This is a genomic window from Peptoniphilus sp. BV3C26, from assembly GCF_000478985.1.
Classification (GTDB): Bacteria; Bacillota; Clostridia; order Tissierellales; family Peptoniphilaceae; genus Peptoniphilus_B; species Peptoniphilus_B koenoeneniae.
Genome location: NZ_AWXB01000039.1, coordinates 1 through 115,343 on the forward strand (window position 1 = coordinate 1; position 115,343 = coordinate 115,343).

116 protein-coding genes, 2 tRNA genes, 1 other RNA gene, 2 pseudogenes, 2 riboswitches and 1 other annotated feature (1 of these 124 running past the window's edge) are annotated in these 115,343 nt (G+C 31.4%); of the genes and pseudogenes, 37 read left to right on the plus strand and 84 right to left on the minus strand.

Features of this window, described 5'->3' with window-relative positions; genetic code table 11:
* Positions 1-69: 69 nt before the first annotated feature.
* The 7 genes from rpsI to HMPREF1253_RS03190 all read right to left on the minus strand — a co-directional run bounded on the left by rpsI (position 70) and on the right by HMPREF1253_RS03190 (position 3,607).
* The gene (gene rpsI / locus HMPREF1253_RS03165; RefSeq protein ID WP_023055337.1) at positions 70-462 is read right to left on the minus strand and encodes a 30S ribosomal protein S9; all 393 of its coding nucleotides are present in this window, start codon (positions 460-462) and stop codon (positions 70-72) included.
* 12 nt (positions 463-474) lie between these two features.
* Positions 475-909: a 50S ribosomal protein L13 gene (gene rplM, locus HMPREF1253_RS03170; protein ID WP_023055397.1), complete on the minus strand. Its 435-nt coding sequence runs from the start codon at positions 907-909 to the stop codon at positions 475-477.
* Between the two features lie 90 nt (positions 910-999).
* Entirely contained in the window at positions 1,000-1,497 is a 498-nt protein-coding gene (locus HMPREF1253_RS03175) for a phosphatidylglycerophosphatase A (RefSeq protein WP_023055322.1), read from the minus strand.
* Complete coding sequence (locus HMPREF1253_RS10715) at positions 1,497-1,685, minus strand: thermonuclease family protein (RefSeq protein WP_081696578.1); 189 nt, start codon at positions 1,683-1,685, stop codon at positions 1,497-1,499. Before HMPREF1253_RS10715 ends, HMPREF1253_RS03175 begins: the two co-directional genes overlap by 1 nt.
* Positions 1,678-2,016, minus strand: coding sequence for a thermonuclease family protein (locus HMPREF1253_RS03180; RefSeq protein ID WP_023055382.1), 339 nt, complete (start codon positions 2,014-2,016; stop codon positions 1,678-1,680). The genes HMPREF1253_RS10715 and HMPREF1253_RS03180 overlap by 8 nt, the downstream gene beginning before the upstream one ends.
* A complete protein-coding gene (locus HMPREF1253_RS03185; RefSeq protein ID WP_023055331.1) occupies positions 2,013-2,513 on the minus strand; it encodes a hypothetical protein in 501 nt (166 codons plus the stop codon). The genes HMPREF1253_RS03180 and HMPREF1253_RS03185 overlap by 4 nt, the downstream gene beginning before the upstream one ends.
* Positions 2,510-3,607: an FAD:protein FMN transferase gene (locus HMPREF1253_RS03190; RefSeq protein ID WP_023055395.1), complete on the minus strand. Its 1,098-nt coding sequence runs from the start codon at positions 3,605-3,607 to the stop codon at positions 2,510-2,512. The genes HMPREF1253_RS03185 and HMPREF1253_RS03190 overlap by 4 nt, the downstream gene beginning before the upstream one ends.
* An 86-nt stretch (positions 3,608-3,693) precedes the next feature.
* Between HMPREF1253_RS03190 and HMPREF1253_RS03195 the strand changes: the two genes are divergently transcribed.
* The 4 genes from HMPREF1253_RS03195 (at position 3,694) to HMPREF1253_RS03210 (ending at position 7,016) form a co-directional block, all read left to right on the plus strand.
* The gene (locus HMPREF1253_RS03195) at positions 3,694-4,551 is read left to right on the plus strand and encodes a DegV family protein (protein WP_023055339.1); all 858 of its coding nucleotides are present in this window, start codon (positions 3,694-3,696) and stop codon (positions 4,549-4,551) included.
* 51 nt (positions 4,552-4,602) lie between these two features.
* A complete protein-coding gene (mnmA, locus tag HMPREF1253_RS03200; RefSeq protein WP_023055392.1) occupies positions 4,603-5,664 on the plus strand; it encodes a tRNA 2-thiouridine(34) synthase MnmA in 1,062 nt (353 codons plus the stop codon).
* A 9-nt stretch (positions 5,665-5,673) separates the two neighbouring features.
* Entirely contained in the window at positions 5,674-6,306 is a 633-nt protein-coding gene (locus tag HMPREF1253_RS03205; RefSeq protein ID WP_023055440.1) for a 50S ribosomal protein L25, read from the plus strand.
* A gap of 119 nt (positions 6,307-6,425) precedes the next feature.
* The gene (locus HMPREF1253_RS03210) at positions 6,426-7,016 is read left to right on the plus strand and encodes an MjaI family restriction endonuclease (protein WP_023055375.1); all 591 of its coding nucleotides are present in this window, start codon (positions 6,426-6,428) and stop codon (positions 7,014-7,016) included.
* Between the two features lie 165 nt (positions 7,017-7,181).
* On the opposite strand, the gene HMPREF1253_RS03215 is transcribed toward HMPREF1253_RS03210, so the two are convergent.
* The 32 genes from HMPREF1253_RS03215 to hrcA all read right to left on the minus strand — a co-directional run bounded on the left by HMPREF1253_RS03215 (position 7,182) and on the right by hrcA (position 38,903).
* Positions 7,182-8,222 (minus strand): site-specific DNA-methyltransferase, encoded by a 1,041-nt coding sequence (locus HMPREF1253_RS03215; RefSeq protein WP_023055425.1) that lies wholly within the window; start codon positions 8,220-8,222, stop codon positions 7,182-7,184.
* Positions 8,223-8,403: 181 nt separating this feature from the next.
* Complete coding sequence (locus HMPREF1253_RS10435; RefSeq protein ID WP_023055342.1) at positions 8,404-12,135, minus strand: S-layer homology domain-containing protein; 3,732 nt, start codon at positions 12,133-12,135, stop codon at positions 8,404-8,406.
* A 166-nt stretch (positions 12,136-12,301) separates the two neighbouring features.
* Positions 12,302-12,907 carry an ECF transporter S component gene (locus tag HMPREF1253_RS03225; protein ID WP_023055385.1) on the minus strand — a complete coding sequence of 202 codons (606 nt, stop codon included), beginning with the start codon at positions 12,905-12,907 and terminating at the stop codon, positions 12,302-12,304.
* 56 nt (positions 12,908-12,963) lie between these two features.
* A riboswitch (FMN riboswitch) is annotated at positions 12,964-13,076 on the minus strand.
* 84 nt (positions 13,077-13,160) lie between these two features.
* Positions 13,161-14,381: a dicarboxylate/amino acid:cation symporter gene (locus HMPREF1253_RS03230; protein ID WP_023055332.1), complete on the minus strand. Its 1,221-nt coding sequence runs from the start codon at positions 14,379-14,381 to the stop codon at positions 13,161-13,163.
* Between the two features lie 116 nt (positions 14,382-14,497).
* Positions 14,498-14,782 carry a helix-turn-helix transcriptional regulator gene (locus HMPREF1253_RS03235; protein WP_023055414.1) on the minus strand — a complete coding sequence of 95 codons (285 nt, stop codon included), beginning with the start codon at positions 14,780-14,782 and terminating at the stop codon, positions 14,498-14,500.
* Positions 14,783-14,792: 10 nt separating this feature from the next.
* The gene (locus HMPREF1253_RS03240; protein WP_023055354.1) at positions 14,793-15,488 is read right to left on the minus strand and encodes a Crp/Fnr family transcriptional regulator; all 696 of its coding nucleotides are present in this window, start codon (positions 15,486-15,488) and stop codon (positions 14,793-14,795) included.
* Between the two features lie 192 nt (positions 15,489-15,680).
* Complete coding sequence (locus HMPREF1253_RS03245) at positions 15,681-16,322, minus strand: thiamine diphosphokinase (RefSeq protein WP_023055356.1); 642 nt, start codon at positions 16,320-16,322, stop codon at positions 15,681-15,683.
* Positions 16,319-16,960 (minus strand): ribulose-phosphate 3-epimerase, encoded by a 642-nt coding sequence (rpe, locus tag HMPREF1253_RS03250; RefSeq protein WP_023055429.1) that lies wholly within the window; start codon positions 16,958-16,960, stop codon positions 16,319-16,321. The genes HMPREF1253_RS03245 and rpe overlap by 4 nt, the downstream gene beginning before the upstream one ends.
* Positions 16,957-17,817, minus strand: coding sequence for a ribosome small subunit-dependent GTPase A (gene rsgA / locus HMPREF1253_RS03255; RefSeq protein ID WP_023055359.1), 861 nt, complete (start codon positions 17,815-17,817; stop codon positions 16,957-16,959). Before rsgA ends, rpe begins: the two co-directional genes overlap by 4 nt.
* A complete protein-coding gene (gene pknB, locus HMPREF1253_RS03260; RefSeq protein WP_023055418.1) occupies positions 17,814-19,766 on the minus strand; it encodes a Stk1 family PASTA domain-containing Ser/Thr kinase in 1,953 nt (650 codons plus the stop codon). Before pknB ends, rsgA begins: the two co-directional genes overlap by 4 nt.
* A complete protein-coding gene (locus HMPREF1253_RS03265; RefSeq protein WP_023055346.1) occupies positions 19,763-20,488 on the minus strand; it encodes a Stp1/IreP family PP2C-type Ser/Thr phosphatase in 726 nt (241 codons plus the stop codon). Before HMPREF1253_RS03265 ends, pknB begins: the two co-directional genes overlap by 4 nt.
* Entirely contained in the window at positions 20,485-21,336 is an 852-nt protein-coding gene (gene rlmN / locus HMPREF1253_RS03270) for a 23S rRNA (adenine(2503)-C(2))-methyltransferase RlmN (protein ID WP_369758369.1), read from the minus strand. Before rlmN ends, HMPREF1253_RS03265 begins: the two co-directional genes overlap by 4 nt.
* A gap of 37 nt (positions 21,337-21,373) precedes the next feature.
* Positions 21,374-21,502 carry a hypothetical protein gene (locus tag HMPREF1253_RS10720; protein ID WP_369758370.1) on the minus strand — a complete coding sequence of 43 codons (129 nt, stop codon included), beginning with the start codon at positions 21,500-21,502 and terminating at the stop codon, positions 21,374-21,376.
* On the minus strand, positions 21,499-22,764 hold the full coding sequence (gene rsmB, locus HMPREF1253_RS03275; RefSeq protein ID WP_023055391.1) for a 16S rRNA (cytosine(967)-C(5))-methyltransferase RsmB: 1,266 nt from the start codon (positions 22,762-22,764) through the stop codon (positions 21,499-21,501). Before rsmB ends, HMPREF1253_RS10720 begins: the two co-directional genes overlap by 4 nt.
* A gap of 1 nt (position 22,765) precedes the next feature.
* Entirely contained in the window at positions 22,766-23,449 is a 684-nt protein-coding gene (locus HMPREF1253_RS03280) for a zinc metallopeptidase (RefSeq protein ID WP_023055319.1), read from the minus strand.
* A gap of 1 nt (position 23,450) precedes the next feature.
* Positions 23,451-24,371: a methionyl-tRNA formyltransferase gene (gene fmt / locus HMPREF1253_RS03285; protein ID WP_023055368.1), complete on the minus strand. Its 921-nt coding sequence runs from the start codon at positions 24,369-24,371 to the stop codon at positions 23,451-23,453.
* Position 24,372: 1 nt separating this feature from the next.
* Complete coding sequence (gene def / locus HMPREF1253_RS03290; RefSeq protein ID WP_023055344.1) at positions 24,373-24,858, minus strand: peptide deformylase; 486 nt, start codon at positions 24,856-24,858, stop codon at positions 24,373-24,375.
* A 2-nt stretch (positions 24,859-24,860) separates the two neighbouring features.
* Positions 24,861-27,173 (minus strand): primosomal protein N', encoded by a 2,313-nt coding sequence (priA, locus tag HMPREF1253_RS03295; RefSeq protein WP_023055420.1) that lies wholly within the window; start codon positions 27,171-27,173, stop codon positions 24,861-24,863.
* Between the two features lie 35 nt (positions 27,174-27,208).
* Positions 27,209-28,408 carry a bifunctional phosphopantothenoylcysteine decarboxylase/phosphopantothenate--cysteine ligase CoaBC gene (gene coaBC / locus HMPREF1253_RS03300; protein WP_023055367.1) on the minus strand — a complete coding sequence of 400 codons (1,200 nt, stop codon included), beginning with the start codon at positions 28,406-28,408 and terminating at the stop codon, positions 27,209-27,211.
* Positions 28,392-28,700 (minus strand): DNA-directed RNA polymerase subunit omega, encoded by a 309-nt coding sequence (gene rpoZ / locus HMPREF1253_RS03305; protein ID WP_023055402.1) that lies wholly within the window; start codon positions 28,698-28,700, stop codon positions 28,392-28,394. Before rpoZ ends, coaBC begins: the two co-directional genes overlap by 17 nt.
* On the minus strand, positions 28,681-29,316 hold the full coding sequence (gene gmk, locus HMPREF1253_RS03310; protein WP_023055409.1) for a guanylate kinase: 636 nt from the start codon (positions 29,314-29,316) through the stop codon (positions 28,681-28,683). Before gmk ends, rpoZ begins: the two co-directional genes overlap by 20 nt.
* Positions 29,317-29,327: 11 nt before the next feature.
* Positions 29,328-30,203 carry a YicC/YloC family endoribonuclease gene (locus HMPREF1253_RS03315; protein ID WP_023055369.1) on the minus strand — a complete coding sequence of 292 codons (876 nt, stop codon included), beginning with the start codon at positions 30,201-30,203 and terminating at the stop codon, positions 29,328-29,330.
* A 10-nt stretch (positions 30,204-30,213) separates the two neighbouring features.
* Positions 30,214-30,717, minus strand: coding sequence for a molybdenum cofactor biosynthesis protein B (locus HMPREF1253_RS03320; protein ID WP_023055383.1), 504 nt, complete (start codon positions 30,715-30,717; stop codon positions 30,214-30,216).
* 162 nt (positions 30,718-30,879) lie between these two features.
* Positions 30,880-31,218 (minus strand): histidine triad nucleotide-binding protein, encoded by a 339-nt coding sequence (locus HMPREF1253_RS03325; RefSeq protein ID WP_023055366.1) that lies wholly within the window; start codon positions 31,216-31,218, stop codon positions 30,880-30,882.
* A complete protein-coding gene (mtaB, locus tag HMPREF1253_RS03330) occupies positions 31,218-32,516 on the minus strand; it encodes a tRNA (N(6)-L-threonylcarbamoyladenosine(37)-C(2))-methylthiotransferase MtaB (RefSeq protein ID WP_023055329.1) in 1,299 nt (432 codons plus the stop codon). Before mtaB ends, HMPREF1253_RS03325 begins: the two co-directional genes overlap by 1 nt.
* Positions 32,513-33,181 (minus strand): 16S rRNA (uracil(1498)-N(3))-methyltransferase, encoded by a 669-nt coding sequence (locus HMPREF1253_RS03335; protein ID WP_023055396.1) that lies wholly within the window; start codon positions 33,179-33,181, stop codon positions 32,513-32,515. The genes mtaB and HMPREF1253_RS03335 overlap by 4 nt, the downstream gene beginning before the upstream one ends.
* On the minus strand, positions 33,174-34,076 hold the full coding sequence (prmA, locus tag HMPREF1253_RS03340) for a 50S ribosomal protein L11 methyltransferase (RefSeq protein ID WP_023055333.1): 903 nt from the start codon (positions 34,074-34,076) through the stop codon (positions 33,174-33,176). The genes HMPREF1253_RS03335 and prmA overlap by 8 nt, the downstream gene beginning before the upstream one ends.
* Positions 34,077-34,187: 111 nt before the next feature.
* Positions 34,188-34,625, minus strand: a complete 438-nt coding sequence (locus tag HMPREF1253_RS10725; protein WP_023055320.1) for a DnaJ C-terminal domain-containing protein — start codon at positions 34,623-34,625, stop codon at positions 34,188-34,190.
* Positions 34,610-35,314, minus strand: coding sequence for a DnaJ domain-containing protein (locus HMPREF1253_RS10730; protein ID WP_023055384.1), 705 nt, complete (start codon positions 35,312-35,314; stop codon positions 34,610-34,612). Before HMPREF1253_RS10730 ends, HMPREF1253_RS10725 begins: the two co-directional genes overlap by 16 nt.
* Positions 35,315-35,412: 98 nt before the next feature.
* Entirely contained in the window at positions 35,413-37,254 is a 1,842-nt protein-coding gene (gene dnaK / locus HMPREF1253_RS03350) for a molecular chaperone DnaK (protein WP_023055393.1), read from the minus strand.
* Positions 37,255-37,267: 13 nt separating this feature from the next.
* Positions 37,268-37,873 (minus strand): nucleotide exchange factor GrpE, encoded by a 606-nt coding sequence (gene grpE, locus HMPREF1253_RS03355; protein ID WP_023055404.1) that lies wholly within the window; start codon positions 37,871-37,873, stop codon positions 37,268-37,270.
* Between the two features lie 13 nt (positions 37,874-37,886).
* Positions 37,887-38,903 (minus strand): heat-inducible transcriptional repressor HrcA, encoded by a 1,017-nt coding sequence (gene hrcA / locus HMPREF1253_RS03360; RefSeq protein WP_023055334.1) that lies wholly within the window; start codon positions 38,901-38,903, stop codon positions 37,887-37,889.
* 177 nt (positions 38,904-39,080) lie between these two features.
* On the opposite strand from hrcA, the gene lepB reads away from it, so the two are divergent.
* The 4 genes from lepB to rpsT all read left to right on the plus strand — a co-directional run bounded on the left by lepB (position 39,081) and on the right by rpsT (position 42,898).
* The gene (gene lepB, locus HMPREF1253_RS03365; protein WP_023055377.1) at positions 39,081-39,647 is read left to right on the plus strand and encodes a signal peptidase I; all 567 of its coding nucleotides are present in this window, start codon (positions 39,081-39,083) and stop codon (positions 39,645-39,647) included.
* Positions 39,648-41,456 (plus strand): translation elongation factor 4, encoded by a 1,809-nt coding sequence (gene lepA, locus HMPREF1253_RS03370; RefSeq protein WP_023055400.1) that lies wholly within the window; start codon positions 39,648-39,650, stop codon positions 41,454-41,456. It abuts the gene before it with no gap.
* Positions 41,453-42,562, plus strand: a complete 1,110-nt coding sequence (hemW, locus tag HMPREF1253_RS03375) for a radical SAM family heme chaperone HemW (RefSeq protein WP_023055325.1) — start codon at positions 41,453-41,455, stop codon at positions 42,560-42,562. Before lepA ends, hemW begins: the two co-directional genes overlap by 4 nt.
* Before the next feature lie 69 nt (positions 42,563-42,631).
* The gene (rpsT, locus tag HMPREF1253_RS03380) at positions 42,632-42,898 is read left to right on the plus strand and encodes a 30S ribosomal protein S20 (RefSeq protein WP_023055348.1); all 267 of its coding nucleotides are present in this window, start codon (positions 42,632-42,634) and stop codon (positions 42,896-42,898) included.
* Between the two features lie 55 nt (positions 42,899-42,953).
* On the opposite strand, the gene HMPREF1253_RS03385 is transcribed toward rpsT, so the two are convergent.
* On the minus strand, positions 42,954-43,595 hold the full coding sequence (locus tag HMPREF1253_RS03385; protein WP_023055343.1) for a hypothetical protein: 642 nt from the start codon (positions 43,593-43,595) through the stop codon (positions 42,954-42,956).
* Between the two features lie 103 nt (positions 43,596-43,698).
* Between HMPREF1253_RS03385 and HMPREF1253_RS03390 the strand changes: the two genes are divergently transcribed.
* The 9 genes from HMPREF1253_RS03390 (at position 43,699) to ssrA (ending at position 48,010) form a co-directional block, all read left to right on the plus strand.
* Entirely contained in the window at positions 43,699-44,073 is a 375-nt protein-coding gene (locus tag HMPREF1253_RS03390; RefSeq protein ID WP_023055365.1) for a GntR family transcriptional regulator, read from the plus strand.
* Between the two features lies 1 nt (position 44,074).
* Complete coding sequence (locus tag HMPREF1253_RS03395) at positions 44,075-44,914, plus strand: ABC transporter ATP-binding protein (RefSeq protein WP_023055424.1); 840 nt, start codon at positions 44,075-44,077, stop codon at positions 44,912-44,914.
* A 1-nt stretch (position 44,915) separates the two neighbouring features.
* Positions 44,916-45,512, plus strand: a complete 597-nt coding sequence (locus tag HMPREF1253_RS03400; protein WP_023055371.1) for an ABC-2 transporter permease — start codon at positions 44,916-44,918, stop codon at positions 45,510-45,512.
* Positions 45,509-46,162: an ABC-2 transporter permease gene (locus tag HMPREF1253_RS03405; RefSeq protein WP_023055442.1), complete on the plus strand. Its 654-nt coding sequence runs from the start codon at positions 45,509-45,511 to the stop codon at positions 46,160-46,162. The genes HMPREF1253_RS03400 and HMPREF1253_RS03405 overlap by 4 nt, the downstream gene beginning before the upstream one ends.
* 54 nt (positions 46,163-46,216) lie before the next feature.
* Positions 46,217-46,293 (plus strand) — tRNA-Pro (locus tag HMPREF1253_RS03410).
* A gap of 18 nt (positions 46,294-46,311) precedes the next feature.
* Positions 46,312-46,388: transfer RNA gene (locus HMPREF1253_RS03415), tRNA-Pro, on the plus strand.
* A gap of 59 nt (positions 46,389-46,447) precedes the next feature.
* Entirely contained in the window at positions 46,448-47,071 is a 624-nt protein-coding gene (locus HMPREF1253_RS03420; RefSeq protein WP_255349230.1) for an HAD family phosphatase, read from the plus strand.
* Positions 47,068-47,667, plus strand: coding sequence for a VanZ family protein (locus HMPREF1253_RS03425; RefSeq protein WP_036739341.1), 600 nt, complete (start codon positions 47,068-47,070; stop codon positions 47,665-47,667). Before HMPREF1253_RS03420 ends, HMPREF1253_RS03425 begins: the two co-directional genes overlap by 4 nt.
* Positions 47,667-48,010: a transfer-messenger RNA gene (gene ssrA, locus HMPREF1253_RS09885) on the plus strand. The genes HMPREF1253_RS03425 and ssrA overlap by 1 nt, the downstream gene beginning before the upstream one ends.
* A gap of 89 nt (positions 48,011-48,099) precedes the next feature.
* Here the strand turns inward: ssrA and HMPREF1253_RS03430 are convergent.
* Complete coding sequence (locus HMPREF1253_RS03430; protein ID WP_023055338.1) at positions 48,100-49,524, minus strand: aspartate ammonia-lyase; 1,425 nt, start codon at positions 49,522-49,524, stop codon at positions 48,100-48,102.
* A 145-nt stretch (positions 49,525-49,669) separates the two neighbouring features.
* Here HMPREF1253_RS03430 and HMPREF1253_RS10600 point away from each other — a divergent pair, with 145 nt between their 5' ends.
* From HMPREF1253_RS10600 to HMPREF1253_RS03485, 13 genes are all read left to right on the plus strand, one after another.
* Entirely contained in the window at positions 49,670-50,029 is a 360-nt protein-coding gene (locus HMPREF1253_RS10600; protein WP_023055372.1) for a glycosyltransferase, read from the plus strand.
* A complete protein-coding gene (locus tag HMPREF1253_RS10605; protein WP_023055430.1) occupies positions 50,022-50,258 on the plus strand; it encodes a glycosyltransferase in 237 nt (78 codons plus the stop codon). Before HMPREF1253_RS10600 ends, HMPREF1253_RS10605 begins: the two co-directional genes overlap by 8 nt.
* Before the next feature lie 7 nt (positions 50,259-50,265).
* On the plus strand, positions 50,266-50,940 hold the full coding sequence (locus tag HMPREF1253_RS09635) for a glycosyltransferase (protein WP_023055328.1): 675 nt from the start codon (positions 50,266-50,268) through the stop codon (positions 50,938-50,940).
* 206 nt (positions 50,941-51,146) lie between these two features.
* Complete coding sequence (tyrS, locus tag HMPREF1253_RS03440) at positions 51,147-52,373, plus strand: tyrosine--tRNA ligase (RefSeq protein WP_023055398.1); 1,227 nt, start codon at positions 51,147-51,149, stop codon at positions 52,371-52,373.
* A gap of 9 nt (positions 52,374-52,382) precedes the next feature.
* Positions 52,383-53,642, plus strand: coding sequence for a dihydroorotase (locus HMPREF1253_RS03445; protein ID WP_023055345.1), 1,260 nt, complete (start codon positions 52,383-52,385; stop codon positions 53,640-53,642).
* Positions 53,623-54,294 (plus strand): response regulator transcription factor, encoded by a 672-nt coding sequence (locus HMPREF1253_RS03450; protein WP_023055317.1) that lies wholly within the window; start codon positions 53,623-53,625, stop codon positions 54,292-54,294. Before HMPREF1253_RS03445 ends, HMPREF1253_RS03450 begins: the two co-directional genes overlap by 20 nt.
* A complete protein-coding gene (locus tag HMPREF1253_RS09640; protein ID WP_023055408.1) occupies positions 54,291-55,235 on the plus strand; it encodes a HAMP domain-containing sensor histidine kinase in 945 nt (314 codons plus the stop codon). The genes HMPREF1253_RS03450 and HMPREF1253_RS09640 overlap by 4 nt, the downstream gene beginning before the upstream one ends.
* Positions 55,236-55,291: 56 nt before the next feature.
* Positions 55,292-56,053 (plus strand): ABC transporter ATP-binding protein, encoded by a 762-nt coding sequence (locus tag HMPREF1253_RS03460; protein WP_202899124.1) that lies wholly within the window; start codon positions 55,292-55,294, stop codon positions 56,051-56,053.
* Complete coding sequence (locus HMPREF1253_RS03465; protein WP_023055351.1) at positions 56,043-57,707, plus strand: FtsX-like permease family protein; 1,665 nt, start codon at positions 56,043-56,045, stop codon at positions 57,705-57,707. The genes HMPREF1253_RS03460 and HMPREF1253_RS03465 overlap by 11 nt, the downstream gene beginning before the upstream one ends.
* Positions 57,708-57,930: 223 nt before the next feature.
* Positions 57,931-58,872 (plus strand): phosphate ABC transporter substrate-binding protein, encoded by a 942-nt coding sequence (locus HMPREF1253_RS03470; RefSeq protein ID WP_023055406.1) that lies wholly within the window; start codon positions 57,931-57,933, stop codon positions 58,870-58,872.
* 54 nt (positions 58,873-58,926) lie between these two features.
* A complete protein-coding gene (pstC, locus tag HMPREF1253_RS03475) occupies positions 58,927-59,910 on the plus strand; it encodes a phosphate ABC transporter permease subunit PstC (protein ID WP_023055357.1) in 984 nt (327 codons plus the stop codon).
* A complete protein-coding gene (gene pstA, locus HMPREF1253_RS03480; RefSeq protein WP_023055421.1) occupies positions 59,903-60,784 on the plus strand; it encodes a phosphate ABC transporter permease PstA in 882 nt (293 codons plus the stop codon). The genes pstC and pstA overlap by 8 nt, the downstream gene beginning before the upstream one ends.
* A 70-nt stretch (positions 60,785-60,854) precedes the next feature.
* Positions 60,855-61,400 carry a GNAT family N-acetyltransferase gene (locus tag HMPREF1253_RS03485; RefSeq protein WP_023055419.1) on the plus strand — a complete coding sequence of 182 codons (546 nt, stop codon included), beginning with the start codon at positions 60,855-60,857 and terminating at the stop codon, positions 61,398-61,400.
* Between the two features lie 8 nt (positions 61,401-61,408).
* On the opposite strand, the gene HMPREF1253_RS03490 is transcribed toward HMPREF1253_RS03485, so the two are convergent.
* The 5 genes from HMPREF1253_RS03490 to HMPREF1253_RS03510 all read right to left on the minus strand — a co-directional run bounded on the left by HMPREF1253_RS03490 (position 61,409) and on the right by HMPREF1253_RS03510 (position 66,107).
* A complete protein-coding gene (locus HMPREF1253_RS03490; protein ID WP_023055355.1) occupies positions 61,409-62,266 on the minus strand; it encodes a MerR family transcriptional regulator in 858 nt (285 codons plus the stop codon).
* Between the two features lie 108 nt (positions 62,267-62,374).
* Positions 62,375-62,575 carry a hypothetical protein gene (locus HMPREF1253_RS03495; protein WP_023055361.1) on the minus strand — a complete coding sequence of 67 codons (201 nt, stop codon included), beginning with the start codon at positions 62,573-62,575 and terminating at the stop codon, positions 62,375-62,377.
* A 22-nt stretch (positions 62,576-62,597) separates the two neighbouring features.
* The gene (locus HMPREF1253_RS03500; RefSeq protein ID WP_023055427.1) at positions 62,598-63,431 is read right to left on the minus strand and encodes a DegV family protein; all 834 of its coding nucleotides are present in this window, start codon (positions 63,429-63,431) and stop codon (positions 62,598-62,600) included.
* Between the two features lie 16 nt (positions 63,432-63,447).
* A complete protein-coding gene (gene glmM, locus HMPREF1253_RS03505) occupies positions 63,448-64,791 on the minus strand; it encodes a phosphoglucosamine mutase (RefSeq protein ID WP_023055323.1) in 1,344 nt (447 codons plus the stop codon).
* Positions 64,761-66,107, minus strand: a complete 1,347-nt coding sequence (locus HMPREF1253_RS03510; RefSeq protein ID WP_023055394.1) for a CCA tRNA nucleotidyltransferase — start codon at positions 66,105-66,107, stop codon at positions 64,761-64,763. Before HMPREF1253_RS03510 ends, glmM begins: the two co-directional genes overlap by 31 nt.
* 84 nt (positions 66,108-66,191) lie before the next feature.
* Here HMPREF1253_RS03510 and HMPREF1253_RS03515 point away from each other — a divergent pair, with 84 nt between their 5' ends.
* Entirely contained in the window at positions 66,192-66,791 is a 600-nt protein-coding gene (locus tag HMPREF1253_RS03515) for a hypothetical protein (protein ID WP_023055380.1), read from the plus strand.
* A 1-nt stretch (position 66,792) separates the two neighbouring features.
* The gene (locus HMPREF1253_RS03520) at positions 66,793-67,731 is read left to right on the plus strand and encodes a copper amine oxidase N-terminal domain-containing protein (RefSeq protein ID WP_023055324.1); all 939 of its coding nucleotides are present in this window, start codon (positions 66,793-66,795) and stop codon (positions 67,729-67,731) included.
* A 70-nt stretch (positions 67,732-67,801) separates the two neighbouring features.
* Here HMPREF1253_RS03520 and radA read toward each other — a convergent pair whose 3' ends face one another.
* The 26 genes and pseudogenes from radA to argF all read right to left on the minus strand — a co-directional run bounded on the left by radA (position 67,802) and on the right by argF (position 96,522).
* Positions 67,802-69,151, minus strand: a complete 1,350-nt coding sequence (gene radA, locus HMPREF1253_RS03525) for a DNA repair protein RadA (protein WP_023055327.1) — start codon at positions 69,149-69,151, stop codon at positions 67,802-67,804.
* Positions 69,138-71,588 carry an ATP-dependent Clp protease ATP-binding subunit gene (locus HMPREF1253_RS03530; RefSeq protein WP_023055435.1) on the minus strand — a complete coding sequence of 817 codons (2,451 nt, stop codon included), beginning with the start codon at positions 71,586-71,588 and terminating at the stop codon, positions 69,138-69,140. The genes radA and HMPREF1253_RS03530 overlap by 14 nt, the downstream gene beginning before the upstream one ends.
* Positions 71,588-72,556 (minus strand): ATP--guanido phosphotransferase, encoded by a 969-nt coding sequence (locus HMPREF1253_RS03535; protein ID WP_023055439.1) that lies wholly within the window; start codon positions 72,554-72,556, stop codon positions 71,588-71,590. Before HMPREF1253_RS03535 ends, HMPREF1253_RS03530 begins: the two co-directional genes overlap by 1 nt.
* Positions 72,553-73,056 (minus strand): UvrB/UvrC motif-containing protein, encoded by a 504-nt coding sequence (locus HMPREF1253_RS03540; protein ID WP_023055363.1) that lies wholly within the window; start codon positions 73,054-73,056, stop codon positions 72,553-72,555. The genes HMPREF1253_RS03535 and HMPREF1253_RS03540 overlap by 4 nt, the downstream gene beginning before the upstream one ends.
* A complete protein-coding gene (locus HMPREF1253_RS03545; RefSeq protein WP_023055314.1) occupies positions 73,053-73,517 on the minus strand; it encodes a CtsR family transcriptional regulator in 465 nt (154 codons plus the stop codon). Before HMPREF1253_RS03545 ends, HMPREF1253_RS03540 begins: the two co-directional genes overlap by 4 nt.
* Positions 73,518-73,727: 210 nt before the next feature.
* Positions 73,728-73,928 (minus strand): annotated as a pseudogene (locus tag HMPREF1253_RS03550) (hypothetical protein); the annotation flags it as partial.
* Between the two features lie 53 nt (positions 73,929-73,981).
* A complete protein-coding gene (locus HMPREF1253_RS03555) occupies positions 73,982-74,272 on the minus strand; it encodes a DUF3847 domain-containing protein (protein WP_023055416.1) in 291 nt (96 codons plus the stop codon).
* A gap of 374 nt (positions 74,273-74,646) precedes the next feature.
* A complete protein-coding gene (locus tag HMPREF1253_RS10265; RefSeq protein WP_023055431.1) occupies positions 74,647-75,216 on the minus strand; it encodes a carboxylesterase family protein in 570 nt (189 codons plus the stop codon).
* 26 nt (positions 75,217-75,242) lie between these two features.
* Entirely contained in the window at positions 75,243-76,121 is an 879-nt protein-coding gene (locus tag HMPREF1253_RS10270; RefSeq protein WP_023055374.1) for a carboxylesterase family protein, read from the minus strand.
* Between the two features lie 185 nt (positions 76,122-76,306).
* The gene (locus tag HMPREF1253_RS03565) at positions 76,307-76,801 is read right to left on the minus strand and encodes a hypothetical protein (RefSeq protein WP_036739347.1); all 495 of its coding nucleotides are present in this window, start codon (positions 76,799-76,801) and stop codon (positions 76,307-76,309) included.
* A 44-nt stretch (positions 76,802-76,845) separates the two neighbouring features.
* Positions 76,846-77,766: a toll/interleukin-1 receptor domain-containing protein gene (locus tag HMPREF1253_RS03570; protein WP_023055316.1), complete on the minus strand. Its 921-nt coding sequence runs from the start codon at positions 77,764-77,766 to the stop codon at positions 76,846-76,848.
* Positions 77,767-77,777: 11 nt separating this feature from the next.
* Positions 77,778-79,982 (minus strand): DEAD/DEAH box helicase, encoded by a 2,205-nt coding sequence (locus HMPREF1253_RS03575; RefSeq protein WP_081696577.1) that lies wholly within the window; start codon positions 79,980-79,982, stop codon positions 77,778-77,780.
* Positions 79,979-81,688, minus strand: a complete 1,710-nt coding sequence (locus HMPREF1253_RS03580; protein ID WP_023055364.1) for a site-specific DNA-methyltransferase — start codon at positions 81,686-81,688, stop codon at positions 79,979-79,981. The genes HMPREF1253_RS03575 and HMPREF1253_RS03580 overlap by 4 nt, the downstream gene beginning before the upstream one ends.
* Before the next feature lie 2 nt (positions 81,689-81,690).
* Positions 81,691-81,903: a helix-turn-helix transcriptional regulator gene (locus HMPREF1253_RS03585; RefSeq protein WP_008902116.1), complete on the minus strand. Its 213-nt coding sequence runs from the start codon at positions 81,901-81,903 to the stop codon at positions 81,691-81,693.
* 581 nt (positions 81,904-82,484) lie between these two features.
* A complete protein-coding gene (locus HMPREF1253_RS03590) occupies positions 82,485-83,342 on the minus strand; it encodes an amidohydrolase family protein (RefSeq protein ID WP_023055401.1) in 858 nt (285 codons plus the stop codon).
* Positions 83,332-84,729: an MFS transporter gene (locus tag HMPREF1253_RS03595; RefSeq protein WP_023055335.1), complete on the minus strand. Its 1,398-nt coding sequence runs from the start codon at positions 84,727-84,729 to the stop codon at positions 83,332-83,334. The genes HMPREF1253_RS03590 and HMPREF1253_RS03595 overlap by 11 nt, the downstream gene beginning before the upstream one ends.
* A gap of 11 nt (positions 84,730-84,740) precedes the next feature.
* The gene (locus tag HMPREF1253_RS03600; protein ID WP_023055407.1) at positions 84,741-85,079 is read right to left on the minus strand and encodes an alpha/beta hydrolase domain-containing protein; all 339 of its coding nucleotides are present in this window, start codon (positions 85,077-85,079) and stop codon (positions 84,741-84,743) included.
* Complete coding sequence (locus HMPREF1253_RS03605) at positions 85,054-86,133, minus strand: alpha/beta hydrolase domain-containing protein (protein WP_023055376.1); 1,080 nt, start codon at positions 86,131-86,133, stop codon at positions 85,054-85,056. The genes HMPREF1253_RS03600 and HMPREF1253_RS03605 overlap by 26 nt, the downstream gene beginning before the upstream one ends.
* 103 nt (positions 86,134-86,236) lie before the next feature.
* A complete protein-coding gene (locus HMPREF1253_RS03610; RefSeq protein ID WP_023055412.1) occupies positions 86,237-86,941 on the minus strand; it encodes an AraC family transcriptional regulator in 705 nt (234 codons plus the stop codon).
* 4 nt (positions 86,942-86,945) lie between these two features.
* Positions 86,946-88,448: a 4Fe-4S dicluster domain-containing protein gene (locus tag HMPREF1253_RS03615; RefSeq protein WP_023055403.1), complete on the minus strand. Its 1,503-nt coding sequence runs from the start codon at positions 88,446-88,448 to the stop codon at positions 86,946-86,948.
* Positions 88,448-88,723, minus strand: coding sequence for a (2Fe-2S) ferredoxin domain-containing protein (locus HMPREF1253_RS03620; RefSeq protein WP_023055390.1), 276 nt, complete (start codon positions 88,721-88,723; stop codon positions 88,448-88,450). The genes HMPREF1253_RS03615 and HMPREF1253_RS03620 overlap by 1 nt, the downstream gene beginning before the upstream one ends.
* Before the next feature lie 133 nt (positions 88,724-88,856).
* On the minus strand, positions 88,857-90,251 hold the full coding sequence (gene uxaC / locus HMPREF1253_RS03625) for a glucuronate isomerase (RefSeq protein ID WP_023055433.1): 1,395 nt from the start codon (positions 90,249-90,251) through the stop codon (positions 88,857-88,859).
* Between the two features lie 54 nt (positions 90,252-90,305).
* Positions 90,306-92,780 carry an ATP-dependent Clp protease ATP-binding subunit gene (locus tag HMPREF1253_RS03630; protein WP_023055387.1) on the minus strand — a complete coding sequence of 825 codons (2,475 nt, stop codon included), beginning with the start codon at positions 92,778-92,780 and terminating at the stop codon, positions 90,306-90,308.
* Between the two features lie 60 nt (positions 92,781-92,840).
* A complete protein-coding gene (locus tag HMPREF1253_RS03635; protein ID WP_023055436.1) occupies positions 92,841-93,998 on the minus strand; it encodes a hypothetical protein in 1,158 nt (385 codons plus the stop codon).
* 101 nt (positions 93,999-94,099) lie between these two features.
* On the minus strand, positions 94,100-95,467 hold the full coding sequence (locus HMPREF1253_RS03640) for a sodium:alanine symporter family protein (protein ID WP_023055352.1): 1,368 nt from the start codon (positions 95,465-95,467) through the stop codon (positions 94,100-94,102).
* 62 nt (positions 95,468-95,529) lie between these two features.
* Positions 95,530-96,522 (minus strand): ornithine carbamoyltransferase, encoded by a 993-nt coding sequence (gene argF, locus HMPREF1253_RS03645; RefSeq protein WP_023055426.1) that lies wholly within the window; start codon positions 96,520-96,522, stop codon positions 95,530-95,532.
* Positions 96,523-96,780: 258 nt separating this feature from the next.
* Here argF and HMPREF1253_RS03650 point away from each other — a divergent pair, with 258 nt between their 5' ends.
* From HMPREF1253_RS03650 to HMPREF1253_RS03670, 5 genes are all read left to right on the plus strand, one after another.
* Positions 96,781-98,037 carry an AraC family transcriptional regulator gene (locus HMPREF1253_RS03650; RefSeq protein WP_023055360.1) on the plus strand — a complete coding sequence of 419 codons (1,257 nt, stop codon included), beginning with the start codon at positions 96,781-96,783 and terminating at the stop codon, positions 98,035-98,037.
* A gap of 152 nt (positions 98,038-98,189) precedes the next feature.
* Positions 98,190-99,365: a hypothetical protein gene (locus HMPREF1253_RS03655; protein ID WP_023055410.1), complete on the plus strand. Its 1,176-nt coding sequence runs from the start codon at positions 98,190-98,192 to the stop codon at positions 99,363-99,365.
* Complete coding sequence (locus tag HMPREF1253_RS03660; RefSeq protein ID WP_023055441.1) at positions 99,355-100,449, plus strand: hypothetical protein; 1,095 nt, start codon at positions 99,355-99,357, stop codon at positions 100,447-100,449. Before HMPREF1253_RS03655 ends, HMPREF1253_RS03660 begins: the two co-directional genes overlap by 11 nt.
* 109 nt (positions 100,450-100,558) lie before the next feature.
* On the plus strand, positions 100,559-101,008 hold the full coding sequence (locus HMPREF1253_RS03665; protein ID WP_023055370.1) for a pyridoxamine 5'-phosphate oxidase family protein: 450 nt from the start codon (positions 100,559-100,561) through the stop codon (positions 101,006-101,008).
* Positions 101,009-101,056: 48 nt separating this feature from the next.
* Positions 101,057-101,524, plus strand: a complete 468-nt coding sequence (locus tag HMPREF1253_RS03670) for a methylated-DNA--[protein]-cysteine S-methyltransferase (protein WP_023055389.1) — start codon at positions 101,057-101,059, stop codon at positions 101,522-101,524.
* Positions 101,525-101,553: 29 nt separating this feature from the next.
* Here HMPREF1253_RS03670 and HMPREF1253_RS03675 read toward each other — a convergent pair whose 3' ends face one another.
* From HMPREF1253_RS03675 to HMPREF1253_RS03730, 12 genes and pseudogenes are all read right to left on the minus strand, one after another.
* Positions 101,554-102,318 carry a hypothetical protein gene (locus HMPREF1253_RS03675; RefSeq protein ID WP_023055386.1) on the minus strand — a complete coding sequence of 255 codons (765 nt, stop codon included), beginning with the start codon at positions 102,316-102,318 and terminating at the stop codon, positions 101,554-101,556.
* 148 nt (positions 102,319-102,466) lie between these two features.
* Positions 102,467-105,184 carry a calcium-translocating P-type ATPase, PMCA-type gene (locus HMPREF1253_RS03680; protein ID WP_023055415.1) on the minus strand — a complete coding sequence of 906 codons (2,718 nt, stop codon included), beginning with the start codon at positions 105,182-105,184 and terminating at the stop codon, positions 102,467-102,469.
* A 164-nt stretch (positions 105,185-105,348) separates the two neighbouring features.
* Positions 105,349-106,641 carry a serine--tRNA ligase gene (gene serS, locus HMPREF1253_RS03685; protein WP_023055347.1) on the minus strand — a complete coding sequence of 431 codons (1,293 nt, stop codon included), beginning with the start codon at positions 106,639-106,641 and terminating at the stop codon, positions 105,349-105,351.
* 51 nt (positions 106,642-106,692) lie between these two features.
* Positions 106,693-106,853: a binding site (T-box leader), on the minus strand.
* 57 nt (positions 106,854-106,910) lie between these two features.
* A complete protein-coding gene (locus tag HMPREF1253_RS03690; protein WP_023055428.1) occupies positions 106,911-107,645 on the minus strand; it encodes a hypothetical protein in 735 nt (244 codons plus the stop codon).
* A 9-nt stretch (positions 107,646-107,654) separates the two neighbouring features.
* Positions 107,655-108,374, minus strand: a complete 720-nt coding sequence (locus HMPREF1253_RS03695) for a DUF5058 family protein (RefSeq protein WP_023055321.1) — start codon at positions 108,372-108,374, stop codon at positions 107,655-107,657.
* 18 nt (positions 108,375-108,392) lie between these two features.
* The gene (locus HMPREF1253_RS03700) at positions 108,393-109,832 is read right to left on the minus strand and encodes an amidohydrolase (RefSeq protein WP_023055405.1); all 1,440 of its coding nucleotides are present in this window, start codon (positions 109,830-109,832) and stop codon (positions 108,393-108,395) included.
* A 154-nt stretch (positions 109,833-109,986) separates the two neighbouring features.
* On the minus strand, positions 109,987-110,850 hold the full coding sequence (locus tag HMPREF1253_RS03705) for a polyphosphate kinase 2 family protein (RefSeq protein ID WP_023055353.1): 864 nt from the start codon (positions 110,848-110,850) through the stop codon (positions 109,987-109,989).
* 36 nt (positions 110,851-110,886) lie between these two features.
* A complete protein-coding gene (gene ribE, locus HMPREF1253_RS03710) occupies positions 110,887-111,351 on the minus strand; it encodes a 6,7-dimethyl-8-ribityllumazine synthase (protein ID WP_023055341.1) in 465 nt (154 codons plus the stop codon).
* Positions 111,348-112,559: a bifunctional 3,4-dihydroxy-2-butanone-4-phosphate synthase/GTP cyclohydrolase II gene (locus HMPREF1253_RS03715; RefSeq protein WP_023055350.1), complete on the minus strand. Its 1,212-nt coding sequence runs from the start codon at positions 112,557-112,559 to the stop codon at positions 111,348-111,350. The genes ribE and HMPREF1253_RS03715 overlap by 4 nt, the downstream gene beginning before the upstream one ends.
* 9 nt (positions 112,560-112,568) lie before the next feature.
* Complete coding sequence (locus HMPREF1253_RS03720; RefSeq protein ID WP_023055434.1) at positions 112,569-113,195, minus strand: riboflavin synthase; 627 nt, start codon at positions 113,193-113,195, stop codon at positions 112,569-112,571.
* A pseudogene (gene ribD / locus HMPREF1253_RS10445) lies at positions 113,180-114,222 on the minus strand (bifunctional diaminohydroxyphosphoribosylaminopyrimidine deaminase/5-amino-6-(5-phosphoribosylamino)uracil reductase RibD); the annotation flags it as partial. The pseudogene ribD and the gene HMPREF1253_RS03720, both read right to left, overlap by 16 nt.
* A gap of 90 nt (positions 114,223-114,312) precedes the next feature.
* Positions 114,313-114,426, minus strand: a riboswitch (FMN riboswitch).
* A gap of 38 nt (positions 114,427-114,464) precedes the next feature.
* Positions 114,465-115,343, minus strand: partial view of an amidohydrolase gene (locus tag HMPREF1253_RS03730; RefSeq protein WP_023055422.1) — the 3' portion only. The gene runs 342 nt beyond the window's last position; the window shows 879 of its 1,221 coding nt (coding positions 343-1,221); its start codon lies off the right edge, out of view — the gene reads right to left on this strand; it ends in the stop codon at positions 114,465-114,467.

Consider the following 115,343-nt stretch of genomic DNA (forward strand, 5'->3'; position numbering starts at 1 on the left):
TTTTATAAAGTTTTTATTATAAAATAAAAAAACCTTGGAAGTTGGTGATTCCAAGGTAATTTTTGTATCTTATCTCTTTGAGAATTGTGGAGCACGTCTTGCTTTCTTTAAGCCGTACTTCTTTCTTTCTTTCATTCTCGGGTCTCTTGTTAGGTAGCCCGCTTTTTTTAATAGACTTCTGAAGTCTGCGTTTACTTCAAGTAAAGCTCTTGCAACTCCATGTCTTACAGCTCCGGCTTGACCTGTAAATCCACCACCGTGAACTTTTACTATAACATCATATGAGCCGAGAGTTTCTGTTAACTCAAGGGGAGATTTTGCAACTGTTATTAAAGTATCGTAGTTAAAGTAGTTGTCTAAATCTCTTCCGTTAACGGTAAAGTTTCCGTTTCCGGGAATAAGTCTAACTTGAGCTACAGAAGATTTTCTTCTTCCTGTTCCTCTATATTGCTTATTGTCCATAACTACCTCCAATTAAAATTCGTATACTTCAGGTTTTTGTGCTTCGTGAGGATGATTTGGTCCTGCATAAACCTTTAGTTTTGTATACATTTTTCTTCCCAATCTGCTCTTTGGTAACATGCCTTTTACAGCAAGTTCAATGATTCTTTCAGGATTTTTTTGAACTAATTGTTTATATTGGATTTCTCTTCTTCCTCCCGGATATCCGGTGTGATATGCGTACACTTTTTGATTCCACTTGTCACCTGTTAGACGAATTTTATCTGCGTTAATTACAATTACAAAGTCGCCTGTATCAACATGGGGTGTATAGATAGCTTTGTGTTTTCCTCTTAATAGAGTAGCTACTTCAGTAGCAAGTCTACCTAAAACTTTATCTTCGGCATCTATAATATACCATTTTCTTTCAACTTCATTAGCTTTAGCCATAAAGCTCTTGCTATTCATGAATTTCCTCCTGTGTATAAAAAATTTCCGGGGCTTTTTAAACACTATTGATTATAATAGAGTGTTTTTATTCATTTGTCAAGATATTTTTTAACCTATATTTTGATGAGCAACTCTTGATGCTGCTGCGGCTGCAATAGCTGCAACTAAGTCGTCTGCGAAGGTTGTAACTTCATCTGAAGTTTTTTTTCTGTCATCAAGTTCTTTTATTATTCCTATTTTTTCCTTGTCAAGATATCCAAAATTTGTAAGTCCTATGGACCCGTATAAATTTACTATTCCAAGGGGCAATATTTCGTCTATACCGTAAAGGCCTTCGTCGTTAGAAACTATTGATTGAAGAGGTTCGTCTAAATTTTTTTCCATTGCCATCTTATCAAGAGCAAGGCCTGTGAGAACAGCATGAACTACTTCTCTTTTTCCCAAAACCATTTCAACGGATTCAAGGCAAATTTCATAAGTTACATGAGGGCTATAGGGAATTTGAAGATCATAAACTATTTTTGCTATGTCTGAAATTTCTATTCCTCTTTCTTCTAATCTTTCCTTTGTAATTTTTACAAGTTCTTCCATTTTATATTTATACATCAGTTACCTCTTGTGCTCCCTTCTTCTGAATTTTTCCACATTCCGACTTTTTCTTTTTTTGCTTTATCTTCTATTTCTTTAAAATATTTTTTGTATTTTATGTTTGGCTTAAAGGTATAGACCCTTGCATAGCCCTTTGCTAAAAGTATTCCTTCAAGGGTATTCTTCTCAATTTCTTCCCTATTTATTTTTTAGGTTTTTTAGCCAAACATATCTTAAAAGTCGATTATATTTATCCCTTTCTTCTATGTCCTTTTCAAAATATACTTTTTTATTTAAAACAAGGCTTTTAGTTAAGTCTTTTGCCTCATGAGAAAAGTCTTCTTTACTTTTTAATTCTGGAGTGTTTACTCCTATAATTCTTATTTTTTCATTGTTTGCCCAAATTGTATCTCCATCAGATACTTTTGTTACGGTATAAGCTTCAAATTGCCCTAAAGAGGGACTTAAAAATAAATTTATACCGTAGGCGAGAATAATTAGAAAGACTAAAAATAAAAGTTTTTTTAATCTATTCATATTTTTCTTCTTCTTGCTAAATTTCTTTTTCTTATAAGCTTTTTTCTGCTAATTTTTATGGAAATTCCATAAATTAAACCTGGCAAAAAGCTTAGTAAGATTAAACTTACAAAGCTTTCTTTAAGTTTTAAGAGTCTAATAATATAGAGCTGGGGAAATAAAAACACGTCCATAAAAATTCTGAATCCGCTTCCTCCTGGTCCTGCTTTAAAAATATTTTTTCCCAGTCCTAAAAAGGCAAATCCCATAGTGATTAAACCTATAAAGACAATTAAATTTCCCGCAAGAAAATCAAAGTTTTTATTTTGCCTTTTGCTCATAGCCTTTGAAAAGTTAAAATACAAAAAAATCACAAAAGCTATAAGGACAAGTCTGAAAATAAAATTGCCATATAAAACCCCTGTCAAACTTGGGCTTAAATTTATAAAATAAGCAAGAACAAAAAGGATAAGTCCTAAGAAAATATGAAAGATAAGGCCTCTTATATTATTTCTCATTTTTGTCCCCTATCTGTCAACTCTTGAGCACCTTCCATCATATAAGTTTTTGAATCCTTATCAATCCAAATTCCCAGAGCATTCTTTTCTTTTAAAAGTTTTTCTCCTTCTTCAATGGGAAGTAAAAAGCAAGCTGTAGATAAAAAGTCACAAAGGCCTGAATCTTTTGCAATAATTGTTACTGATTTAAAATCATGGGCAGGTTTTAAAGTTAATGGATCAATTATGTGGCAATATCTTATTCCGTCCAAATCAAAATATCTTTGATAATCTCCACTTGTTACAGCTGAAGTGTCATTTAAATGCAAAACTTCAGAAATGGAATCCATTCCGTTTGTATTTTCATCAACATCTGGGTTTCTTACTCCTATGGCAAAGGCTGTTTTTCCACTATCATTTTTTGGGAAATCTCCAATAATTCTAACGTTACCTCCGGCACTTATTACGCAGTGCTTTACCCCTTCTTTAATTGCTTTTTGAGCTACCAGTTCTGTTGCATATCCCTTGGCAACAGCACCTATATCCATTTTCATTCCCTTTTCTTTTAAGTAGATAGAAGATTCTTCATCATTAAGCACAATCTTATCCATACCTAAAAGGGGTCTGAGAGCTTTTAGGGCTTCCTCTGTGGGCAGATAAGATCCTGTTAAGGCTTTTACCTCTTCTTTTGTTTTTCCTTCGTTATAGAGGTCCCTGTACTTTGTCCAAAGGTCCACAACAGGTCCTATGGATATATCAACCTTATTTGACAGTTCTTTATTGTAGGTAAAAGTATCCTTAATAAGTTTATAAGCTTCAGGGCTCACTTTTACAGGAGCGAGCCCTGCATTTTCGTTGACGTTACAAAAATTGTTTATTCCGTCATACTTATTGTATCTGTCAAAGAGTTTATTTAATCTTTCAAATTCGTTTTTTATAAGTTCAAGTTGTTTTTGACCTTCTTTTTCGTTTTCTGTATAGACACTTACATCTACAACAGTGTCAAAGGTGTCGAAAAATTGGTCTGAATATTTTTCAAGTTCTTTATCCTTATTACAGGCTGTAAAAAGACTTAAAGATAAAATTAAAGATATTAAAATTATTATTTTTTTCATGCAATCACCTTTTTAATTTTAACATTTACTTGAAACTTAAACAAGAAATAAGATATTATGTGATTATATTAAAAAAGGAGAAAAATATGTATTCAATATATGCAGACATGGGTGGAGATTTCAGCCAAGATATAATAGACAAAATAAATATTATTCCTATGGATATCATTGTTGACAAAGAAACAATTTTAAATACAGATGATTTTAAAAATTTAAGCAGAGAAGAATTTTTGGAAATATTAAAAAACAAGGATATGTCCACTTCAATGATAAATTCTTTTACATTTAAAGAATACTTTAAGAAATCTCTGGAAGAAGAGAAAGACATCTTATATATATGTCTTTCTTCAGGGCTTTCAGGTCAGTATTTACAGGCTAAAATTGCAGCAGATGAACTTTTAAAAGACTTTCCTCAAAGAAAAATAGAAGTTGTAGATTCCCTTGCAGCAACAGCAGGTCTTACAATTCTTGCTGAACATGCCCTTAAAAATAGAGATAAAGAAATCCCTATTGAAAAAAATGCCGAAATTTTAAGAGAAAAAGCAAAATTTTTAAAACACATATTTATTGTAGACGACTTATTTCATTTGCAAAGAGGCGGTAGGCTTTCAGTAACGGCTGCCCTGGTGGGAACAGCTATAAAGATAAAACCTATACTAAGAGTGGATGCTGAGGGAAAGCTTACAGTAAAAGAAAAAACTCGAGGCATTAAGAATGCCTATAAAAAATTAAAAGAAACATATTTTGAAGATAGAAATTTGAATTCAAAAGAGCTTTTTATATCTCAATGTGCTAATGAAGAGGGAGCCCAAATACTTAAAGAAATGATCTTAGAAAAAGATCCCGATGTTAAAATAGAAATCATCGAGATGACACCTATAATTTCTATACACACAGGTCAAGGTTTACTTACAACAATATATGAAGGAAGCGAGCCTAACTAACTTTTAAAATATGGATTTTTATTGTATAATACAATTTGTTTAGGTGATAAAATGGAAAAGAAAAAAGTAGTCCTTGGAATGAGCGGCGGAGTTGATTCTTCAGTCTCTGCTTATCTTCTAAAAGAAGAAGGCTATGATGTAATCGGAGTCTTCATGAAAAATTGGGACGAAAATGATGCTGAATGCACTGCTACTGATGATTATTTAGACGTTATAAAAGTTTCGCAGGAACTGGGAATCAAGCAGTACACAGTGAATTTTGAAAAAGAGTACTGGGATAAAGTTTTTTCTTATTTTTTAGAAGAATATAAAAAAGGAAGAACCCCTAACCCCGATGTTATGTGCAACACTCAAATAAAATTTAAAGCTTTTCTTGACTTTGCTATGAAGTTTGATGCAGACTATATAGCTATGGGACATTATGCAAGAACCAAGACTGAAAACGGAAGAACCTATCTTTTAAGAGGCCTTGATAAAAATAAAGACCAGAGCTATTTTTTAAGCAGAGTAAATGAGGAAGCCTTAAAGAAAACTATTTTCCCTATTGGAAATTTAGAAAAAAATAAAGTTAGAGAAATTGCAGAAAAATTAAATTTGTCCACAGCTAAGAAAAAAGATTCCACTGGAGTTTGTTTTATAGGCGAAAGAAATTTTAATGAATTTTTAGACAAGTTTTTATTTACAAAACCCGGCGACATTGTTGATGTTGATGGAAATATAATCGGCAAACACTCAGGCCTTATTCATTACACAATAGGTCAAAGAAAAGGAATCGGCATAGGCGGTGTTGGAAGCGGAGAACCTTTTTTTGTTTGTGATAAGGATTTAAAGAACAACAGGCTTATAGTAGCTCAGGGAGTTAAAAATCCTCTTCTTTACAAAGATGAGTTTACTGTTGAAGATCCCTTTTTCATAACTGAAAAACCGGACTTTCCCTTTAAATGCACTGGGAAAATTCGTTATAGGGCACCTGATGAAGAAATGACCATCTATAAGGACGGTCAAGATTTAAAAATTAAGTTAAAAAATCCGTTAAAAGGAATTACTCCCGGACAAGTATGTGTCTTCTACAAGGGAGAAGTTTGTCTTGGATCGGGTATAATAAAAAATTAGGAGGATATTATGAAATTAAATTTTACAAAAAGAGAGGCCTTTGGTAAAAATAAGGTCGATAAACTTAGAGCACAAGGTCTTGTCCCTGGAGTTGCATACTCAAAGGGAGAAGAAGCAATTCACGTATATGCAGTAGAAAAAGATTTAGTAAAAGCATATCAAAATGCAGGTCTTTCAAACATTATAAAGGCTGATTTTGACGGAGAAGAAAAAAATATTCTTTTTAAAGACGTTCAAAAACATCCCTTTAAAAATCAAATTATGCACTATGATATTTATCTAATAGATATGAATCAAAAAATCAAAGTTGAAATTCCTGTTGTTCTTGAAGGCAGAGATAATGTAAAAGTTCAACCTTCAGTATTGATGCAAATACTTGATACAGTTGAAATTGAATGTTTACCTGCAGATCTTCCAAGTGAAGCTCTTGTAAAAGTTGTTGATATGCAAATTGGCGATACAATGACAGTAGAAGATCTTGACATAGCTAAAAACGAAAAAATCGAAATTCTTACAGATAGAGATGAAATTGTGGCTACTTTAAGTGCTCCTCAAGAAGAAGTTATTGAAGAAGAAACATCAGAAGCATCAGTTGAAGTTCCTACAGTTGCTGAAACTAAAGAAAAAGAAGAAGAAGAATAACAAAGTTAAAGCCGTCTTTTTTAAGGCGGTTTTTTTATTTTCCCATCTTTCTTGTTTAAGAAACCATAGACTTATATAATATTAATAAAATAAGTCAAAATTTTTAAGGAGGATTAAAGATGAATTATTCAATGAATAATAAAGATATTAGCCTGTATAATGATAAGAGTCCCTATTCTTTTCCCAAATACACATCTCAATTAATTAACTGGGCTAATCAAAATGCAAAGGGAACCCGTCCAAATGTTGTAGGTCAAATGTCCAATCTCTTTTTGGAATTTTTAGAATCCGGCGATGAAAAGACCATAGAAGGCTGGAAGTCTTGGTATGAAAATCTAAATCCCAATGCCCGCAAAGAAGCAAGTGAAAAAATATGGCTGCAGATAAACAATCTTCGCAGTGCCATTGATCTTATTGATAAAGCCATGGTAGAAGACTGGGTTGAAGATCTTCTTATCTACAAAACATTTAACGGACTTTATTTTCAAAAAGTAATCTTGGCTTTTCTTGCAGAAAAGAAAAACACTTCCTATCGTTTGGCAAATCCTCAAGAAGAAAGCCAAGGTATAGACGGATATGTTGGAAACACCCCCTATTCTGTAAAACCCTTTAGCTATAAAACTATGGGCCGTCTTTCTGAAGTAATAGATGTGAAAATGATCTATTACAACAAGACAAAAACAGGTATAGAAATAGAAGTGGAAGATTAAAAACACTTTGACTTTTCTATGTAAAGCCAAATTTTATTTATATAGGCCTAATTTAAGGAAATTTCCTGGTCAAAATAAATTTGATTTTATAAAATTTATAAAAAATCACAAAAATTAGCGGACAAAAGCAAAATAGCTCTTATCCGCTAATTTTTATATAAATAATTAACTTTTATCCTTACCATATTGGCAGAAAAATACATTTCCCTCTTTTTTAATTTCAGTTATAGGATTAATTTCAATTTTCTTTTCCTGCTTTGTTTTTACAAGAAAACCATGATGATCATTAAGATAACATTTTTCTTTTTTTTCCTCTTTTAAAGAATCAATAAAATTTAAATGTCTTTTAATTCTAGTATCAATAATTTGATTTAATTCATCAAGGCTCCTATCCATATTATTTAAAGCCATATCTGCAATAGCTTCGTCAATCTCAACTCCAATACTGTTCCTATTTAAAATCATACAAGCAAGGTTAGTTGTTCCAAGGCCTGCAAAGGGATCTAAAACAGTGTCCCCCTCCACTGAATACATGTTTATCAATCGAAAGGGTATCTCCAAAGGAAAAGAAGCATTTCTATCACGACCATTTTTTGCTGAAAGAATAGTTTGAGAAGTTCCCTTAACATCCCAAAGATCAGAAAACCAAACATTTCTCTCTTCCCAAAAAAAAGCACTTTTTTGTCTTAATAATTTTTCTTGACCCTTAAAAATTCTCTTGCCGCCCTTTCTAAAAATCAGAATATATTCATGCTCATAAGTAACATAAGCACCAGCAGGATACATTCCAGAGCCCATAAATTTATTAGGAGAATTGGACTGCTTTCTCCAATGAATATCGGGAAGAAGACTATAACCCATTTCAAGAAAGGTATTAATAATCTGAGTGTGATTGGAAAAAAGTTGAAAATTATCTCCTATACTTCTTGTTGCATCTCCTATATTAATGCAGACAAAACCATTCTTAGCAAGAACCCTGTCACACTCTTCCCAAGTTTTTTTAAGGACCTTATGCATTTTAAAAAAAGCGCCCATCCCATCTTCAGATTGTAAATCCTTTTCAATTTCTGGATCCTTTTTGCTAAACATTTCATCCCACATTTTTATCATGGGATAAGGAGGCGATGTGACAATTAGATTAACTGACTCATCTGATATTTTGTCCATTTTTTTGCTATCTCCAAGAATAATTTCATGTTTTGTCATTTATCTTTTCCTCCTATTTTTAAGCTTTATTTTAAAGTAGGTAAATTTTTTAATTTATTTTTGCCTTAGACTAATTTTAAACTATTAATTTAAGTCTGCCAAGGGATTAAGAATATAAGAAAATAAAAAGACCTCGACTAATATATAAATCTTAGTCGAGGTCTTATAAAATTTTATTTTTTTACTTTAATAAACTTTTATCTTCTATAATTTTTAACCAAATTTCATCCTTTAGATTTGATTTTCTCTTAAATTCATGACTGTTTGCAGCTTCCATAAGTTCGTAATAAGCCCAGTGCTTTTTATTTAGGTCTTTGTACTTTTCCAATAGAGCTTCATTTAAATCAATATAAGCCCTATCTGGAATTCTATTAAAAATACTGTTAAACATTATAACTGCTTCAGCTCTTGTTATATTGTTATCTGGTTTAAATGTTCCGTCGGAATATCCTACTATTCTTCCATTTCCAAAAGCCATATTAATTTCTTTTTCGTACTTATGGCCGATTATGTCAGGGAAATCTGATTTTGCATTATTTTTTTCATCAATGGCAGCGAAAAGTTTTGCCATTTCTCCTCTTGTTATAGGATCATTGGGTCTTATTTTATTTTGATTCCAATCTAAAAGTCCAAGTCTTATTCCTTCATTTAGAGAAGCTATATACCATTGTCCTTCTTCAACATCTTCAAAATCAGGTTTTACCTTGTTATTTGCAGAAATTCCCTTTAATCTTACTGCTATTGCCACAGCTTCTGCCCTTGTTATATTTCCTTCAGGTTTAATATTGTTATCAGGATAACCGTAAATATATTTTATATGGTTTTCATAATGATCATCATCATGATTATTATGATCTTCACTTATTATAGTGAATCTTCCTCCAATCTCCCTATCTTCTTTAGGCTTTTCAGGTTGAGGTTGAGGTTTTGGTTCAGGCTTTTCAGTTTCTTTTAAAACTATGTTGTCATCAGCCATTTTGCTTAAATCTTTTTCTTCTTTAAATTCAAGAGTTTTTAAGCCTTGAGCTAGATCTTTTCTAACCAAAGCTTTCTCTTTCGCTGTCTTTCCTAAAGAAGCATTAGACTTATATAGAAGAATGCCAAAATCTCTTTCAAATACACCGTCATAAGCTGGACCTTTCTTTAAATCTTCATCAATAAGATCACTGTAATTTTTATTTTTATCAACTTTTAATATTCTATATAGAGGAGTTGAATTTTCTGTCCTATATTTTATTCCCTGAGGATTTCCATCTTTATCTTCAGCTTTTTCATAAGAATTTATGGTGTTTTCTTTAAAAATATCAACGTGATATTTTCCGCCCTTGACTAAAATATTCTTATCTCTGTACTCTTCATCTCCACCGGAAAATACTTTTGCCTTGCCTACATATAAGGCTCCATCGTTTTCTAAAAATATACTACTTATAGGATCTTTTCCAAACCAACCTTTAGGTGTAGTATAAGACATAACTTGTGGTGTGAATTGACCTTGTCCGTCAATTATAACTTTACCACTTGCTGATATGGCATAGGCTTCAGAGGATCGCCCTGAGAATCCTCCACCTCTAGTTCTTGGATGCATTTTCTCCTTATAAGCTTCTATATAGGTTTGATAAAGTTTATTACCAGCTTCAATTTTACCTGCTTTTATAGTGGCATTTCCTACCATATAAAGGCCTGAACCTGCTTGCCTATTAGTTTCTTGATCTGTAAATCTACAACCTCCACCAAAAATTGTAGGTTCCGTTCCGCTTGCTTCATCACCTTCAACAACTAGGTTATTTACATTGGCAATGGCGTGACCTGACTTTGTGGAACTTCCTCCGCCATAAATTTGTGCTCCACCCTTTACAGATAGATTTTCTCCTCCGTCAATGGCGCTTCCTGCCGTAAGTCTGTCGGCAAATAAATATCCGTTCCGAGTTATATTAGTGGATGAACCCCCCGTTATTAAAGAGTCACCTATAATTTGAATGTCTGTAGCACCCTTTATCCCTGCTCCGGCAATTCCATTACCTTCACACCTACCTGAAGTATCACAATTAGATGGGACAGTTAATATATCTCCACCGTGGACTTCTGAGTTTTCAATATATACACTGACTACATTTTCAAGTCCGTAGCCTGCAGATACATTTTCTTCAGCAAAGCTATTGCTGTGTTTGTATACACTTTTATTTCTCAAGTATTTTATAGGTCCATAGCCTTGAACCACTGCACCATTTACAAGTTTAACTTCACTTGCATCTTTTATACCAGAGCCAAATCTGTATAGGTCTTTTTTTGAACCATTATCACTTAATATGTTAGATATTCCTCCACCGGAAATATTAGCTCCGTCAACTAAGACTTTACCCAGAGTTCTAATACCTGCAGCCCCAACCTTAGGTGCTATTTCATTGTCGCTATACCCTTTATTAGATGTGCTTGATCCAGGTGTAGGACCTTGAATAGAGGTGTTTGCTCCGTAAACATTTACATCAGCCTTTGAGTCTATAAGGGCTTCTGATGTATTAAAGAAGTGAAAACCGCAACCTATTGATAAAGGATCGGTTTGACCTGGCATTCCCAAATTCAATGTTCCAGTTCCCATTTCTATAACAGGTGAATGGGGAAGCTTGTACATAAAGTCTGGATCAGCTGAACCACTAGGCATAGTGTCATTAGCTCCCTTGTCTATAAAGTTTCCTCTATAGACATTTACCTTAGCGTTTCCATTAGCAAGGATAATAGGCCCATAGAAGTTAGTAAATCTTTTCCCACTGAAAAAATTTTCGGATTCTGTATTACCATTTGAGTCTATATATTTTATATTACCACCACCGGTTATGCTATTCATTTTTTCCTTATCGCTATCATTTAGACTTGGAAATTCTTTTGTGGCAAAGTCTAATTTACCTCCATCATCTTCAACTTCAATAGTACCATAGTAAAACTTTTCTCTTTTGCTCTCGTTTACAGATAAATCAACTCCGTTACCTGGAGCTATTTTATTGTATCCGGCACACTTGATATTAATATTTTTCCCTATTATTGCTCCTTGACCGTAGCCTCCTGCACCTCCTGAAATAACAGTAGATGTAGAATGATATTCATTTTTTTCTCCTGAAAGGTCTACGATTATATTTTCACCCTTTAATCCATGGCCGCCTTGGATATTATCTCCTAGGCCATTACCGCCTCTTATATAAAGGCCCTGATCAACGGTATAAGGGGAAGGTTTAAAGTCTAAATTAGTTTGATCAACTTCAATATCTTTAGCAACAATGGCATCTGCTCCCCTTTCTGTTGAAGAATCTCCCCCTATAATTCTGCTGTAATATTTTAGCTTAACTGTTACAGGATACCCATATTCATTAATTTCACCAGTTTCCTCCTCACCAGTATAAGACATAAGATTTTCTATTTTTACTGAACTGTTAGGTAGATAAATAGCAGGCTTGCCATTTTGTCCCGAAAGATTCATCCTCTCAGTTAAATAAAGATTCCCTTCGCCTGAAATTACTGCTTTGTCTTCAGGTCCCTTTAGATAAAGGTGTCCCTTCAGAGTAAGAGTTTTTTCAGAAGCTATATTAAAGCTTATATTTGATATGTAAACAGCCCTTGCTCCCTCTGTTGTACCCCATCCATAAGCAGCTTGTTTTGGGTCTGATGACATAATGGTAATATTACTATTTACATTAATTAGTCCAAGGGAAGAAAAGTCATTACCTCCTGGCTTAAATTCATTTCTGTTATAAAATTTTACAAGGTCTATAACATCTCCATTCTGTGCATTTTCAACCATGTTTTTAAATTCGTCCATGTTTTGTGGCTCAAGAGTTGCTGCACTTACATTTTGTGGCAAAATAAAAGTTAGTGCAAAAACTGCTAAAAACATAAAAACAAATTTTACATTTCTTACTTTCATAAAATCCTCCTCATTTTTGTCTATATTGATATTAAATTTATATTATCATATTAAAAATTTTTTTACAAAGGCAAAATAGCCATGATCTTATGCTTTTTAATTTTATTTTTTTAAATAAAAAACCGTAAGTTTAAACTTACGGTTCTAATTGATTTTTTAATTTTGTTTAGTCTTTTAGAGCAGGTCTTACGTGCTTATAGATAAAGATTGTAAATATCGCAGTTATCGTTCCTTTTACAAGGTTAAAGGGCAAAACTACATAAAACATAATGTCTTTTAAGTCTTTAACATTTGCATTTATTTTTGAACACATGGAGATTATTGCTTCCATTGGCATTATTTTCCCATATAGGGGAAAAATAAAGAAATAGTTTGAAAGCATTGCTAAAGCTGTCATGGTTATTATTCCCAAGGCTAAAGATCCTATTGCTCCTTTAAAGGTTCTATGTTTTCTATAGAAAAGAGAGGCTGTTACTGCAAAGGCACTTGCAACGATAAAGTTTGAAAGTTCTCCTACAAGTCCTGTGTCAGATCCTGCAATAATTATTTTTAAGATATTTTTTATTAAAGCTGTAATAACCCCATATACAGGTCCCATGGTAAAGGCTCCTATTAAAACCGGCATATCCGAAATGTCAAGCTTCATAAATGAGGGAGCTATAAATCCTAAGGGAGTTTTTATGTTCATAAGCACAAAGGCTATTACTGAAAGAACTGCAACTCTTGTTATGTTTCTTGTTTTAAATCTGCTTCTTACTTTTACTTCGTTCATATTTATTCCTCCTTAATTTTAAGGGCAATAAAAAAAGCCCAACTTCCGGGCATACAAAAAATCTTCTTTCATCCGGACTATACCGTCGGTATCGGAATTTCACCGATTCAGTTAAAACTCGCGGACTATAACCGCCGGTGAGGATTTACACCTCGCCCTGAAGATAAGTTTATTATACAACAAAAGTAGAGAATATTCAATCTCAGTTAAATTTTAAGATTAAATATTCTCTTAATAAGTCTTTATTTATTTTTTATTTTACATCTTCTTCTGTGCTTGGTTGGTATTCTACGTTTCCATTTCTTCCTGGAACTTTATTAAATATTCCTGTTACCATTAAGGCTATTGCTCCATCTCCTGTTACGTTACATGCTGTTCCGAAACTGTCTTGAAGGGCAAATATGGAAAGCATTAGAGCTGTTCCTGTGTCGTTAAAGCCCAAAATACTTGTTATTAAACCTAAAGATGCTACTACTGTTCCTCCGGGCACTCCTGGTGCTGCTATGGCAAAAATGCCAAGTAGGGAAATAAATAAAATCATTGTTGATATTTCTGGCATTTTTCCGTACAAAATTTGTGATACAGTCATTACAAAGAATGTTTCTGTTAATACTGAACCGCAAAGGTGGGTGTTTGCACATAGGGGTACTACAAAGTCCCTTATTTTAGGATCAAGGACTTTTGATTTTCTTGCACATTTTAAGGCTACTGGAAGGGTTGCCGCACTGGACATGGTTCCTACTGCTGTGAAGTATGCTGGTGGATAGTGTTTAAATACTTCTCTTGGGTTTGCTTTTGATATTGCTCCTCCTATTGAATATAAAAGGGTCATCCAAATAAAGTGTCCAACTATTACAATTAAAATTACTTTAATAAATACTGGAAGTTCATGAATTATTGCTCCTTCATAAGCAAGTTCCGCAAAGGTTGTTCCAATGTATAGGGGAAGAATTGTTATTACAACTTTATCTACTATTGCAAGAACTATGTTGTTAAATTCAAGCAAAAGTTTTTCCCATGTTTGAGATTTTGTCCAAAGTACTGCAAGTCCTATTAAAACTGATGTTACAAGGGCTGTCATAACTGGCATTATGGGAGCTATTTGAAGTTTAAATATTGCTTCTGGGATCTCATTTCCTGCCCCTACATTGCTTGCTATATTAAGATGGGGAATTATTATTCTTCCTGCTATTAAACTCATTGTTGCTGCACCTACTGATGATATGTAGCAAATTAATAGGGTTACTGATAAAATTTTCCCTGCTGAATCTTTTAAGCTTACTATAGCTGGTGTTATGAATCCTAAAATTATAAGAGGAACAATATATCCTATTAAATCTCCAAGTATCCTCTTAATTGCATCAATAACTGCTATTAACCCTTGGTTTGCCATTTGGCCTACTATAATTCCTATTGCTATTCCAAGGATTAATTTAAATACTAAACTGTTAAAAAAACTTTTTTTCTTTTCCATTTTTTTACTCCTTTCTAATTTTATTTTAGCATGTTAATTTATTTAATCAATGAAAAAGTTTTCATGTTTCATAAAAATACCATAAAAAAAAGAGCGTTTTTTCAACGCTCAAGTTTTTATTCTCCGAAAAGTATTTTTATAATTTCTTTTGCTTTCGGGCTATCTATCATATAATAAATTTCCGTTCCCACTCTTCTTGATTTTAAAACCTTGCTTCTTTTTAGTTTTGCAAGATGGGAAGAAACAGTAGGTTGAGGTATTCCAACTAATTCTTGTATGTTTGAAACATTTAAGTCTCCGTTTTGAGAAAGATGTTTCACGATCAAAAGTCTTATAGGATGAGCCATAACTTTTAACATTTCAGCGTATTCTTCGTAAATTTCCATTTTAATTTTTTTCATTATTTCACCTTCAAATTAAATCATATAAGTTTTCAATACTTTTAATTAATATACGTCCCTTTGGGAGAAGTTTTATATAATCGGCCTTTTCAAACTGATTAAGCTTTCTTGAAATTGTCTCCCTTGTGATTCCTGAATAAAAGCCTAGCTCTTCTCTATTTATATCCAGATTTAATAAAATACCCTCTTTTGTGATTTTGCCATATATTTGAGCAAAGTTTATGAGAAGTTTTGCAACTTTCATATTGGCATTTATGCCGGACAAAACATCTATAAGAGATTCACTTTTTCTAACTCTTTCGTATGTTTTTTCCAAAAGTTTCAATAAAAATTCTCTGTTTTTAAGCAGAACATTTTTAAAATCACAACTGGATATTTTAATTATTACACAGTCTGTAAGACAGACTCCGTTATAAACATACTTATCCCCTGACAAAATATTAAGCCCTCCTACAAAATCGCCGGCTTTAAAAATATATAGTATTTGTTCTCTGCCGTCGCTTAAGGGCTTCATAAGCTTGAATATTCCTTCATAAACTATGAACATAACATTTGCCGGGTGACCGGACTTAAAAATTGCCTCTCCTTTTGATACTCTTTCTACTTCAAAGGATGAGTTCATCGAATTTATTTCTTCTTCACTGAGGTAAGACAAAATCGGTACGTCTTTAAAAGCAATTTTTTTGTCTTCAAAATTCAGCTCCATAACATCACCTATGTTTTATATTACCCAATTTTTTTCAGTTAACACAATCTTTAAGCATATAATTATAAAAGTTTTCATGCTTAATTGTAAAGGAGCTTTTGTATAATTGCAATACTTTTTTAAAATATTTATAAATTTTATATAGTTTATTTTATAACTTTTTTATATTTTCCCATAAAAAAATCCGTCGACTTAATCAACGGATCTTATTATAAAAGTTTTTCCTTTTTCTATTATTATTTTACTTGCTTCTTTTCCTTTTTTCATTTCGTTTGAAATTGCTCTTGATGTTTCTCTTTTTATTAAAAGGGATTTTACTTCATAAGCCATATTTTCTGTTGAAAATATTACTTCTTCACTTACGGGGACAAGGGAAATATATTTGTAATTTTCGTCTTTTTTGAAAATATATTGACCTGGTCCTGCAAAAATTATTTCGTTGTTGTTATCTACTGCTTTTGCTTTTATTTTTTTATTGTAAATTTTTTCAAGTAAAAATAAATTTGCAAGGGTGTGGTCAAGTCTTGTGCCGCTCATGGCAAGGATTGTTATTTGGTCAAAGCCCCTTTTTATTGCTTCTTCCAAAGCCATTTCTGTGTCAGTTCCATCTTTTTCCTTTGGAAATTTTAAAATTTCTATTTCTTTATCTTCTAATTTTTTTCTGTCAAGGTCTTCTATGGAATCAAAATCTCCTAATAATAAATCTGGTTTTATTTTTAAATCTCTTAAATTTTTTATGCCGCTATCGGCGCAAATTATATATGAATTTTTTATTTCTCTTTTTATTATCGTGGGGTCTAATTTTTTCCCCCCTGATATTACTGTTGCTTTCAATTTATTTCTTTAAACTTCCTTATATTTTCTAGGGTATTTTCTCCAAATATTCCTGATCCTGACACTAATATGTCTGCTCCTGCTTCTATTACTTCTTTTGCGTTATCAAGTTTTATTCCACCATCAACTTCTATTAAAGCTTTTGAATTTTTTTCTTTTATGAGTTCTTTTAAATCTCTAATTTTATCAAGGCTATAATCAATAAATTTTTGTCCACCGAAGCCTGGGTTTACACTCATAATTAAAACCAAGTCCAATTTTTTTAAAATGTATTTTATAGAATCTATATTTTCTCCTGGATTTATTGCAATTCCTGCTTTCATTCCCAAATCTTTTATAAGAGAGATTGTTCTATCTAAGTGCAGTGTTGCTGATGGATGGATAGTAATTATATCTGCTCCCGCTTTTTTAAATTCTTCAATATAATTTTCAGGCTTCATTATCATTAGGTGCAGGTCAAAGGGTATTTTTGTAAGTTTTCTTAATTGCTTTATAAGGGAAGGCCCAAAAGAAATATTTGGCACAAAATTGCCATCCATTACATCTATATGTATGTAATCAGCTTGACCTTGATTTAATTTTTTAAATTCTTCCTGCATATTTGTCCAATCTGCGGACAAGATTGATGGTGCTATCATGAATATTTGTTTTTCTCCTTTTCTTTTAATTCTAAATAAAGATTTTTATAGTTTTCGTATCTTTGTCTATCTATTTTTCCTTCTTCTACTTTTTCTCTTATTATGCACTTAGGCTCATGAATATGATTACAGTTGTTAAAGTTGCAGGGACCGAATTTAATAAATTCTCTGAAATAATTTTTCAAATCTTCTGATGGACAAGTTAACTCATAGTTTGAAAATCCCGGTGTATCAAAAAGATATATATTTTTCCCGGAAAATATTTCCGTATGCCTTGTTGTGTGTCGTCCACGATTTAATTTTTTACTTATTTCTCCGGTTTTTAATTCTCCGCCTATTAATTTATTTATTAAGGTAGATTTCCCCGCTGCTGATACTCCGCTTAGGGCTATGGTTTTATTTAAAAGATATTCTTGGAGTTCTTCTATTCCCAGGGAATTTTTAAGGCTTATTTTAAAGGTTTTAAATCCGCTTTTTTTATAGGTTTCATAAAGTTTATTTCCAGCTTCTTCATCTAAGTCAATTTTATTTATGCCTATTATTATTTCAAGATTTTCTCTTTCATATTCTGCAATTACCTTATCTATTAAAAGGGTATTTGGAGATGGAGATTTTGCCGCTATTAAAATTAAGACCGCATCAACATTTGCAACAGGCGGTCTTTTTAAAAAATTTTTTCTTTCTAAAATTTTTGTAATGTAGCCAAGAGAATTTTCTTCAACTTCAAATTCAACATTATCTCCTACTAAAGGTTTTAAGTCTTGATGTCTGAAAAGTCCCCTTGCTCTTGTTTCATAAACAGTATCAGAGAGGACATAATAATATCCTCCCGTCAACTTTATAATTTTTCCTATCATAGTGTTCTTGTATCTACTTGTTCATCGTCTATAAAAATATTAAATGTGTCTCCCTTTGAACCTTTAAGTTCAATTTCAACGGGGCTTTCTTCACTTGTCTTGTGATAATTATAGTATTCACTTGTGTTTCCATTGTGAATTCTATTAATTATTATTCTGTGTCTTGCTCCGTCTTGAGGAATTGTAACACTTATACTTTCACTTTTGACGTCTTCAGAGGAGTTTTCTGAACCTACTTCATTTTCTCCATCTTGTAAAGGTCCTTCTGAAACATATAAAATTATTTCCGTAGATTTTGAAACTTCTCCAACTTCATTTTGAGATGCAACTTCTCCTTCATCCACTTTGTTGGATCTTACATTTTCAACTTTATATTTAAGTCCTAAACTGTCCAAAACTCCCTTTGCAGCTTCAAGAGGTATACCCTTTAAGCTTCTTAAATTTACAGGATTGTTGTCTACTCCTTTTGATATAAGGATATCAATTTTTTGTCCTTTTCCTACTTCATAGCCAGATTCAGGTGAAGTTGAAATAATTTTTCCACTATCTATGCTTTCATTGTATTCTTCTTTTACCTCGCCTATTTCCAAACTTGTTCCCTTTATAATATCTTTTGCTTCTTCTAAAGTTCTACCGACTAAGTTCGGAATTTTTTCTGTATCTGGTAATTTATTTACAACTATTTTAACCATGGAGCCTTTTTCAATTTCTTCTCCATCTTTAGGTTCTTGACTTAATATTACTCCGCTTGGTTGGGTGTCATCTTCATCTACTTCCCTATCAGGTTTAAGTCCAAGTGCGGCTAAAATTGAATTTGCTTCTGATTCTGTTTTTCCAACTAAAACAGGCACTGTAATCTTTTCATTAGTTTCTACGGGCTTATCCCCACTGTCTCTTCCAGATAAAACTTTAGGTACTACAAAAATGAGAAGAGCTACAAGTAAAAGTGCAGTTAAAGAGCCTAAAATTACAGGCAATTTTGAAGATTTTTCCTTTTTTGGTTTTTTAGGTCTTTCTTCTATAACAGGTTCATCTTCTTCTTTAACTTTTATATTTTCTCTGTCGCTTCGTCTTATTACTCTTTTCTTTCTCACTTCTTCAAAACCGAAGTCTTCTTTTCTGCCAAGTAAAATATTTTTTATATCACGGATTACAGCCTGAGCATTTTCATATCTGTCTTCAGGATCCTTCATGGTAAGTTTTTTTACAAGTAAGTCTGTTTCTTTACTTATTCCTGGAACACTATCTGATGGCATTGGCATATTACTTTGCACTTGCATAAGAGCAACTGATACAGGATTTTCTGCATCGAAGGGAAGTTTTCCTGTAAGCATTTCATAAATTACAATTCCAAGAGAATAAATATCGCTTCTGTTATCTACTTTTCCTCCCCTTGCTTGTTCTGGTGAAAAATAATGAACAGAACCCATTATGGCATTTGTTGCAGTTACTGTTGTATTATCTGCAATTCTTGCTATTCCAAAATCTGTAACCTTAACTCTATCATCTCTTGTGATCATAATATTTTGGCTTTTTATATCACGATGGACAATATTTTTACTATGGGCAACTTTTAATGCTTCAGCAATTTGAATAGCATAATTTAAAGCTCTTTTTTCAGGAATTTTATTTTCATCTTGAATAAGTTCCTTTAAAGTTTTCCCATCAATAAATTCCATAACTATATAATGGACAGTTTCTTTTTGATTTTCTTCTGAACCGACATCATATATGCTGACAATACTTGGATGAGAAATACTTGCTGCAGCAAGAGATTCTCTTTTAAATTTTTTTATAAAATTTGAATCCTCATTATATTGTTGCTTCAAGATTTTTATAGCAACAATTCTATCAAGTCTTCTGTCATGGGCCTTATAAACGTCCCCCATACCTCCGGTGCCGATTTTTTCTAATATTTCATATCTATTTCCTAAAATTTTTCCTATCAACTTTCACACCTACTTGTATCTATTAATATAAAAGTAATATTATCAACTCCACCATTATCAAGGGCTTTTTCCATCAACATATTACCGGCATCTTCAAGTTCATTCTCCATTAAAAGTTTGTATATGTCTTCTTCTTTTACCATATTTGTAAGTCCGTCACTGCAGAGCAAAAATTTTTTTCCTTCAATATCTCTTGACTGAATATTAACTTTAAGTTTTTTTTCAGTACCAAGAGCTAATGTAAGCACGTTTTTATTTGGATGTACCCTTGCTTCTTCTTCCGTTATTTCACCTATGTCCAACAAATAATTTACATAAGTGTCATCTCTTGTAAGCTTTCTTATTCCTTCTTTGTCAAGCTCATATATTCTTGAATCTCCTACATTGGCATAAATAAATTGCTTTTCAAAAATATAGGCTATTGAAAGAGTGGTACCCATGCCCTTATATTTTTCCACACTATTTGCTAAATCGAAAACTACTTTATTTGCAAGTTCAATTGACTCTTCTATAAGTGTTTTTACATCTGCCGCTTCTTTTATATTCTTGCTTTCAAATTCATGGACTATGGTTTTAACAGCTGTTGCTGAAGCTGTTTCACCTGCTAAATGTCCACCCATTCCGTCTGCAAGAATAAATAGAGGAAGATTTTCGGACACGTGGTAATAATCTTCATTTTTTTCTCTGACTTTACCGACGTTAGTTTTTGAAACTATTTTCAATGTTCTACCTCACTACTTCTCTTTAACTGCCCACATGATGCTGAAATATCACTGCCTAATTCTCTTCTAATTGTAGCATTTAATCCAAGTTTATTCATTTTATTTTTAAAATCTTCAACTTTTTTTCTATCAGGTCTTTTTTCTTGATATTCTTCAATGGGATTTAAAGGTATTATATTTAAATGACTTCGCATGCCTTTCAATAACTTGGAAAGTTCATTGGCATGAGCATCCTTATTATTTACTCCGTCAATTAAAGTATATTCAAAAGTAACTCTTGTGCCTGTTTTTTCTTCATAATATTTGCAAGCTTTTATAACTTCATTAATATCATATTTTTTTGCAATAGGCATAATTTTTTTTCTTTCCTCATTAAAAGGATTGTGTAAAGAAAGTGCAAGAGTTATTTTTTTATTATAATCTGCCAGCTCATAAATTTTTGGGCTTATTCCACAAGTCGAAATTGTAATGTTTTTATAACTCATATTATGGCCTTTTTCATCATGAATAATTTCTAAAAATTTTAAAAGGTTGTCAAAATTATCAAAAGGTTCTCCTGACCCCATTAATATAACATTTGAAACATTTATGTCAAAGGCTTTTTCAACTTGATAAATCTGTCCCAACATTTCCGATGGTCTTAAATTTCTAACAAGACCTTTTTTAGTTGATGCACAAAAAGAGCAATTCATTCTGCATCCCACTTGGGTTGAAATACATTGAGCATATCCGTATTTGTATTTCATAAGGACTCCCTCTATAAGGTTGCCATCATCTAAGCTAAATAAAAATTTCTTCGTTTCATCAAGTTCAGAATTAAAAATTTTATGAATTTTTATTTTACTCACATCTAAATCTCTTAAAGATTTGGGAAGATTTGAAGATTCATTTAAATTTAATTTTTTTTCTAGAATTAAAAAACCTAAATAATTGTTCAGCTCTGAAAGGTTTTTCTCCAATTTTTTTTATATATTCTTTCATTTCCTCAAAAGTTAAGTCATTTATATAAATCATCTTATTTTCCTTAATTTAGTCATTGAAAAACCATCGCTTCCCATTGTTACATCAGTTCTAAAAGTATCTTTATCAAAGGTTTTTACAATCTCAAAATTTTTATTTTCTTGCAAAAATTTTGAGATTATATCCTCATTTTCAACTTTCAAAATAGAGCAAGTTGAGTATAATATCTCACCCTTTAGTTTTACATATTGTGAAGCATTTTCCAATAGTTTATATTGAATATTTGACAATTCTTTTATATTCGAAAAGTCCTTATATTTTATTTCAGGTTTTCTTCTTATAAGTCCTAGAGCTGAACAGGGTGCATCTAACATAACATAATCAAATTCATTTTTATTTTCTTCTTTGTAGATAGTTGAATCATTTATTTGAGTTTTTACTATTTTTATTCCAAGTCTTTTTGTGTTTTCATCAATAAGCTTTATTTTTTTATCCCTATCCCAAGCAAGGATGCTACCCTCATTTTTCATAAGGGCTGCCATATGGGCGGTCTTTCCTCCGGGAGCTGCACACATATCCAAAACTTTTGAGCCAGGTCTTGGATTTAAAACCTGAGAAATTAAAATTGAACCTGAATCCTGAACATAAAAAAATCCTTTTTTAAATTCATCTGAATCTAAAATTCCTCTTGGATTTTCTATTTTTAAACCTGAATCTGTAAGCTTATCAATTTGAACAATATAATTTTCTTTAAGCTTTTTTAAAAGTTCTTCTCTTGAAATTTTTAAGGTATTTGTTCTAATTGTAAATGGAGCTTCACTATTATTAAGTTTTAAAATTTTTTCTCCTTTTTCTTCTCCATATAAACTTATTATATATTTTACATAGGAAAGACTGTGAGAATAAAATGTTGAAAGATATTCAATACCCTTTAAGTCAACTGAAAAATCTTTTTCTCTTATAATATTTCTAAGCATTCCATTTACATAGCCTATGGAACCTCTATTTCCCACTTCTTTTGCAAGTTTTACAGCTTCATCAACAATGGTGTAACTTGGTATATTGTCCATAAAAATTATTTGATAAAGACTTAATTCAAGTATAGTAAGAATTTTTTCGTGAATTTTTTTAAATTTTATTTTTGAACTTTTTTCAATTAAATAATCTAAATAAGTTTTGTTTCTAATGACTCCGCTTGTAATTTCTCTTAAAAGGGGCATCTCGTCATAATTTCTATATTTATCTAAGGACTTCCATAAAAAAGCACCCTTGTTTACTTCAAGGATGATTTTCATTGCATTTTTTCTAACTGTCATATTATCTTCTGCTCCTATTTCTAAGGGCTAAAAGTCTAAGAAGGTTTCCTATTGATACAAGGGTTGAAGCAACATAAGTTAAAGCTGCTGCAGAGAGGACTTTTTCAGTTCCTTCCATAACCCTATCAGACATAAAAAGTTTTAGTTCTTCTTTTGCCCTTGCCGATGCATTAAATTCAACAGGAAGAGTTATTATAGAAAAAGCCACTGCCAATAGGAAAAGACCTATTCCTAAATTTAATAAAAAATCTGAAAATATAAGTCCCATAATGACAAGATATATACCTAAGTTTGATCCTATAGCAACTCCTGGTGCAAGGTAAGTCCTAAGAGCAAGAGGTCCATATTTTTCCTTATCTTGCAAAGCATGGCCAACTTCGTGAGCTGCAACAGCAGCTGATGCCACACTGGAATTTTCATAAACTTCCGGTGATAGTGAAAGGCTCTTATCTCTTGGATCATAATGATCTGTCAACCTTCCATTTACTTCTTTTATAGTTACATTATTTAATCCGTTTGCATCCAAAATTTTTCTTGCAACTTGAGCTCCCGTTAAACCGCTTTCATTAAAAACTTTTCTATATTTTTCATAATTTGAAGAGATTTTACTTTGAGCATACAAGGAAAGTAAAAAACCTGGAATTAAATATATTAAACCTGAATAGTATCCGTATCCTAAAAGCATATTAACCCCCTATTATTTTTTCTTCTTCAATATTTCTTCCACGAAGAAAATCTTCAGTATTCATCATCTTTTTACCCGGCCACTGAATTTTATTAATCTTTATAGCCTTATCTTTTGTCATAATAATTAATTGACCCTCATTTGAAATAACCTGTCCTGCTTTTCCTTCCATGTTTAAAACTTCAAGATCTGAAATTTTAATTCTATTGCCGTCATAATTAAAAGATATTCCAGGTTTATCAAACAAGGCTCTGGAAAGTCTTTCAATTTCATCAGCAGTCATCTTTTTAAAGTCAATAAAACCTTCTTCTTTTTCAATTTTTGGAGCATAGGTTGCCTTAGAATCCTCTTGCTTTATCCACTTAATATTATTTTTTTCATAATCTTCTAAAAATTTAACAATTAAGTCTGCTCCCATTTGTCCCAACTCTTCTGTAAGTTCATCTATATTTTTGTTTTTTATTGGAGTTTTATCTTGAAAGCAATAATCTCCCGTATCAAGGCCCTCTTCAATTTTCATAATTGAAACTCCAGCAAATTCATCTCCATTTATTATAGCCCTGTTAATAGGGGCCGCTCCTCTTAACTTAGGAAGAAGAGATGCGTGAATGTTAACCGGATTATCTCCTGTTAATTTTAAAATTTCATCTTTTAAAATTTTTCCATAAGCTGCCACAACTATTAAGTCTGCATTCATGGACTTTAATTTTTCTATAGATTCTTTCGAATTAATTTTTTCAGGTTGATAAACTTCAAGGCCCAAAGCTTCTGCACAAATTTTTATTTCAGGTTTAGCAAGTTTTTTGCCCCTTCCTTGTCTTTTATCTTCCCTTGTTACTACCAGGACAACTTGATGTTTTTCTGAAATCTTTTTTAAAGCTGGAACAGCAAAACTTGGAGTTCCCATAAAAATAATTTTCAAATTATTCTTCACTCCCATCTTCTTTTTTCTCAGGTAAATCCACAATGTCCTCCGCCATATCAATGTACAAAATTCCATTTAAATGGTCAGTTTCATGTTGCAAAATTCTTGCAAGAAATCCTTCCGCTTCAATTTGGCATTCCTCTTGATTTTCAGATAGATATTTTACTTTTACCTTATTAAATCTTTTAACGGTTCCTTGTTTTCCCGGTACTGAAAGGCATCCCTCAGGCCCTATTTGTTCTCCGCTTTCTTCAATAAATTCAGGATTTATAAGAGCAAGCCTATTTTCTTCTCCGTCATCAATTACAATTATTCTTTTTAGAATTCCCACTTGAGGTGCAGCAAGACCAACTCCATCTGCATCATCCATGGTTTCAAACATATCTTCAATTAAAATTTTTACTCTATCATCTATTTTTGTAACTTCTCTTGATCTTTTTCTTAAAATCGGATCTCCATCAGTTCTAATATTTCTCTTAGCCATACTTACTCCATTTCTATATCAATTTTTATATTATTTATCTCTTTCTTATTAATTACCCCTTTTAGGGCATTTAATAACGTCTGTTCATCTCTTGGATCTACTTTTATAAGAACTTTTTGCCTGTAAATATTTTTTATTTTTGGAATGTTTATAAGTCTTGAGCGAACTGCACTTATATTTTTAAGTTCCCCTATTAAATCTTTTAAAAAATCTTCAGCATATTCTTTTATCGCTTTTTCTTCCCTTGATGAAAAAACAATTGTATAAAGCTTTGTAAAAGGTGGATATTCAGAAATTTTTCTAACTTGTAATTCGTCTTTATAAAAATTTTCATAATCACTTTTTGCAGCATGAACTATGGAATAATTGTCCGGATTATAAGTTTGAATAACAACATTGCCTTGCTTTTCTGATCTTCCAGCCCTGCCTGAAACTTGAGTGATAAGTTCAAAGGTTGTGGCTTGAGCCCTATAATCTGAAATATATAAGGACATATCTGCAGCAATAATTCCTACTAAAGTTACATTTTCAAAATCGAAACCCTTAGCCAACATTTGAGTCCCTATTAAAATATCAACTTCATGATTTTTTACAAGTTCATAAACTTCATCATAAGAATTTTTTTTGTTCATAGTATCCCTATCCATTCTAAAGACCTTTGCCTTTGGGAAAGCTTTTTTTACTTCCATTTCAACTCTTTGAGTTCCTATCCCAAATTGTTTTAAATATTTGCTTCCACAATTGGGACAAGTTTTAACCATTGGCTTAACGCTTCCGCAGTAATGGCATCTTAAATGGTTCATGTCTTTATGGTAGGTCATAGATATGTCGCAGTTGTCACATTTAATAACATAGCCACAAGATCTGCAACTGACAAAATTTGAAAAACCCCTTCTGTTTAAAAATAAAATAATTTGTTCATTTTTTGAAAGTTTTTCTTCCATAAGCTTATATAATTTATTGCTAAAAATAGAAAGATTGCCTGAAAATAATTCCTCTCTCATATCTGCAATGTCAACTTTAGGAAGTCTTGCTCCCTCTACTGCCCTATTCTTTAATTTAAAAAGTTGATATTTATTTTCTTGAGCATTTTTAAAACTTTCTATAGATGGCGTTGCTGAACCTAAGACTACTTTTCCCCTGCCTTCCATTCTTTTAAGGGCAACTTCTCTTGTATCATAAAAATTATTTTTTGAAAATCTATAAGATGAGTCATGTTCTTCATCAATTACAATTAACTTCAAGTTTTTAAGAGGAGAAAAAACTGCCGACCTTGCTCCAACAACTATATCCACTTGATCATTTTTAATTTTCATATATTGGTCAAATCTTTCTCCTGGTGAAAGTCTCGAATGTAAAATTGAAACTCTGCCCGGAAATCTTCCCATAAATCTTTCTATCATCTGGGGAGTTAATCCTATTTCAGGAACAAGAATTATAACTTGACCACCCTTATCTATAATCTCTTTTGAAAGTCTTAAATAAACTTCTGTCTTTCCACTTCCAGTTTTCCCATATAAAAGACTCGTTTCTTTTTTTGTTTCTAAAATCCCCTTATAAGCTTTAACTTGCTCCATGTTTAATGGAACTTGACGATATTCTTTCTGTTTCTCATAGGGATTTCTTTGGTCCTTTACTAAGGATTCTTCAATAATATTTTTCTTAATTAAAGTTTTTAGAGGAGAATCTGAAATTTGTAAATCTCTTAAAATTTCTTTTTTTGTTTTTTCTCCATTTGTCGCAAGATATTTTATTACATTTTTTGCAGGTTCACTTAACTTTTCAGAAAAAGTAAAATCAAGATAATTTTCACTTAACTTATAAAAACTTATAAATTTTTCTTTAACTTGAGTTTTTACTTTATAAAAAAATTTTATTTGACCCTTATCTTTTAAATCCTTTAAAAGTTTTCTTTCCTCTGCTTTTAAATCATAAATATTTCTATTTAAAAGATGGCCGTAAGGCTGTTTTTCATCACCTTGTGCGTAAACTTCAATAAATTTATAATCTCCCGGAGGCAGTATTGGCTGAAAAGATTTATAATAGCCCTTTAAATATTTATCCTTCATCCAAAAGCCAAGGTCTATTAAATCTTTATTAATTATAGGTTCATCATCAATTACATCTATAACTTTTTTTAACTTTTTTGATTCATTTTCAACATTTATGCGCACTACAAGACCTATAAGACTTCTATTTCCCTTTCCAAAAGGAACATGAACTCTCATTCCCGGTTCAACTAAAAAATCACATTCATATGTATAAAGCCTGTCAAAGTTTGAAAGACTTTTTTCAATAAAAACTTCAATAAACACTTAATCACTTCCAAAAAATAAAGTAGGTTTTTAGCCTACTTCAATAATACTCTTACTTTGTCTATAATTATTTTTGCAAGATCTTCTTTGCTCATAATGTCAAATTTTTCAAGATTTCCTGACTTATCAATAATACTTGCAATGTTTGTGTCCGATTTAAATCCTGCTCCTTGGCTTTTAATATTATTTATTACAATTAAATCCATATTTTTACTTGCCAGTTTGTTTTTTCCATATTCAAGTTCATTTGTTGATTCTGCAGCGAATCCAACTAGGACTCTGTTTTCTTTCACTTGCCCTACATATTTTGCAATGTCAGGATTTTTTTCAAGCTCTAATAAAGTCATATCTTTTTCTGAATTTTTCTTTATTTTTTCCTTTTGATAAAACTTAGGTCTGTAATCTGCCGGAGCTGCAGCTTTAATAATGACATCAGCATCTTTCATTTCTTCTTTAACTGCATTAAACATATCTTCAGTAGAAATAATATCAATAGTTTTGTCAACTTTAGGACCTTTATTTTCAACAGGTCCCTTAATAAGAACTACATGAGCTCCTCTATAAAAAGCTTCCTTTGCAAGAGCAAAACCCATTTTACCAGAAGAATGGTTGGATAAAAATCTTACAGGGTCAAGAGCTTCTTCAGTTCTTCCTGCAGTTATAACAAATTTTTTTCCAAAAAGATCTTTTTCTGTCAATTGATATTCAATAAGATCAATAATTTCTGAAGGCTCAAGCATTTTCCCCTGGCCCACATCTCCACAGGCAAGTAAATCATTTTGAGTTGAGCTTATTAAAAAACCCTTTTTCTTTAAATCTTCCAAATTTTTTTGAGTCTGTTCATTTTTAAGCATGTAAGTATTCATAGCAGGAACTATTAAAACAGGACACCTCTTTGCTAAAAGAACTGTTGTTAAAAGATTATCTCCAATGCCCCAATTTATCTTTGCAATTGTATTTGCAGTGGCAGGAGCAACAACTATTATGTCCGCCCATTTTGCAAGGGCTATATGTTCCACATCCATATTTTTCATTTGGTCAAATTGTTCAATATGGACTGGATTATTTGACAAAGTTTGAAAGGTAAGAGGACTTACAAAATGAGTTGCTCCTTCTGTCATTATTATTTTTACTTGAGCTTTCTGCTTTTTTAATCCGCTTACAAGACTTGCTGCCTTAAAGGCGGCAATCCCCCCTGTTACTCCTAAGAGAATTTTTTTATCCTTCAAGATCATCAGAAACTTCCTCGTCAGATAAAATCATATATTTTTCTCTTAAAACTCCAAGCCTCTTTTCTTTTTCTTCGTTAATTTTTTTATCGTATTGGCTGTTTGTCATAGGTGGACCGAATTTTATAACTCCATCTACAGCTTCTTGAAGAGCAATGGAAACAGGTTTTGTAAGTTCCGTATCTTCTAAGGGTCCGTTTCCGTCTACAATTTTTCTTGCTCTTTTTGAAACAAGCATTACAAGAGAATATCTTGAGTTTGTAATTTTTTTAATTTCTTCAAATGATGGTATTATCATCTAATTTTCCTTTCTGTTTTAAAACTTCATTTTTTATATCTGAATGTCTTTTTGTTCTTAGCTTTTCAGCGGCAATAATATGTTCAATATCTGATACGGCCTTTTCCACTGTTGAATTGACAACAAAGAAATCATACTCTCCTACAAAATCCAGTTCTTTAAAGGCATTTCTAAATCTTGTATTTATTTCTTCTTCTGTTTCCGTATCTCTTTTTATAAGTCTTTGTTTAAGCTCGTCCATAGTCGGCGGCAACAAAAATATAAATACTGCTTCTTTATATTTTTTCTTTATTTGCAGGGCTCCCTGAACGTCAATTTCAAGGAGAACTATTTCGCCTTTTTCAATTTCATTAAACACAAACTCTTTAGGTGTGCCGTAATAATTTGTATGGACAAAGGCATATTCTAAGAGCCCGTCGTTTTTTACCATATCTTCAAATTCATCAACACTTACAAAAAAATAATTTTCTCCGTTTACTTCTCCTGGTCTGGGAGTTCTTGTTGTTACTGAAGTTGAAAATACTATTTCTTTATTTTCTTTTAACAGTGCTTCACTTACAGTACCCTTTCCGCTTCCGGAAGGTCCACTTAGCACAAGTAAAAAACCTTTGGACAAAATTTCACCGCCTACTCAATATTTTGTATTTGTTCCCTTATTTTTTCAATTTCACTTTTGAGAACCACAATTGTGTTTATAATCTTTGTGTTTGTAGATTTAGAGCCTATGGTGTTTGACTCCCTATTAAGCTCTTGTAACAAAAAATCCAACTTTCTACCTATTGGATTTGTATCCTTTATTATATCATTAAACTGGTCAATATGTGAATAAATCCTTGTAATTTCTTCATCTATTGCAAGCTTATCGCACATAAGGGCAACTTCCGTTGAAAGCCTTGCCTTGTCAAGACTTTGGTCTTTAAGTTGACTTTCTATATTTTCTTTTAATTTTTTTATATTTTCTTCAAGACTTATAGGTGCAAGATCCTTGATTTCATCATTTAAAGTTTTTATATTTTTAATTTTTTCTTTTAAGTCCGCCTTTAAATTTTCCCCTTCAATTTTTCTAAATTCATCAAATTTTTTTACTGCACCTTCAAGAGTTTGAAAAATTAAATTATTAAGCTCATGATCTTCTTCGTCAGAAATGGAACTTGTTACAACTCCTTGAAAAGTATAAATATCCCTTAAGCTTATAGGGTCTTTAAGTTCAAGTTCTTCCTTTAAATCCAAAAGATTTTTCATATAGGCTTTTGCCAAAGGAATGTTTAGCTTAATGTCTTCATTGTTTTGGCTTAAATATTCAATGTTTATAAAAACATCTACTTTACCCCTCTTTACAGTATCTTTAATAAATTTTCTAATTTTATCTTCTATGGCAAAAAGATTTTTCGGCAATCTTATATTTATTTCAGCATAGCGATTATTTACACTTTTTATTTCTATTTTAACATTGTAATTTTCATCGGACTTTTGATAAAGTCCATAACCTGTCATGCTTTTCATCTATAACACCTCAGTCGTTTTTATGAATTTTCAAACAATCTTTTCTTATTCCTGCAAGAATTTTTAGGGCTTCAGGTATTACATCAATAATATAAGATAAATATGCTATGGCAGCTTCTTGTCCGCCTGGTAAATTTATAATTAAAGTTCCCTGTCTTATTCCACAGACTGCCCTTGATAAAAGAGCTTCTCTTGTAGACTGTGAAGCTTTTCTTCTCATTTCTTCAGCAAGACCAGGCACAATTCTTTCACAAACATTTATTGTTGCTTCAGGAGTGTTATCTCTTTTTGAACAACCTGTTCCTCCTGTTGTAACAACAAGGCTTATATTTTCATCTCTGTCCAGTTCCAAAAGTTTATCTTCAATTACTGACCTGTCATCTGAAACAATTCCTCTATTTACAACTTTAAAATTATTTTTTGTCAAATATTCTTCAAGAGCAGGTCCTGAAGATTTTTCAACTCCATCTTTATAAGATGAGTCACTTACCGTTAAAACATAAACGCCGAACATTTTTCCTCCAAATTTAATATTATTTTTTTAATTTCATGTCATTATTTTTCAAATATATATTATCACACAATGTAAAAAATATTTACCTTATATGAATTAATAAAAATTATATAAAAATTTTTTAAAAATAAAAAAAGGCAAGTTTAATTCTTGCCCTCTTTCTCAACCTGGTGGCCATTGTAAGCTTCTTCCTGCGAGCACATGAAAATGCAGGTGATCTACTGTTTGACCTCCGTCTTCTTTGCAATTATTTACGATTCTAAATCCATTTGTAACGCCTTTTTCTTTTAATATCTTTGCTGCAGTTAAAAACACATGACCTATTAAGTCCTTATCTTTTCCCGACAGCTCTTCTGCATTTTTTATATGTTTTTTTGGAACTATTAAAAAATGTACCGGCGCTTCCGGATTAATATCCTCAAAAGCATAAATAAGATCATCTTCGTAAACTTTTTTTGAGGGTATTTCTCCTGCTATTATTTTGCAAAATAAACAGTCCATTAGTCCTCCTTTTCTACTTCTGCTTCTTCTTTTTCTACACCTTTTATTTTAACATTTATTATCTTATTTTTTAATTCTTCTTGAGTTTTTAATTTACACCTAATGTAATTTGTAGTGTAGCCCTCATAGTAATCTCCCTTTCTCTCTTCAAAAAGCACTTTTAAACTTCTATTTTTATTTTTTTCTATAAACTCTTCCATGAGCCTATCGTTTGTTTCAAGAAGTTTTTCGCTCCTTTCAATTTTTATATTTCCATCAACTTGATTTTTCATACTTGCAGCAGGAGTGCCTTTTCTCTTGGAATACTTAAAAACATGAATTTTTGAAAATTTTACTTTTTCAACTAAATCTAAGCTATCATTAAAATCTTCATCTGTTTCTGTGGGAAAACCTACTATTATATCCGTTGTAAGACCTGCATAGGGCATATATTTTCTTATTATTTGACACTTTTCCATATATTCTTCCCTGGTATAGCGTCTGTTCATTGCTTTTAAAATTTTATTTGAGCCACTTTGCAAGGAAAGATGAAAGTGATCACAAAGTTTTTTTGTTTCAATGGCTCTTTCCATAAATTCATCGGTTATTATTACAGGCTCTACTGATGAAAGTCTTATTCTTTCTATTCCTTGGACTTTTCCTATGGCTTCAATTAAGTCTATAAGTCTTTTATCTCCCAGATCTTTTCCGTAACTACCTATGTGAATTCCTGTTAAAACTATTTCTTTATAACCTGCTTTTGCCAATACTTTTGCTTCTGCAAGAGAATCTTCTATGGTCCTTGAGCGAATTTCTCCTCTGGCATAGGGAATTATGCAGTAAGAACAAAATCTGTTGCAACCATCTTGAACTTTCATATAAGACCTTGTCATTATATGCTCTCTTGTTGTCTTTATTTTTTGAAATTCCCTATCTCCTTTTAAAGACCTTACTATATTTATTTTGCCTTGATCTTTTTTATAGTTTTCGCAAAGTTCAACTATTCTTTCTCTTTCACTGGTTCCTATTATTATGTCCACATCTTCAAGACTTTCTACTTCTTTTGGGGATACCTGAGAATAGCAGCCTACTACTGCAACAATTGCATCGGGATTTTCTCTTTTTGCCCTTCTTATATATTGTCTGGATTTTCTGTCGGATAAGTTTGTAACAGTGCAGGTGTTTACTATATAAACATCTGCAACATCCGTTTCCTTATCCACTTCCACATATTGATTTTTTTCAAACAACTCCTTCATTGCTTCAGATTCATATTGATTAACTTTGCAACCAAGAGTCAGTATTGAAAATGTCTTCATCTTATCTCCTCTATTACTGTAAATGAGCTTACTATTGCTGCTGTTTCAGCCCTTAATATTCCGGGCCCTAATGTAACAATTTTTGCTCCTTTATTTTTTAAATATTCTATTTCTTCTTCTTCAAAACCGCCTTCGGGCCCTATGACTAAAGATATTTTTTTTGTCTTTACATCTTCTAAGGCTTTTCTTATGGTATTTTCTTTAGCTTCTTCATAGGGAACTATTACAAGATTTTCAAAATCTATTTCTTCAATTGTTACGGTTTTATTTAGTTTAGGTATTATATCACGTCTTGATTGTTTTGCAGCTGATTCTATAATTTTATTCCAACGTATAAGTTTTTTTTCTTCTTTTGCTGATATGTCACTTATAGATCTTTTTAATTTTAGAGGGAAAAATTCACTTATGCCCACTTCCGTTGCCTGGCTTAAAATTTTTTCCATCTTGTCCCCTTTTACTAAGGCCATATAAAGAATTACAGGAATTTTTGTTTCGTGAGTTTTTTTAAGTTCTTTTAAAATTTCAAGCTCTTGATCAAATTTTGCAAGATAGAGTTTGTCTTTTATTACTATTTCAAATTCTTCATCTTTTCCTATTCTAAGAACCTTTATATGGTGAAGATTTTCTTTTGAAAGCTCCCTAGATTCATCAAAAAATCTATGCATACAATCTACCTACTACTAGTGCCCAACCGTTTTTTTCTCTTATTTCTAAAATTTCAAAACCATTTTCTTTTAAGGCTTTTTCTACCAAGTCTATTTTTTCTTTTATTATACCTGAAGAAATAAATATGCCCTTTTCATTTAAATGGACTCTTAAATCGCCCACAAGACCAGCTATTATTTCTGCTATTATATTTGAAACTATAAGGTCTGCACTTCCTTCAACTACATCAAGAAGATTGCCCTCGTAAACTTCAATTTTATCTTCTACTTTGTTTAGTTTTGCATTTTTAAGGGTTACTTCCACGCATTTTTTATCCAAGTCCACTGCAATAACTTTTTTTGCTCCCAATTTTACGCCTGCTATGGAAAGTATTCCTGAGCCACAGCCTACATCAAAAACCTTTTGGTCTTTTTTAAGATATTTTTCAAGGGCTTCAAGACACATATATGTGGTTTCATGACTTCCTGTTCCAAAGGCCATACCTGGATCTATTTCTATAATTTTTCTATTTGTATCTTCTACTTCTTCCCAGCTTGGTTTTATTAATAGCCTTTTACCTACTTCTATGGGATGATAATATTTTTTCCAATTGTTTGCCCAATCTTCATCGTCTTTTTCTATAAACTCGCAATAAATATTTTTTTCATTAAGTTCTTTTTTTATTTTTTTTGCCAGCTTTTCTTCATGGGGATAGGCTTTTATTATAAGCTCTTCATCTTTAAGTTTAAAAATTTCAGAATCTACATAGTCCCAGGAATCTTTTGCATTATTTAGTTCATTTAATATTTCTTTTGAATATTCTTCAAGGGTAAAAATATCATTCTTATAAAAAATATTTAAAATTTCTTCCCTAAGTTTATTTTCTGATTTTACAACAAGTTCTATATATTTCATATTTATTCCTTCTTTAAAATTTTTTCTTAATTTTATTATATTAAAGTAATTTTATTTTTTCAATTTTCCTTTTTTTCAAAAAAAAAGAGCAAGTTTTAAAACTCACTCTTTTTATTCAAATATCTCTTTTACCTTATCAAAAAAAGTTTTTCTTTCTTTTGTAATTTCTTTTCCTTCGTGTAATCTTAATTTTTCAAGAATTTCTCTTTCTTCATCGGAAATTTTTCGAGGAACGTGAATGTCTACTCTAAAGTATAAATCTCCCTTAGCTTCTCTTTTTATAAATGGAACTCCTTCTCCTTTTATTTTAAAAGTTGTCCCAGAGCTTGTTCCTGCAGGAATATCATAATCTACAATTGATGTTAGAGTCGGAACTTTTATTTTTCCTCCTAAAACTGCATCTGAATAGGTTATTGGAAGTTCTATATAAATATTATTTCCGCTTCTTTTAAAGATTTTATCTTCCTTAACATTTACATATACATAAAGGTCTCCCTTTTCTCCTCCATTGTCTCCTGCATTTCCTTCACCTTTTAAAGAAATGACCATTTTATCGTCAATGCCCTTAGGGATTTTAACATTAATTTTTTTGTTACAACTTTTTTGCCTATTCCCTTACATTCTTTACAGGGATCTTCAATTATTTCTCCTGTGCCCTTGCATTTGTCACAAGGCTCTACTTGCATGAATCTTCCGAAAGCTGATTGTCTTACGGTTTTCATTTTTCCGGTTCCCTTACATTTATCACAGGTTTTTTTCTCTGTGCCCGGTTCTGCTCCTTCTCCATGACAATGTTCACAGGTTTCGCTTCTTTTTATATTTATTTCTCGCTCTGTTCCGAAAACTGCTTCTTTAAATTCTATTGTTATATCAGCCCTTATATCAGATCCTCTAACAGGCCTCTTCCTGAAGTCCTCATAGGACGTATCATAGCCGGAAGAAAATCCGCCACCAAATATGTCAAATAAGTCTCCAAAGATGTCTGAGAAGCCTCCAAAGCCTCCCTGGCCCATGTTCCCTTTAAGACCTTCTTCGCCATAAGTATCATATATTTGTCTTTTGTTGTCATCTGACAAAACTTCATAGGCAAGATTTATTTCTTTAAAGTGTTCTTGAGCTTCTTTGTCATCTGGATTTAAGTCCGGATGATATTTTTTTGCAAGTTTTCTATAAGAGGATTTTATTTCTTCTTGAGAGGATGATCTTTCAATTTCCAAAATTTCATAAAAGTCTCTCAAATTTTCACCACCAATCAAAGGAATATTTTATACTAAATAAAAAATTTTTAAAAGTAAAAAAATAAAGTGGCTTTAAGCCAAAGCCACTTTTATTTATTTTATTTGTTTTCTTTGTTGTCATCTTCATCTACAACTTCGTAATCAGCATCTACAACATCATCTTCTGCTGTTGACTTGCCTTCTCCTGCACCGCCTTGTTGTGCTTGAGCTTCTTTATAAAGTTGTTCTGATATAGCATAGAAAGCTTTTGTTAAATTTTCGGTCTTGTTCTTTATTTCTTCAACATTTTCAGAATCTTTTACTTCTTTAAGTTCTGAAATTGCCTTTTCTATTTTTTCTTTATCTTCTGCCTTGATTTTACCTTCCACTTCTTTAAGAGTGTTTTCTGATTGATAAATCATTGAATCTGCATTGTTACGAGCTTCTATTAAGTCTTTTTTCTTCTTGTCTTCTTCTTCATACATTTCAGCTTCTTTTACTTTTTTATCAATTTCTTCTTCACTCATATTAGTTGAAGATGTGATTGTTATGTGTTGTTCTTTTCCTGTTCCCAAATCTTTAGCAGATACATTTACAATTCCATTGGCATCAATATCAAAAGTTACTTCTATTTGAGGGATTCCCCTTCTTGCCGGTGCAATTCCATCAAGTTGGAATCTTCCAAGAGTAATATTGTCTTGAGCCATTTGTCTTTCACCTTGAAGAACGTGAATATCTACTGATGTTTGATTGTCTGCTGCTGTTGTAAAGATTTGTGATTTCTTAGTTGGAATTGTAGTATTTCTTTCAATAAGTCTTGTTGTTACATTACCCATTGTTTCAATTCCAAGAGATAGAGGTGTTACATCAAGAAGTAGTAAATCTTTTACATCTCCTGATAATACTCCACCTTGAATTGCAGCACCTAAAGCTACACATTCATCTGGATTAATATCTTTTTGAGGTTCCTTGTTTATTAATTTTTTAATGCAAGCTTGAACTGCTGGTACTCTTGTTGAACCACCTACTAATAAAACTTTATCAATGTCACTTGCACTCATTCCTGCATCTTTTAATGCGTCAAGAACAGGTCCTTCAGTTTTCTTTACAAGATCTGCAATTAAATCTTCAAATTTTGCTCTTGTAATATCCATGTTCAAGTGAAGAGGTCCTGATGCATTAGCTGTAATAAAGGGTAGATTTACATTTGTTGACATTGTAGAAGAAAGTTCCTTCTTTGCTTTTTCAGCTGCTTCTTTTAATCTTTGAAGACTCATTTTATCATTCTTTAAGTCAACGCCGTTTTCTTTTTTAAATTCTTCTGCAAGATAATCTATAAGTCTGTTGTCAAAGTCATCTCCACCTAATCTGTTGTTACCACGAGTGGCATGAACTTCAAAAACTCCGTCTGAAAGTTCAAGGATGGAAACATCAAAAGTACCTCCACCTAAGTCGTATACCATAACAGTTTCAGAGTCTTTATTTTTATCTTCTCCATAAGCAAGTGCTGCTGCTGTAGGTTCGTTAACAATTCTCTTAACGTTTAAACCTGCAATTTTTCCTGCATCCTTAGTTGCTTGTCTTTGAGCATCTGTGAAATATGCAGGAACTGTAATTACTGCATCTGTAATTTTTTCTCCCAAGTAAGATTCTGCATCTGATTTTAATTTTTGAAGAATCATTGCTGAAATTTCTTGGGGTGTATATTTTTTGCCATCAATATTCACTGAATAATCGTGGCCCATTTCTCTTTTTATTGATTGAACAGTTCTTTCTGGATTTGTAATAGCTTGACGTTTTGCAGTTTCACCTACAAGTCTTTCTCCGTCTTTTGTAAAAGCTACTACAGATGGTGTAGTTCTGTTTCCTTCAATATTTGGAATAATAATAGCGTCCCCGCCTTCCATAACTGCAACTGCAGAGTTTGTTGTTCCTAAGTCAATACCAATAATTTTAGACATATTAATTTACCTCCTATTTTGAAACCTTAACCATTGAAGGTCTCAATACTTTATTTCCAATCATATAACCTTTTTGAAGAACCTCAGTTACTATACCTGGTTCACAATCTTCTCTCTCATCCATGATTACAGCATGGTGAAAGTTGGGATCAAAAGGTTTGTTTAATGCTTCTATTTCAACTATATCGTGCTTTTTAAGAGTATCTATAAGTTGTCCTTCAATAAGAACAATCCCTTCATAAAAAGCATCTTTATCATCACAAGCTTCAATAGCTCTTTCAAAAGTGTCAAGAACCGGCAAAAGATCATTTGCAAGTTTTTGAACACCTAAATTTAGATACTCGGCTTTTTCATTATTAGCCCTTCTTTTAAAATTTTGAAAATCCGCTTGAAGTCTTATGTGCCTGTCTTTTAATTCATCCAACTGTTTTTGAAGAGGATCTTCTGCTTTTTCTTCCTCTTTTTCTAAATAGTTGGAATCTCTTTCCGGCTCAAGTATTTCTACTTCCGGCTTATTTTCTTCTAAGTCCGATATTTCATCATTTTTTATATCTTGACTTTTATCTTTAACTTCTTCTTCAAATTCACTTTCATTTTTTTCATAAATATCACGATTCAAAATATCACCTCACTTATAAAACTCTCATAATAATATCACTTAGAATATTTCTAAATAACGCAACTGAATCCAACAAATTTTGATAATCCATTCGCATAGGACCTAAAATTCCTATTTGTCCATACTTTGACGGAACGTTAAGACCTGCTCTCACAATGGACATGTCTTTTAAAAGATCACTGTCATTTTCATCTCCTATGGATACATCTATGTTGGAATCTTCCATTGAGGAAAGTGCTTCAATAAATAAACTTCTATTTTCAAGTAAAGTCATAAAATTTTTTGCACCGGTAATGTCTTTAAAATCCAAAAAGTTTAAGACATTTCCCAATCCGTCATAATAGATATCCACTGATTTTATGTGAGAATTAAAAGTGCTTGCACGTTTTATCACATCATAGATAAAATCTTTGTGTTTTAAAAGTTCTCCTGTCACAGTAACTTTCATCTCTTCAATTTCATTAAATTCAATTTGTGTAAGCTCAGAGTTTAGATAAGCCTTTATCATATTAAGTTCGCTATTTTTTATTGGAAATTTTAAACTTATAATATCTTTTTCCACAACTCCCCTATTTCCTATAAGAAGAATGAGGACTAAAGTTTCATCCAACTTCAAAAGCTCAATGTGATTAATTTTTGTATCTCTTTTTTTTGGAGTGATTATAAAGGAAACGCAATTTGTATAATTGGCAAGTTCCTTTACAGTATTTTTATAAATATCCTCAATGCCCGTGGCATCTGACAAAATTCTGTCTTTAAGTCTATTGTTTAAAAAATCATTTCCATTAAAAATTTGAAGAATTTCATCAACATAAAATCTATAAGCCTTAGTAGACGGTACCCTACCTGCTGAAGTGTGTGGTTTGTTTAAATAACCTAAGTCTTCAAGGTCTGCCATTTCATTTCTAATTGTTGCAGAACTTATACCAAGTCCTGACTCTTTTGAAATGGTTCTGGATCCTACAGGCACAGCGGACTTAATATAGGATTTTATAATTGTATTTAAAATTTCAATTTTTCTTTCATCCATATAAATCCTCCACCTATTCTTAGCACTTATTCAGTGCGAGTGCTAAAGCTTATCTATATAATATACAAAGTGTTAGCACTTGTCAAGATTAAGTGCTAATTTTTTAAAAATTTTTAAGTTTTTACATCTATATGTTAAAATTAAAGTTACTAAAATTAGTCTTTAAGGAGAATTTTAATGTCAAAAGAAAATTTATCTATAATTAAAACTATAATAATTGCAATAGTAATTGGTCTTTTAATAAGAAATTTTGTTTTTACTATTGCATCTGTAAATGGAAAATCCATGTATCCCACTTTGAGTCATGGAGACAAATTATTTTGTTTGTCCTATAAAAAATACGGGCAAGTAAAAAGAGGAGATATAGTTGTAGTAAGCCCACCTATAAAGGGAGAAAGAAGAAAGTTTATAAAAAGAGTTGTAGGCCTTCCTGGAGAAACTATAAAATTTGAAGGAGGTCAAGTTTATATAGATGGAAAGCTAATAGAAGAATCTTATATAGGAGATGCTATAACCGATCCTCTTACAAGCTACCCTTCTTTGGTGGAAGGTTTTGTAAAATCTGATGAGTATAAGTTAAAGGATGACCAATATTTTATAATGGGTGACAATAGAGAAAATTCAGAGGATTCAAGAGAATTCGGCCCAATTACAAAAAAGAACATAAAAAGTATTGTTGCTTTTAGAATACTTCCCTTTAAACAAAGAGGGAAAATAAACTCTGAATATAAATTAGGAGATTAAATGGACAGACAAAAAAGAATTAGAAATTTTTCAATAATTGCACATATTGACCACGGTAAAAGCACTCTTGCAGACAGATTAATAGAAAAAACTGGAATGCTTACAAAAAGAGAGATGAACAATCAGGTTTTAGATTCCATGGATCTGGAAAAAGAAAGAGGAATCACAATAAAACTTAAGGCTGTTCGTCTTGTTTACACTGATAAAAATGGTGAAGAGTATCTTTTTAATTTAATAGATACTCCCGGTCATGTTGACTTTAATTATGAAGTCTCAAGGTCTCTTGCAGCTTGTGAAGGGGCTCTTGTTGTGGTGGATGCTACCCAAGGTGTGGAAGCTCAAACTCTTGCCAATGTCTATCTTGCCATTGATCAGGACCTGGAACTTGTTCCTATAATAAATAAAATAGATCTGCCCAGTGCAAGACCAGATGAAGTAAAAAAAAAAAAAATTGAAGATATAATTGGAATTGATACGGAAAATGCTCCTTTAATATCTGCCAAAACAGGACTTAATATTCAGGATGTAATTGACAGTATTATTTCGCATATACCTGCACCATCAGGAGATGAAAATGCACCCCTTAAAGCCCTTATATTTGATTCCTATTACGATTCTTACAGGGGGGTTATATGCTATGTAAGAGTGAAAGACGGAATTGTAAAACCCGGAGACACCATTGAGATGATGTCTACAAAAAATACCTTTGAAGTTGTTGAGGTAGGTATAACGGCAAATGGGCTTATAAGTCTTGATAAATTAAGTGCCGGTGATGTAGGTTATATAACTGCATCAATAAAAAATGTAAAGGATGCAAGAGTGGGGGATACTATAACAAATCCTATAAATCCTACAAAGGAACCCTTCCCCGGTTATAAAAAGGTCGTTCCTATGGTCTTTTGCGGAATTTATCCTGGCGAGGGAGAAAATTATCAGGAATTAAGAGAAGCTCTTGAGAAATTACAGGTAAACGATGCTGCCCTTTCTTTTGAAGCTGAAACTTCCGTTGCCTTAGGTTTTGGATTTAGATGCGGATTTTTAGGTCTACTTCATATGGAAATAATTCAAGAAAGACTTGAAAGAGAATTTAATTTAAATTTAGTTACAACAGCTCCTTCAGTAATTTATAAAATTATGAAAACTGACGGAAATTTAATAGAAATTCAAAATCCTACAAATCTTCCAGATTTAAGTGAAATTTCTTTTATGGAAGAACCTATTGTAAGGGCTGAAATTATGACTCCCACTGATTATGTCGGTGCCATAATGGATTTATGTCAAAATAGGCGTGGAACTTTTATAGATATGGAATATCTTGAAGAAACAAGAGCTTTAATAAGCTATGACCTTCCTTTAAACGAAGTAATCTATGATTTTTTTGATGCTTTAAAATCAAAAACCAGAGGTTATGCAAGTTACGACTATGAATTAAACGGCTACAAGGAATCTGAACTGGTGAAACTGGATATTTTAATTAACGGAGAGTTAATTGATGCCTTTTCCATGATAGTTCACAAGGACAGTGCCTATGCAAGGGGCAGAAAAATTTGCGAAAAATTAAAAGATGTAATACCCAGAAAACAATTTGCAATACCTATTCAAGCGGCTATAGGTTCAAAGATTATAGCAAGAGAAACTATAAGAGCCCTTAGAAAAGATGTAACGGCAAAATGTTACGGTGGAGATATTTCAAGAAAAAGAAAGCTTTTAGAAAAACAAAAGGAAGGAAAGAAAAAAATGAGAATGATAGGCTCAGTAGAACTTCCTCAAGAAGCTTTTTTAACAGTTTTAAAATACGACGAAGAATGAGAGAAGGCATTTATATCCATATTCCCTATTGCCAAAGAAAATGTAAATACTGTGATTTTTTATCTTTTACAAACTTTGATAATGTGGAAAAATATATAACTTATCTTATAAGGGAAATAGAAATTTTTCCTCCCCATGAAATTTCATCAATATTTATAGGCGGTGGCACTCCTTCTGCAATAGATGGAGTTTACATTGAAAAAATAATGGCTGCTTTAAAAAAATATATAAAAGATGAAATTGAAATAACAATTGAAGCAAATCCCAATTCATTAACTGAAAAAAAAGTCCTTTCTTATAAAAGGGCAGGGATAAATAGAATTTCCATGGGTGCTCAAAGTTCCAATGATACAATTTTAAAAACAATAGGAAGACTTCACAAGCGAGAAGATGTTTTTAAAGCTGTAAAATTAATAAAAAAATACGGTTTTACTAATTTTAATTTGGATTTTATGCTGGATCTTCCTGGACAAACTTTAGAAGATATTAAAAATACCCTTGAAGATATAAAAATTTTAAATCCTGAACACATTTCTTATTATTCTTTAATTTTAGAAGATGGAACTCCTTTAAAAAAAGAATATTTAGAGGGAAAAATTAAAATTCCTCCCGTAAAAAAAGATAGGCAAATGTACAGGTATCTTGTAAAAAATTTAGAAAAAATCGGCTACAAACAGTATGAAACTTCAAACTTTGCAAAAAATTTTCCTTCCTCTCACAATTTATCTTATTGGAAGCTTAAAGACTATATAGGCTATGGTCTTAATGCTCATTCAAACCTTGGTTTAAAAAGATTTTACAACACGGGAAATTTTGAAGAATATTTTTCCCTAATAGATCAAAATAAAAAACCCACCCTGGAAGTTGAAAATTTAACAAAAAAAGATAGAATTAACGAATATTTTATAATGGGCCTTAGGCTTACAGAGGGCATAGACCTTTTAGAAGCTTCAAAAAAATTTGAAATGGATCTTTTTTCCTACTATAAGGAAGCAATAGAAAATAATATAAAATATAAAACTTTAATAAAAAAAGAAAATAAAATCTTTCTTACCACCTACGGCAAAGATGTTGCAAACCAAGTAGAACTTGATTTTATGAAATAAATCTTGCAATGGTAATGTCCGGGTGGTAAAATATTAAGAGCTTTAAAGAATAATTGGAGGTGAATTTGAGTGGCAAATATTAAGTCTGCTATTAAGAGAATACAAGTTGGTAAGAGAAATACTCTTAAAAATAAAATAAAAAGAACTGAAATAAAAACAGCAATTAAAAAATTTGAATCAACCCTTTCTTTAGGAAAAGCTGACGATGCAAAGGAATTGCTTAAAGATGTGGACAAGAAACTTAAAAAAGCTTCCGCTAAAAATATTATTCATAAAAACGCAGCTGCAAGAAAAGTTTCAAGACTTACAAAAAAATTAAACAAATTAGTAAAATAAAATTTTAAATTTTAAAATAGCTTGGACCTGTTCCAAGCTATTTTTTTAATTAATTTTAATTAATTTCAATTGTATTAAGACTGAAAGTATTAAAAGAATTTATTGAATGACTAAATCTCGTGTAATCTAAAAATCTTTTTTGACTTGACCAGTTATCCACGACTTCAAGAATTTTTATTTTCATTCCCCTATAATTTAAAATTATATACCCGCTTATAGTTATAGAATGGTTTTTATAAGCCCCAAAAACTATATTCATAATAAGAGGCCTTCGCTTATCCAACTCACTTTTTATAGGCCTATAAAAATTTCCTAAATAATGTCCCCTTACCTTTCCCTTAACCTTATATTCTTTAAAGACATCCTTCACAATGTTTGAAATCATAATTGGCATGGTACCAAAGGTTTCATTAAAAAAATATTTTTTCCCGCTCTTATAAATATCTTCATAAAGCACTTCTTTACTTTCTGGCAAAACTTGAAACTTATCTATGTTGTACATAAGAACCCTTAAAATCGAAGTTAAAGTACAATTGTTTCTTTGATTTTTAAAATCCGTCTGAGTGAAATTATCAAGTTTTAAACTTACGCTAGTTAAAACTTCCGCCCCTTTATAATTTTTTTCAATGTATTCTGGCAAATTTTTTATTACTTCATAATCATTTACCTTATTTTTTAAATCTCTTATAATTTTCATTTCATCACCTTTTTTAATTATAACAAATATTTTTTATAAATTTTCTTGACAAGTATATATAGTGAGTATACACTGTATATACACGATATATACGGAGGCCTTTATGTATATAATAATTTCAAACTCAAAAGACAAACCTATCTATGAGCAAATTAAAGATGAAATAAAAAATCAAATCATAGATGGAACTTTAAAAGCTCATGATCCTCTTCCTTCCATGAGATCTCTTGCAAAAGATTTAAGAGTTTCAGTTATAACCACAAAACGTGCTTATAATGATTTGGAAAATGAAGGATTTATTGTAAGCCTTGCAGGAAAGGGAACCTATGTTGCTGGAAAAAGTTCTGAGTTTGCAAGAGAAGAAAGATTAAAAGCAATTGAAGAAAATTTAGATTTGGCAGTTAAATCTGCAAAAGATTTAAATTTATCTTTAGAAGAACTTATTGAAAGTTTAAAAATTATCTATAACGGAGATTAAAATGAATGCAATAGAAGTAAAAAATTTAGAAAAATCCTATGGTGATTTTACTTTATCAGTGGAAAATTTTCTTTTGCCCAGGGGAACTATTATGGGCCTTATAGGAGAAAATGGAGCTGGTAAAACAACTTTTATAAAATGTATTTTAAAAATGTTAAATTATAAGGGTCAAATCACAGTTTTAGGAAAAAGTTTAGATAAAAATGTAAAAGAAAAGATGGCGGTTATCCTTGATGACTCCTATTTTCCCGATCAAATGACTCCCAATGAAATTGGAAAAGTTTTAAATAAAATCTATAAAAATTATGACCTTAATTATTACTATGAACTTTTAGAAAAATTTAAAATTCCAAAAAATAAAAAATTACGTGAATTTTCAAAGGGAATGTTTGTAAAAACAAAAATTGCATCAAGTCTTTCCTCAAGGCCTGAGCTTTTAATTTTAGATGAACCTACAACGGGACTTGATCCTGTTATTCGCTCTGAAATTTTGGATATTTTTTATAACTTTATTGAAGATGAAAGACATTCAATTTTAATTTCAAGCCACATAACAAGTGACCTTGAAAAAATTGCAGACTATATTACCCTTATTGATAATGGAAAAATAGTATTTAAATCCTCAATAATAGACTTAAAAGATAACTATGGTCTTGCCATAATAAAGCCTGATGAATTTGACAAAATAGACAAAAAATACCTGCTTAAATATATTAAAAATAAATATAACTACAAGGCCTTAATAAAAAATAAGGTGGAGTTTAAAAATTCCTACCCCAATACAGACGTTGAAAGTTTAAATATAGAAGAATTAATGGTCTTCTTTATAAAGGGTGAATAAAATGAAAGCCTATCTCTTAAAAGATTTTTATATTTTTAAAAATTCTTTAAAAGCCTCAATTATGGCAATCCTTATAGGTTGTTTAATAATTTATGTATCCTTAAACCAAATGCCAAATGTTTTTTCCTTGGGGCTTAACTTTTTATTTATCTTTATTGTAATGCAATGTTTAAATAACTGGGAAATTGATAGAAATTCAAACTTTAAAAATTTGGTTAAAACCTTTCCAGCCCAGTATAAAGCCTATGTAGATGGAAAATTTATTTTTACTTTTATTTTAATACTTATATCAGCCATAAGCATATTTGTTTTATTTTTAATATTTAAATTTGAAAACTTTGATTTGTTAATTGTAAATATTTGTTTAGAGATGGTTTTTTTAAGTTTAATAAATACTTTTCAAATCCTCGATCTAAATCAAAATGTGATTGTAATATTTCCCATGATTTATTTGGCTCTTATATTTTTCCCCTATATTTTGAAAAAATTATCAAATTTTTCCATATACTTAGATCCCTTTAAATTATGCTTAATATTTTTAATTTCATGTTTAATCAGTTTATTACTAATGTTTTTTGCAAGGAGAATAAAAAAATGACAGGATTATTTTTAAAAGATATATATTTAAGTAACAAAAAAATCAATTTATTTTTGCTATTTCCACTAATCTTTATTTTGTCTTTAGGCATAACCTATGTAAGCGGTGATTTTATACCTGCCTTTATTGCTTTTATTATCGTTTGTGCCTTTGTAGTAAATATGGCAAGTGAAGCTGAGGTAAAAGATAAGACCCTATCTTATGTAAAGACTTTACCTGTAAGCAGTATAAACATAGTCTTTTCAAAATTTTTAGTAAGTGCCTTTTTATTTATAATTTTAAGTTTATTAAATTTTTTAGCAGTATTAATCTGCAAAAAAATAGGAAGAATTGATGAAAATACAATTTCATTTTTACTTATAATTAACGGCTTTATTTTTTTAATACTTATGCTCTACTCCATTTTAAGAATTACCCTTGATTATAATAAAAGTAAATTTCTTTTGATTTTTTTATCTTTTTTCCCAAATTTATTTTTAAAAGCTACAGACAAATTATTTCCTCATGCCTTAAAAAATATTAAAATGTTTTTTATTAATAAATCTATGATTTTTAACATAAGTATCGGGATTTTTACAACATTTATAATACTTTCTCTTGCCATTTTATATGAAAGTAAAAAAGTAAGTCTTAACAAATTTTTACACTAATTAAAAAAATACTTGATTAAATTTATTTAAAAAGCTATAATATACAAGTGACGTCGGGGTGTAGCGCAGTTTGGTAGCGCACATGGTTTGGGACCATGGGGTCGAAGGTTCGAATCCTTTCACCCCGACCACTTTTATATGCTTTATTGCGGGGTGTAGCGCAGCTTGGTAGCGCGCATGGTTCGGGACCATGAGGCCGGAGGTTCAAATCCTCTCACTCCGACCACCAAACTTGCACAGTCAAGTTTTTTTTTGTATGTGAGGTGATTTTTTATTAAAGCTGTAATTTTTGATTTAGACGGCACTCTTGCAGATTCTATGAAAATGTGGAGAGCCTTGGGTTATGATTATTTAAAAAGTAATAATATAATTTTACAAGAAAAAGATGCTCAAGAAATGACTACTATGAGTTTAAAAATGAGCAGCACTTTTATTAAAGAAAGATTCAAATTAGAAAAAAGTTCTGAGACTATTTATGATGAGATGAAAGATATAGCAAGAAATTTTTATAAAAATGATTGCCTTTTAAAAATTGGTGCAAGAGAGATCCTTCAAGATTTTAAAAACATGAATTATAAAATGCTTTTAGGTACTGGAACTCCTCATGAATTTCTTGAACCCTTTTTAGAAAGAGAAGATTTATATAAATATTTTTCAGATATAATTACCTGTGATGGAATTGGAATTAAAAAAGACAATCCCAACTTTTTTCTTTTTTGTTCAGAAAAGCTTAATTCCAATCCAAAAGATGTTACTTTAATAGATGATGCCTTTTTTGCTCTTAAAGCTGCTAAGACTTTGGGCATGAAAACAATAGGTGTGTATGATGAAGTCAATAAAAATGTCCTTGATATTTTAAAAAGTGTAAGCGATCAATTTGTTTACAATTTAAGTGATATAAAACTATGAAACTTATTTTATTTTTTGCCATAAGAGGTGTCATTGCCTTTGTAATAGGCTTTTTACTTGCCAGTATCATGAGGACTTATTTCTTTAATGATTTGAAAAAAAAATCTTCAAAAAAAAGAGAAATTTTAATTTCCTGTCTCGTTGGATATATCCTTATGCTTTGTATTTTTATGTTTATGCCCAACTATTTAATAAGTAGGGGCGGAATAGATTTAAGTGCACAAAATTTTGATTTTGTTGGAAATTTTAAGGATAGGGCAGGCTCAGGTTATTGGGGAGTAAATATTTTTCCCTTTAGAACTATAAGATCCTATTTAAAATATTCAGGGTTTTTCCATTCTTTTTTAAACATTGTGGGAAATATTTTAATATTTGTTCCCTTTGGATTTTTTATTTCCACCCTATACAAAAGATTTCAAAACTTTTTAAAAGCCACTAGTGTTTTTGTTTTAATAAGTCTTTTTATAGAATTCATACAATTTTTTGTTGGACGCAGTGTTGACATAGATGATATGATATTAAACACCCTTGGAGGAATAATTGGGTATATAATATATAGATTAAATGAAAAAAATTTAAAAAAATTATCTCGTTAGGGGGCGAAATTGGCTTCGACAGGGATAGTGAACTTTTAGTAGCGAGCAGTTGTGAGGAACAACTTTAAAAGTCTCAAAACAAATAAACGACAATAATAATAGTTTAGCTTACGCAGCTTAATAGCGTCATCTGAACCTTGAGGCCCACGTCAAGGGGAAGGTGTCAAAACCTGTGGGAAACAAAGCTTGGCAAGACTTCATAGCCAAGGGGGTAATTATGAGGTTATAGTTTAAATTGTTTGTCTTTAGAAAATTTAAACAGAATATTAAATAAAGACTGCGCTCGGAGAAATTATTAGGAATCTATTTTTGGACGCGGGTTCAACTCCCGCCGCTTCCACCATACATAAAATGCTTATTTTTTGATTTTTAATAAAAAAAGGTTGGTTAGAATTTTATTTCTAATCAACCTTTTTTAATGCTCCTATTATTTTATTTTTGATTTTTTTGTTTTATTAAATATTCTGCAGCTATTCCCGGTCTTGTCATTGCAGAAGGATCCAAAATTTCATTTATTTCTTCTTCTGTTAAAAGTTTATCCCTAAGTATTAAAGTTCTTAAAGGCACTCCTGTCTTAAGTGATTCTTTAGCTATATCGGCACTTTTTTGATATCCAATGTGAGGAACAAAAGCAGTAACTGTTCCAACACTTGTTTCAATATCATGTTTAAGTTGAGCTTCATTTGGAAGTATTCCTACTATACAATTATCTACAAGAGTTGCAACTGCATGAGTCATATATTCTATAGATTCATAAAGAGAATAGAAAAGTACAGGTTCAAATGCATTAAGCTCAAGTTGTCCACCTTCTGCACACATGGAAATTGTTAAATCATTTCCTATAACTTTAAAGGCAACTTGATTTACTACTTCTGGAATTACAGGATTTACTTTTCCTGGCATAATTGATGATCCATTTTGCTTTGCAGGTAAAATTATATCTGCAATCATAGTCTTAGGACCTGAACCCATAAGTCTTAAGTCGTTACAAATTTTTGATAAATTTACAGCACAAGTTTTAAAGGCTGAAGATACTTCAACTAAACCATCAAGGTTGTTTGTGCCATCTATTAAATCTTCTGCTTGAACAAGATCATAACCTGTTAATTTTGAAATTTCAGGAACTATCATATCAAAATAATTCTTATCTACATTTATTCCTGTTCCTATGGCAGTTCCGCCCATATTTAAAACTTTTATGGCTTTTGATGCATTTCTTATTCTTCTGCAATCCCTACTTATTACAGATGCATAAGCCTTAAATTCTTGACCTAGGGTCATGGGAACAGCATCTTGTAATTGTGTTCTTCCCATTTTTAAAATGCTTTGAAATTCTTCAGCCTTATCTTCAAGGGCTTCAAAAAGTCTGTCAAGTTCTTTTAAACTTTCTTCGATTAAATCCAAAGCTCCAAGTTTTCCTGCAGAAGGATAAACATCATTTGTAGATTGACCCATATTTACATGGTCGTTAGGATGGACAAATTCATATGTACCTCTTTTTCCGCCCATATATTCATTTGCTATATTTGCAATAACTTCATTTGCATTCATATTTGCAGATGTTCCTGCTCCCCCTTGTATGGGATCTGTTAAAAATTCTTTTAAATATTTTCCTGAAAGTATTTCATCACAAGCAAACTTTATAGCATCAGCTTTTTCTTTTGGTAAGATGCCAACTTTTTCATTAGTTATGGCGCAAGCTTTTTTTATTATTGCCAAATTTTTTACCATCTTAGGATGAAGATGTCTTCCTGTAATTGAAAAGTTTTCAAAAGCTCTTAAGGATTGTACACCGTAATAAGCTTCTGAGGGTACTTGTTTTTCTCCAACTGAATCTCTTTCAATTCTATATTTCATAATATTCACCTCTTTTTTATTATACATCAATTTTTAAAATCTTTATTAAAAGCTTTAGAAATTATGATTGTTAAGAAATTATTAAAGTTTGTCTCTTTAAGTTTACTAATATTTTTTATGTATTAAAATGAAGGTGGAGGTAAAAATGAAAATTTTAATTACTACAGATTTATATTCTCCAACTATAAATGGAGTTGTAACTTCTGTTTTAAACCTTAAAGAAGAACTTGAAAAGATGGGAAATGAAGTGAGAGTTTTAACTCTTTCAAATAAACCCTATTCCTATTATAAAAATGGGGTTTATTATATAAAAAGTTTTCCCCTAAAAATATATCCTGGCGTAAGAGCAACTGTTTCTTTTAGAGATCCGGTTATAAAATCTGCAATAAATTTTAAGCCTGATCTTATTCATACTCAATGTGAATTTTCAACTCTTATAATTGCAAAAATAATTGCAAAAAAAATTACGCTGTCCTATTGTTCACACTTATCACACCATGTATGAATACTATGTAAAATATCTTACTAAATATGACAGACCTTTAAAAAAAGCTTTAAAATCAATTATGCACAGACTCTTAGAAAAATGCGATGTTTTAATTGCCCCTACTGATAAAGTTAAAAATTCTTTAAGATCTTACGGTCTTAAAAATAAAATAGCCGTCATCCCCACAGGTATAGATTTGTCTGTTCATAAAAAATCTTTTGATGAGGATGATATAAAAAAATCTTAAAAAAAGTTTGGGAATTGACCTTCATAAAAAAGTTTTATTATTTTTAGGTAGAATTGCCCAGGAAAAAAATCTTCTTGAAATTGTTTATAATTTTAAATATTTAATAAAAGAAGATGACTCCTATATCCTTTTAATTGCAGGAGATGGTCCCTACAAAAAAGAACTAGAAAATATAGTTTCCGAATTTAATTTAGAAAATAGAGTATTTTTTACAGGCATGATAAAACCAAGTGATACTTATAAATATTATAGGCTTTCGGATGTTTTTATTTCAGCATCAAATTCCGAAACTCAAGGTCTTACTTATATTGAAGCTATGGTTAATGGTCTTCCTGAAGTTGTTAAATATGATGATTGTCTTAAGGGACTTCTTGAAGAAGGAAAAAACGGATTTTATTTTTCCAATGCGGAAGAATTTAAAAAGGGCATAAAAAAAATTTTTGCAAATAGGGAAACTTATATGAATATGAAAAAAAATGCTTTAACAAGTGGCAATAAATATTCAAAGGAAGAGTTTGCAAAATCTGTTTTTGAAGTTTATAAGTCTGCTATAAAAAATTATAAATTTCCTAAAAAATATTCAACCACTATGCTTAGAAAAATAAAAATCGGCGGTAAAAGACAATTTAGAAAATTAAAAAAAATTCCCCTCCCCCTTTTAGAAAAGTTGAAGCTTGATTAGATTGACAAAGTTTTAAAAGTAATCTATAGTTAATAATTAACAGATATAAAAATTAATAGAAGTCCATGAAGATGTCCAGTAGAGAAATCGAATTACACCATCTGAGACTTCAAGAGCTGTACTTATACAGAATAAAGCCCAAGTGAATGGTGGTACCACGAATGCGTCCATTTCGCCAGGGCTTTTTTTATTATTTTGGAGGTAATATGAAAAACGTAATTGATATTTTGGAAGAAAGAGGTTTTATAGACCAAATAACTTATGAAGATGAACTTAGAGAACTTTTAGAAAAGGAAAAAATTCCTTTTTATATAGGTTTTGATGCAACTGCCGATTCTTTAACTTTAGGACACTTTTTACAAATAAGAGTTATGCAACATATGCAAAGGGCTGGCCATATTCCTATAGCTCTTTTAGGTGGAGGTACTACTTTTATAGGAGACCCCTCCGGCAAAAATGATATGAGAAAGTTAATGTCAAAGGATTTTATTGAACACAATGTATCTTGTTTTAAAAATCAAATTTCTAAATTTTTAAATTTTTCAGATGGCAAGGGTCATTTTGAAAACAACGGCGATTGGCTTTTAAATTTAAACTTTTTACAATTTATGAGAGAAATCGGAGTTCATTTTAGTGTAAACAGGATGCTTACCTTTGATTGCTATAAGAACAGAATGGAAAAGGGACTTACTTTTTTTGAGTTCGGCTATATGCTTATGCAATCCTATGACTATTTAGTTCTTTATAGAAAATACGGCTGCAAACTTGAGCTTGGAGGATCAGATCAATGGTCTAATATGCTTGGTGGTTATGAACTTGTAAGAAAAATTGAAAAAGATAATGTTTACTGCATGACTTTTAAACTTCTTACAACTGCTTCTGGACAAAAAATGGGAAAAAGTGAAAAAGGTGCTATTTGGCTTGATGAAAATAAAACTTCTGCCTACGAACTTTTCCAATATTTAAGAAATTGTGATGATAGAGATGTTATAAAATTTATGAAATTATTGACTATGCTTTCTATGGAAGAAATTGCAGAGTATGAAAAACTTGAAGGAGCTGACTTAAATAAGGCTAAAGAAGTCCTTGCTTATGAAATAGTTAAAGATATTCATGGAGAGAAAAAAGCAAAAGAAGCTCTTGATGCATCTCATGCTCTTTTTAAAGACGGTCTGGATTCCGATGATATCCCTTCAAGTGAAATGAATAAAAAAGATTTTGAAGAAGGCTACCCTTTAGTTGACCTTATGAAAAATTTAAACCTTGTTAAATCTAATAGTGAAGCCAGAAGATTAATTGAACAAGGTGGAGTTTCCATTGAGGGAGAAAAGGTTGAAGATAGGGATAAGGTTGTTACTTTAGAAGATTTTGTAGAAGATAAAATTTTAATTAAAAAGGGTAAAAAAGTTTACCATAAGGTAACTTTAAAATAGGTTTTAAAAATGATATTAAAAAATGTTCGCCTAATTGATCCGGCAAATAATTTAGATGAAATAAGGGATATTACAATTGAAAATGGCAAAATTAAAAGTCTTTCAAAAACAAATGAAGATGGAATTGATTTAAAGGGTTTAATTGCCTGCCCTGGTTTTGTAGATGTTCATGTGCATTTTAGGGACCCGGGCTTTACCTATAAGGAAGACTTGTTTACAGGAACACAAGCAGGTATAAGAGGAGGCTATACATCTCTTATTTGTATGGCAAATACAAATCCTAAAATGGATAGTCCAAATTTAATTAGAGATTTTTATAAAAAAGCTAAAGAACTTCCCATAGATGTTTTTACAGTTTCTGCCCTTACTAAAAATTTTGACGGAGAAAATCTTGTAGATATGGAAGGTAATTTAGCTGCTGGTGCTTTAGGTTTTACTGATGACGGAATCCCCAATACTAATTCCAATTTAGTTTTAATGGCACTGAAAAAAGCTAAAAATTTAAATGTTCCTGTAAGTTTTCACGAAGAAGATCCAAAATTAATAAAAGAAAATGGTATTAATCATGGAAAAATTTCTGAAAGTCTTGGCCTTTATGGTTCACCTGATATCTCTGAAAGTCTTCTAGTTCTTCGTGATGGTTTTCTATCCTTAAAAACGGGAGCAAAGGTTGAAATTCAACATATTTCTGCAGGGGATTCTGTAGAAATCGTAAGAGAATTTAAAAAACGTGGAGCAAATTTATATGCAGAAGTTACTCCCCACCACTTTTCTCTTACAGAAGATGCTCTTTTAAAATACAAAACTTTGGCAAAGATGAATCCTCCCCTTAGAAGTGAAAAAGATAGGCTTAAAATAATTGAGGGTATGAAAGATGGAACCATAGAAATAATTGCAACGGACCATGCTCCCCATTCAAAGGAAGAAAAAGAAAGGGAACTTACAAAAGCTCCCAGTGGTATTTTAGGACTGGAAACAGCTCTTTCTTTAGGCATAGAAAATCTTGTTGATAAGGGTCATTTAACTTTAAATAAATTAATAGAAATGATGACTATAAATCCTGCCCGCCTCTATAATTTAGATGCAGGTCATCTTTCTTTAGGAAGTCGTGGAAATATTACAATCTTTGATCCTAATGAAAAATGGGTCTACAAAAAATCTTATTCAAAATCTGAAAATTCACCTTTCCTAGGTCAAACCCTAAAGGGAAAAGTAAAAATGACAATTTTTGAAGGAAAAGTGATTTTTGATGATTCAAGAGAAAAATAAAATTGTTTTAGTTGAAGATGACAAGATTATTGCAAGAGAACTTAAAAATAAAATTGAGGATTACGGATATAGGGTAAAACTTATAGAAAATTTTGAAAATACCCTTGAGGAGATTAAAGATTTTTCTCCTCAACTTTTAATCCTGGATATAAATCTTCCCTACACTAATGGTTTTACCCTTTGTAAGGAAGTAAGGTCATTTTCAAAAATTCCCATACTTTTTATAAGCTCAAGAGAGGATACTTTTTCCTTTATAAATGCCATAAGTTACGGTGGAGATGATCTTTTAGTAAAACCTTTTGAAAGCCAAGTTTTAATTATGAAAATTCAAGCTCTTTTAAGAAGAAGCTATGACTACACAAAAGAGAAAAAAACTTTTAAAGATTATACTTTAAGTGAAAATATGACTTTAAAATATAAAGACTCGGAAATTGAACTTAGCAAAAATGAATATAAAATACTTTCAATTTTATTTTCCAACCCAAATAGGGTTGTTACTAGAAGAGAAATTATTGAAGACCTCTGGGATTCTCAAGAATTTATTGACGATAACACTTTAACTGTAAATATTAATAGGCTTAGAAAAAAATTAAAGGCTAATGGAATTAATGACTTTATTGAAACTAAAGTTGGTTTAGGTTATAAAATATGATTTTTTTTAAATTAAATAAATCCCACTTTTTATTTTTTATTTTAAATGCTTTTCTTCTCTACATTTTCTTCGTTGCTTTTAAATATAACTTGTGGGACCTATTTTACATCTTACTTGTTGAATTTATATTTTTACTTATTTTTTCTATTTTTAAGTATAAAAAATATAAAAATTATTTAGAGAAAATTAAAAAATATAATGATAGTCTTATAAGTTTTGAAGATTTTTACCAAAGTCCCAGTGATTTATACGTCTATGATTATTTAAAAAGGATTTATAGGCAAGTTGCAGAAACTAAAAGAGAAAATGAAGTTTTTAAGAAAAATTTTAAGGACTATATTAATTTGTGGACTCATGAAATTAAAACGCCCATCTTTGCCCTTAAACTTTTAAATGAAAATAATTTTGAAAGTAAAAAAGAAATTGATAAGTTGGAAAATTTAGTTGACCAGGTCTTAACTTATGCAAGACTTGAGAAAAGTGATTTTGATTATAAATTTAACTTTTTAAATCTTAAAGATCTTGTCCTCCAAGTAATAAAGGCTAAGAAAAATCTTTTTATAGAAAAAAATCTTTCTCTTGAAATTAATATTCCTGAATCCTTAGAAGTTTTAAGTGATTTTAGATTTTTAAAGTTTGTCCTTGAACAGATTATTTTAAATTCCATTAAATATACTAATCTTGGTGGAATAAAAATTAATTTCAAGGAAAATTTTATTGAAATAAAAGATACAGGAATTGGAATAAAAAAGCAGGATCTAGATAGAATTACAGATTTTGGTTACAGGGGAGAAAATAATCCCCTTGCCTCTTCTACGGGCCTTGGTTTATATTTAGTTAAAAATATTTTAGACAATTTAGGACATAAGTTTAAGATTCTTTCCAATGAAGATGGAACAAATTTTATAATTTATTTTGAAACTTACAAAAATGTAAGATAAATGTAAGTTTAAATTAGGGAGTTTTCTCCCTTTTTTTATTACAATAATCATAGGTGATAAAAATGCTTAAACTTATTAATGTTAAAAAAACTTATACTTCTCTTTTAAGCTCCAACAATGTTGAGGCTTTAAGGGGAATAAATTTTACTATGAACGATGGAGAATTTATTTCCATCATGGGAGAGTCTGGCAGTGGAAAATCAACTCTTTTAAATATTATTTCCACTATTGACGATCCAAGTGAGGGACAGGTAATTTTAAATGATTTAAATCTTGAAACTTTATCTAAAAGTCAAAAAGCTATTTTTAGAAGAGAAAATTTAGGTTTTGTTTTTCAAAACTTTAATCTCCTTGATACTATGACTGTTAGGGAAAATATTGCCCTGCCCCTTGTCTTATCTCAAGAAAAAAAGGCAGAAATTGACAGAAAAGTTTTAAATGCTGCAGGTTCTTTAAATATAATAGATCTCTTAGACAAGTATCCTTTTGAACTTTCTGGTGGACAAAATCAAAGAGTTGCTGCTGCAAGAGCTATTGTAAATGAACCGGATCTTCTTCTTTGTGATGAACCAACAGGTCAACTTGATTCAAAAAATTCTTTGGAATTTCTTGAACTTTTAAAAAAACTAAATAGATTTATTTCAATTATTATGGTTACCCACTCTGCCTTTGCAGCTTCAAAATCAAATCGTGTTTTATTTATTAAAGACGGAATAATTATCCATGATATTTATAGGGGCGATTTAAGTGAAGAGGAATTTTACAAGAGAATTGTAAGATCTCAATCCATGATATTAGGTGGACAAAATGATTTTTAAAACTTATTTCAATCTTTCAAAAAATATATTAAAGAGAAATAAAAATCTCTATATTCCCTATATTATTACAGGAATTTTTATTGTGGTGATTGCATTTTTTATGGATTATTTTGCAAGCTCATCTTTTATTACTAAGCTTAGGGGTGGAAGGACCATATCCTCTACTTTTGCTTTTGGTTTTTTTATTATTTGTATTTTTTCTTTAATTTTTTTATCTTACACAAATAATTTTATTATTAAAAATAGATTTAAAGAACTGGGAGTCTTTTCGATTTTAGGCTTTATGCCTAAGGATTTAATTTTTTTAGAGCTTATTCTAACCCTTATAAACTATTTTATAATTGTTTTTTTAGGGATAATTTTTGGGACTTTGCTTTCAAAATTATTTTTTATGTTTGTAAATACAAGCCTTGATATGGGAGGAACCTATTCTTTTGAACTTACTCCCCTTCTTTTAACGGCTTTTGCCTTTTCTTTAATATTTTTAATAATTTTACTTTTAAATTTATTTAAAATTATAAGATTTAACCCTAAAAAAATTATTGAGCAAAAATCCATAGGTGAACTTACTGCAAAAAATTCAAAATTTTTAACTTTCTTAGGAATATTTTTAATGCTTGGAGGATATATAATTGCAAATTTAAATTTAAATCCTCTGGATTCCTTACCTTATTTTTTTCTTGCAGTTATTATGGTAATTTTCGGAACCTTTCTTCTTTTTTCTCAGGGTCTTATATTTTTCTTTAAAAACTTAAAGAAAAGGGAAGATTTTTTCTATAAAAAGAAAAATTTTATCTATATTTCTCAAATGATTTACAGAATAAAATCAAATTCCAAGGGTCTTGCTTCCATTTGCATTTTACTTACCATGGCAATTATTACCATTGCTTTTTCTTTAGGCCTTTTGAATTTTAAAAATCAAGTTATGAATAGGATTGACAAGGATGTAACTTTTACCTTTGTTCCAAATAAAAATTTCAATAAAGAAAAAACTATAAAAGATCTTAAAAATTTCCTTAAAGAAAATAATATAGAAATTCTCCAGGAAAAAATTTCTATAAAAAAAGTTAATTATTCTAAAGATGGTAAAAAAGAAATTGATGGAATTTTTTATGAATTTAATTTAAAAAATAAGGAAGATTATAAAATTTTAAGAAATTTATCCAGTGACTTTTCAAAAAATATTTTAAAGGGTGTTGAATTATTTTCTTATTCTTCAAAATATGAAATGAACAGGGCGTTTTTCTACCAAAGCGGCGGCCTTTTATATATAGGTTTTTTATTATCCATAATTTTCTTTGCTGCAAGCATTATGGTTATGTATTACAAGCAAGTTTCTGAAGGTCTTGAGGATAAGAAAAATTATGACATTTTAAGAAAAGTGGGCATGACTAAGGAAGAAATTAAATCCGGTATCAATTCTCAGGTTAAAAGCATCTTTATGCTTCCTTTAATAGTTGCCATTTGCCATTCCTTTGGTTCTCTTAAAATTGTTAATGGAATTTTTAATACAATTTTTGATTATTCCCATTTAGAAAGCGGTATTTACCTAAAAAGTCTTTTAATAATTTTATTTTTATCCATCCTCGTTTATATTTTCTCTTATAGATTAACTTCAAATGTTTACTACAAAAATATTAGAGAAAAAATTTAATAATAATAAATTTTTATTTTTTACTTTAATATTTTAATTAAAAATCCTATACTTAAAACTCTCTTTTGCTTATAAAAAGAGAGTTTTTTTTAATTTTTTTTGCATTTCACAATAAATTCACCAATTGTAAAGAAAATTTACATTGAAACTAAATTTATATTACATTTATTTGACAATTGTTTTTTATAATCTACTTACATCAAATAAGAAAGGTGATAAAAAAATGAAATTAAAAAAATTAGCTGCAATTACTTTGTCTTTGTTAATGATAGGCTCAATTGCCACAGGTTGTGGTAAAAAAGAAAATAAACCTGCAAATACAAATTCAAAGCCAGCCAACACAGAACAAAAAAATGACAAAAAAGATAGCGAAAAGAAAACCTCTGATATCTCAGGTTCTTTAACTGCTTCAGGTTCATCAGCTCTTCTTCCTTTATGCCAAGATGCTGCTGACAAATTTAAAGAATCTTATCCTAACATTTCAGTTACTTTAAATGCCGGCGGTTCAGGTACAGGACTTAAACAAGTTGCTGATGGATCTGTAGACATTGGAAACTCAGATGTTTTTGCTGAAGAAAAACTTGATGCTGCAGTTGCTAAAGATCTTGTTGACCACAAGGTATGTACTATTACTATGGCTCCTATTGTTAACAACGACATAGCAAGTCAAGTAAAAGACTTAACTAAACAACAACTTATTGACGTCTTCACAGGAAAGATTGCAAATTGGAAAGAACTTGGAGGACCTGATGAAAAGATTCTTCTTGTAACAAGACCTGACTCTTCAGGTACAAGAGCTTTATTTACAAAATACGCTTTAGATGGAAATCAAGAAAGCTCAACAGCTTCTTATCTTGAAACTGATAACTCTGGAGAACTTCTTGAAACTGTAAAGACAAACAAGGGTGCTATAGGATATGTTGCTCTTTCATATCTTGTAAATAACAAAGATGTTGCTCCAATTTCTATTGACGGTGTTGCACCAACTCTTGAAAACACTTACTCAGGTGAATATCCAGTTTGGGGATATGAACACATGTATACAAAAGGTGAACCAAGTGAAGCTGCTAAAGCTTTCATAGACTTCATGATGAGTGATGATTATGCTCAAAACATGGAAGCTCAAGGCTACGGCGTTGCTTCAAAAATGAAAGTTGATCGTTAATTATTTTAACAAATAAAGGGCAGTTTAGGCTGCCCTTATTTTTTAGGAGATTTTATGAATAAAAAAGAAAACACAAAAACTTTGGATATTAACAAATATGAAGAAAATTTCAAAGCTAAAAAAGAATCTCTGTACTATGATAGGAAAATGAAAAATAAAAAGGAAATATCTTGGCAATTTATAATATTTCTCTCAGGAATATTTGTAATAAGTCTTACAATAGCCATAGGTGCTTTTTTAATTTATAAGGGCTCTTATACTTTTTTAGGCCTAGGCCACAGCCTTTCTGAATTTTTATTTTCTTCTGAATTTAAACCTGCTGATTCTGCTAACGCACCTAAGGGTTTAATAGGTTCTTGGGCTTTTATTTCAGGCTCTCTTTTAACTTGCGGTCTTGCCCTTTTGATTTCAACTCCCTTTAGTCTTGCTGCTGCAATTTTTATGACTGAAATAGCTCCTAAGTTTGGAAAAAAAGTATTTCAACCAGCAGTTGAAATTTTTGTAGGTATACCTTCTATTGTTTACGGCTGGACAGGTCTTACAATTCTTGTTCCCTTTATAAGAGATACTTTTAATCTTGGCTACGGAAACACTATTTTTACTGCCGCTCTTGTACTTTCAATAATGATTTTTCCATCTATTACAAGCGTCGCTTCCGATGCAATAAAAAGTGTTCCTAAATTTTATAGAGAGGGCTCTTTTGCTCTTGGAGCTACAAGATGGCAAACAATTTATAAGGTTGTAGTTCCTGCTGCTATGAGCGGAATTATAACTGGAGTTATTTTAGGCCTTGCAAGAGCTTTTGGAGAAGCCTTGGCAGTTGCAATGGTAATAGGAAAAACAAGAACAGTGCCTAAATCTCTTTTTGATTCAGGTTCAACTCTTACTTCCATTATTGCATCAAACATGGGAAATACTTTTGATGGGACTGAATATAACTCAGTTCTTTGGTCTATGGCCCTACTCCTATTTTTAATATCACTCTTATTTATATTTTTAATTCACTTAGTTGGTAAGAAAGGAAATCAATATGAATAGATACAAAAGATCAAAAGCTGTAGACAATTTTATGACAGGAGTATTTTATTTAGTTGCAGGATTTTTTCTCCTTTTACTTTTAGTATTTGCTCTTTATGTAATTATAAAAGGCTTTTCAGGTGCAAGTAAAGAAATGTTTACCTTTTCAAGAAAGGGAATAATGAATCAATTTTTTAATACTATTTATTTAGTATTCCTAGCTCTTTTATTTTCCTGTCCTATTGGAATAGGTGCTGGCATATATTTAAGTCAATATGCAAAGCCTGGCAAATTAACTTCCGCAATACAAATGAGTATAGAAACTCTTTCTTCTCTACCTTCAATTATTGTAGGTCTTTTCGGATATTTGGTATTTATACTAATGACTGGTATGAAATGGAATCTTTTTGCAGGAGCTCTTGCTTGTAGTATTTTATGTCTTCCTCTTATAACTTCAACTGTCTTTGACGCACTAAAAGCCCTGCCTGAGCATTATGCTTTAGGTTCTTATGGCCTTGGTGCAACAAAAAGACAAACCATAGTAAGAGTATTAATTCCCGCTTGTACTTCAAGAATTATGACAGGAGTAATCCTTGCTGCAGGAAGATGTTTCGGTGAAGCTGCAGCTTTATTGTATACGGCAGGAATGAGTACTGATATAAATTGGTACAATTGGAATATAACTTCTCCAACTTGTCCACTAAATCCTTTTAGACCAGGAGAAACTCTTTCTCTTCACATTTGGGCTTCTTTCTCGGAGTCAACTGCTTTAAATGCTAAAGATATTGCAAACTTATCATCAGCTATTCTTATGCTTTTGGTCCTAACTTTTAACTTAGGAGTTAGGGTAATGGCAAGCAACATAGATAAAAAAGCCTTAGGAAAAACAAAGTAATTGCAAATTTTATAAAGAAGTCGCTTATGCTGACTTCTTTTTTTGTTATAATTTATTGGGAGGTAATATTATGTATATAAGAAAAGCTTTAGGAAAAGATTTAGAGAGAATTGAAGAAATTTATGATGCTATTTTAAAAGATACGGAAGACGGTCTTATACATACAAATTGGCAAAGAGGTGTTTATCCCACAAGAAAAACAGCAGAAGAAGGAATTGAAAAAAAAGAACTCTTTGTTTTAATTGACAGAGAAAAAATCCTTGGAGCTGCAAAAATAAATCAAGAACAAGTGCCGGAATATAAAAATGCCTCTTGGGAATATGACGTTGCTGATAATTTAATTATGGTCATTCACACTCTTACAATAGACCCTAAATTTAAAAATAGGGGTTGTGGAAAGTATTTAATGAATTTTTATGAAGACTATGCTTTAATTCACGGTGCCCCCTATCTTAGAATGGACACTGTTGAAACAAATATTGATGCTTTAAGTTTTTATAAAAAATTGGGCTTTAAAAATGTGGGAACAGTATCTTGTACCTTTAACGGAATTCCCAACACAAACCTTGTCTGCCTTGAAAAATCTTTAGTAAAAACAAACAAGGAAGCTGAATAAGCTTCCTTTTATATTTTATTCTTACTTTTTAAAAATTTTTCATTGGCTATCAAAATTTTTTCATAAAATTCATTATATGATTTACTCAATTTTCTCATTGCTGGAATAAAAATTTCATAATAACCTGATTTTTTATTAAATTCTTTAAAAGTATCCATAAGTTTTTTTTCCTTTGAATTTTTATACTCTAAAGAATTTTTATAATCCTCGTAAATTTTTAAAACTTCTTTATTTTCATTAAGAAATTCTTCCGAATTTTCTATTGCCGACTTATAATTTTCCAAACTTTTTTTAATTTGATCCTTTGAAATGTCCTTTGAAATAAAATTCATATACTCTTTAAGGTCTTCAGGGATTTTTATTTCTTCCATGGAATCTAAAAAATCTATAAGAGTATAAAAGGCTTCTTTTTCTTCTTCACTTTCTATTTTTTCATTTAAAAATTGGCCAAAATATAATTTTAAATAATCTCCATAGTAGCCTGGAAAAAGTTTCGTCAACTTATCTATTATTTTTTCTCTTGCGGAAATTCCTTCAATTTCTTTTTTAAAATCTAAGATTGAATCCTGACTTTCTAATTTTGAAATAATTTCCTTTTTTCTCAAATCATTTTTTATTTCAAGTTCTCTTTCAACGGCAATTTTTCGTAAAATATTTTTGTCCCCTTGTAAAATTTTTTGAATTTCAGTTACAGAAAAATCTAAATCCCTAAAATATTTTATCTTTACTAACTTTTCCTGGTCTTCTTTTGAAAAATTCCTATATCCGTTGTCTAAAATTTCAGGTTTTATTAAATTTTTTTCAATGTAATATTCAATGGCCTTTCTTGTTAATTCTGTCTTCTTTGCAATTTCATTTATTAACATCTTATCCCTCCTTATTTTTATATTAATCTCACACCTTAGGTAGAGGTCAAGAGTTTTTTAATTAAAAAACAGTTGGTTTTTCCCAACTGTTCTAATTTTTTATTTCTATTAAAATTTGTTCTTGCTATTTGTAATTATTAAAAAGATAAGACTTATTCCTAAAAAGATTAAAAATTTAAGCCAAAAAATCTTGGGATCAAGACTCCATTCTGGGTGATTTTTAAATTGTATTAAATCTTTAGTAAGAAAAATTAAGCCTAATATTAAAAAAGTTATTGAAAATTTATACTTCAAAAAAAATTTTTTCATACTTTTCCCCCATTTTTTATTTCTAAAAGGCTATTACAATTCCTCCATCATCTGCATAGGTTGTTGAAAGACCCTTTGCTTCTAAAATTATTATGTCTTTAAAATTATAAAGTTCTTTTACCTTTTCTTTAAAGAGCTCTGCTTTTTTCACGTCATTTGATTCCGTTATAAATAAAATTTTATCTTGAAAGTCATGAGAGATATTTCCAAAGCTCTTAGCAAGATTTATAAGACTTTTTTTAAAGCCCCTATTTATTTGAAAAACTTCTATTTCTCCTTTTACTCCCTGCATTATTGGTCTTATATTTAAAGCTCCTGCAAGAATTCCTGTAACTTTTTTCATTCTTCCGTTTTTTACAAGATTATCAAATCTTTCTAAAATAAAAAATGTTTTTAATTCTTTTACTCTTTCTTCTAATTTTTCAACTAAAGTTTCAAAATCAAATTTGTCCTTCCATTGAAGAAAAGAATATAAAAGGCTCACTTCTCCTGCTGCCGCTGAAAGAGAGTCCAGTATGTGAATTTTTTTATTTGGATTTTCTTTTTGTGCCTCTTCCATACCAACTTTTGCTGCATTGTAAGTTCCGGAAAGTTGTTTTGATATGGTTATAATTATTAATTCGTCTTCTTCCATTTCCAATATTTTTTCTTTAAATTCAAAGGGGGATGGGCAAGATGTTCTTATGGGATTTTTACTTGCTTTCATTTTTTCCAAGAAATTATTTTTATCCAACTTGTCATTGTCTACATACTCAACCCCGTCAATATAGATTTTAAAGGGCACTATTCCTATTTTGTTTTTTTCTGCAAATTCTTTACTTATATCACAGCATGAGTCTACAATAATTCCTGTCATGAGTCCTCCTATCTATCTAACCAAGTCTTTTTTCTATAAAACTTGCAAGCTCTTGGGCTTCTTTTTTTATTTCCTCTTCGTCTTCTCCTTCTATCATAACACGAACAAGACTTTCTGTTCCTGAGGTCCTTATTACTATTCTACCCTTGCCTTCAAATTTACTTTCCATATTTTTGATTTTTTCTTTTATTTTTTCGTCTTCAAGATATTTAAATTTTAAATCTGGTCTTACTTTTGCATTCACAAGAACTTGAGGATAAGAAATCATAAGCTCGTTAAGTTCTGAAAGTTTCATCTTTGTGTTTTGCATAACTTCCAAAATGTGAATGCCTGTTGCAAGTCCATCTCCTGTTGTATTGTAATCAAGAAAAATTATGTGGCCTGATTGTTCTCCGCCTAAGGAATAATCTCCCCCAATCATTTGTTCTAAAACATATCTGTCCCCAACTTTTGCATGAATTAAACCTATTCCTTCTTCTTGCAAATATCTTTCAAGACCTATGTTGGACATAATTGTTCCTACAACTTTATTGTTTTTAAGTTTGTTTTGTCTTTTTAAATACATGGCACAAATGGCAAGTATATGATCACCATCAACTATTTGGCCCTTTTCATCTACTGCAATTATCCTGTCTGCATCTCCGTCAAAGGAAAAACCGCAATCAGCCTTTTCTTTTATTACCAGTTCTCTTATTAAATCTGGATTTGTGCTGCCACAATTTTTATTTATATTTGTTCCATCAGGTTTGTCATTAATTACAACAAGATTCGCTCCCAAATCTTCTAAAACTTCTTTTGCAATTTTATATAGGGCTCCATTTCCTGTATCTATGGCGATTTTTTTGCCTTTTAAATTTAAATTTGAAAGTCCCTTTAAATAATTTGCATATTTTTCTCTTCCGTCATCTATATTTCTAAGGTTTCCCACTTCTTCAAAAGTTGCATTTTTATAAATTTTAACATCTGAGTAAATAAGTTCTTCTATTTGATCTTCAACTTTATCTGGAAGTTTAAAACCTTGATCAGAGAAAAATTTTATACCGTTATACTCAAAAGGATTGTGACTTGCACTTATTACAACTCCAAAAAGATAAGACTCTTTTCTTGTTAAATATGCAATTCCCGGTGTAGGTATAACTCCGGCTAAATCTACATCAAGACCTATACTCATTACTCCTGCAGCAAGGGCACTTTCTAAAAGATGCCCTGAAAGTCTTGTGTCCCTTCCTATTATTACACGTCCTTTACTTGCTTTTGAAAGTACATATCCTGCAGCCCTTCCTAAATTAAAAGCGAGTTCCGGCGTAAGTTCTTGGTTTGCTACTCCTCTTACTCCGTCCGTTCCGAAAAGTCTTCCCATTTTTTATTCCTTTCTACAATTTCAATCAAATTTTCTTTTGTATTTATCTTTGGATCATCGAGAACTTTTTCTTCAAGAGCTTTTAAAATTTCTCCAATTATGGGACCTTCTTTAAAACCTAATTTTTTTAAATCAAATCCATCAATTTTTAAAAATTTTTCCTTTGCCGTATCTTGGTTTAAAAGTCCCCTTACCCTTTCTTTTCTATCTATTAAAAAATCTGCCCTTCTATCTTTTCTTGTGGAAATTCTATCTGCTATCATTAAATCGTAAAGTTTTAAAGAATTTTCAGTGCCCAGATTTCTTATTTGCCTTCTTAATGCCCTATCAGTCATAACTTCATGAGCCGTCATGTGATATTGAATTAAAAGGCTCACATTTTTTATAAAATCCTTTGAAAAATTAAGTCTTCTTAAAATCTTTTCAGCACTTTTTGCCGAAAGGTCTTCATGGCCATAAAAATGCCCCTGGCCACCTTCATCAATAGAAAAAACTTGTGGCTTTTCTATGTCGTGTAAAAGAGCTGCCATTCGTATTTCTAAATCTTTGGGACAATTATTTACAACTTCTAAAAGATGATCAAAAAGAGTTTTTGAATGATATCTTGTCCTTTGATCATAATCAATTGTCTTCATAATCTCCGGCAAAAAAATCTCATAAATATTTAATTCTTTTAAAAGATTTAAACCCACCTTAGGATAGTCGCTCATTAAAATTTTAGAAAATTCATCTCTTATTCTTTCAGAAGAAATATTTTTTAAAAGATTTGCATTTTCTTTAATAGCCTCTTTTAAATCTTGGCTTAAAGAAAAATTTAAGGTGGAGGCAAATCTTATGGCTCTTAAAATTCTTAAAGCGTCTTCACAAATCCTATCTTTAGGATCAAGGACCGTTCTTATAACTTTATTTTTAATGTCATCAAGACCACCATACAAATCAATAATTTCATCATAAAAAGCCATGGCATTCATGGTGAAGTCTCTTCTTTTTAAATCTTCTTCCAAATTTTTTGTGAAAAATACCTTGGAAGGCTTTCTATTTTTTATATATTTGCCCTCAAGTCTAAATGGGGTTACATCAAGAGTAAAATTTCCATTTACAACAAGAATTGTCCCAAGACTTACTCCAATATCTTTTAATTTAAAATCTTTAAGACATTCTTTTATTTCATCTGGATCTGCTGAAGTTGCAAGATCATAGTCTTTTGGTATTTTTCCCATAAGCATATCCCTAAGGCAACCGCCTACAAGATAGGCCTTATGTTTTTTATTTAAAATTTCAAGAATTTCTTTAACTTCTTCAGGCAATTTATTCATATAAAAATTATAACATAGTAAAAAGTTTCTTTAAACAATTTGTAAGCCTTAGGATATGTTATAATAGTTCCAACGGAGGTATTTATGAAAAGAAAATTTATAGCTTTAATATTAATTTCCCTTATGCTTTTAACAGCTTGCGGAAAAAATAAAAAAACTCAAACTGTACAACCTGATGAAAGTTCAAAAATTCCCACCAGTGGAGAAGTTTCCACTCAAAATGTAAATGGGGAAGAAAATACGGAAGGCACATTACAAAATGAACCTACAGCAAAAACTTTTGACAGAGATTTGGTTAAAAAGTTATGTGAAGACTCAAGTTACATTTCTCGTGTGAAAATCGGAGAAGCAACGGAAGGTGCCAATGAAATTTCCTTTGTAGTAGATTATAAGGGAGATCTTTCAAATATAAAGATGACAGCTCCTAAAAGCCTCACCCCTGGAAAAGAGTATCTGATTTTTTATAAGGATGACGAAAATGGAAAAGTTGTGCCTACAAAAGCAGAAGACTCTTATGTAGAAATTGCAAGCACAAATGATTCCACTTTAAGCTATGTAGAAAACAGGTATAAAAGACAGGAAAGAAAAAATTTGCCTGAGGAAAAAACTCAAAACTCTGAAAAAAATAATGGCAAGTTAAATAAGGATGATAAAACTTCCAATAAGTCAGGTGGAGATAATTAAAATGAAAAAAACAATAAAAAAATTAAGTATTCTACTTTTAGCCCTTTTAATTTTTGTTCCTTCAAACTTATTTGCAGCAAAGGATATATCTATTTATCTTGACGGCTATAAGATAGAAACAGACGTTAAACCCTTTATAAGTTCTTCAAGGACTTTTGTTCCCATAAGATTTATTTCTGAAAAAATCGGCTGCAAAGTTGATTGGAATCAAGAAAAACAAATGGTTACAATTTCAAAAGATAATAACAATATAAAGTTAACTATAGGAAAAAAAGATGTTCTTATAAATGATAAGGAAAATGTTAAAAATGACGTTGCTCCTTTAATTAAAAATTCAAGGACCTTTGTTCCTTTAAGATTTATTACAGAATATTTTGATCTTGAAACTAAATGGAACTCAAAGGAATATAGGATTGATTTAGTTTCAAAAGATGAAAACAAAAATCTTTCTGAAAATGAAAAAGTCTATGTTTCAAGTGTTAAAGATTTGGAAAATAAATTAAAAACATCCTATGATGATTTAAAAAGCTACTTCTTTGAAAATGCCGATAAATATTCAAACGAAGAACTTAAAAAAATTTATGATGGTAAGATTCAAGAGATAAACGGAATTATTGAAAAAATAAAAGCTTTAGCTCCGCCAGAAAAATTTAAATCTTCCCATGATTTTTTAGTAAAAAGTCTTGATTATTTAAAGAGCGTTCTTGCAAGTCTTAAGGATGGATTTTTAAATTCTAATTCAGATTCAACTAAAGAAAGTTTAAAAAATTTAACGGATTTTTCCATTAAAATAAATGAACACTTAAAAGCTCTTCAAGCAAACATTGATGGCCTAGAGTACATTCCTGACAAGGCAATAGAGCTTTACAACAAGGTTAAAGAAAATAATCCTATTAATGACAAAACTTTAAATAACCTTTGGAATCAAATAGGAAAATAAAAAAAGGACAAGGATTTTAATTCCTTGTCTTTTTTATTTCTCTTTTATGAAAAAAAAATAACTTTAATTTTTAATCATTAAGAGTTTTATTTATAACATCTATTATGTGTTTACATTTTATTAATTTTTTATCTTCTTTTTCAAGTTTTATATCAGGAATATAAATTTTATCAAAGCCCATTCTAAGGGCTTCATTTATTCTTATATCTATGGAGGGGCAGGCTTTTAATTCTCCTGTTAAACCTAAGTCTCCTATAAAGATTGATCCTGCCTTTATGGGAATATCTTTTAAGCTCGAGTATATGCTCATTAGAATTGCAAGATTACTTGCTCCTTCTCTTAGATTTATGCCCCCTCTTGTTTTTACAACTACATTTTTATCAAACATGGATAGGCCTGCTCTTTGTTCCAGAATGGATATTATTGTAAAAAGTTGTTCTTTTCTTAAAGATTCACTTATTCTTGTGGGATAGGGCATAAAGGATTTACTTACTAAAGCTTCTATTTCAAGGATGATAGGTCTTGTCCCTTCTCTTACTACACAAAGGGCTGAGCCTGCCTGCTCTTCTCCTTTTTTTCTTTCAGTCATAAAATATTTTGAAGGATTGTCTATGGACTGAAGACCCTTGGAAGTCATTTTGAAAAATCCCATTTCCCCCGTTGAGCCATATCTATTTTTTGTTGTGGATAGAATTCTTAATTCTTCATAAGAATCTCCCGTTAAGTATAAAACTGTATCCACTGCATGTTCAAGACTTCTTACTCCCGCTAGTTCGTCTTCTTTTGTCATTTGACCTACTATAAATATCGCTCTTGGTCTTTTATAGTTTTTACTTAAAGACATAAGCTCATAAGTACATTCCATTATTTGAGTGGGAGAACCTGGTCTATTTGTAAGTCTTCCTAAAGTAAAAGTTTGTATTGAATCTATAATAAGTATATCTATATCTAATTCTTCTGCTTCTTCTATAACCTTATCAAGGGAATTTGTGGAAATTACCCAGAGCCTATCTGATACTCTTCCGTCAATTCTAAGAGCCCTTGCTTTTATTTGAGTGGAAGATTCTTCTCCCGATGCATATAAAATCTTTTTTCCTTTTTCCGCCAAAATATTTGAAATTTGTAAAAGAAGGGTGGATTTTCCACTTCCCGGTTTTGCAGTTAAAATGGTGAGGGAATCTTTTAAGATTCCTCCACCCATTACTCTGTCAAATTCACTTAAACCTGTTAAGATTCTTCTGTCATCTTTTAATTCAACATCTTTTAAAAGCTTAGCTGGACTTTGACCGCCTAGGCTTTTTTTTAGATTTTTATGCTCTTTTTCTTCAATGCTTTCTTCTAAACTTCCCCAAGCTCCGCATTCAGGGCATTTACCTAAAAATCCTGGAGAAGTGTAACCGCACTTATTACACTTGTACATTTTCTTTTTCCTTATTTTTTGTTGAAATTTTTCTTAAAACAAGTTTTTCATTTTGAATATAAGCTGTTATACCTGAGCCCTTTTGAACTTCTCCACTTAATATTTTATCTGCCAGGGCATCTTCAATGTTAGTTCTTATAGCTCTTGCAAGAGGTCTTGCCCCATATTCTTTATCAAAGCCCTTTTTGCTTATATATTTTACAACATCATCTGAAAATTTAATGTCTATATCCATTTCCCTTATTCTTAAAGCAAGGTCTTTTAACATATTTTCAACTATTTGTTCAACTTCTTTTTCTCCTAATTCCTTAAAGACTATTATATCGTCAACCCTGTTTAAAAATTCAGGTCTGAAATTATTTTTAAGTTCAGTAAAAATAATTTCTTTCATATTTTCATATTCAGTCTTTTTTTGGTCTTCCAAATCAATAGAAAAACCCATTTGAGATTTTTTCTTTAATAAATTTGCTCCAGCATTAGAAGTCATAACAATTACAGTGTCTTTAAAATTTACAGTCCTTCCTTGAGAATCAGTTAATCTTCCTTCATCAAGTATTTGAAGTAAAATGTTAAAAACATCAGGATGGGCCTTTTCTATTTCGTCAAACAAAATTACACTATAGGGTTTTGTCCTTACAGTTTCAGTAAGTTGTCCTCCTTCATCGTAACCTACATATCCTGGAGGTGAACCTATAAGTTTTGATACGGTATGTTTTTCCATATACTCACTCATATCTATTCTTATCATATTTTCAGCCTTGCCAAATAAACTTTCTGCAAGGGTCTTAGCCAAATAGGTTTTACCCACTCCTGTAGGCCCTACGAAAATAAATGACCCTATAGGTCTATTTGGATCTTTTAAACCGATTCTCGCTCTTTTAACGGCCTTAGAGAGGCTATCTACAGCTTGGTCCTGTCCCTTAACTTTTTCTTTTAATTCTTCATTTAAATTTTTAAGTTTTGTTTTTTCTTCTGAATTAAGTTTTGTTATGGGAACTCCCGACCAATCAGAAACAATTTTTGCTATATCTTCAAAGCCTACAAGAGGTTTTTCATTACTCTCTTCAAATTCCTCTTTTTTTATTCTAAGGTCATCTTGTAATTTTCTCTGTTTATCCCTTAAACTTGCTGCAAGTTCAAAATCTTGATTGGAAATAGCCTTTTCTTTTTCCTCTTCAACATCTCTTAATTTTTTTTCATATTCAACTTGAAAATCTGGAACTTTAAAAGAACCTATTCTAAGTTTTGAAGCAGCTTCATCAATAATATCTATTGCCTTGTCTGGTAAGAATCTATCATTTAAATATCTCTGAGAAAGTTTAACAGCAGCTTCTATGGCCTCTTTAGAAATTATAAGTCCATGATGCTTTTCGTAATTTTCCTTTAAACCATCTATTATTTTTATTGAATCTTCTATTGTTGGCTCACTTACATTTATAGGCATAAGCCTTCTTTCAAAAGCTGTGTCTTTTTCAATATGTTTTCTATATTCACTTGTTGTAGTTGCCCCTATTATTTGAAGATCTCCCCTGGTTAGGGCAGGTTTTAAAATATTTGAAGCATCCATAGCGCCTTCTGCAGCTCCTGCTCCTATAAGAACATGGATTTCATCAATAAATAAAATTACATCTTCATCGGCACTTGCTTGGTCTATTACACTTTTTAATCTCTCTTCAAAATCTCCCCTATATTTTGCTCCAGCTATAAGGGCGGAAACATCGAGGGTTAAGATTTTTTTACTTTTAATAAATTCAGGCACTTGTCCTAAAATAATTCTTTGTGCAAGACCTTCAACTATGGCTGTCTTTCCAACACCAGGTTCTCCAATAAGAACAGGATTATTTTTTTTACGCCTTAAAAGAACTTGAATAATTCTTTCTATTTCTTCATTTCTTCCAATAACAGGATCTATCTTTCCCTTTTGAGCTCTTTCATTTAAATTTATTGTCCACTGGGAAAGACCCTTTTCGCCGTCCTCTTCAAGATCGGAATTTCTCTTTTCTGCCATAGCTTTAAAAATGGATCTTTCCAAATTTTCAGAGCTTATTCCCAAACTTCTTAAAACAAGTATGGCAATTCCCTGACCCTCTCTTAAAATTCCAAGAAGAAGATGTTCCGTTGAAACTTCTTTACTCTTAGTTTGTTTTGCCGCCTCAAAGGCAAGCTCTATTATTCTCTTAGTTCGGGGTGTATATCCTAAATTATCCATGCCTTGGTTGTTGCCCCTGGAAATAAGGCTGTCAATTTTTTCTTTTACTTTCTCATAATTTATGCCAATGCCCTTTAAAATTTTAGAACCTAAACCATTTTCTTCTTTAATAATTCCAAGAAGAATATGTTCACTACCTATATAGGCATGGCCGCTTAACCTTGCTTCATTTTGTGCAATTATAAGTGCTTTCTGTCCAGACTCCGACCATTTTATATACATGTCCATCAAAAAACCTCCTTCATAATACGTCTGATTTTGTTGGCACGTAAAATATCCCTGGACTTCTTTTCAATAATTGCTCCTCTTTCTATTTGCAAAGCTCCGTCAGTTAAAGTCTTGGCTAATTCATAAATATCTATTTGATCCTTTGCCTTTATGATACTTAAATCTATACCTAAGGCTATATTTGAAAAATTATTTATCATTTCTTCCTCAGAAATAATCCTTGCATTTCTCAAAATACCATAAGACCTGTTTACCAAATCCTCAAGATTAATTATTTCGTCCATATAAAATTTTTTACGTTTTTCTCTTTCCATATCTTCTATTTCAAGAGCCAGAGAAGAAATTTTGTCAATTAAATAATCTTCTCCAATTCCTATAGTTTTTTCATTAGTTAAAACAAAAATATCCTTACTTTCTTTTCCACTTTTCTCCATTCTGTCAAGGCTAAAACCCATTCTTAAAAGAGAACGACTTAAAGAATCCATGCCATAATAATTAAGAGCAGGAATACTCATTAAAACTCCAAGTTCAAGACCTGTGCCTAAAAGTTGGGGTTGACTTGTTAAATAGCCGAACTCTCCATCAAAAGCATATTTTAAATTTTCACTTATAAAATCATCTATACCATTTATCTTTTCCCACATCTCTTTTAAATGTAATCCTCTTAGAGAGTCTGTGATAACAAGATGATCTTCCTCCATTAAAAAAATATCAGGAGAATTTTTCCTTGACTCCAGAGAAGAAATCTCTCTATTTTCCATAAGCATAGGACTTGTTGAAATACTGTCCAAAAATTTTAATCTCTCAAGAGAAGTCATGCGAGAAATTTCTTGTCTTTCATAGCCCTTTAAATTTAAAAGGTCATGAATTTTTAAAGAAAGCTCTTCAGCTTCTGTAGATGAAATTCTGGGAACAAAAGGAAAACCGCTTATATTCCTGTGCAATCTTATCCCGGAAACAATAATCATTTTTTCCCCCTCAAAGCCTTAATCTCATCTCTAATTTTTGCAGCCTCCTCATAGTTTTCAAGAGAAACTGCCATATTTAATTTGTCATTTAAATCCATTTCATGACGTCTTAACTTTAAATCTTCGGAAATATTAATAGGCATCTTGCCCTTATGAGTCCAGGAATTTTGAAGATTCTTAAGAAATCTTTCCACATCAGGTCTAAATTCATCATAGCAAGATTCACAACCAACACAAGTTTCCTCCATAACTTGACCTAAAGTTGAACCGCAGTTTCTGCACTCTTTTATTTCCATTTGGTCCTCACTGCCGCCTCTAAACTTAAATATATCTTGTAAAAATCCCTTTACCCTATCATTCATAAAAACATTGAAAAAGCCCTCGCCTTTTAATTTTTTTTCAGCACATTGAGAACAGAGATGAATTTCACTTATATCTTCTCCCACAATCTTTGTAAAAGAAATTACAGCTTCATTTTTTTTACAATTATCGCAAATCATAATTTGCCTCCTAAAATAAACAAAACAATATTTTTTAAAATATCAGCTCTTATAGTATTTCTGTCTTCCACATGAGAACCTAAAGCCCTATCACTTATAGCCGCCATAATAATATGAGCCTCCCTTTGTGTAAGCTTTCCGGCATTTAAAAGAGAATTAATAAGTTCTTCAGCCTTGTCCCTTGTAATTGAATCTCCAATTTCATCTATAAATACATTTCTTGCAAGCTCAGCATTTGGAAACCTTACCTTAGTAATCCTAATAAAGCCTCCGCCTCCACGCCTCGACTCAACATAATATCCCTTGTATGGAGTAAAACGAGTAGTTAAAACATAATTTATTTGGCTTGGAGCGCAGTCAAACCTCTCTGCTAAAAGAGATCTTTGAATTTCAAGACTTCCCTCCGCTTCCTTTAACATTGCAAGTAAAAAATCTTCTATTGAATTTGAAATTTTTGCCATAATATCACCTTTGACCATCTTTGCCTTTTCAGACAAAAAAAATATTTCTTTAGATTATGATAACATGAACCAATTCTTCTGTAAAGAATTTTTTGACCTTCTTTGATGTTTTATTAAAAATTAAAGTAAAAATAATTTTTTTATGCTTTACGTATAGCATTTTGTTTTTATTAAAAAAGTTGTAAGTTTTTCTACTTACAACTTTTATTTTTATATGTTTAATATTTTTTGTGCGTTTTTATAAAAAATTTTATTATATATTTCTTTTGTTATTTCTTTTTCTTCTAAGAGTTTATTTAAATAATCCATTAGGGGAAAATATTGGTCTTTTTGGTATATGTCTGTTCCAAACATGAGTCTATCTTGAAATTCTTTTATAAATTTTATTCCAAATTCTTTATCTCGCATAAGGGCATTGCCGCCACTGTTTGCTGATAAGTCAAAGTAGAGATTTTTATATTTTCTTAATTTTCTCTCATTATTCTTAGTGTTTCTTTAAATTCTTTTGTCTTTGTTGCTTCTTCTAGTAGGATTTTTATTTCTTCATCTGTTAGTTCTTCTGAATTTTCTATAAGGCTTTCTAAGATTGCTCCTCTTGTTATTAGTCTATGAGTTCTTTCTTTTCTTCTTTTTATTATGTCTTGTTTTAATATCTTTTTTTCTTGATTTTTTAGTTGCCTTAATCTCTGTTCTGTATCGTCTATTTTATCTTTTATTTCTTTTGACTCTTGTCTTATTTGATCTAATTTTTTCATATTTATCTCCTTTCTTGTAATAAAAAAGACGATGAAGATATCTTCTCCCCGTCTTTAAGTTTCTCTCTCGACTTAAATGTTAACTTTAAAATGTTTGTATTCTCCTTTAAAACACATACTAAAACCTCTGCTATGCTATTATTTAAAAAACAAAAACGAATAATCTATCAGAATGAAATCATTTATCATCTAATAAACAGTTAAAATATTAAATAAAGCCACCCAACACTCTTGTTATGCTATTAAATCCAAAACAAAATGGATGCCACCTGCAAAATATAGGCTAACATCCATGTAATAATAATTATTTAAATATTGTGTCCAGTCTTATGGGTGCACATCAATCTTAGGCACTAACCTTTTAATCTTTCTATTTATCTTTTATCTATATAGTCTGCCCTTTCTTTTTCAAAAATTCCGCTTTCATATAAATCGTCGATGAGGTCTGCTTGAGGAAATCTAATTGTTGTAACTTCTTGATTTTCATAAAGGCTTATTTCTTTTTTCTCATTAAAAAGAACTCTTCCTTCAATTTTTCCTCTTTTTATAAAATCCAACCAATCTTTTTGAATTAAATCTCTGGCCTTTTTATTTTCCTCGCTGATTTCTATATTCATCTTGTCCAAATTTCCAAAGAAAAAGGCAAGCTCAGCCCCATGATAAGCCCCTCTTAAACCATCATAAAGATTTGGCACTTCATTTAATCTGTAGCCATAGACAGGGCATTTCTTTGAAAAATTTTCCATCAAATACAAGGCGCTGGAGTGAAAGATATTAAGTTCCATTATTTGTATTTGCAGATCTATATGGTCCTTAGATAGGGGCTTAAAGCTTTCTTCCAACCTTTCAGCATATTTTCCATATTTTTTCTTTATAGTATTTTTCAAATCTTTTTCTTTTTTTGCAATTCCTAAAAATTTGTAATAAATAGGAATTTCAATCATGGAAAATTCATCCTGGTTGCTGCCAATCAAAATAGGTTTTCTGGAAAATCAAGGCCCTGTATGACTTGTAAGGGATCTTTTGTAAAAAATTTCCCGTCCAAGACATCATTTTGTCCCTTTCTTATCTTCATAAACTTTTCTTTGGGCATCTTTTTTAATTCTTCTCGAGAGTTTATTTTATTATCCTTTAACATTTGATAGTAGGTCTTTTTTGCCTGATCAAGGCTTTTTAGCATGGGAAGATTGCCGCAGCAAATTATAAGCTTATCGAATAATTTATTGGATATAGGATTCAAATAATGATAAAGGGCTGCAAGTCCTCCACCGCAGTGGCCCATCAGAGTAATATTTTCTTCATCCCCACCAAAATAACCTATATTTTTTCTTATCCACTCAAGGGCCTTTTGCTGATCAAAATAAGTGAGATTTGCAGAAAAATCTTCACCCTCCCAAGTTGGCATATAGCCAAAGTTTCCTATCCTATATGTTATAGAAACTGCAACAAGGCCTTTTTTTGCAAGATTTTTCATAGTGTACATAGGAACAGTTCCTGAACCCTCTCCGCCACCGTGGATAAAAACCAAAACCGGCTTCTTTTCTTCAAAACCACCAGTCCAAATATTTACTACAAAGGCATCTTCAGTCTTTTGGTCCTTGATTGGCAAAAATTCAGGTCGTAACATAAAATGTTTTAAAAATACATTCATAAAAAGGGGGTAAGATTTTTGAGGAAAGGCAAAGGTTCCTTCCCTATTTATAAATTTTTCCTTATAGTCATAGTCTTGAATTAATGTCGGATATTCAAATCTTTCTGCCCTAGCATAGTTTATGCTTAAAATTGAATATACACCTGAATCCTCATCCTTTTGTCCATAAAGCTTTCCAATTTTTGTATCTATTATCACTTGTCTTTCTCCTCCTTTAGTTTATTAAATTGAAGTTTCTTTCGCTTATATTTCCCTCTAACCTATCTCCATATAACTGTTCATGGCTTCTATCTATTTCTGATAATTGGTTCTTTTTAAGCTACAGCCCCTTTAAACAAATAGCCAGTAAGTTGAATTGAATATTACAAGTTATGAATTTTTAGTTAAACCAAAACGGTCAATAAATATGCCAAAATTAAGCTCACGAAAAAGAAGATTATAACTTTTGTGATCTGACTTTTCCCATTAAAACCAAAATTATCATAACCCTTAGCACCAACCGTCTCTGGGTAAACTTTAGTCGGCAATTTTAACTTGGTAAGCATGAGATAATCAAAAAAGATAATATCAAAAAGCTTATATCCTTCAAATAGTATTAAAAATCTAACAAAGGCTTGCTGAAAAGTTAAACTAAATTTTACTGTATCAACAATTGCCCAGACTAGGACGGCTGCAATGGTTAGCAATCCAAGTACCATGATAAGTCCGCCGAATATATTGACCCAAATCGGTTTATCTGGCAACTTACTCATCATAACTTTGATATCATCAGGTGCGCCGAAATGCTTCGAGCCAAATTTCGGTATAATAAGTATAAAATTCACCATCATAATTGATGCTGTTAAGCAAATGATTGTTAACATACCAAGTGTTTTCATCAATTTAGTTTGTCTCCTCTCTTAAGATATAAATCATTGTGCAATTAAAATCTTATGTCTTTTGAAATATCTTCTATATTTCTATAATGATTTTCTATTTCTTCTTGCTTCTTTCTTTTTAATTGTTCTTCTCTTCTTCTATATTTTTTTTCTTCTTCATTTGTTTTCTCTACACACAAGATTAGGGTATCTCTATGATATTTTTGTACCTCTTCGATTGTTGTTCCATCTAAAATAATTCTATCTGAATCAACTCTGGCTATTCCAGGTCTATGCATTGATGTAAAGCTTGGTGGGTAATCCCAGTTTCTTAAAAATAATTCAGACCATGTGTCAGTTGGTTTGCTAGATAATCTAAAAGGGACACTATACAAAGCAGAGCCTCTTGTTCCATCATTTTTTGGCAAGGTAACTTCATTTGTTATAATGCCTACGATTTTTATATCCTCTCCCTCAATTGTTATCGGTTCATATTCATCAACATAATATGGTCTTATACCTACTTTAGGTTTCTTTTTAACTTTAAATATCGATGCAATAAGATCCTTATATGATTCTTCATTAAATGGATTACCTCTTAAATCTATTGCAAGTTTTCCGTTTAGGTAAGTAGGTAAAGCTGTATTGAAATCTCCTTGTCTGATGATTGGAATAAACTTCCTATCATTGTGATTATTGTAGAGTTCCGCAGATATTATATGACTTTCATAACCTACACCTTTTTCTCTATTATTAGCTTTCCTTTTATACTCTTCAGTGCATATTATAATTACATAATCACTATCTCTTATCGAGCTTTCCATAAATTTTGGAAGTCTATCCCCTGGACTTACATCATAACTATCTATTATAGCTTCAATACCATCTGATAATAATTTATCTGCTAAAGATTTAACCCAATCTGAGTGTTCTTTACTTTCCCATGAATATGATATAAATACTTTTGGAACGTTACTTTCTGTCATTCAACACCTCATTAAAATATATCTTCTAGTCTTTTCCAATTTTCATTATTCATTTCTTCTGTGTAGTTTGTATTGTTAATATAAAGTCTTGTATCTTTATCTCTAACAAACCCCCAATTTATTTTACGTCTATCTGCATAATCCTTAAAAGCATAGAATTTATTTTCGATTTGCTTATCAATATTTTTACTTTTTCCTTTTGACTCTCCACCTTTAGTTTCAATTATCCATACTTCTCCATTTTTCTTTTTGATTACATAGTCTGGATAAAAAAGATATTCTTTGCTTAGATTATTACCGTAAATAACTGATAGATATTGTTGCCCTGTATCTCCATTTTTATAGTACCAATCTACATCATCTCTACTTTCAAGATAGTTTTCTAAGAGTTGTTCTGAAGTCGATCTAAATTGAGATGTTGTCATAGATGTGTTGTATTCTTTATAAGCATTTTTCTCATACTCGACTACTTCTGTTTCATACGGAAGATACTTATAAAAATCTTCTAATGGCAATTTCCATTTTTCAGTTTTCTTATCCAAGATTTGCATTTGTCTTTCATTAGAAATTGCAGCTAAATCTAAAAAGTCATCTCTGAGTTTATAAGCGTTATTTATCATAAAAGCGTACCACTCACGATTCGAAAGATTTAACAACTTCTTGCTTGATGGTATATTTTTATGGAAAAGATGTTGAAGAATTGCTCTCATTTTGTTAGATGGCACACCAGTGACTTTTTTAATCATATCAACTGCGTGCAAACAATCAATTCCATGATCGTGAGTTGATACTTCATAGGCTATTTCTCTATTTTCGCCTTGCTTTTCATCAACTATATCTTTGAGTTTTATAAACTTACCAGTTCTAAAGGTAGATATAACTTTTGTTCCCATTATAAAACCATAAGACTCTAATAATTTTTCATTGTCCTTTTTAATGTTGGTTAGTTTATATTTTTCTTTGAAATAGTCATAAGCTCTATCTCTAACCAATACTTCATCTACAAACTGATAGTCTTTATTTCTATATTCTTTTACAAGTTCAAAATCTTTACACTTGTCTTTTAAAAATAACCTCTTAACTTCATAGGCATTTCCACCTTGTATAACAGATTCTTTGTACTTTTCATCGAATGTATAGAGGAAGCAAAAATCTAATAAGTCATTGTCATAGTGCCTTGCTCTTGGCATTCTCCTTATGCGTCCTATTGTTTGCGTTTCAAAGGTTTCCGTCATGTTTTCACGAAGTTTTACAAGTATCTTTGCTCTCGGACAATCCCAACCAGTTGATATGGCTTGTTTCATAATCAAGAAGTTTGATTTTGAGTCTTCATCTGTAACATCAAGTGTATTTATTTTCTCATCACTTAACCATTTAGCAAGCATTTTATTTTTATAGGTGTAACCCATATTTGTTAGGTGTTCTTCTACAAAAGTAACTAAGGACTCACTCATATCTGGAAATTGTATAATGACTAAAGGATTTATCTTTTCTCCTATTTTCTCATACTCAGCTTTAATTTCTTTTCTCTTTTCATCGGCTTTTTGTATTAGATAAATAGTTTCACTTTCAAGGTCGTCCATCTCGTCTGCTTCAATACCAGGATTGATGTAAAGTGCCTTTGTTATAAGACCAGAATTTATTACCTCTTCTTCTGGTATTTCATAAAATTCTGCCATTGGGTTTTTGACAGTTGTTGCCGATACTCTTATTTCTCTATCAGAATTAAGGGCATATAGTATATCATCTGCTTTTGAGGTGTTGTTCAAATGCTCCTCGTCAATAATTGTTATAAAAGAAAGTTGTTCCCTATGTGCTTCTGCAATTCTTTCAAAAAGATTTTTCTTTTCACTATCTTTAAGTGCATTATTCTTTTTATTAGTTATCATTTCCCAGTTTATAAAATAGGTATAGCCACCCTTGAAACCTTGCAGAAGAGCATCGTGTATATTAGCAGATTTTGCATGAGGAATAAACTCGTCCATTTTATCTTTTGATTGTTCCTCTAAATCTCCCTTGCCTGGAGTAAGCCAGATAAATACCTTATTAGGGTCCTGCCATAGAAGATAGTCATAGATATAAGAGAGTAGAATTATTGTTTTTCCAGACCCAGTCGGACTTTTTACAATAATTTTTCTTTTTGCATTTGGATCTGTCGTTTTATCCAAAAGATAATTTTTGGCATCCGTTTGAAAATCAAATAAATCTAACATCATAATTCCTTCACCTCTCTTAATTCTTCTGTAAAATAATAATCCGGGATAGTAACAACTTCAAGTTTTCTTTCCTCGATACTATCCTTGATTTCATTAGTAAGCAATATGAATGATGGGATATACAAAACACCACTTTTTTTCATTTCATAAAGTGCTATATTTAAATCTTCATCAGATAAAATGATTCTTCTACTATTCCCATCAATCTCACACATATTTTCAAGCTCGACCATTTCTTTGATATAATCAAGAAGTTTAGAAGATAAAATTTCTTCATCTTCTGAAAGTTTTGGTATAAATTCTGTTTTATAGTATTTAAGGTTATGAGGAAGTTCTTTTTGTATATTCTTCATTCGTTTATAAGTTATTTTTTCGCAAATATTGTTTTCATTGTTAGTACAAAGAATATATTTTCTATTTCCACCATCTTCTTTATTAAGCTGCATAACTGCTTGCCCAGTTGTTCCACTCCCAGCAAAATAGTCTATTATATTAGCATTTTTCTTATTGAACGTACCAAGATTAATTAAATATTTTACTAAAGATAAAGGCTTTGTAGTATCAAATACTTTTTTGTTGTCAAACAACTCTTTTATTTCTTTAGTTCCATTTGCTGAAGTACCTAATGTTTCAGGCAAAATTGAACTTACAGCCGTTTTTGTAATATTTCCTCCAGGTATTATTCGCTTTACTTTTTCTACGTCACTTATTATAAGTTCTTCATCTATAAGCTCTTGTATCCCGTCATATCCTCTACGCCATCTTCCATACCTAGAATCGATAATCGGCAAAAATGATTCCCAATTTTCTTTTTTATATTTTTCAATTAAAGAATTTAAATATAAGTCATTAAACTCTTTATTTTCATTATCGTATAAGTTTTGCAACTCCTCTTTAGTTGGTAAACACCATTTGTTGTCTAGATTATTAAAAAATATTGGGAAAAACATTGTTGGTCTATCTTCCCTATATATAGCTTGTCCCCACTGCCTTAATTGTTCTGTCTTCTCAGTATCACTAACCCTAATTTCCATATAAAAATTTGCTTCGGGTTTATTTTTTGCATAACAAAGAATAGACTCATGCTCAATAGAAATTAAGGCTGTAGTTCCACCTTTTCCAGAACGTGCTTTCCAGATAAATTCTCCCAAGAAATTATCTTCACCAAAAATTTCGTCACCAAGAATTTTTAATTGATGGACTTCATTTTCATCAATATTAATAAATATTATCCCATCATCAGATAATAAATTCTTAGCATAATCTAGCCTTTTTCCCATAAAAGATAGCCATTTAGAATGTCTAAACCCATCATCAAGACCTACCCTATTATCATCATATACAAATTCCTTATTCTTTGTATTGTAAGGTGGATCAATATAGATAACATCAATATTACCCTTGTGAGTCTTATCTAGTAATTTTAGAGAATGTAGATTATCCCCCTCTAAGAGAAAATTGAAATCGGTGGTATTATCTCTAACTATCTTTTTATCTTCTATCTCTTTAAAAACTGGTATGTTATGAACAAGTTGTTTGTCTACTTCTTCTTCGTGTTCTTCCCAAACTAATCCATATTTTTTCTCAGTTAAGGCTGTTTCAATCTTGCTAAGTGCAATCCTACTTTCATCATCTGTGTGAATTTCTTTTAGATGATTTAGGTATTCAAGCATTTCAGCTCTTCTGATTTGTGATAGGTTGCCCAATTTTATTCCACCTCATTTCTATGAATTTCTATAACATCTTCAATTCTGCAATCCAATGCCAAGCAAATCTTTTCTAATGACTCTAAGTTCACATAAGAATTTTTGCTCATTCTTGAAACTATGTTGCTTGTTATGTTTGCAGCTCTTTTTAAGTCTTCTTTGTTCATTTCTCTTTCTACCAATAAGTGCCATAATGGTTTATAAGAAATTGCCATATTAATACCCCATATCCGTTTTATTGTTAAGATATATTATATCGTAAATAGGCTGATAAGTCACTTTAGCCTATTTTATACTTGTGCTTGCGTTAGTATTTATTGAGATAGTCCTTGTTTTTTCCTTGTCCCACTTGGAACTGCTCCAAATCCTTACCCTTCGATAGGCTTTTTTAGGGTGGAAAAGCTTACGCTTTTCTTTCCTATTGTTTTCATTGAGGTTAAATCTGTATTTATTCTTTTTTATTTTGTTTTAATAATTTCGCCTGACGGCGATCGGACCAATAGCAGATATTTGCTGCCAAATCAAAGATTTGGGCAAATAGTTGCATGAGACCTACCACGATTTTTTTCAAAAATCGGGTTAGGTCTTCAAAGTTGGTCCCTACATTCGATTGCGGAGTTCTATTCTTTTGAAACCTCTTCGCATAAAATTGCCCCACATGACCTGTGGGCTTTTGTGGGGCCTAGGGACTGGTTTACCGGTCCGTGTATACAATGTGGGAGAAAAAAACTTAACATTTTTTATTAAATCTTTTTATTAAAAAAGTTGTAAGTTTTTCTACTTACAACTTTTATTTTTATATGTTTAATATTTCTTGTGCGTTTTTATAAAAAATTTTATTATATATTTCTTTTGTTATTTCTTTTTCTTCTAAGAGTTTATTTAAATAATCCATGAGGGGAAAATATTGGTCTTTTTGGTATATGTCTGTTCCAAACATGAGTCTATCTTGAAATTCTTTTATAAATTTTATTCCAAATTCTTTATCTCGCATAAGGGCATTGCCGCCACTGTTTGCTGATAAGTCAAAGTAGAGATTTTTGTATTTTCTTAAAAGGTAGCTAAGTCTTCCTTCTTCTACTTTTCCTTTTGGATATTCGTTTCTTTCTTCTATGGTGAGATTTTCTTTGTTTTTTGAAATTTCAAACCAAAAGGGCTGTGAGTGTCCTATAAATATTAGTTGAGGAAATTTTTTTAGGGCTTTTTCCAGTCTTGGAAGGCCTTGTTCGTCATACACTCCGTAATATTTTCCTATTTGCGGGCTTATGTGAAATAGGACTGGCATTTTATTTTTCTGACAGGCATCGAATAAAAGGAAAAGTTTTTCTGAGTCTATTTCTTTGTTATAGGTTAGTTCTCCTATTCCTAGTGCTCCTAATGCTTTTTCTTCTTTTATTCTTTCTTCTATTTTGTCTTCCTTATCCAAGTCTATGTTACACATATAACCATATCTTTCTGGATATTTTTCTACTATTTTTCTCAGTTCATAGTTACTCATTAAGTCTTCTTCTTTTTCTGAACTGGACATTAATATGGATTTGTATATTCCCCTTTTATTCATGGATTTTATCATTTCTTGGGGATTTATTATTTCTTCTCCGTTTAATTTTTGTCCTTCTTTTTCTGTTACGTGAACGTGTATGTCAATCTTCACCTTTTTCACTCCTTAGAGCAAGTTCTGCTGCTATTTGATCACTTTTTTCTTTGTTTAGATTAAATATAAATACTATTCCTATTAATTCTATAATACATGCTGCTAGGGGTATTCCCGTTCCAAGATATCTTATGGCACTTATTACGTGTGGGCTTTGGTTTGCTGCTCCTGTTACAAATCCTACAATACTTAATAGGGCTGTTGCTCCAAAGGATGCTAGTGTTGAGCCTATTTTTCTTGAGAATGTATAGATTGAATATAGGGTTCCGTCATTTCTTTCGTGGTAGATATATTCATGATAGTCTATTGCGTCTGCTACAAATGCCCAAACAAGCATTACAAAGGTACATTGTCCTATGTTTGCAAGGGTCATTAGTATTATATAAATTTTTACTTCTTCTATTGGTTTTACAAATAGGAGGATGGCTATTACAAGGTTCCATAGTAGGGCTCCTATTAATAGTTTTTTCTTTCCTATTTTTGTGGAGAGTCTTGGTACTATTACAAAGAGTATAACTGTAAGGGGTATTTGCAAATACATATACATTGATTGCATTTTTGGTGCTTTGTAAAATTCTTTAAATATAAATCCGCCAAATTGTGAATTTCCTGTTATAAATATAAGAGATCCTATTGATGCGAACATTATTCCAAGCATGGCTTTATTTTTTAATGCTTGTCCTACTACTTTAAAGAAGGAGTATTCTTTATTTTTTGTGTTTTCTTCAGATTTTTTGCTTGCATATGAATGTCTTTCTATGGTGAAAAGCATAAGGATGGTGTAACAAATTAGGCATCCAAGGGCTGCTATTATCCCTACTTTTAGATAGCCTGAAGGATTTGGGTTGTTATTTGAATCCCAAATAAACATTGGTATTACTGACATAAATCCATATCCTACAAGGGTTCCCCCTATTGCTCTACATGCGGATAATTTACTTCTTTCTGAGGGTACAAGGGTTACTACTGATGCCATTGCTCCAAAGGGCATTGAGGTTCCTGTGTAACTTACTCCGTATAAAATATATACAAAGGCTACCCAAATATGTTTTGTGATTTCTCCAAAGCCAAGGCTTGTTACGTCAAAGAAGCCAAGTAATATTGATATGGCTAAGGGCCACATGAATATTTTTATCCAGGGTTTAAATTTGTCTGTTTTTTTACTTATTTTAAATCTGTCTGGTAGTGATCCTATTAGTGGGTCGTTTACTGCGTCAAATAGTCTTGCAAATAAAAATAGTCCTGACATAAATTTAGGGTCTACTTTTAAAACGTAAGTTGTAAATACGAGGAAGAAGGCGTCGAATGTAAGATTTACAAAGGATCCTGCCATATCTCCTGCTATATATCCTATTTGGTCTTTAATTCCAAAGGGTCTGAATTTCATAATACACCTCTTTATTTTTTAATATTTTTTGCCCAATCAATTGCTCTTTCTGCGTCATTTTTTGTGAGCATTTTTTCTTTTACTTGATTAAGGGCATATTTTTCAAATTGCTCAATATAGTTTTCAAAACTTCCATAAATTTCTTTAATTTTTTCTTCTGGGAAGAATTCCATAATTCCGTTTGTCAGATTATCCTCTGCGTTGGCAAGATATTTTGCTTTTGGAACTTCTAAAAATGGGCTTCTTATTCCTCCTAATGTGTTTCCATATTTGTCTTTTACAAATTTTCCCTTTTCTCTTTTTAAGGGTTCTATTATAGGTGGTTCATTGCCATTTTTTTGCCCAATCATGAAGAAAATCTAAAATAGAATTTATATAAAAATCAAAGGGTAAATCATTTAGTCTGTAGTCATAATCGCTGTCTAAAAGTCTTGCCGGACATTTAGTTTTAACTATTTCTTCGTTTTTTGGAACAAGAGGTGATGCTGCATTAGTATGGGGAGCTCCTGCCATTTCATAATATCTTCTTTTATTTTTATCCGTATTTTCATTTCTTGTCTTTTTAAACTCTGAACCCATGGATTCAAATAATTTATAATCTCCCTCTGCGTTAAATGTTATCACAGGACGGTCTATTTCCTCTTCTCTGCATTCTTTTATGCTCATTGGTACCTTAGAGTCTTTTATTTGTCTTAAGGCCCTTCCAAGACCTCCTGAGGCTAATGAAAGGTATCCATCAAAGGGAATTTCTAAATTATTTTTTTTGTAATAATTATGCATATAATTTACAAATGTATTTAAATAGATTCCTGATTGTGATTGACCTGTTAGATAAATATAATCAGCTTTTATTTGAGGAAGGTCTCCTCTTTTTAAGGCAAGACCTGTTTTTAACAAAATATCCCAAACAAGTCCTTCTTCTGTTCCTTCAATTGATGCTGTTAAAGGGTCTATTGTTGCAGGGGCATTTACAATTTCTCCATTTGACCAATTTAAGCTTTTATATCTTTCATAGTCAAAATTTTTAAGTGCCAAAACATTTATAGGCTTTGTTGTTATTCCAACATAAGCATGGTTGTTTTCCATAATATGAAGATAACTTCTTCTCCAAAGGTCTTCTATATCATAACCGTTACTTGCATTCATAATGTCAACATACAAAATTCCTGTGAAGTCCTTTGAATTTTTTGGTCTTCTAACTAAAATTCTTGTAGTAAAAGGCAAATCTTCTTTAAAAATTTCTACTTGATTATTTTTTAAATCATATACATTTGCCCTATCCTCTATAAAATATTCTTCTTCAATAAAATTATAATCTTCTAGATGTATTATTTCCCTTGAAAATTTCATTGATGAAAATGGATGAGAGTTTTCTGTAACTTCTATGGGACCTATTATTTTCATTATTACCTCCTACTTTTATTATTTATAATGATTACGTTTTCTAAGAATATTTTACATAAAAAAAGGTCAACATTCTTATAAAATATTGACCTTTTTGTGTAATTTAATGACTTTTATTTTGCATTTTTTTAAATTCATTGGGACTTAAACCTGTGAAAGTTTTAAAAACTTTTGAAAAATATTGACTGGAATTATATCCAACGCTAAAAGCTATATCTATAACTTTTAAATCTGTGTGTTTTAAAAATTTTTTTCCTTCTTCAATTCTTATTTCTTGCAAATCTTGCAAAATTGTTTTTTTATATTTTTCTTTATATTTTCTCATCATGTGTTCTTTACTTACGTTCAGCTCATTTGCCAAATCATCTATTGTAATTGGATACATGAAATTCACATTTAAAAGTTTATTGACTCTTTGAGCAAGGGATTTTTCAGAAAGTCCTTGTCTATTTTTAGGATCCGTATATTTGTAGACCATTTCATCGTGTATTTCCCAAATATTTTCTTCCTTTGATGCTCCCTCTATTATAATTGCATAATTTTCAGCCAAGTAATGACTTGTCAAAGAATCCATGCCGCCTTTTTGTGCAAATAAAAAATAAAGAGAATTATAAGAAAGCATAATGTTTTTAAGACTTCTCAGGGAATCTTTGTAAACTCTTTTTAAAAGTCCCATTTCGCCGCTTTTAAGAACTTTTTTTACATAGGGAAGCATTGACTTAACTTTGTCTAAATCCCCATTTTCTATTGCTTTAAAAAAGCAATCTCTTTTTTTATAAGCATCTTCTAATTTCTCTTTATCTATCATATTTTTATTCTATATTTTGTTTTTCAATTTTTTTATTGTCAAAAGGATATTTATACTGGCTTTCATTTATAAACTTATCCAAATTTTTCTTTACTCTTGTTGTAGAAGCAATAGTTCCAACTCCTGCTATACAACCTCCTGGACAAGCCATACCTTCAAGAAGATATCCGTTCTTTCTGCCTGCTTTGGCAAGCTTCATCATTTTAACGCACTCAGAAAGAGTATTTGCTCCTTCAACTTTAATTTCCCTTGTAGGATCAAGTTTTTGTGCAACTTCTTTAACTGCATTAGCTACTCCTCCTGCCACTGGATATCCACGACCTAGGGCAGATGCGTCTTCAACTGTTGAATCTATTTCAATTTCTGAAGGTTCTATATTTTTTGCTACAAACATTCCCATTAGTTCTTCGAAGGTTATTACAAAATCTACGCTGGATTTAATGTTTGTATCTAAAGATTCAAGTTTTTTAGATGTGCATGGTCCTATAAAAACTACAACTGCATCCTTGTCTATGCTCTTAATATATTCTGCCGTATATCTCATGGGAGATCCGGAGTCTGAAATTTGTTCTGCATATTCAGGGAACATATTTTTTATCATAAGAGCCCAGGAATAGCAGCAACTTGTTCCCATAAAGGGAATGTCCTCAGGAACTCTTTCAAGATATTCCTTAGCTTCATGAAGAGTTGTAAGGTCTGCTCCCAAGCCAACTTCTATAACATCTGTAAATCCTAAGTGTTTTATAGCCTCAAACACTTGCATTGGAGATGTTCTTTGACCGAATTGACCTATAAAAGACGGGGCTATTGCACCGTAAAGTTTTTTTCCTGCTTTGATTGCCTTTATAACTTGATAAATTTGTGTTTTATCTGCTATGGCACCAAATGGGCATTCACTTATACATCTTCCGCAAGCTACGCACTTATCATGATCTATCTCAGCACGGCCATATTGATCGCTTCCTATTGCATTTACTCCACAAGCTGCAGCACAAGGTCTGTCATAATCAACTATGGCATTATAGGGACAGGTGTTTTCACATCTTCCGCACTTTACACATTTTTCAGGATCTATGTGAGCACGAGTTTTGCCTATTGATACTGCATTGACAGGACAAACGTTAGTGCAGGGATGAGCCATACATCTTCTACAATTATCCGTTACATAAATAGCTCTTGTAGGACAAGCTTCACAGGCAAATTTTATTACATTTACCAGGGGTTTTTCATAGGCATTTGTATCAATGTCAACTTTATCAAAACCATCTGTTACTCTTTTATAAACATCTATTCTTCTTATGGGCATGCCCATTGCAAGTCTTATACGTTCATCTGCAATTGCACGCTCTCTAAACATATTTTCTCTATACTGAGGCATTTCTCCCGGAAATAATCTATAGCTTGCATCTTCAAGACTTTCCACGTCTAAATCTTCATATGCAATCCTTGCTACTTCCGCAAATACTCTACGCCTAAGTTCAACTATACGTGAATAACTTTCTTTCATTAATCTTTCTTAAGCCCTTTCATAACTTTCTCTCCAACTAATTGAGGCGTTGCATTATAGATAATTTCATCATCTATTATTACAATGGGAGCTACATTTGTATCTGACCTCTTGCATAAATCAAGACATTTTGAGCAATTGACTTCTATACCTTCGGAATCACAAATTTCAGAATCTGGTCCACAAAGATCGTCAATTATGTATTCAAGTTGATCATAAATAGCATTGGCACCCATAAGGGTACAACGCGAACCCATACATACTGTTACTTTCATAAATAAACCTCCTTATTTTTATTATAACAGACAAGTTAACTTTAATATGAATAATTTTAAAATAAGTTAAGAAACTTAAGTATATTTAAAAAATCCCCGGCTTATTTGCCGAGGACTTAAAATTATTTTAAATTTATTTTATTATAAAATCTTTAGAATTTTTAAAACTTATATCTTTAACCATTTGTCCTAAAAATTCTTCATCCCATGGATATTCTCCCAGTTCTACATACTCTCCAACTAAATTACACATAATTCTTCTAAAGTATTCGTGTCTTGGATAAGATAAGAAAGATCTTGAATCAGTTAGCATTCCTACAAATTTTGAAAATACACTTGTTGATGCAAGAGTTCTCATTTGATTTATCATTCCATCTTTATGATCTAAAAACCACCAGGCAGTACCGATTTGTACTTTCATTTCTCCTTCTTTTTCTCCTTGGAAGGATCCTCCGATGGTTGAAAGAGAATATAAATCCTTGGGGTTTAAGCTGAAAAGTAAAGTTTTTGGCAGCCCCCTATCATTCATGGCACTTAAAAGTTTTGAAATTTTTTCTGCTATTTTTTCATCGTGAACTGCATCGTAACCTGTGTCAGGTCCTAACTTTTCAAACATTTTTTCGTTGTTGTTTCTTATTGCTTGAATGTGAAGCTCCATAGTCCAGTTGCGTTTACAGTATTCCTCTGACAAAAATAACATTAGTTCTGTCATATAAGCTTCGATTTCCATATCTGTAAGCTTTTGACCTTGCAAAGCTTTTTGGAAAACTTTATTTAATTCTTCTTTATTTAACCTTGCAAAGGGAACTCTGGACAAACCATGATCTGATGCACAGGCTCCATTTTGGTCAAAGTATTGGATCCTAAAAAGAAGAGCACTTTTTAAAGAATCTATATCTTTAATTTCTAAACCTGATACTTTTGAAAGCTCATCTATATAATTTTTAAAAGAAGCATCTTCAATTTTTAAAGCCTTATCTGGTCTAAAGGCAGGAATAACTTTTGTTTCAAAATCACTTTCTTTTAAAAGCTTATGGTATTTCAAATCATCAAGAGGATCATTTGTTGTACAAACTCCCCACACATTACTTTTTGAAATCAATGCCCTTGGTGAAAAATCATCCCTTTGTAAAAGTTCATTACATCTTTCCCAAATCTCTTTGCAAGTTTTAGGGCTTAATGTTTCTTCTATGCCAAAAAAGTTTTTAAGCTCAAGATGGGTCCAATGGTAAAGAGGGTTGCCTATTAAATTTGGAACAACTTTTGCCCAAGCTTCAAACTTTTCATAATCTGATGCATTTCCAGTAATTCTTTTTTCCTCTATACCGTAAGCACGCATAACTCTCCACTTGTAGTGGTCTCCACCAAGCCAAGCTTGAGTTATATTTTTAAATTTTTTATTTTCATAAATTTCTTTTGCTTCAAGGTGACAGTGAAAATCAAATATAGGTTGATCCTTTGCGTAATCAAAATATAATTTCTTTCCATATTCATTCCTAAGCATAAAATTATCGTCTAAAAATTTCATATTACCTCCATTTATTACTAGTTGATTTTATCACAGGCTTTTAAAAATGTCAGTTTATATTATTTGAACTTTGCCTTCTTCATCAATAATAAGTTTTGAGTCTGGTTTTAATTTTCCTTCAAGGCTTAACAGGGAAATTTGTGTTACTATCTCATTTTCTATAAATCTTTTTACTATTCTTGCCCCAAAATCCTCACTCATAAGTTCTTTTGCAAGTTTTTTAGTGTTTAAATCATCCCAAGTAAGTTCAACGCCTCTTTCAATTAAGTCTTTTTTTAATTCACGAAGATTTAAAGTTAAAATTTTTTCCGTTTCTTCCAAAGTGAAAGATTTAAAATTATAAACTTCATCAACATGATTTAAAATTTCCTTATTTTCTATCTCACTTGAACTTGTTAAAAGAACAAGGGTGTTTTTAAAGTCAATTAATTTTCCTTTATTGTCAGTAATTTTTCCATCTTCCATAATTTGAATGATGATGCCTAAAACTTCTCTGTCTGCAACTTCTATATCTTCAAATAGTAAGACAGAATAGGGTTTTGTCCTTACTGCTTCTGTTAAAATTCCTCCGGCTTCATGGCCTACATATCCTGGAGGAGCTCCTATTAATTTTGTAACTGAAGATTTATCTGTAAATTCACTCATTTCAAATGTTAAAAGTGATTTTTCATCAAACAATTGATCGGCTAAAACTTTTCCTATATAAGATTTTCCCGTTCCGGATGGGCCTTTTAGTAAAAAAGCTCCTATGGGGTCTTCTTTATTTAACAAACCACTTTTTGATCTTATGATGGCCTTAATTATTCCATATACTGCTTCTTCTTGACCTACAAAGTGAGATTTAACATTTTCTTTTAATTTTTTTATTCTGTCAATTTCTTTTTCATTTAAAGTTGAAAGAGCGATTCCTGTGAGTCTTGAAAGAACTCCCTTTATTTCTTCTTCTCCAACTTCAAAATTTATAGGATAGTAGGGCTTTTCAATTTCATATTTTTTTAATTTTTCTTTTCTATCTTCAATTTCTTTTTCATATTTTCCGACTTTTTCAAAATCTCTGTTTCCTATGGCGGATTCCAAATTTTCATTTAAAATATCAAGACCCATTTTAAGATCTGAAATGTCATTTAGCCTATCCACTTCTTTTTGCCAAAGATCTTTTTTATTATTGTATTCTTCATTTAAGATTTTTAAGTTTTCTTCAATGATTTTAAGACGATTTTTTGTAAGTTTATCTTCTTCCCTTGAAAGAGATGCTTTTTCCAGCTCTAGTCTTGTGATTTTTCTATTCATTTCATCAAGTTCTGAAGGCATGGAATCTATACTCATTCTTAAAAGTGCTGAAGCTTCATCTATTAAATCTATGGCCTTATCTGGTAAAAATCTTTCAGTTAAATATCTCTTTGAAAGTTTTACTGCAGAAACTATTGCTGAATCTGTAATTTTAACTTTATGATGAGATTCGTATTTATTTTTTACTCCTCTTAAAATAGAAATTGATGCTTCTTCAGAAGGTTCTTCTATTAAAACTTTTTGAAATCTTCTTTCTAAAGCTCTATCTTTTTCTATGAATTTTCTATATTCATCTATGGTTGTTGCCCCGATTGTAAGGATTTCTCCCCTTGCGAGCATTGGTTTTAAAATATTTGATGTGTCAAGAGATCCTGAAGTTGATCCTGAGCCTATAATGTTATGAATTTCATCTATAAATAAAATTATTTTCCCTTGAGATTCTTTTATTATTTCTAAAAGTTTTTTAAATCTCTCTTCAAAATCTCCCCTAAATTTTGCTCCTGCTATTAATGATGCCATATCAAGAGAAAATACAATTTTATCTCTTAATAAAGTTGGAACGTCATTTTTTGCAATTCTTTGAACAAGGCCTTCAACTATTGCTGTTTTTCCAACTCCGGCTTCTCCTATTAAAACAGGATTATTTTTTATTCTTCTTGAAAGAATTCTTATTAAGCTTAAAGTTTCTTCATCTCTTCCTATTATGGGATCAAGTTTTCCTTCTTTTGCTTCTAAAGTTAAATTCCTTCCATATTTTGAAAGAACCTTTATTTGTTCTTCTGACAGACCATCAGCATCAACATCGGTAAATTTTTTCATAAGCTCATTTCTTAAACTTATATAATCTATACCGAAATCTTTAGCAATTGCCTGGGAACTTGTTTTATCTTCTCTTAATATGGCAAGAAAAAGTTGAGGAAGTCTTACATAAGATTCATACATATTTCTTGCTATTTCTTCAGAATTAATAATAATTCTTTGATAGGGTCTTGAATAATATAAATTTGTAAGTCCCTTTGATGATCTTAATTTTTCTATTGCTTCACTTATCTTATTTTCAAATTCAAGTAAATTTACACCCATTTTGGAGAGGGTTTTTAATAAATCCGTTCCCTTATTTCTTAAAATTGCAAGAGTCAAATGTAAATCAGTAACTTCTGCATTTTCATATCTGATTGCAATGTTTTGAGCATCTTTAAAAACTTGAACTACAAGTTGTGAAAATTTTTCTGCGTTCATAAATCCCCCTTTCCTTTAAAATAATTTTAAAAAAAGGACCCTAGGGCCCCCTTTAAATAGTTATAAAAACATCATAATAATGTGTGCTGCAATACCTGCGCAAAAACCGCCTATAGTGTGAGATATTATTGCATTACCTGTCATTTCTTTTGTTCCAAGAGCATCCATCATGGCGATGTGAGTTGATAAATATCCGCTCCAGCACATACAAATTGCAGTAAATACAGCTATATCATTTGCAGTTATTGCACCTTTACCTGCCATTTCAGCAACTATTCCAATTGCTGCACCACTTGAGCCTAAAGCTGTAATAGGCACTGCTATTGCTTGTGGATTTGTAAATCCAAATAGGGGTTCCAAAATAATATTAAGTTTTTCTCCAAGTAGAGGGAGAACAGCTATACCTTGATTTGCGGAACCGTTATAGACTCCTGCATCTCCTGTTCCATTTGTAAGCATAATAACTATTGTACAAATAATAACTACACCTGGAATTATTGAAAGACCCATGTCTATGCCGACTTTACCTCCGTCGAGAAGGGCTTGAATAAAACGAGAACCGGCTGATCCTTCTCTTACTCTTCTCATTCCGTGCGGAATGGGGTCAGCTAAAGATGAAGAAACATATTCTTCAGTTCCGTAATATTTTTTAGTTTTTCTAAGCATAAGTCTTACTGAAATAATACTTCCTACGATAGCTCCTATGTTTCCAACTAAAGCACCCTTAATAGCTCCATCAATTTTAAATCCCATCATAGTTGTTGTAACTATTAAACCCATTCCAAATGCCGTACCTAAATTTGTAAGAGCAGGCATCTGATATTTTTTAAAATATTGTCTGAAGTTATCATCATGGGCTAGGGTAAGAATAGCAGGGTTATCTGACATGTAGCAATTTAACATTCCAAGAGAACTTGCCCCTGGTAAGTCATATATAGGCTTCATTATTTTACTTAATAAGGTATTTATAAGTGCGATTACTCCAAATTCAGAAAATATTCCTGACACTCCACCGGCAAGAACTGCAACTGCCATTAAATACCAACAAGTGTTCATGAGCAAATCATAACCTGTAAGCATCATTGTCTTTATCATATTTGTTCCGCCCATTTGTCGTCCCATATAGATAAAGAAAGCAAAGAACAGCACTAAAAATATAACTGCTTCCAAGCCAACTTCTTTTTTTAAGCCCGGAGTTTTGTTTTCTTTTTTGTCCATCTTTTCTCCTATTTCAAATAAATTTTTTTAAATGTTTTTAATTTAAAACACCCGGCCTTAACCGGATGTTTTAATTAAAACTTTTTCTTTTTTATTTTTAACTATTTTTTTGCTCCTGGATAGAATTTAGGATTATTAAAGAAGTCAGCTGCGATTTCCTTAACTTCTCCACTGAGCATTACCATACCGCACATGTTGACAAATACTACAAGACCAAGTGTAAAGTCTAAGAATACACCTGCGTTTTCAAATGATACGAATCCACCAAGTAGAACCATACCACAAGCAATAAGTCTCATAATCTTTCCAACAGCTGTACCGAATAGGTATTCACCTTGTTTTTCACAATAGAATACAATTACTATAATTGTTGAAAGAACAAATAGGAATAGTGAAATAGCTATAACAGCAGTTCCTATGTTACCGAAAGCTGTGTTGAATGCTCTTTCTACTGCAATTCCTCTATTTGCTTCATCATGCCAGTTGTCAGTTACAAGAACTACTAAAACTGATATTGAACATACGATAATAGTGTCGGCAATAACTTCAAATATACCCCACATACCTTGACGAGCTGGGTGGTCTGTTATTGCAGTTGCGTGTGCATAAGGAGCAGAACCCATACCTGCTTCGTTTGAGTAACATCCTCTTGCCATACCTGCTTTAATAGCAGCTGCAAGGGTTGCTCCACCAATTCCTCCTGCTACTGATTGAGGATTGAAAGCTCCCTCAAAGATTACAGCAATTGCATGAGGAAGTTGTCCTATGTGCATAATTATAATTATTATACCGAAAATTATATATAGGCCTGCCATTAGAGGTACCATTTTTTCAGTTACTTGTCCGATTCTCTTAATTCCACCGTAAGCTACAAGAACTACTAATATTAAAATTATAACTGCAGCGATTCTTCTGTCAAGACCTAATTTTTCAAGAGGACCTGCTGCTGAAATAGTTTGTAGAGTAATTGATGGAAGGATTTCAATCATAAAGAAGAATGAAACTAAGAATCCCATTATTTTACCAAGTGTTCCGCCTATACCTTTTTTAAATGTATATGCAGGTCCACCAACGAATTCTCCGTCAGCGTTCTTTTCTCTGTATTTAATACCAAGTACGATTTCACCAAATTTAGTTGCTTGGCCTAAAATACCTGCAACCCACATCCAGAAAACAGCTCCAGGACCTGCGGTAAATATAATTGCTGGTGCTACTACTATGTTAGCGGCTCCGATTGATGATGCAAGTGCTGCAGATGCTGCTTGGAAAGGTGATACTGTACCTTCTCCACCTACTCCTGAGTTAAACATCTTACCAAAAGTTTGTTTTAAAATGAATGGTAAATATCTAAATTGTAAAAATCCAGTTCTTAATGTTATTAGGATTCCTCCACCCATAAGAACTATAAGTATTGGCCAACCCCAGAAAAAGTTAGTTATCGCAATAATAGGTTTTGTTATAGCGTCCATAATAATTCCTTTCTTTTTTAAAGGGCTCCCTTCTTAATTAAGAAGGGAGTCAAAATATTTAATTAGCAAAGTGTTGCGTAAACAACAGCCTTGATTGTGTGCATTCTGTTTTCAGCTTGATCAAAAACAAGTGATTGTCTTGATTCAAATACTTCGTCAGTTACTTCCATTTCCTTTAGGCCGAATTTTTCTTCGATGTCTTTTCCAACTTTAGTTTCAGTGTTGTGGAAAGATGGTAGGCAGTGTAGGAATATTGCCTTTTCATTTGCATTTTCCATAACTTTCTTGTTAACTTGGTAAGCACCTAAGTGTTTAATTCTTTCTTCCCAAATTTCTTTAGGTTCGCCCATTGATACCCAAATGTCTGTGTAAAGAACATCAGCATTCTTAGTTCCTTTTTTAACATCATCAGTAACTTCTACTGTGCAGAAGTTTTCTTTTGCAATTTCAGTAGCCATTTCAATTAAGTGTTTTTCAGGCCAGTTTTCTTTTGGTCCGCAAGCTACGAAATTAACGCCCATTTTAGCACAAGCAATCATTAGAGAATTTGCAACGTTGTTTCTTGCATCTCCCATGAATACAAATTTAAGTCCTTTTAAATGGCCAAAGTGTTCTTCGATTGTTAAAAGGTCAGCTAACATTTGAGTTGGATGCCATTCATCAGTTAAACCATTCCATACAGGTACTCCTGAATATTCAGCAAGTTCTTCAACTGCAGTTTGCTTAAATCCTCTGTATTCAATACCGTCAAACATTCTTCCAAGAACTCTTGCAGTATCTTTGATACTTTCTTTATGTCCCATTTGAGAACCTGTTGGATCTAAGTAAGTAACTCCCATTCCTAAATCATATCCTGCAACTTCAAATGAACAACGAGTTCTTGTTGAAGTTTTTTCGAATATAATGGCAATATTTTTTCCTTCTAAATATTTGTGAGGTATTCCTGCTCTTTTCATTGATTTAAATTGTTTTGAAAGATCTAAAAGATATCTCATATCTTCTGATGTAAAATCAATTAACTTTAAAAAGCTCTTACCTCTAAAATTTTTCGGCATATTACGCATCTCCTTTTTCTTTTTTATAAAATCGTATTCCTACAATTTCATTTTACTATATGGCATGTTTTTTAAAAGGACAAAAACAATTTAAAATTTTGTTTTTAATTGAATGATTTAGCTCTTTATCTTAAAAAAAGTTTTACAAATTTTTCCTAACTTGGAAATAGAGTGTCTTTTTATATAAACATCTCTTTTTTTTATTATAAAATTCTTATTTTCCTCAATTTGATATATAATATAAAAAAGGAGGTTAATATGAACAGCTCAAATTATATTGAAATCCAAGGCACTTATTCAACAACTTTAAGAGAAGGTCAAATTGCAAGCTTCGATTTGGAAACTGATTTGAACTCTACAAGGCCTCTCTTACATAAACAATCAAGGTTTCTATACATAATTGACGGCAAGGGAAAAATTTTAATACAAAATCAAGTTCATATAATGGAACCCGGCGTTGTGATTACCCTTTTGCCTTGGCAGATAAGTGAAATAATTGAAGTAAGCGAACCTATAAGCTACTATCTTTTAATTTATTCTTTTGATCTTATTAATAATGTTATAAAAAGGATTTTTAACATAGATAACGAAGAGTTTAACATGGTTGATCTTTTATACAAAAACAATTCCATTTTTTTAAATGAATCGGATAGTCGTAAATTTAAGAGAATTTTTGAAGATATCCGTGATGAAGTAGGCATGAGAAGTGTTGACATAAATACTAATAAAATGGATTTTTCAGGTATTTATGTGGTAAGTAAACTTACAGAACTTATTGTTGAATATTTAAGACATACTAAAAAAGAATATAAAAATGAAAACACTCCTCTTCCTTCAGAAGAAATTTTTCAATATATGTACTTAAATTCTCAAAAGAAGATAAGTTTAAAAGAAATGTCAAGAATTTTCTTAATGAGTGAATCTTCAATTTCTCGTTATATATATTCCATGACAGGTCTTGGCTTTTATGATCTGTTAAATGAAATGAAATATGCCAAGGCAATTTTCTTTCTTCTTTATACAGACATGACCCTGGAAGAAATAGCTGAAATCTTAAATTACACCGATGCCGCTCACTTTTCAAAGACCTTCAACAATCGTAATGGAATGGGTTCAAAAAAATTCAGAGAAACTTATCAAAATATAAATAAAATTACTCATATAAAGCACGATAAAAATACTGGCCAAATGATTGATTACATTTACAAAAATTACTACAAAAATTTAAATATAAATTTAATATCAAAAAAATTTGATATGACTATAACTTCTATAAATGATTCCCTAAGATACCTGGTGGAATTAAATTTCTCAAACTTTTTAAATAGAATTCGTATAAATAAGGCAGCAAGTCTTTTATTAAATACTGATAAAACTATAACTGATATTGCTCTTGAAGTTGGTTACAATTCTACTAAAACTTTTAACAGAAACTTTTTAAAATTTATGAAAATTAATCCTGGAGAGTTTAGAGCCCTTGTAACTGAACAAAATGACAAGGAAAAAAACTTTTAGGAAAAAGTTGCCACATTTTTTTGTATTTAATTGAATAATATTTATGTAAACCTTGAATCTTCAAGGTTTATTTCTTTTTCTAACCTTTGTTAAAACACAAAATCATATTCCTATGATACAATTTAAGTAAATAAAATATAAGGAGGAGACTCATGAAATTTGAATTGCCACTTTTTACATGTCCTGATTTCTCTCAAGATAAATACAAAGATATGGGACAGGTAAATTTTGCAAAAGTTGAAAAAGACGGTGTAGCTCCTGATGGATTCTATCTGACTACACACATGCCCACTTTTTATCATGTAAATGGTAAATGGCATTTACCCGAACACAACTCACTAAACTGTGTTGCAGTTCTTGAAAACGAAAAGATAATTATTAAAGAACTTAGAGACTTAAAAGTTGGTGAAGAAGTTGCCCTTGGAAGAAGTCGTGACGGAAGTGAAGGTATTTTAGAATATAAAGAAGGCTTCCCACAATCTGTTTATAACACTCCAGGAAAAGCTGTAGAAACTTCTTTTTCAAGAGATTATGACACTTTATTCTCTCAAATGGAATATGAAAGAGATAACGGCGGATATATAGTTTGGGTTCTTGGACCTTCAGTTGTATTTGACCATGACACAAGAATTGCCTTAAACCACCTTGCAGAAAATGGATATATTAATTGTCTTCTTGCAGGAAATGCAATGGCTACTCACGACCTTGAAGGAGGTTTCTTAGGTACAGCTCTTGGACAAAACATCTACACTCAAGAAAATGTTCCTATGGGACACTATAACCACCTTGACTTGCTAAATGAAGTAAGAACAATTGGTTCAATCAAAAAATTTATTGATGCTGGAAATGTAAAAGACGGTATTATTAAAACTTTAACTCAAATGGATATACCTTATGTTCTTGCAGGTTCAATTCGTGATGACGGACCTCTTCCTGAAGTTCACGGTGATGTTGATGATGCTTTAACAGCTGTTAAAAAAGAACTTGATAAGGCTACTTTAATAATAGGTCTTGCAACTATGCTTCATAATGTAAGTACTGCAAACCTTGCTTCAAGTTACAGAATACGTAAAGACGGAAAAATTTCACCTGTTTATATGTATGTAATAGATGTAACTGAAAATATTGCAAACAAAGTTTGTGCAGCAAGAGAAAATGTTGCTTGTATCCCTATGATTACAAATGTTCAAGACTTTGTAGTTAACTGTGAAAAAGCACTTGTAACTCCGGCAGATAAAACTTTCGCAAGAGAAATGGAACTTCCGGAAGAAGAATATGTAGAACTTGATAAAAAACAAAAGGAAGGGGAAAGAAACAATGAAATTTGAAATGCCAAAATATCATCATCCCGACTTTGAACAAGATTTTTTAAAGAATGCACCTAATGTTACTCTTGAAGAAGTAAAAGTTGATGGAATAAGCCCAAGACACTATCATGCCCTTTCAGTTTACCCTGAATATTTCAAGATTAACGGAAAATGGGTTTTAGCTACTCAAAGTAGAATGGACACTGTTTGTGTTGCAGATGATACACCGGGAAAAGAAAGTGTAAATATAGTTGAATTCAGAAACTTAAAAAAAGGCGACAAGGTTGTAATTGGTCGTACTGAAGACGGTTCTGAAGGAATTTATATGTGGACACAAGGCTTCCTTGAAGATGCACAAGAACTTGATACTTTTGCTTTTAGAGCGGGACGTTCAAGAGAAACTGCTTTCAGTGTTGACTACGATACTCTTTATGAAGTATTAAGACACGAAAAAGCAAACAATGGATATGTAACTTTAATTGTAGGTTCAGCTCTTGCCCTTGATAGAGATTCAAGGTTAGCTCTTGAAAGACTTATAAGAAACGGTTATGTTCAAGCAATTTTCTGCGGTACTGAAACAGCAGCTTTTGACCTTGAAAAAGGAATCTTCGGAACATCTTGGGGACAAGAAACTTTTGAAAGAGAACAAAATACAACACAAAACTTATTTGATACAATAAATCTTGCAAGAAAATACGGTTCAACAAAGGCTCTTTGTGAATCAGGAAAAGTAAAAGACGGCTTTATGAAAGCCTGCGTTGAAATGAATGTACCTGTTGTAATGGCAGGAACAATTCGTGATAGACTTGGTCTTCCTGAAACAATAAACAATGTTTACGCTGCACAAAATGAAATGAGAAAGCACGCTCGTAAAACTTCAACAATTATAATGATGGGTGCTATTCTATATACAATAGCAACAGGAAACATGACTCCTTCTTACAATGAGTTTGACGGACTTATAAGACCTGTTTACATGTATACAATAGATATACAAGAATTTGCCGTAAACAAACTTTCAGATAGAGGAACTTTAACAGCTGTATCAATGGTTACAAACGTACAAGACTTTATCAGAAATGTAGATAGAGCTCTTAACGGCTGATAATTGACAAAAAAAGCGGTTTTTTATAAAATATAATTAACCCTTGGGACAATATTTTATATTGTCGGGACGGCTTAAGGCCGTCCTTTTTATTTTATTAGGAGGTAATATGAAAAAATATCTTACAGAAGAAGAATGTTACGAAATATTGGATAAGGCTGATTACGGAACTCTCGCCCTAAGTCAAGGAGAAAGGCCCTACTTAATTCCCATGAACTATACTGTAATAGATGGAGAAATTTATCTTCACACTGCAATGAAGGGAAGAAAAGTCGACATACTTAAAGAAAATAAACGTGCAGCTTTTTCTATTGTCATCTCCCACAAATTAGTGGAAGAAAAATTTACATTCAATTTCACTTCCATCCTCTATGAAGGCCTTGCTCAAATAGTTGAAAATAAAAATGAAAAAGTAAAAGTTCTTGAATCCTTAGTAAAAAAACACTCCAAAAACTTTTTACAAGAAGCAAAAAAAGTAATCGAAAGATCCTGTGACCATACACTCATAATAAGACTTAAAAAGGAAAAACTTACAGGCCGATTAAGTAAAATGGATTAAAAATTTAATAAAAGAAATTAAATTTTTAAGTTTTTTAAGGAAATAAAAATGAAATTTGCTTACTATAAAACGGACTTTGATCCTGATAAAACTTTTATAGAAATAGGTTATGAAAAGGATTTTATAAAATCTATAAAACTTTTGGACGGGATTTCTCATAAAGATGAAAAATCAAAAATAAGCGACAAATGTTTCAAAGAGTTGGAAGAATATTTTAAGGGCAAAAGAAAAAAATTCACTGTAAAATTTAAGGCTCATGGAACAGAATTTCAAGAAAAATGTTGGAAAGAACTTTTAAAAATCCCCTATGGTCAAACAAAAACCTATGGTCAAATTGCTGAAGAAATAAAAAATCCCAAAGCTGCAAGAGCTGTGGGAAATGCAAACAATAAAAATCCCCTATGGATAATAATCCCTTGCCACAGGGTTTTAGGAAAAAATGGAAGTTTAACAGGTTACGCCGGTGGACTTAAAATAAAAGAAAAGCTTTTAAAACTTGAAAAAGAAAATTTATAGGAGGTATAAATACCTCCTATTTTTTATTTCTATTCTCCATCTTTTTTCTCTTGACTTTGAACTTCTTTTAAATGTTTCAATTCCTTAAGGTCTCCCTTTCTTATAGTTTCAGCCTTTATATCAAAAATTGAAAGGGCATTTACCCAAGAAACAGCTTCCCAATTTTCTTTTCTATCCTTTTCAGGAACAAGTATTATGGAAAATTCTTCAGTTTCAAGAGGACTTGAGTCCATAATCTTTTGAAGTTCTTTAAGAATTTTTAAAGCTTCTTCAAAACTTGGATTTTCACAGAAACCATAGGCATTTGCCTTAACTTGATAGGGAAAATTATTAAAATCAATTTTTTCATCTATGGTTAAAATATTTTTATAGCTATCCTTGTCTATTGGCTCAAGGGTTATTTTATATGGAAATTTATTTTCCTCTTCAATTTTTCTTCCATATTGGTAAAGCCCCTCCATAAATCTTGAATAGGTGTTAAATATCCTATCTCCATAAGTGTCATAGATAAGTCCTCCCAACTTATTAAAGCTGAGGACAAAATTACTGTCAATACTATTTTCATCTCTTAAATGAATATCATAAGTTCCAGATTTAAAATTGTAGATGGTCTTATCTCTTATTAATTTAAGGTCTTTATAATTGTTTTCTATGTATTTATCCGCCGTCCTATCCACTAAAATTTTTGAAATCGGATTGCCGAAAAAGGAATTTGCTATAAATAAAAATATAAGTAAAAGGACTATTAAAAAAATCTTCCCTATTTTATATAAAGTTTTATTTTTTTCTTTCATAAGTTTGCTCCCTTCCTATGAATTAACAAATATCTTATCTTAAAAATATTATACATGAAATTGAAAAAAAAAAAAAAAATAGTCGGCAAAAAGAATTTTATCTTTATATTGCCGATTATTTTTAATATATTTTTAATTTATAAAAAGATCAATCTTCTATTTCCTTATAGGGATTTTCTCTGTGAAATTTTGAAAATCTTATTACTTTTTGAATTTCACCAAGGATAAGAGGAATGAAGCCTCCTATTAAAACAACTATCCATTCACGAAGACCTATATTTTCCAATTGGAAAAGTTCTCTTACGTGGGGCACATACATTACAATTACCATTAGTAAAAATGAAAAAGCTGTTGCTAAAACTAATTTACTATTGGAAAAAGGTCCTATGTGCCAAATTGTATATCTTATAGATCTTGAAGAATAAGATCTTAAAAGTTCTGCAAGAATTAAGGTTCCAAATGCCATTGTCCTTGCATATTCAAGACCTATCCCTTCTTTTCCGAACCAATTTAAACCTATTAGATAAGCACCTATTGTTGCAATTGTTATTGCTATTGATTGAACTATTACTGTAATTCTTATTTCATCATCAAGTATTGGTTCTTTAGGACTTCTTGGAGCTTCGTCCATTATTCCTTCATCACCCTTTTCTACTCCCAGAGCAAGGGCTGGAAAAGAATCTGTTACTAAATTTAACCACAAAAGTTGAATTGGAATAAGGGGTACAGGAAGATTTAATAAAATTGAAATTAAAACTATTAAAACTTCTCCTATATTACAGGACAGTAAATAGGAAACGAATTTTTTAATGTTTGAATAAATTATACGGCCTTCTTCAACGGCATTTACTATAGTTGCAAAGTTATCGTCTGTTAAAATAACTTCTGCAGTTGATTTGGCAACATCCGTTCCTGTTATACCCATGGCAATACCAATGTCCGCTTTTTTTATTGCTGGAGCATCATTTACTCCGTCTCCGGTCATGGCAGCTATGTGTCCATTTTGTTTTAAAGCTCTTACAATTTGTACTTTATTTTCAGGGCTTACTCTTGTGAAAACTCTCTTTTTCTTAACAACTTCTCTTATTTCTTCTTCAGTCATGTTGTTAAGTTCTGCCCCTACTATAGCTTCTGAAGCATCTTTTGCAATGCCCAGTTCCTTTGCTATGGCAAGTCCTGTTTCAAAATAATCTCCCGTTATCATAATTGGAATTATTCCTGCTCTTTTACATTCTTTTATTGCTTCTTTTGCTTCTGGTCTTGCAGGATCTATCATGCCTGTAAGTCCTACAAATACCATTTGATTTTCAATAGTATCTGAATTTATATTGTTGGGAAGCTCTTCAAAACTTCTGTAGGAATATGCTAAAACTCTCAAAGCTTGTCTTGCAAATTCTATATTTTTATTTAGGATTTTTTCTCTTTTTTCTTCTGTTAATTCCTTAATTTCTCCATCTTCAAGGATGTGACTGCATCTTTGTAAAATTATATCCGGTGCACCCTTTGTAAAGGAAACAACTTTTTCTTTATAGTTATGAAAAGTTGTCATCATCTTTCTTTCAGAATCAAAGGGGATTTCTTCAATTCTTTGGTGATTTTTATTTAAGTGAGCTATTTTTGTTCCCTGCTTTTCAGTAAAGGTTAAAAGAGCAATTTCAGTAGGATCTCCTCCTATTTGAACTTTTTCACCATCGAAACCAAGTCTTGCATCATTTGTAAGACCGGCTATATCTGAAAGAATTTTTAAATCTTCTATATCTTCAATTTTTTTATCCTTTGAAGAAAGTTGTCCCAGGGGAACATAACCTGTTCCGGAAACGTCTATTTCCGCATTATCTACAAAGGCTTTTACAACTGTCATTTCGTTTTGAGTAAGGGTTCCTGTTTTATCTGAGCATATTACAGTTGTTGTGCCTAGGGTTTCTACTGCAAGAAGTTTTTTAACAATTGCATTTTTATCTGCCATCTTGCCCATGCCTAAAGACAATACTATTGTTACAATAGCAGGCAGTCCTTCAGGAACTGCTGCAACTGCAAGGGCAATTGCCGTCATAAACATTTCTAAAGTGTCATTTTTATATAATTTTCCTACAATAAAAACTATTATACAAATACCAATTACAAGAAGACCCAGGGTCTTTGAAAGGCCTGCAAGTTTTTTTTGCAGGGGAGTTTCTTCATTATCTACAAGGGCTATAGAGGTCGCTATCTTTCCTATTTCACTTTGGTGACCTGTTGCTACTATAAGGCCTTTTCCACGTCCATATGAGACCACTGTGGAGCTGTAGGCTATGTTTTTTCTATCTCCTATTCCCTCATCTTTGGTATAAACTTTTTTTGCATCTTTTTCTACGGGAACTGATTCTCCAGTTAAAGAAGATTCATCAATTTTTAAGTTTTGAGATTCTATAAGTCTTAAATCTCCAGGAACTATATCGCCCGTTTCTAAAACAACCAAGTCCCCTGGAACTAAAAGACCACTTTCAATTTCCATTTCTCTTCCGTCTCTTATTATTTTTGCCTTGGGAGAACTCATTTTTTGTAATGCTGCTATAGCTTTTTCCGCTCTTCCTTCTTGATAGAGGGATAAAATTGCATTTACAACAACTATGGCTATAATTATTACCGCTTCTACCTTGTCTCCTGTAAAGGCTGATAATATTGAAGCTATTATAAGAATTATAATCATAGGGTCTAAAAATTGGTCCTTTAATTTTTCAATTAATGGCTTTTTTTCTTCCTGTTTTAATTCATTTCTTCCATATTTTTCCAGGGCCTTATTTGCCTTTTCACTACTTAGCCCTTTTTTAATGTCCGATGAAAATAATTCTGCTGTTTCATCAATTTTCTTTTTATACCAGTCCATCTTACCTCCTATAAAAAAAAGACTTTTGCTTAAAAAAACAAAAGTCTTGCATACCTTTTAGGTTTTATCAACCGGGTTTAACCGTAATGACGATTGATAAATTTTTGCTACTCCCTAATGTATTATTATTTTATCAAAAATTCTTTAATTTTTAAACTTAAATTTTATTTATTTTTATTAGGAACTAATTTTTCCATACCGCCCATATAAGGTCTTAAAGGCTCTGGAATTTTTACGCTTCCGTCTTCTTGAAGAAGATTTTCAAGAAAGGCTATTAACATTCTTGGCGGTGCAACAACTGTATTGTTTAAAGTGTGTACTAAATAATTTCCGTCTTTACCCTTTAATCTTATATTAAGTCTTCTTGCTTGAGCATCTCCCAAGTTTGAACAAGAACCTACTTCAAAATATTTCTTTTGACGAGGTGACCAAGCTTCTACATCAAGAGATTTAACTTTTAAATCAGCAAGGTCTCCTGAACAGCATTCAAGGGTTCTTACAGGGATTTCAAGACTTCTGAAAAATTCTACAGTGTTGTTCCAAAGTTGATCGTACCAATAGGGAGAATCTTCTGGTTTGCAAATTACAACCATTTCTTGTTTTTCAAATTGGTGAATTCTGTAAACTCCTCTTTCTTCTATTCCGTGAGCCCCAACTTCTTTTCTAAAACAAGGTGAATAAGAGGTTAAAGTAAGAGGCATATCTTCTTCTGGACTTATAGTATCTATAAATTTTCCTATCATTGAGTGCTCGCTTGTGCCTATTAGATATAAGTCTTCTCCTTCGATTTTATACATCATATTTTCCATTTCTGAAAAAGACATAACTCCAGTTACAACATCACTTCTAATCATAAAGGGTGGTACATAATAGGTAAAGCCCTTGTTAATCATAAAGTCTCTTGCATAAGATAAAATTGCAGAGTGAAGTCTTGCTATATCTCCTCTTAAATAATAAAAGCCGTTTCCTGATGTTTTTCTTGCAGCATCAAGATCTATTCCGTCAAAAGTTTCCATAATATCTATGTGGTAAGGAACTTCATAAGAGGGAACTTTAGGTTCTCCAAATCTTTGAAGCTCAACATTTTCACTATCGTCTTTTCCTATAGGAACTGTATCGGCAATCATTTGAGGAATTACCATCATTATTTCTTTTACTTTTGCTTCCAGATTTTTTTCTTTTTCTTCAAGGGAGTTTAGTTCTTCATTTATTTTATTGACCTCATTTTTAACTTCTTCTGCCAATTCTTTTTCTTTCTTTTGCATATGCATTCCGATTTGTTTAGAAAGGGAATTTCTTTTTGCACGAAGTTCATCTCCCTTAGTTTTTGAATCTCTAAAATCCTTATCAAGTTCAATAACTTTGTCTACAAGTTTGATTTTTTCATCTTGGAATTTTTTCTTAATATTTTCCTTTACTAAATCAGGATTTTCTCTTAAAAATTTAATATCAAGCATTTTTTTCTCCTCTCAAATTTTATTTATTATTGCATAAAAAAACCGCCCCTATAAAGGGACGGTTTAACCGCGTTGCCACCCAATTTGATTCTTTCGAATCCTCTTTAAATGTATGACTCCGAGACGGATTCAAGTTTTACGACACTTTCTTGCACCAAACGAAAGCTCTCTTAAGTCGATACGACTTTACTATTTCTCTTCACAGCCCTATTAAATTAGCTTAAATTATACATTTAAATATTTTTAAAGTCAAGATACAAAGAATCTATCTATTTCTTTTCTTCTGTATTTGCAGGAATGATTTTTACAAGTCCTGTCTTAAGCATTATTTTTGCACAAATTACTGACATTATAATGGAAATTACAATCCAAATACCTTCTTTTCCTACAACTTTACCACCTGTCAAATGCCAAATAATCATGATTACTGCAGGAACACATAGGGGTAAAAGTTTATTCTTAACAGTATTTTTACCTGATTTATTTCCTGAAAGCATTGTATAGAATAAGGAACCAAATAGGGCAGGTAAAATATATTTAGATGCTACTTGAACTGGTTCTGATTGTAAAAATGGTTGAAGAGGAATTAAAAGAACAACTCCTAAGGCTATTATTAACATTGTAATAAGTGATGATGAAGCTATTGCAATCAAACTTATTACATCAGATTCTTCAGTGCCTTGTTCCAAGTTCATAAGAGCTTGAGCGTTTAAAGCACAGGGGATTTTTAAGTTTGTAACATTTCCGGTTATATATGCAAGATAAGTTCCAGATCCTAAAATAGGTCCATAACTTATAAATTCTGCAAGAACTGTTGGAATGAAAACTGCAAGAAGAGTACTTGCTATGGCTAAAACTTCTTTTAAATCAAATCTTAAGCTGTAAGATACTGCAATTAAATATGGAACTAAAAGCATGGCACCTATACTTAATATGGATCCTATTCTTCCTACTCTGTGAATTGTATTAAAATATTTTGTTTTTTGTAAATCTTTATTATCCATGATTTCCTCCTATAAAAGCATGCTTTCAAAAATAATTGAAAGTCCCATTCCTACAATAAGTGCAAAGGCTAAAACAAATTCTTTCATCCAAGATATCTTCATCTTTTCTGCAAGTTTTAAAAGAATAAGGGAAACTAAAAAACTTGCTGCAAAAACAAGAATGGAAACTTTTCCTTTAAGTAGTTGAGATACTGAAAGTACTGTAATCATTGCAAGAGTGAAGTAACCTATTATTAAAGTACCTTCTGCTCCACTCTTAGTTTTAAATTTTGTTACTCCCTTGTGGTAAGACTTACCTAAGAATATATTTAAAACTGCTGCAAAAATTATACTTATACTCATTACCATAAAAATTGCAGGAACTAAGTTTACATCCGTTCCATTTATAAATTCCGACATGTTTTCATAACCTGCAGCACTTGTTACCATACTTGCAGCAGTAAGCTCATACATAAGAGCTCCTATAACTGATAGTCTAAACCATGCCCAGGGTGTACCTACAACTGTAGATAAACTTGCAAGTCCTATGTCTATTGATACTGATGGCACTATAGAAAAAAGTACCGATGATTTTATAACCTTATTAATATCTTTATTAGTAAATCCCAGTTCTTTTGCTCTTTTTATTGCAAGTCTTAAAGATACTAAGATAAACACAACTACTATAATTAGGGAACAAATTACCATAATATATAGTGATTTCCCATTGACTATATCTCTAACGTTCATAATAACCTCCTGTTAAAATTATGCTTGAATTTTTGGATCTCTTATTTTTAATTCTTTAGGTATTGGAGAAATATATTTTTCTCCTCTTTCTTCAATTAATTCTTCTTTTGCTTTTTTTATAATTTCAGGATTATTTAAAGCTCTTATTGCAGTTAGGGCTAAAGTGCCAACTGCTCTATCCATACCTTTTTTTGCAATTTCAGTTTTTCCTTGAGAAACTCTTTGCCAAGAGTGAAGAGGAGTTGCAAAGGCTGCTGTTGAAATTAAACATTGGGCTGTGGGAACGCATTTACTAAAATCTCCAACATCTGTTGAGCCGTTTGCCATATCTGAATTTTTTCCCATTATTATAATATCACTTACAAGGCCTTTTTCTGCATATTCCTTAGCCTTGGCCATGCCTACAAATCTTGACAGACTTTTTACGGTTCCGTCTATAATTTCAGGACTTAAAGTGGTCATAAATTTTTTTGCTTCCTTGTAATCTTCTTGACTATAATCTTGACCTCCTATATCTTTTAAAGCTTCTTCCATTAATTTTGTCAAAGTTGGGTTTGGAAGATAATCTGAAATCGCCAAATCAAATTCAACATCTAACTTAGTTCCTGTCATAAGAGCTGCACCTTTTGCACAATCTACAACTCTTTCATAGGCTGACATGGCATCTTCCATCCTTGGAGCTCTTATAAAATAATAAACTGCCCCACTTGCTTGAACTACATTTGGAGCCTTTCCTCCAACATCCAAGTACGAATAGTGCATTCTAATATCACTTTTAACATGTTCTCTTAAATAATTAACTCCCACATTCATAAGTTCGCAGGCATCAAGAGCAGATCTACCTAACTCAGGAGATGCAGCTGCGTGAGAGCTTATTCCCTTAAATTTAAAAGTTGCAATTACATTTGCAAGAGATCCACATTCCCAAACAGAATTTACTGAAGCGGGATGCCAAGTAAAACCTATGTCCAAACCGTCAAAAATTCCATCTCTTGCCATAAATGTTTTTCCGGCATCTCTTTCTTCAGAAGGAGTCCCGAAAATTTTAATTGTTCCCTTTTTATTTTCTTTTTCCATGTAGGCCTTTAAAACAAAAGCTGCAGCTATTGCACCTACTCCCAAAAGATTGTGGCCACAACCATGACCGGCTCCTTTTTCTGTCAAAGCTTCCTGTTTCAAAGAACATTCCTTTTGGCTAAGTCCGGGTAGAGCATCATACTCTGCTGTAAAAGCGATTGCAGGCTTACCTTCTCCCCAAGTTGCCACAAAACTTGTAGGCATATCCGCAAGACCTTCTTTAACTTCAAAGCCTTCTTTTCTAATTGCATCGCAAAGAATTTTTTGGCTTTTAAATTCTTCTAGACCCAGCTCTGGATTGTCCCAAATGGCATCACTTAGCTTTCTGTAGCCTTCTTTCTTGCTGTCAATAATTTCTTTTACAATTTTTACGTCTTCCATTAAATCTCTCCCTTCTTTAAGTTTAAAAAAACTTTTATTTTAAGTATCATATCACCCTGCTAATAAACAATCAAATTAGCAAAATATAATATGATATACGTTTTCAAGTCATTTTACAAATAAAAAAGAGCAAAATTAATTGCTCTTTTAAAATCTATTCTTCTGCTTTTAAAATCTTTCTTGCTTCTTCCAGTTGACTTTCCTCTTCTTTACTCAATTTTGGAAATTCCGGATTCATTTTTTCAAGTTTTTGTCTTAAAATCTCGGAAATTAAAAACCTTGAAAACCATTTTTGGTCAGCCGGTAAAATATACCAGGGGGCATATTCCGTTGAAGTATTTTTTAAAACGCTTTCATAAGTTTTCATATATTTTTCAAAGTATTTTCTCTCTTCAATGTCTGAATAGGAAAATTTCCAATGTTTATCAGGTCTTTCAACCCTATCAAGAAGTCTTAAACGTTGTTCTTCCTTCGAAACATGTAAAAAGAATTTTAAAACTTCAAAGCCATTTTCATAAAGATATTTTTCAAAATCATTTATCTGTCTGTATCTTTTTTTCCAAACATCATCTTCAATTAATTCTTCAGGAAGATTTGAATTTTCTAAAAGATTATGAACTCTTGTAACTATAACATCTTCATAGTGACTTCTGTTAAAAATACCTATTTCTCCTCTTGCCGGAAGAGCCTTATTTATTCTCCACAAATAATCATGGTCCAGTTCTTCATTAGAAGGCTGTTTAAAAGCTCTCACAGGCGTTCCCTGAGGGTTTAAAGCGGTCAGGACATGTTTTATTATACCGTCTTTTCCAGCAGCGTCCATGGCCTGTAAAACTATTACAATACCTCTTTGGTTTTCAGCATATAATTTTTCTTGTAAAACTTTTAAAACTTCAAGATTTTCCGGTGTAAGTTCTTTTTTTGTAATATCTTTTTCAAAATCTTTTGGAGCTCTTGTTGAAAATTTTCCCAAGTTAATAGGTTTGTCATGTATAACCCTATATTTTTCAGTATTCATTTTTTAACTCCTTTCGTATTAAATATTTAAACATAATTAATTTATTTGATCAATTAAATTTACCATTTCTATAGCTGAAACTGCTGCTTCAAATCCTTTATTTCCAGCTTTTGTCCCTGCACGTTCTATGGCCTGTTCAATAGAATCTGTTGTAAGGACTCCAAATATTACTGGAATTCCTGTTTTTAAAGATGTTTGTGCAATTCCCTTTGAAACTTCACTTGAAACATATTCAAAATGAGAAGTTGCTCCTCTTATTACTGCTCCAAGACAAATTACAGCATGAAATTTTTTTGATTCTGCACACTTTTGAGCTATAAGGGGAATTTCAAAAGCACCAGGAACCCAAAAAATCTCAATTTCATCTTCTTTTACTCCATGACGACTTAAGCCGTCTATAGCTCCGTCCAATAATTTTGATCCTATAAATTCATTAAATCTTCCTACTATTATTGCAAACTTTTTACCTTTTGCAGTAAGGTCTCCACCGTGAATTCTCATTTTTCCTCCTCAAATTCTTTTAAAATATGTTTCATTTTTTTTGCTTTGGTCTTTAAATAAAATCTGTCCACTTCATTTGACTTAATTTCTATGGGGACTCTTTCCTTTATTTCCATTCCATATTCTTCCAAAGAATATACCTTGTCTGGATTGTTTGTTAAAAGCCTTAATTCATGAACTCCCAAGTCTTGTAAAATTTGTGCCCCCTTGGAATAATCTCTCATATCTTCAGGAAAACCCAAAGCAAGATTTGCTTCAACTGTATCCATACCTTGGTCTTGAAGGGCATAGGCACGAATTTTATTTAAAAGTCCTATTCCTCTTCCTTCCTGTCTCATGTACAAAAGGATGCCTCTACCCTCTTCATTAATTCTTTTCATGGCAAGTTGTAGCTGATTTCCACAGTCGCACCTTAAAGAACCGAAAGCATCTCCTGTTAAACATTCAGAGTGAACTCTGCAAAGAAGATTTTTTCCATCTCCTATATTTCCCTTAACAAGGGCAACATGATGTTCTCCAGTAATAGTGTCTAAATAGGCGTGAGCTGTAAACTCTCCATATTTTGTAGGAAGTTTTGCCACAGCTATTTTTCTCACCATTTTTTCATGTTTCTTTCTATATTTTGCAATGGCATCAATAGTTGTGATTTTCATATTAAACTTTTCAGCAAGGGCAAAAATATCCTTTCCCCTTAACATGTGGCCGTCTTCAGCCATAATTTCACAACAAAGACCAATTTCTTTAAGACCTGCTATTTTTAAAAGATCTACAGTTCCTTCTGTATGACCCCTTCTTACTAAAACTCCCCCTGTCCTTGCAATTAAAGGAAACATATGACCCGGTCTTCTAAAATCTTCAGGACTTGCAGAATCTTCTGTTGTTTTTATTGCAGTTAAACTTCTTTCATAGGCAGAAATTCCCGTACTTGTATCCTTATGATCAATTGAAACTGTAAATGCCGTTGAATGATTATCTGTGTTTTCATTTACCATTTGAGGTAAACCAAGTTTTTCTCCATAAAACTTACTCATGGGCATACAGATTAAGCCCCTGGCATATTTTGCCATCATATTAATATTTTCAGGACTGGCAAATTCCGCCGCACAAATAAAATCTCCTTCATTTTCCCTGTCTGGATCATCAGTAACAATGATTATTTCTCCATTTTTAAGTGCTTTTACAACTTCTTCAATAGTATTAATTTTCATATCTACTCCTTAAAAATCTTTAAGCAAGTCCATTGAAATTTCACTTTCCCTATAGGGAGTAAAAAGTCTTTCAATGTACCTACCTATAATATCAGTTTCAATATTTATTAAATCTCCTGTCCTAAGTTTGGTAAGGGTGGTTTCCTTTAAAGTTGTGGGAATAATGGAAACTACAAAAGAATCTGCATTTACTTTTGATACTGTAAGAGAGATTCCGTTAAGGGTAACTGAACCTTTCTTTACTATATACTTTAAAATTTCTTTAGAGGCGCTCATGTGATATTCCACAAGATTATTTAAATTTACAATTTTTATTATCCTGCCCAGTCCATCAACGTGGCCTTGAACAATATGACCATTTAATCTCCCATTAGAAGGAAGAGCTCTTTCAAGATTTACAAAAGAACCCTTTTTTATTTCTTTTAAAGTCGTCCCATCAATAGTTGCCTTCATAATATCAGCCTCAAAAAAATCTTTGCCTAAATTTGTAACTGTAAGGCAAACTCCATTTGTTGCAATGGACTCTCCAAGACCTATGTCAGTAACTTTTTTTGCCCTAATTTTAATTTTATAAAGGTCATTTTTCTTTTGTATACTTTCAACTAGTCCCACTTCTTCAATTATTCCGGTAAACATATTTCACCTCTTATGCACAAATCTTCATCAAACCTGTCAATTTTTATATTTTTTAAACTTATGGAATCTTCTAAATTTTTAAAACCTTGACCTTCAACACTTGTAAGAGCATCTCTTCCTCCTATTATTTTAGGAGCTAAGAAAAAATATCCGTAATTTACGAGACCCTCACTTAACATGGAAAAATTTAAATTCCCCCCTCCTTCAAGAAGGATACTTGAAATATTTTTTGAACCTAAATCCTTAAGCATTTCCCTTAAATCCACTTGCTTATCTGAATTTGTTACAACAATTTCAAGGTTTTCAACCTTACAAAGTTTTTTATAAACTTCCCTGTCATAACTTTTGCTTGTATAGATATAAGTTTTACTTCCTATATCTTTTTTTAAGAGCTTTGAATCCAAAGGAATCCTAAGCTTAGAATCCACAATAATTCTATTGGGCTGAGATGGATTTAAAATATCTCTTACATTAAGACTTGGATCATCTTTAATAATTGTATTTATGCCAACTAAAATTCCGTCTAAATCATTTCTTAAACTATGGGCAAATCTTCTTGAAGCTTCAGAACTTATCCACTTGGAATTTCCTGTAAAAGTTGCAATTTTTCCATCAAGACTTGTTGCAGTTTTCAAAACTACATAAGGTCTTTTATTTTTAATAAAATAAAAAACTTTTTGTTTAAGTCCCGACATTGGTCTTCTAAAACTCCTAGCCTTACTTCAATTCCATTGTCCCTTAATTTTTGAATCCCCTTGCCTGCAACTTTTTCATTTGAATCAAGGCAGCCCACCACAACTCTTTTAATTTTTGATTTAATAATTAAATCTGTACATGGTGGAGTCTTGCCAAAATGAGAGCAGGGCTCCAGGTTTACATAAAGATCTGATCCTTCAAGAGAAACCTTTGAATTTAAAATTGCATTTCTTTCAGCATGGTTTTCTCCAAATTTTTCATGATAACCCTGAGAAATAATCTTCCCATCTTTTACAATAACGCACCCTACAAGAGGGTTTGACCTTGTGTGTCCTCTTCCAAGTTTTGCAAGTTCAATTGTTTTTTTAATAAATAATTCGTCTAATTCCATAAAAAAAAGCCCCTTTCAAGGCTTACAAAAATATTACTTCTTTCATCCGGACTATAACCGTCGGTATCGGAATTTCACCGATTCATGCAAATGCTCGCGGACTTTACCGCCGGTGAGGAATTACACCTCGCCCTGAAGATTTAAAAATATCTACTTAATTAATATAATAGCATTATGGTAAATTATGTCAAGTTAATGTTTTCATAGTCCTTCGTTAAAAATTCCCTAGCAAATTTTACTTGAGCAAGACTTCCATATTTTAAAGCCCTCTCATCCATGTCAAAATGCTCATTGTGATGCTCTGAATAAATTCCTTTTTCCCTATTTCTAATTCCTACAAAGGCAAATAAACTAGGGGCTAGGCTCCTATAAAAACTGAAAGATTCTGAAGCAAACCAAATTTCCTTTTGATGAAGATCAAAAATTTCAAGATCCCTTATGGCGAAATTTGCCAGATTGGAAAGTTTTTCATCATTTATAACAGGACCTTCCTTAAAGCCGGACTCCTTGGTAAATTCAAGGCTACACCTACTAGCGGCACTTATATTTTCCGCAACATTTTTTAAAACTTCATAAGCTTTTTTCCCTTCATCCACATCATAAAATCTCATTGTTCCCGTGACCCTTACAGTGTCTGGAATAATATTTCTCTGTTGACCTCCATTTATTGAACCCAGACCTAAAGTAACAGTTTTAGTAACATCAATTTGATTTACCCAAGCAGAAGCTATGCCATTAATAATATTTGCAGCTGCAAAAATTGGATTAATAGAAAGATCTGGTCTGGAACCATGTCCACCCTTTCCATGAACGGTAAAATCAATTATGGCAGATCCTGCCATAACAGGGCCTGGAGTAAAACTTATAGATCCCACATCCATAAAAGAAACTAAATGATTTCCATAAATTCCATCAATCTTAAATTTTTTAAGCTCCTCTATCATAGGTTGGATACCCGTTCCCAATTCTTCTCCCTCTTCAAAAATAAAAATGATTTTTCCCCTTAGATCCTCCTTATATTTTGTCAAAATTTTTGCAGAATTAAGAAGCATTGCCATATG

Excerpts from the sequence above, each read along its gene's own strand:
- rpsI (WP_023055337.1), bottom strand. The coding sequence starts at position 462 with ATGGACAATAAGCAATATAGAGGAACAGGAAGAAGAAAATCTTCTGTA.
- rplM (WP_023055397.1), bottom strand. The coding sequence starts at position 909 with ATGAATAGCAAGAGCTTTATGGCTAAAGCTAATGAAGTTGAAAGAAAA.
- HMPREF1253_RS03175 (WP_023055322.1), bottom strand. The coding sequence starts at position 1,497 with ATGTATAAATATAAAATGGAAGAACTTGTAAAAATTACAAAGGAAAGA.
- HMPREF1253_RS03180 (WP_023055382.1), bottom strand. The coding sequence starts at position 2,016 with ATGAATAGATTAAAAAAACTTTTATTTTTAGTCTTTCTAATTATTCTC.
- HMPREF1253_RS03185 (WP_023055331.1), bottom strand. The coding sequence starts at position 2,513 with ATGAGAAATAATATAAGAGGCCTTATCTTTCATATTTTCTTAGGACTT.
- HMPREF1253_RS03190 (WP_023055395.1), bottom strand. The coding sequence starts at position 3,607 with ATGAAAAAAATAATAATTTTAATATCTTTAATTTTATCTTTAAGTCTT.
- HMPREF1253_RS03195 (WP_023055339.1), top strand. The coding sequence starts at position 3,694 with ATGTATTCAATATATGCAGACATGGGTGGAGATTTCAGCCAAGATATA.
- mnmA (WP_023055392.1), top strand. The coding sequence starts at position 4,603 with ATGGAAAAGAAAAAAGTAGTCCTTGGAATGAGCGGCGGAGTTGATTCT.
- HMPREF1253_RS03205 (WP_023055440.1), top strand. The coding sequence starts at position 5,674 with ATGAAATTAAATTTTACAAAAAGAGAGGCCTTTGGTAAAAATAAGGTC.
- HMPREF1253_RS03210 (WP_023055375.1), top strand. The coding sequence starts at position 6,426 with ATGAATTATTCAATGAATAATAAAGATATTAGCCTGTATAATGATAAG.
- HMPREF1253_RS03215 (WP_023055425.1), bottom strand. The coding sequence starts at position 8,222 with ATGACAAAACATGAAATTATTCTTGGAGATAGCAAAAAAATGGACAAA.
- HMPREF1253_RS10435 (WP_023055342.1), bottom strand. The coding sequence starts at position 12,135 with ATGAAAGTAAGAAATGTAAAATTTGTTTTTATGTTTTTAGCAGTTTTT.
- HMPREF1253_RS03225 (WP_023055385.1), bottom strand. The coding sequence starts at position 12,907 with ATGAACGAAGTAAAAGTAAGAAGCAGATTTAAAACAAGAAACATAACA.
- HMPREF1253_RS03230 (WP_023055332.1), bottom strand. The coding sequence starts at position 14,381 with ATGGAAAAGAAAAAAAGTTTTTTTAACAGTTTAGTATTTAAATTAATC.
- HMPREF1253_RS03235 (WP_023055414.1), bottom strand. The coding sequence starts at position 14,782 with ATGAAAAAAATTAAAATGGAAATTTACGAAGAATACGCTGAAATGTTA.
- HMPREF1253_RS03240 (WP_023055354.1), bottom strand. The coding sequence starts at position 15,488 with ATGGAGCTGAATTTTGAAGACAAAAAAATTGCTTTTAAAGACGTACCG.
- rpe (WP_023055429.1), bottom strand. The coding sequence starts at position 16,960 with ATGATAGCACCATCAATCTTGTCCGCAGATTGGACAAATATGCAGGAA.
- rsgA (WP_023055359.1), bottom strand. The coding sequence starts at position 17,817 with ATGATAGGAAAAATTATAAAGTTGACGGGAGGATATTATTATGTCCTC.
- HMPREF1253_RS10720 (WP_369758370.1), bottom strand. The coding sequence starts at position 21,502 with ATGATTTATATAAATGACTTAACTTTTGAGGAAATGAAAGAATATATA.
- rsmB (WP_023055391.1), bottom strand. The coding sequence starts at position 22,764 with ATGACAGTTAGAAAAAATGCAATGAAAATCATCCTTGAAGTAAACAAG.
- HMPREF1253_RS03280 (WP_023055319.1), bottom strand. The coding sequence starts at position 23,449 with ATGCTTTTAGGATACGGATACTATTCAGGTTTAATATATTTAATTCCA.
- def (WP_023055344.1), bottom strand. The coding sequence starts at position 24,858 with ATGGCTAAGAGAAATATTAGAACTGATGGAGATCCGATTTTAAGAAAA.
- coaBC (WP_023055367.1), bottom strand. The coding sequence starts at position 28,408 with ATGATCTTGAAGGATAAAAAAATTCTCTTAGGAGTAACAGGGGGGATT.
- rpoZ (WP_023055402.1), bottom strand. The coding sequence starts at position 28,700 with ATGATAATACCATCATTTGAAGAAATTAAAAAAATTACAAACTCAAGA.
- HMPREF1253_RS03315 (WP_023055369.1), bottom strand. The coding sequence starts at position 30,203 with ATGAAAAGCATGACAGGTTATGGACTTTATCAAAAGTCCGATGAAAAT.
- HMPREF1253_RS03320 (WP_023055383.1), bottom strand. The coding sequence starts at position 30,717 with ATGTTCGGCGTTTATGTTTTAACGGTAAGTGACTCATCTTATAAAGAT.
- HMPREF1253_RS03325 (WP_023055366.1), bottom strand. The coding sequence starts at position 31,218 with ATGGACTGTTTATTTTGCAAAATAATAGCAGGAGAAATACCCTCAAAA.
- mtaB (WP_023055329.1), bottom strand. The coding sequence starts at position 32,516 with ATGAAGACATTTTCAATACTGACTCTTGGTTGCAAAGTTAATCAATAT.
- HMPREF1253_RS03335 (WP_023055396.1), bottom strand. The coding sequence starts at position 33,181 with ATGCATAGATTTTTTGATGAATCTAGGGAGCTTTCAAAAGAAAATCTT.
- prmA (WP_023055333.1), bottom strand. The coding sequence starts at position 34,076 with ATGAAATATATAGAACTTGTTGTAAAATCAGAAAATAAACTTAGGGAA.
- HMPREF1253_RS10725 (WP_023055320.1), bottom strand. The coding sequence starts at position 34,625 with ATGGTCATTTCTTTAAAAGGTGAAGGAAATGCAGGAGACAATGGAGGA.
- dnaK (WP_023055393.1), bottom strand. The coding sequence starts at position 37,254 with ATGTCTAAAATTATTGGTATTGACTTAGGAACAACAAACTCTGCAGTT.
- hrcA (WP_023055334.1), bottom strand. The coding sequence starts at position 38,903 with ATGGATGAAAGAAAAATTGAAATTTTAAATACAATTATAAAATCCTAT.
- lepB (WP_023055377.1), top strand. The coding sequence starts at position 39,081 with ATGTCAAAAGAAAATTTATCTATAATTAAAACTATAATAATTGCAATA.
- lepA (WP_023055400.1), top strand. The coding sequence starts at position 39,648 with ATGGACAGACAAAAAAGAATTAGAAATTTTTCAATAATTGCACATATT.
- hemW (WP_023055325.1), top strand. The coding sequence starts at position 41,453 with ATGAGAGAAGGCATTTATATCCATATTCCCTATTGCCAAAGAAAATGT.
- HMPREF1253_RS03385 (WP_023055343.1), bottom strand. The coding sequence starts at position 43,595 with ATGAAAATTATAAGAGATTTAAAAAATAAGGTAAATGATTATGAAGTA.
- HMPREF1253_RS03390 (WP_023055365.1), top strand. The coding sequence starts at position 43,699 with ATGTATATAATAATTTCAAACTCAAAAGACAAACCTATCTATGAGCAA.
- HMPREF1253_RS03395 (WP_023055424.1), top strand. The coding sequence starts at position 44,075 with ATGAATGCAATAGAAGTAAAAAATTTAGAAAAATCCTATGGTGATTTT.
- HMPREF1253_RS03400 (WP_023055371.1), top strand. The coding sequence starts at position 44,916 with ATGAAAGCCTATCTCTTAAAAGATTTTTATATTTTTAAAAATTCTTTA.
- HMPREF1253_RS03405 (WP_023055442.1), top strand. The coding sequence starts at position 45,509 with ATGACAGGATTATTTTTAAAAGATATATATTTAAGTAACAAAAAAATC.
- HMPREF1253_RS03425 (WP_036739341.1), top strand. The coding sequence starts at position 47,068 with ATGAAACTTATTTTATTTTTTGCCATAAGAGGTGTCATTGCCTTTGTA.
- HMPREF1253_RS03430 (WP_023055338.1), bottom strand. The coding sequence starts at position 49,524 with ATGAAATATAGAATTGAAAGAGATTCAGTTGGAGAAAAACAAGTACCC.
- HMPREF1253_RS10600 (WP_023055372.1), top strand. The coding sequence starts at position 49,670 with ATGAAAATTTTAATTACTACAGATTTATATTCTCCAACTATAAATGGA.
- HMPREF1253_RS10605 (WP_023055430.1), top strand. The coding sequence starts at position 50,022 with ATGTATGAATACTATGTAAAATATCTTACTAAATATGACAGACCTTTA.
- tyrS (WP_023055398.1), top strand. The coding sequence starts at position 51,147 with ATGAAAAACGTAATTGATATTTTGGAAGAAAGAGGTTTTATAGACCAA.
- HMPREF1253_RS03445 (WP_023055345.1), top strand. The coding sequence starts at position 52,383 with ATGATATTAAAAAATGTTCGCCTAATTGATCCGGCAAATAATTTAGAT.
- HMPREF1253_RS03450 (WP_023055317.1), top strand. The coding sequence starts at position 53,623 with ATGATTCAAGAGAAAAATAAAATTGTTTTAGTTGAAGATGACAAGATT.
- HMPREF1253_RS09640 (WP_023055408.1), top strand. The coding sequence starts at position 54,291 with ATGATTTTTTTTAAATTAAATAAATCCCACTTTTTATTTTTTATTTTA.
- HMPREF1253_RS03465 (WP_023055351.1), top strand. The coding sequence starts at position 56,043 with ATGATTTTTAAAACTTATTTCAATCTTTCAAAAAATATATTAAAGAGA.
- HMPREF1253_RS03470 (WP_023055406.1), top strand. The coding sequence starts at position 57,931 with ATGAAATTAAAAAAATTAGCTGCAATTACTTTGTCTTTGTTAATGATA.
- pstC (WP_023055357.1), top strand. The coding sequence starts at position 58,927 with ATGAATAAAAAAGAAAACACAAAAACTTTGGATATTAACAAATATGAA.
- pstA (WP_023055421.1), top strand. The coding sequence starts at position 59,903 with ATGAATAGATACAAAAGATCAAAAGCTGTAGACAATTTTATGACAGGA.
- HMPREF1253_RS03485 (WP_023055419.1), top strand. The coding sequence starts at position 60,855 with ATGTATATAAGAAAAGCTTTAGGAAAAGATTTAGAGAGAATTGAAGAA.
- HMPREF1253_RS03490 (WP_023055355.1), bottom strand. The coding sequence starts at position 62,266 with ATGTTAATAAATGAAATTGCAAAGAAGACAGAATTAACAAGAAAGGCC.
- HMPREF1253_RS03495 (WP_023055361.1), bottom strand. The coding sequence starts at position 62,575 with ATGAAAAAATTTTTTTTGAAGTATAAATTTTCAATAACTTTTTTAATA.
- HMPREF1253_RS03500 (WP_023055427.1), bottom strand. The coding sequence starts at position 63,431 with ATGACAGGAATTATTGTAGACTCATGCTGTGATATAAGTAAAGAATTT.
- glmM (WP_023055323.1), bottom strand. The coding sequence starts at position 64,791 with ATGGGAAGACTTTTCGGAACGGACGGAGTAAGAGGAGTAGCAAACCAA.
- HMPREF1253_RS03510 (WP_023055394.1), bottom strand. The coding sequence starts at position 66,107 with ATGAATAAATTGCCTGAAGAAGTTAAAGAAATTCTTGAAATTTTAAAT.
- HMPREF1253_RS03515 (WP_023055380.1), top strand. The coding sequence starts at position 66,192 with ATGAAAAGAAAATTTATAGCTTTAATATTAATTTCCCTTATGCTTTTA.
- HMPREF1253_RS03520 (WP_023055324.1), top strand. The coding sequence starts at position 66,793 with ATGAAAAAAACAATAAAAAAATTAAGTATTCTACTTTTAGCCCTTTTA.
- radA (WP_023055327.1), bottom strand. The coding sequence starts at position 69,151 with ATGTACAAGTGTAATAAGTGCGGTTACACTTCTCCAGGATTTTTAGGT.
- HMPREF1253_RS03530 (WP_023055435.1), bottom strand. The coding sequence starts at position 71,588 with ATGGACATGTATATAAAATGGTCGGAGTCTGGACAGAAAGCACTTATA.
- HMPREF1253_RS03535 (WP_023055439.1), bottom strand. The coding sequence starts at position 72,556 with ATGATTATTGTTTCCGGGATAAGATTGCACAGGAATATAAGCGGTTTT.
- HMPREF1253_RS03540 (WP_023055363.1), bottom strand. The coding sequence starts at position 73,056 with ATGATTTGCGATAATTGTAAAAAAAATGAAGCTGTAATTTCTTTTACA.
- HMPREF1253_RS03545 (WP_023055314.1), bottom strand. The coding sequence starts at position 73,517 with ATGGCAAAAATTTCAAATTCAATAGAAGATTTTTTACTTGCAATGTTA.
- HMPREF1253_RS03555 (WP_023055416.1), bottom strand. The coding sequence starts at position 74,272 with ATGAAAAAATTAGATCAAATAAGACAAGAGTCAAAAGAAATAAAAGAT.
- HMPREF1253_RS10265 (WP_023055431.1), bottom strand. The coding sequence starts at position 75,216 with ATGATTGAAATTCCTATTTATTACAAATTTTTAGGAATTGCAAAAAAA.
- HMPREF1253_RS03565 (WP_036739347.1), bottom strand. The coding sequence starts at position 76,801 with ATGAAAACACTTGGTATGTTAACAATCATTTGCTTAACAGCATCAATT.
- HMPREF1253_RS03570 (WP_023055316.1), bottom strand. The coding sequence starts at position 77,766 with ATGACAGAAAGTAACGTTCCAAAAGTATTTATATCATATTCATGGGAA.
- HMPREF1253_RS03575 (WP_081696577.1), bottom strand. The coding sequence starts at position 79,982 with ATGATGTTAGATTTATTTGATTTTCAAACGGATGCCAAAAATTATCTT.
- HMPREF1253_RS03585 (WP_008902116.1), bottom strand. The coding sequence starts at position 81,903 with ATGGCAATTTCTTATAAACCATTATGGCACTTATTGGTAGAAAGAGAA.
- HMPREF1253_RS03595 (WP_023055335.1), bottom strand. The coding sequence starts at position 84,729 with ATGAAATTCAGACCCTTTGGAATTAAAGACCAAATAGGATATATAGCA.
- HMPREF1253_RS03600 (WP_023055407.1), bottom strand. The coding sequence starts at position 85,079 with ATGATTGGGCAAAAAAATGGCAATGAACCACCTATAATAGAACCCTTA.
- HMPREF1253_RS03605 (WP_023055376.1), bottom strand. The coding sequence starts at position 86,133 with ATGAAAATAATAGGTCCCATAGAAGTTACAGAAAACTCTCATCCATTT.
- HMPREF1253_RS03610 (WP_023055412.1), bottom strand. The coding sequence starts at position 86,941 with ATGATAGATAAAGAGAAATTAGAAGATGCTTATAAAAAAAGAGATTGC.
- HMPREF1253_RS03615 (WP_023055403.1), bottom strand. The coding sequence starts at position 88,448 with ATGAAAGAAAGTTATTCACGTATAGTTGAACTTAGGCGTAGAGTATTT.
- HMPREF1253_RS03620 (WP_023055390.1), bottom strand. The coding sequence starts at position 88,723 with ATGAAAGTAACAGTATGTATGGGTTCGCGTTGTACCCTTATGGGTGCC.
- uxaC (WP_023055433.1), bottom strand. The coding sequence starts at position 90,251 with ATGAAATTTTTAGACGATAATTTTATGCTTAGGAATGAATATGGAAAG.
- HMPREF1253_RS03630 (WP_023055387.1), bottom strand. The coding sequence starts at position 92,780 with ATGAACGCAGAAAAATTTTCACAACTTGTAGTTCAAGTTTTTAAAGAT.
- HMPREF1253_RS03635 (WP_023055436.1), bottom strand. The coding sequence starts at position 93,998 with ATGGACAAAAAAGAAAACAAAACTCCGGGCTTAAAAAAAGAAGTTGGC.
- HMPREF1253_RS03640 (WP_023055352.1), bottom strand. The coding sequence starts at position 95,467 with ATGGACGCTATAACAAAACCTATTATTGCGATAACTAACTTTTTCTGG.
- argF (WP_023055426.1), bottom strand. The coding sequence starts at position 96,522 with ATGCCGAAAAATTTTAGAGGTAAGAGCTTTTTAAAGTTAATTGATTTT.
- HMPREF1253_RS03650 (WP_023055360.1), top strand. The coding sequence starts at position 96,781 with ATGAACAGCTCAAATTATATTGAAATCCAAGGCACTTATTCAACAACT.
- HMPREF1253_RS03655 (WP_023055410.1), top strand. The coding sequence starts at position 98,190 with ATGAAATTTGAATTGCCACTTTTTACATGTCCTGATTTCTCTCAAGAT.
- HMPREF1253_RS03660 (WP_023055441.1), top strand. The coding sequence starts at position 99,355 with ATGAAATTTGAAATGCCAAAATATCATCATCCCGACTTTGAACAAGAT.
- HMPREF1253_RS03665 (WP_023055370.1), top strand. The coding sequence starts at position 100,559 with ATGAAAAAATATCTTACAGAAGAAGAATGTTACGAAATATTGGATAAG.
- HMPREF1253_RS03670 (WP_023055389.1), top strand. The coding sequence starts at position 101,057 with ATGAAATTTGCTTACTATAAAACGGACTTTGATCCTGATAAAACTTTT.
- HMPREF1253_RS03675 (WP_023055386.1), bottom strand. The coding sequence starts at position 102,318 with ATGAAAGAAAAAAATAAAACTTTATATAAAATAGGGAAGATTTTTTTA.
- HMPREF1253_RS03680 (WP_023055415.1), bottom strand. The coding sequence starts at position 105,184 with ATGGACTGGTATAAAAAGAAAATTGATGAAACAGCAGAATTATTTTCA.
- serS (WP_023055347.1), bottom strand. The coding sequence starts at position 106,641 with ATGCTTGATATTAAATTTTTAAGAGAAAATCCTGATTTAGTAAAGGAA.
- HMPREF1253_RS03690 (WP_023055428.1), bottom strand. The coding sequence starts at position 107,645 with ATGGATAATAAAGATTTACAAAAAACAAAATATTTTAATACAATTCAC.
- HMPREF1253_RS03695 (WP_023055321.1), bottom strand. The coding sequence starts at position 108,374 with ATGAACGTTAGAGATATAGTCAATGGGAAATCACTATATATTATGGTA.
- HMPREF1253_RS03700 (WP_023055405.1), bottom strand. The coding sequence starts at position 109,832 with ATGGAAGACGTAAAAATTGTAAAAGAAATTATTGACAGCAAGAAAGAA.
- HMPREF1253_RS03705 (WP_023055353.1), bottom strand. The coding sequence starts at position 110,850 with ATGAATACTGAAAAATATAGGGTTATACATGACAAACCTATTAACTTG.
- ribE (WP_023055341.1), bottom strand. The coding sequence starts at position 111,351 with ATGAGAATTCACGGTGGAGACCTTACTGCAAAAGGTAAAAAGTTTGCA.
- HMPREF1253_RS03715 (WP_023055350.1), bottom strand. The coding sequence starts at position 112,559 with ATGAAAATTAATACTATTGAAGAAGTTGTAAAAGCACTTAAAAATGGA.
- HMPREF1253_RS03720 (WP_023055434.1), bottom strand. The coding sequence starts at position 113,195 with ATGTTTACCGGAATAATTGAAGAAGTGGGACTAGTTGAAAGTATACAA.